This is a genomic window from Streptomyces sp. NPDC005752 (assembly GCF_040630715.1).
Lineage (GTDB): Bacteria > Actinomycetota > Actinomycetes > Streptomycetales > Streptomycetaceae > Streptomyces.
In genome coordinates this window covers 1-115343 of sequence record NZ_JBEXYB010000017.1, presented here as the reverse complement: position 1 = coordinate 115343, position 115343 = coordinate 1, and the positions used below count along the sequence as shown (strand labels likewise).

General features: G+C 72.1%; 72 protein-coding genes and 1 pseudogene (1 of these 73 running past the window's edge). 32 read left to right on the top strand and 41 right to left on the bottom strand.

Features of this window, described 5'->3' with window-relative positions; genetic code table 11:
- The 8 genes from ccrA to ABZ441_RS16555 all read left to right on the top strand — a co-directional run.
- Positions 1-722 carry the 3' portion of a crotonyl-CoA carboxylase/reductase gene (ccrA, locus tag ABZ441_RS16590; RefSeq protein ID WP_358973813.1) on the top strand. The gene continues 616 nt to the left of window position 1, outside the view, so only the last 722 of its 1338 coding nucleotides appear in the window; the start codon falls outside the window, past its left edge; it ends in the stop codon at positions 720-722.
- Positions 723-730: 8 nt separating this feature from the next.
- Entirely contained in the window at positions 731-2743 is a 2013-nt protein-coding gene (locus ABZ441_RS16585; RefSeq protein WP_358973810.1) for a protein meaA, read from the top strand.
- Positions 2740-3714, top strand: a complete 975-nt coding sequence (locus ABZ441_RS16580) for a CoA ester lyase (protein WP_358973808.1) — start codon at positions 2740-2742, stop codon at positions 3712-3714. The genes ABZ441_RS16585 and ABZ441_RS16580 overlap by 4 nt, the downstream gene beginning before the upstream one ends.
- Before the next feature lies 1 nt (position 3715).
- On the top strand, positions 3716-4243 hold the full coding sequence (locus ABZ441_RS16575; RefSeq protein WP_358973805.1) for a MaoC family dehydratase: 528 nt from the start codon (positions 3716-3718) through the stop codon (positions 4241-4243).
- 2 nt (positions 4244-4245) lie between these two features.
- Positions 4246-5487: an acyl-CoA dehydrogenase family protein gene (locus tag ABZ441_RS16570; RefSeq protein WP_358973802.1), complete on the top strand. Its 1242-nt coding sequence runs from the start codon at positions 4246-4248 to the stop codon at positions 5485-5487.
- Between the two features lie 183 nt (positions 5488-5670).
- Entirely contained in the window at positions 5671-6318 is a 648-nt protein-coding gene (locus ABZ441_RS16565) for a phosphatidylserine decarboxylase (RefSeq protein WP_205021023.1), read from the top strand.
- The gene (gene pssA / locus ABZ441_RS16560; protein WP_358973797.1) at positions 6305-7156 is read left to right on the top strand and encodes a CDP-diacylglycerol--serine O-phosphatidyltransferase; all 852 of its coding nucleotides are present in this window, start codon (positions 6305-6307) and stop codon (positions 7154-7156) included. Before ABZ441_RS16565 ends, pssA begins: the two co-directional genes overlap by 14 nt.
- A gap of 185 nt (positions 7157-7341) precedes the next feature.
- Positions 7342-9477, top strand: a complete 2136-nt coding sequence (locus tag ABZ441_RS16555) for a GAF domain-containing SpoIIE family protein phosphatase (RefSeq protein WP_358973794.1) — start codon at positions 7342-7344, stop codon at positions 9475-9477.
- A 106-nt stretch (positions 9478-9583) separates the two neighbouring features.
- Here the strand turns inward: ABZ441_RS16555 and ABZ441_RS16550 are convergent, their stop codons facing one another.
- Complete coding sequence (locus tag ABZ441_RS16550; RefSeq protein WP_358973791.1) at positions 9584-10939, bottom strand: glycoside hydrolase family 5 protein; 1356 nt, start codon at positions 10937-10939, stop codon at positions 9584-9586.
- Positions 10940-11221: 282 nt separating this feature from the next.
- Here ABZ441_RS16550 and ABZ441_RS16545 point away from each other — a divergent pair, with 282 nt between their 5' ends.
- A complete protein-coding gene (locus tag ABZ441_RS16545; protein ID WP_358973789.1) occupies positions 11222-13579 on the top strand; it encodes a discoidin domain-containing protein in 2358 nt (785 codons plus the stop codon).
- A gap of 56 nt (positions 13580-13635) precedes the next feature.
- Here ABZ441_RS16545 and ABZ441_RS16540 read toward each other — a convergent pair whose 3' ends face one another.
- From ABZ441_RS16540 to ABZ441_RS16520, 5 genes are read right to left on the bottom strand one after another with little or no spacing between them, the layout of a single operon-like run.
- Positions 13636-14895: an ABC transporter substrate-binding protein gene (locus ABZ441_RS16540; protein ID WP_358973786.1), complete on the bottom strand. Its 1260-nt coding sequence runs from the start codon at positions 14893-14895 to the stop codon at positions 13636-13638.
- The gene (locus ABZ441_RS16535) at positions 14892-16016 is read right to left on the bottom strand and encodes a branched-chain amino acid ABC transporter permease (RefSeq protein WP_358973783.1); all 1125 of its coding nucleotides are present in this window, start codon (positions 16014-16016) and stop codon (positions 14892-14894) included. Before ABZ441_RS16535 ends, ABZ441_RS16540 begins: the two co-directional genes overlap by 4 nt.
- Positions 16009-16899 (bottom strand): branched-chain amino acid ABC transporter permease, encoded by an 891-nt coding sequence (locus tag ABZ441_RS16530; protein WP_358973780.1) that lies wholly within the window; start codon positions 16897-16899, stop codon positions 16009-16011. Before ABZ441_RS16530 ends, ABZ441_RS16535 begins: the two co-directional genes overlap by 8 nt.
- Positions 16896-17672, bottom strand: coding sequence for an ABC transporter ATP-binding protein (locus ABZ441_RS16525; protein ID WP_358973777.1), 777 nt, complete (start codon positions 17670-17672; stop codon positions 16896-16898). The genes ABZ441_RS16530 and ABZ441_RS16525 overlap by 4 nt, the downstream gene beginning before the upstream one ends.
- Positions 17669-18466 carry an ABC transporter ATP-binding protein gene (locus tag ABZ441_RS16520; RefSeq protein ID WP_358973774.1) on the bottom strand — a complete coding sequence of 266 codons (798 nt, stop codon included), beginning with the start codon at positions 18464-18466 and terminating at the stop codon, positions 17669-17671. The genes ABZ441_RS16525 and ABZ441_RS16520 overlap by 4 nt, the downstream gene beginning before the upstream one ends.
- Positions 18467-18649: 183 nt before the next feature.
- Between ABZ441_RS16520 and ABZ441_RS16515 the strand changes: the two genes are divergently transcribed.
- Positions 18650-19405 (top strand): helix-turn-helix domain-containing protein, encoded by a 756-nt coding sequence (locus tag ABZ441_RS16515; protein WP_358973771.1) that lies wholly within the window; start codon positions 18650-18652, stop codon positions 19403-19405.
- A 76-nt stretch (positions 19406-19481) separates the two neighbouring features.
- On the opposite strand, the gene ABZ441_RS16510 is transcribed toward ABZ441_RS16515, so the two are convergent.
- Positions 19482-20597 carry a glycerate kinase gene (locus ABZ441_RS16510; RefSeq protein ID WP_358973768.1) on the bottom strand — a complete coding sequence of 372 codons (1116 nt, stop codon included), beginning with the start codon at positions 20595-20597 and terminating at the stop codon, positions 19482-19484.
- A 131-nt stretch (positions 20598-20728) separates the two neighbouring features.
- On the opposite strand from ABZ441_RS16510, the gene ABZ441_RS16505 reads away from it, so the two are divergent.
- A complete protein-coding gene (locus ABZ441_RS16505; protein WP_358973765.1) occupies positions 20729-21223 on the top strand; it encodes an NUDIX hydrolase in 495 nt (164 codons plus the stop codon).
- A gap of 3 nt (positions 21224-21226) precedes the next feature.
- On the opposite strand, the gene ABZ441_RS16500 is transcribed toward ABZ441_RS16505, so the two are convergent.
- Positions 21227-21427: a DUF2191 domain-containing protein gene (locus tag ABZ441_RS16500; protein WP_205021036.1), complete on the bottom strand. Its 201-nt coding sequence runs from the start codon at positions 21425-21427 to the stop codon at positions 21227-21229.
- Between the two features lie 70 nt (positions 21428-21497).
- Between ABZ441_RS16500 and ABZ441_RS16495 the strand changes: the two genes are divergently transcribed.
- Complete coding sequence (locus ABZ441_RS16495; protein ID WP_358973761.1) at positions 21498-22226, top strand: Sir2 family NAD-dependent protein deacetylase; 729 nt, start codon at positions 21498-21500, stop codon at positions 22224-22226.
- A gap of 169 nt (positions 22227-22395) precedes the next feature.
- On the opposite strand, the gene ABZ441_RS16490 is transcribed toward ABZ441_RS16495, so the two are convergent.
- A complete protein-coding gene (locus ABZ441_RS16490; protein ID WP_358973758.1) occupies positions 22396-22806 on the bottom strand; it encodes a (2Fe-2S) ferredoxin domain-containing protein in 411 nt (136 codons plus the stop codon).
- Between the two features lie 315 nt (positions 22807-23121).
- Between ABZ441_RS16490 and ABZ441_RS16485 the strand changes: the two genes are divergently transcribed.
- Entirely contained in the window at positions 23122-23706 is a 585-nt protein-coding gene (locus ABZ441_RS16485; RefSeq protein WP_358973755.1) for a TMEM165/GDT1 family protein, read from the top strand.
- Between the two features lie 84 nt (positions 23707-23790).
- Here the strand turns inward: ABZ441_RS16485 and ABZ441_RS16480 are convergent, their stop codons facing one another.
- Entirely contained in the window at positions 23791-24309 is a 519-nt protein-coding gene (locus ABZ441_RS16480; RefSeq protein ID WP_358973752.1) for a methylated-DNA--[protein]-cysteine S-methyltransferase, read from the bottom strand.
- Positions 24310-24326: 17 nt separating this feature from the next.
- On the bottom strand, positions 24327-25799 hold the full coding sequence (locus tag ABZ441_RS16475) for an AlkA N-terminal domain-containing protein (protein ID WP_358973749.1): 1473 nt from the start codon (positions 25797-25799) through the stop codon (positions 24327-24329).
- Positions 25800-26241: 442 nt separating this feature from the next.
- On the opposite strand from ABZ441_RS16475, the gene ABZ441_RS16470 reads away from it, so the two are divergent.
- The gene (locus tag ABZ441_RS16470; protein WP_358973746.1) at positions 26242-27456 is read left to right on the top strand and encodes a right-handed parallel beta-helix repeat-containing protein; all 1215 of its coding nucleotides are present in this window, start codon (positions 26242-26244) and stop codon (positions 27454-27456) included.
- 191 nt (positions 27457-27647) lie between these two features.
- Positions 27648-28256, top strand: coding sequence for an SUKH-4 family immunity protein (locus tag ABZ441_RS16465; protein ID WP_358973907.1), 609 nt, complete (start codon positions 27648-27650; stop codon positions 28254-28256).
- Positions 28257-28651: 395 nt separating this feature from the next.
- Here ABZ441_RS16465 and ABZ441_RS16460 read toward each other — a convergent pair whose 3' ends face one another.
- Positions 28652-29815 (bottom strand): serine hydrolase domain-containing protein, encoded by a 1164-nt coding sequence (locus ABZ441_RS16460; RefSeq protein ID WP_358973743.1) that lies wholly within the window; start codon positions 29813-29815, stop codon positions 28652-28654.
- 328 nt (positions 29816-30143) lie between these two features.
- Here ABZ441_RS16460 and ABZ441_RS16455 point away from each other — a divergent pair, with 328 nt between their 5' ends.
- Positions 30144-30962: a helix-turn-helix transcriptional regulator gene (locus tag ABZ441_RS16455; protein ID WP_358973904.1), complete on the top strand. Its 819-nt coding sequence runs from the start codon at positions 30144-30146 to the stop codon at positions 30960-30962.
- Positions 30963-30972: 10 nt separating this feature from the next.
- Here the strand turns inward: ABZ441_RS16455 and ABZ441_RS16450 are convergent, their stop codons facing one another.
- Together ABZ441_RS16450 and ABZ441_RS16445 are read right to left on the bottom strand one after the other, a co-directional pair.
- A complete protein-coding gene (locus ABZ441_RS16450) occupies positions 30973-31341 on the bottom strand; it encodes a nuclear transport factor 2 family protein (RefSeq protein ID WP_358973741.1) in 369 nt (122 codons plus the stop codon).
- Positions 31342-31589: 248 nt separating this feature from the next.
- Positions 31590-32102, bottom strand: coding sequence for a cupin domain-containing protein (locus ABZ441_RS16445; RefSeq protein ID WP_358973738.1), 513 nt, complete (start codon positions 32100-32102; stop codon positions 31590-31592).
- Positions 32103-32252: 150 nt separating this feature from the next.
- Here ABZ441_RS16445 and ABZ441_RS16440 point away from each other — a divergent pair, with 150 nt between their 5' ends.
- The 10 genes from ABZ441_RS16440 to ssuE all read left to right on the top strand — a co-directional run bounded on the left by ABZ441_RS16440 (position 32253) and on the right by ssuE (position 42244).
- The gene (locus ABZ441_RS16440; protein ID WP_358973735.1) at positions 32253-32687 is read left to right on the top strand and encodes an Rrf2 family transcriptional regulator; all 435 of its coding nucleotides are present in this window, start codon (positions 32253-32255) and stop codon (positions 32685-32687) included.
- Positions 32688-32737: 50 nt separating this feature from the next.
- Positions 32738-33601, top strand: coding sequence for a hypothetical protein (locus tag ABZ441_RS16435; RefSeq protein ID WP_358973901.1), 864 nt, complete (start codon positions 32738-32740; stop codon positions 33599-33601).
- A gap of 479 nt (positions 33602-34080) precedes the next feature.
- Entirely contained in the window at positions 34081-35652 is a 1572-nt protein-coding gene (locus ABZ441_RS16430) for an ABC transporter substrate-binding protein (RefSeq protein ID WP_358973732.1), read from the top strand.
- 32 nt (positions 35653-35684) lie between these two features.
- Positions 35685-36713 carry an ABC transporter permease gene (locus ABZ441_RS16425; RefSeq protein WP_358973729.1) on the top strand — a complete coding sequence of 343 codons (1029 nt, stop codon included), beginning with the start codon at positions 35685-35687 and terminating at the stop codon, positions 36711-36713.
- A 2-nt stretch (positions 36714-36715) separates the two neighbouring features.
- A complete protein-coding gene (locus ABZ441_RS16420) occupies positions 36716-37603 on the top strand; it encodes an ABC transporter permease (RefSeq protein ID WP_358973725.1) in 888 nt (295 codons plus the stop codon).
- Positions 37600-38529 carry an ABC transporter ATP-binding protein gene (locus tag ABZ441_RS16415; RefSeq protein ID WP_358973721.1) on the top strand — a complete coding sequence of 310 codons (930 nt, stop codon included), beginning with the start codon at positions 37600-37602 and terminating at the stop codon, positions 38527-38529. The genes ABZ441_RS16420 and ABZ441_RS16415 overlap by 4 nt, the downstream gene beginning before the upstream one ends.
- Complete coding sequence (locus ABZ441_RS16410) at positions 38526-39413, top strand: ABC transporter ATP-binding protein (RefSeq protein WP_358973717.1); 888 nt, start codon at positions 38526-38528, stop codon at positions 39411-39413. Before ABZ441_RS16415 ends, ABZ441_RS16410 begins: the two co-directional genes overlap by 4 nt.
- A gap of 55 nt (positions 39414-39468) precedes the next feature.
- The gene (locus ABZ441_RS16405; RefSeq protein WP_358973714.1) at positions 39469-40809 is read left to right on the top strand and encodes an NtaA/DmoA family FMN-dependent monooxygenase; all 1341 of its coding nucleotides are present in this window, start codon (positions 39469-39471) and stop codon (positions 40807-40809) included.
- Between the two features lie 54 nt (positions 40810-40863).
- Positions 40864-41631 carry an alpha/beta hydrolase gene (locus tag ABZ441_RS16400; RefSeq protein ID WP_358973711.1) on the top strand — a complete coding sequence of 256 codons (768 nt, stop codon included), beginning with the start codon at positions 40864-40866 and terminating at the stop codon, positions 41629-41631.
- 55 nt (positions 41632-41686) lie between these two features.
- A complete protein-coding gene (gene ssuE / locus ABZ441_RS16395; protein ID WP_358973708.1) occupies positions 41687-42244 on the top strand; it encodes an NADPH-dependent FMN reductase in 558 nt (185 codons plus the stop codon).
- 4 nt (positions 42245-42248) lie between these two features.
- Here ssuE and ABZ441_RS16390 read toward each other — a convergent pair whose 3' ends face one another.
- Positions 42249-43664, bottom strand: a complete 1416-nt coding sequence (locus tag ABZ441_RS16390; protein ID WP_358973705.1) for an NAD(P)/FAD-dependent oxidoreductase — start codon at positions 43662-43664, stop codon at positions 42249-42251.
- 86 nt (positions 43665-43750) lie between these two features.
- On the opposite strand from ABZ441_RS16390, the gene ABZ441_RS16385 reads away from it, so the two are divergent.
- Positions 43751-44587, top strand: a complete 837-nt coding sequence (locus tag ABZ441_RS16385; RefSeq protein WP_358973702.1) for a nucleotidyltransferase domain-containing protein — start codon at positions 43751-43753, stop codon at positions 44585-44587.
- A gap of 59 nt (positions 44588-44646) precedes the next feature.
- On the opposite strand, the gene ABZ441_RS16380 is transcribed toward ABZ441_RS16385, so the two are convergent.
- The 3 genes from ABZ441_RS16380 to ABZ441_RS16370 form a co-directional block, all read right to left on the bottom strand.
- On the bottom strand, positions 44647-45498 hold the full coding sequence (locus tag ABZ441_RS16380) for an inositol monophosphatase family protein (protein ID WP_358973699.1): 852 nt from the start codon (positions 45496-45498) through the stop codon (positions 44647-44649).
- A gap of 45 nt (positions 45499-45543) precedes the next feature.
- A complete protein-coding gene (locus tag ABZ441_RS16375) occupies positions 45544-47340 on the bottom strand; it encodes a gamma-glutamyltransferase (protein WP_358973696.1) in 1797 nt (598 codons plus the stop codon).
- Between the two features lie 174 nt (positions 47341-47514).
- Positions 47515-48354: a maleylpyruvate isomerase family mycothiol-dependent enzyme gene (locus tag ABZ441_RS16370; RefSeq protein WP_358973693.1), complete on the bottom strand. Its 840-nt coding sequence runs from the start codon at positions 48352-48354 to the stop codon at positions 47515-47517.
- Between the two features lie 299 nt (positions 48355-48653).
- Between ABZ441_RS16370 and ABZ441_RS16365 the strand changes: the two are divergent.
- Positions 48654-49718: pseudogene (locus tag ABZ441_RS16365) on the top strand (biotin/lipoate A/B protein ligase family protein).
- A gap of 77 nt (positions 49719-49795) precedes the next feature.
- Here ABZ441_RS16365 and ABZ441_RS16360 read toward each other — a convergent pair.
- The 5 genes from ABZ441_RS16360 to ABZ441_RS16340 all read right to left on the bottom strand — a co-directional run bounded on the left by ABZ441_RS16360 (position 49796) and on the right by ABZ441_RS16340 (position 57681).
- Complete coding sequence (locus ABZ441_RS16360) at positions 49796-51166, bottom strand: diaminopimelate decarboxylase (RefSeq protein ID WP_358973690.1); 1371 nt, start codon at positions 51164-51166, stop codon at positions 49796-49798.
- Between the two features lie 153 nt (positions 51167-51319).
- A complete protein-coding gene (locus tag ABZ441_RS16355) occupies positions 51320-52960 on the bottom strand; it encodes a helix-turn-helix domain-containing protein (RefSeq protein WP_358973688.1) in 1641 nt (546 codons plus the stop codon).
- A gap of 139 nt (positions 52961-53099) precedes the next feature.
- A complete protein-coding gene (locus tag ABZ441_RS16350) occupies positions 53100-55319 on the bottom strand; it encodes an NADP-dependent isocitrate dehydrogenase (protein ID WP_358973685.1) in 2220 nt (739 codons plus the stop codon).
- 337 nt (positions 55320-55656) lie between these two features.
- Positions 55657-57138 carry an amidase gene (locus ABZ441_RS16345; RefSeq protein ID WP_358973682.1) on the bottom strand — a complete coding sequence of 494 codons (1482 nt, stop codon included), beginning with the start codon at positions 57136-57138 and terminating at the stop codon, positions 55657-55659.
- Between the two features lie 186 nt (positions 57139-57324).
- Positions 57325-57681 carry a hypothetical protein gene (locus tag ABZ441_RS16340; RefSeq protein WP_358973679.1) on the bottom strand — a complete coding sequence of 119 codons (357 nt, stop codon included), beginning with the start codon at positions 57679-57681 and terminating at the stop codon, positions 57325-57327.
- Between the two features lie 245 nt (positions 57682-57926).
- On the opposite strand from ABZ441_RS16340, the gene ABZ441_RS16335 reads away from it, so the two are divergent.
- Entirely contained in the window at positions 57927-58688 is a 762-nt protein-coding gene (locus ABZ441_RS16335; protein ID WP_358973676.1) for a hypothetical protein, read from the top strand.
- Here ABZ441_RS16335 and ABZ441_RS16330 read toward each other — a convergent pair.
- Together ABZ441_RS16330 and ABZ441_RS16325 are read right to left on the bottom strand one after the other, a co-directional pair.
- Complete coding sequence (locus ABZ441_RS16330; RefSeq protein ID WP_358973672.1) at positions 58651-60204, bottom strand: NCS1 family nucleobase:cation symporter-1; 1554 nt, start codon at positions 60202-60204, stop codon at positions 58651-58653. The two genes, ABZ441_RS16335 and ABZ441_RS16330, sit on opposite strands and share 38 nt — an antisense overlap.
- A 109-nt stretch (positions 60205-60313) precedes the next feature.
- Positions 60314-61315 (bottom strand): TIGR03842 family LLM class F420-dependent oxidoreductase, encoded by a 1002-nt coding sequence (locus ABZ441_RS16325; RefSeq protein WP_358973668.1) that lies wholly within the window; start codon positions 61313-61315, stop codon positions 60314-60316.
- Between the two features lie 792 nt (positions 61316-62107).
- Between ABZ441_RS16325 and ABZ441_RS16320 the strand changes: the two genes are divergently transcribed.
- Together ABZ441_RS16320 and ABZ441_RS16315 are read left to right on the top strand one after the other, a co-directional pair.
- A complete protein-coding gene (locus ABZ441_RS16320) occupies positions 62108-62938 on the top strand; it encodes an alpha/beta hydrolase (RefSeq protein WP_358973665.1) in 831 nt (276 codons plus the stop codon).
- Positions 62939-63165: 227 nt separating this feature from the next.
- Entirely contained in the window at positions 63166-63777 is a 612-nt protein-coding gene (locus ABZ441_RS16315; RefSeq protein WP_358973662.1) for a hypothetical protein, read from the top strand.
- A gap of 165 nt (positions 63778-63942) precedes the next feature.
- Here ABZ441_RS16315 and hydA read toward each other — a convergent pair whose 3' ends face one another.
- From hydA to ABZ441_RS16240, 15 genes are all read right to left on the bottom strand, one after another.
- On the bottom strand, positions 63943-65343 hold the full coding sequence (hydA, locus tag ABZ441_RS16310; protein ID WP_358973659.1) for a dihydropyrimidinase: 1401 nt from the start codon (positions 65341-65343) through the stop codon (positions 63943-63945).
- A 78-nt stretch (positions 65344-65421) separates the two neighbouring features.
- Complete coding sequence (locus tag ABZ441_RS16305; RefSeq protein WP_358973656.1) at positions 65422-66705, bottom strand: aspartate aminotransferase family protein; 1284 nt, start codon at positions 66703-66705, stop codon at positions 65422-65424.
- Positions 66702-67544: a nitrilase-related carbon-nitrogen hydrolase gene (locus ABZ441_RS16300; RefSeq protein WP_358973653.1), complete on the bottom strand. Its 843-nt coding sequence runs from the start codon at positions 67542-67544 to the stop codon at positions 66702-66704. The genes ABZ441_RS16305 and ABZ441_RS16300 overlap by 4 nt, the downstream gene beginning before the upstream one ends.
- 626 nt (positions 67545-68170) lie before the next feature.
- Positions 68171-68551 carry a PPOX class F420-dependent oxidoreductase gene (locus ABZ441_RS16295; RefSeq protein WP_358973650.1) on the bottom strand — a complete coding sequence of 127 codons (381 nt, stop codon included), beginning with the start codon at positions 68549-68551 and terminating at the stop codon, positions 68171-68173.
- 177 nt (positions 68552-68728) lie between these two features.
- Complete coding sequence (locus ABZ441_RS16290) at positions 68729-69406, bottom strand: glycoside hydrolase family 75 protein (RefSeq protein WP_358973648.1); 678 nt, start codon at positions 69404-69406, stop codon at positions 68729-68731.
- Positions 69407-69566: 160 nt separating this feature from the next.
- Positions 69567-71372, bottom strand: a complete 1806-nt coding sequence (gene ggt, locus ABZ441_RS16285) for a gamma-glutamyltransferase (protein WP_358973645.1) — start codon at positions 71370-71372, stop codon at positions 69567-69569.
- A gap of 91 nt (positions 71373-71463) precedes the next feature.
- Positions 71464-71670: a thioesterase domain-containing protein gene (locus tag ABZ441_RS16280; protein WP_358973641.1), complete on the bottom strand. Its 207-nt coding sequence runs from the start codon at positions 71668-71670 to the stop codon at positions 71464-71466.
- A complete protein-coding gene (locus ABZ441_RS16275; protein ID WP_358973638.1) occupies positions 71667-72311 on the bottom strand; it encodes a response regulator transcription factor in 645 nt (214 codons plus the stop codon). Before ABZ441_RS16275 ends, ABZ441_RS16280 begins: the two co-directional genes overlap by 4 nt.
- Positions 72275-73549, bottom strand: coding sequence for a sensor domain-containing protein (locus ABZ441_RS16270; RefSeq protein ID WP_358973636.1), 1275 nt, complete (start codon positions 73547-73549; stop codon positions 72275-72277). Before ABZ441_RS16270 ends, ABZ441_RS16275 begins: the two co-directional genes overlap by 37 nt.
- Before the next feature lie 86 nt (positions 73550-73635).
- Positions 73636-76146, bottom strand: a complete 2511-nt coding sequence (locus ABZ441_RS16265; protein WP_358973634.1) for an FtsX-like permease family protein — start codon at positions 76144-76146, stop codon at positions 73636-73638.
- Positions 76146-76949 (bottom strand): ABC transporter ATP-binding protein, encoded by an 804-nt coding sequence (locus ABZ441_RS16260; RefSeq protein WP_358973632.1) that lies wholly within the window; start codon positions 76947-76949, stop codon positions 76146-76148. The genes ABZ441_RS16265 and ABZ441_RS16260 overlap by 1 nt, the downstream gene beginning before the upstream one ends.
- Before the next feature lie 921 nt (positions 76950-77870).
- Entirely contained in the window at positions 77871-81752 is a 3882-nt protein-coding gene (locus ABZ441_RS16255) for an alpha/beta fold hydrolase (protein WP_358973629.1), read from the bottom strand.
- Between the two features lie 14 nt (positions 81753-81766).
- Positions 81767-97219, bottom strand: a complete 15453-nt coding sequence (locus ABZ441_RS16250) for a type I polyketide synthase (protein WP_358973626.1) — start codon at positions 97217-97219, stop codon at positions 81767-81769.
- Between the two features lie 67 nt (positions 97220-97286).
- Entirely contained in the window at positions 97287-102029 is a 4743-nt protein-coding gene (locus tag ABZ441_RS16245) for a type I polyketide synthase (RefSeq protein ID WP_358973624.1), read from the bottom strand.
- The gene (locus ABZ441_RS16240) at positions 102029-107458 is read right to left on the bottom strand and encodes an SDR family NAD(P)-dependent oxidoreductase (protein ID WP_358973621.1); all 5430 of its coding nucleotides are present in this window, start codon (positions 107456-107458) and stop codon (positions 102029-102031) included. Before ABZ441_RS16240 ends, ABZ441_RS16245 begins: the two co-directional genes overlap by 1 nt.
- Before the next feature lie 637 nt (positions 107459-108095).
- Between ABZ441_RS16240 and ABZ441_RS16235 the strand changes: the two genes are divergently transcribed.
- Positions 108096-110897, top strand: coding sequence for an AAA family ATPase (locus ABZ441_RS16235; protein WP_358973618.1), 2802 nt, complete (start codon positions 108096-108098; stop codon positions 110895-110897).
- A 252-nt stretch (positions 110898-111149) separates the two neighbouring features.
- Here the strand turns inward: ABZ441_RS16235 and ABZ441_RS16230 are convergent, their stop codons facing one another.
- Positions 111150-115310, bottom strand: a complete 4161-nt coding sequence (locus ABZ441_RS16230) for a type I polyketide synthase (protein WP_358973898.1) — start codon at positions 115308-115310, stop codon at positions 111150-111152.
- Between the last annotated feature and the right edge of the window lie 33 nt (positions 115311-115343).

Below are 115343 nucleotides of genomic sequence, written 5' to 3'. Positions count from 1 at the left end.
TCAACTCCACCGCGTACCGCCAGCTCGTCTCGCGCAACGGCGCCGGCATGAAGCAGGGCGACAACGTGCTGATCTGGGGCGCGAGCGGCGGACTCGGCTCGTACGCCACCCAGTTCGCGCTGGCCGGCGGCGCCAACCCGATCTGTGTCGTCTCCAGCGACCAGAAGGCGGACATCTGCCGGAAGATGGGCGCGACCGCGATCATCGACCGCAACGCCGAGGGCTACAAGTTCTGGAAGGACGAGCACAACCAGGACCCGCGCGAGTGGAAGCGGTTCGGCAAGCGCATCCGTGAGCTGACCGGCGGCGAGGACGTGGACATCGTCTTCGAGCACCCGGGCCGCGAGACCTTCGGCGCGAGCGTCTACGTCACCCGCAAGGGCGGCACGATCGTCACCTGTGCCTCGACCTCCGGCTACAACCACGAGTACGACAACCGCTACCTGTGGATGTCGCTCAAGCGCATCATCGGATCGCACTTCGCCAACTACCGTGAGGCGTGGGAGGCGAACCGCCTGATCGCCAAGGGGAAGATCCACCCGACGCTCTCCAAGGTCTACTCACTGGAGGACACCGGCCAGGCCGCGTACGACGTGCACCGCAACCTGCACCAGGGCAAGGTCGGCGTCCTCGCGCTGGCGCCCCGGGAGGGCCTGGGTGTGCGCGACACGGAGCTCCGCGAACAGCACATCGACGCCATCAACCGCTTCCGCAACGTCTGAGGTCCACGATGACCGAACGTCAGAAGGACCGTCCGTGGCTCATGCGGACGTACGCCGGTCACTCGACCGCCGAGGCGTCCAACGAGCTGTACCGGCGCAACCTCGCCAAGGGCCAGACGGGGCTCTCGGTCGCCTTCGATCTGCCCACGCAGACCGGCTACGACCCCGACCACGTCCTCGCCCGCGGCGAGGTGGGCAGGGTCGGCGTCCCCGTCTCGCACCTCGGTGACATGCGGCGGCTGTTCCAGGACATCCCCCTGGAGCAGATGAACACCTCGATGACGATCAACGCCACCGCGATGTGGCTGCTGGCGCTCTACCAGGTGGTCGCGGAGGAGCAGGGGGCGGACCCGGACAGGCTCCAGGGCACGACGCAGAACGACATCGTGAAGGAGTACCTGTCGCGGGGGACGCACGTCTTCCCTCCGGGGCCGTCGCTGCGGCTGACGACCGACATGATCACGTACACCGTCAACCGCATCCCGAAGTGGAACCCGATCAACATCTGCAGTTACCACCTGCAGGAGGCGGGGGCGACACCGGTCCAGGAGATCGCGTACGCCATGTCGACGGCCATCGCGGTCCTCGACGCGGTGCGCGAATCCGGCCAGGTGCCCGAGGAACGGTTCGGGGACGTCGTCGCGCGCATCTCGTTCTTCGTGAACGCGGGCGTCCGCTTCATCGAGGAGATGTGCAAGATGCGCGCCTTCGGCCGCATCTGGGACCGGATCACGCGCGAGCGGTACGGCATCGAGAACCCCAAGCAGCGCCGCTTCCGCTACGGCGTGCAGGTCAACTCCCTGGGGCTCACCGAAGCGCAGCCGGAGAACAACGTCCAGCGCATCGTGCTGGAGATGCTGGCCGTCACCCTCTCCAAGGACGCGCGCGCCCGCGCCGTGCAGCTGCCGGCCTGGAACGAGGCCCTCGGTCTGCCGCGCCCCTGGGACCAGCAGTGGTCGCTCCGGATCCAGCAGGTCCTGGCGCACGAGAGTGACCTGCTGGAGTACGAGGACATCTTCGCCGGCTCGCACGTCATCGAGGCCAAGGTCGAAGAACTGGTCACCGAGTCGCTGGCCGAGATCGACCGGATCCAGCAGATGGGCGGCGCGATGGCCGCCGTGGAGTCCGGCTACCTGAAGTCGGAGCTGGTCTCGTCGCACGCGACGCGCCGGGCGCGGATCGAGGGCGGCCAGGAGAAGATCGTCGGCGTCAACATCTACGAGACGACCGAACCCAACCCGCTGACGGCGGACCTGGACGCCGCGATCATGACGGTGGACCCGGAGAACGAGGCCCGCGTCGTCGCGGCTCTGCACGAGTGGCGCGACAACCGTGACGAGGCCCGCGCGACCGAGGCGCTGTCGGCCCTGAAGAAGGCCGCGGCCGGCACCGAGAACATGATGGAGGCGACCGTCGAGTGCGCGCGGGCGGGCGTCACCACGGGTGAGTGGGCATGGGCCCTGCGCGATGTCTTCGGTGAGTTCCGGGCGCCGACCGGAGTCTCCTCCGCGCCGGTGGCCGTCGCCGCGGAGGCGGGGACGCCGCTCGCGCTGGTCCGGGAGAAGGTCACCCGGACCGCCGAGGACCTGGGCGTGGGGCGACTGCGCCTGCTGGTCGGCAAGCCCGGTCTCGACGGGCACTCGAACGGCGCCGAGCAGATCGCCGTGCGCGCCAGGGACGCCGGCTTCGAGGTGGTCTACCAGGGCATCAGGCTCACGCCCGAGCAGATCACCGATGCCGCACTGGCCGAGGACGTGCACTGCGTCGGCCTTTCCATCCTGTCCGGTTCGCACGCCGAGCTGGTGCCGGACGTACTCAACCGGCTGCGCGAGGCCGGTGCGCCGGACATCCCGGTGATCGCCGGCGGCATCATCCCCCCGGCCGACGCGCACGCCCTCATCTCCGCCGGCGTCGCCGCCGTCTTCACCCCGAAGGACTTCGGCATCACCGAGATCATCGGCCGTATCGTCGACGAGATCCGGAAAGCGAACAAGCTCGACCCTCTGGAGGTCCCCGCATGACCACGCCCACCGCCCAGGTGAACCGTCTTCGTCCGCGCCGCTCCTGTCTGGCGGTGCCGGGCTCGAACCCGCGCTTCCTGGAGAAGGCCCAGGGCCTCCCGGCCGACCAGGTGTTCCTGGACCTGGAGGACGCGTGCGCGCCGCTCGCCAAGGAGGGCGCCCGTCACCACATCGTCGACGCGCTCAACAACGGCGACTGGACGGGCAAGACCCGGGTCGTGCGGGTGAACGACTGGACGACGCACTGGACGTACCGCGACGTCATCACGGTCGTCGAGGGCGCGGGCCCCAATCTCGACTGCATCATGCTGCCGAAGGTGCAGGACGCGCAGCAGGTCGTCGCGCTGGACCTGCTGCTCACCCAGATCGAGAAGACCATGGGCTTCGAGGTCGGCCGGATCGGCATCGAGGCGCAGATCGAGAACGCCAAGGGCCTGGTGAACATCGACGACATCGCCGCCGCCTCGCCGCGTGTGGAGACCCTGATCTTCGGCCCGGCCGACTTCATGGCCTCGATCAACATGAAGACCCTGGTCGTCGGCCAGCAGCCGCCCGGCTACCCGGCGGACGCGTACCACTACATCCTGATGCGCATCCTGATGGCGGCCCGCACGCACGACCTCCAGGCCATCGACGGGCCGTTCCTCCAGATCCGCGACGTGGACGCGTACCGCGAGGTCGCGGGCCGCGCGGCGGCCCTGGGCTTCGACGGCAAGTGGGTGCTGCACCCCGGTCAGGTCGACGCGGCGAACGAGGTGTTCTCGCCCTCGCAGGAGGACTACGACCACGCGGAACTCATTCTCGACGCGTACGACTGGTGCACCTCGGAGGAGGGCGGCAAGAAGGGCTCGGCGATGCTCGGCGACGAGATGATCGACGAGGCCAGTCGCAAGATGGCCCTGGTCATCTCGGGCAAGGGCCGCGCAGCCGGCATGCAGCGCACGTCCAAGTTCGAAGCTCCGGAGGCCTGACATGCAGTTCGGACGCACCTATGAGGAGTTCGAGGTCGGTGCGGTATACAAGCACTGGCCCGGGAAAACCGTCACGGAATACGACGACCACCTCTTCTGCCTGCTGACCATGAATCACCACCCGCTGCACATGGACAGCAACTACGCCGAGAGGACGACCGATTTCGGGAAGAACGTCGTCGTCGGCAACTACATCTACTCGCTGCTGCTCGGCATGTCCGTACCGGACGTCTCCGGCAAGGCGATCGCCAATCTGGAGGTCGAGTCGCTGAAGCACGTCGCGCCCACCTTCCACGGCGACACGATCTACGGCGAGACGACCGTGCTGGACAAGACGCCGTCGAGGTCCAAGAGCGACCGCGGCATCGTGCATGTCGAGACAAAGGGCTACAAGCAGGACGGCACGCTGGTCTGCGTGTTCCGCCGCAAGGTGATGGTCCCCACCGAGACGTACATCAAGGAGCGCGGCGGAGAGCAGCCCGGCCGCCCCGAGATCGATCAGCCGTCGAGCAAGAACGTGGAGAAGTAGCGATGAGCCGACTCGCGCAGACAGCCGGTCTGACGGATATCCAGCAGGAAATTCTCTCCACGGTCCGGGATTTCGTCGACAAGGAGATCATTCCAGTCGCGACGCAGCTGGAGCACCGTGACGAATATCCGACGGACATCGTCGAAGGGCTCAAGGAACTCGGCCTGTTCGGGCTGATGATCCCGGAGGAGTACGGCGGTCTGGGCGAGTCGCTCCTGACGTACGCCCTGTGCGTCGAGGAGATCGCCCGCGGCTGGATGAGTGTCTCGGGCATCATCAACACGCACTTCATCGTGGCGTACATGCTCAAGCAGCACGGTACGCAGGAGCAGAAGGACACGTTCCTGCCCCGGATGGCACTGGGCGAGGTGCGGGGCGCGTTCTCGATGTCCGAGCCGGCGCTCGGCTCGGACGTCTCCGCGATCTCGTCCAAGGGCGTCTGGGACGGTGGGGGCGCCTCCCGCTCGAGCGGAGCCGAGAGCGGGGGAGAGTACGTCCTCGACGGCCAGAAGATGTGGCTGACGAACGGTGGCTCGTCCACCCTGGTCGCCGTCCTGTGCCGGAGTGACGAAGGACACCCCGAGGGAACGGCTCCGCACAAGTCGATGACGACTTTCCTGGTGGAGAAGGAGGCGGGCTTCGGGGAGGTCCGCCCCGGTCTCACGATCCCGGGGAAGATCGACAAGATGGGCTACAAGGGTGTCGACACGACCGAGCTCATCATGGACGGACTGCGCATTCCGGCCAATCGCGTGCTGGGCGGCACCACGGGCCGAGGTTTTTACCAAATGATGGACGGCGTCGAGGTCGGGCGGGTGAATGTCGCCGCGCGTGGCTGTGGCGTCGCGCAACGTGCGTTCGAACTGGGTGTGTCGTACGCCCAGCAGCGTGAGACCTTCGGAAAACCGATCGCCCAGCACCAGGCGATCCAGTTCAAACTGGCTGAAATGGCCACCAAGGTCGAAGCCGCCCATGCGATGATGGTCAATGCAGCACGCAAAAAGGACTCCGGGGAGCGGAACGACCTGGAGGCAGGGATGGCGAAGTACCTCGCCTCCGAATACTGCAAGGAAGTCGTCGAGGACGCCTTCCGCATCCACGGCGGTTACGGCTTCTCCAAGGAGTACGAGATCGAGCGCCTCTACCGCGAGGCCCCGATGCTGCTGATCGGTGAAGGTACCGCCGAGATCCAGAAAATGATCATCGGTCGCCGGCTGCTCGAGGAGTACCGGCTCCAGGGCTGAAATGTCTCTTTCGGGGTGATTTGGTGGCGAAGAACATCACATCGAGTCACCCCCGTCCGGAGCCTTTCAGCTGTCCGACTCGGCTGCTGGCTTGCCCAGTTGCCGCTCGCACCCGATAGCATCGCGGGAAAGCCGCCGTCCCCCCGCTTGCCAGCGCGGCCTCATCCGCTACGAAGGTCATCCATGCCCGACAGCCAAATCCCTGCACCTCGCGGCGGGGTCCGCCTTGCACGCGGAGCATCGCCGTGGCTCCTCCCGACCGTCGCCACCGCGGCACTCAGCCTCGTCCGGGCTCGCAAGTCCGGACGCTGGGCCGCCGTGGCCGTGCCCACCACCGCGCTCGCGGCGGGCATGCTGTGGTTCTTCCGCGACCCCGAGCGCGAGATCACCCAGGGCCGCGTCATCTCGCCGGCCGACGGCGTGGTGCAGAGCATCATGCCGTGGAAGGACGGGCGCACCCGCGTCGCGATCTTCATGAGCCCGCTGAACGTTCACGTCAACCGGGCTCCACTGGCCGGCACCGTGACCTCGGTCGAGCACATCCCGGGCGGGTTCGTCCCGGCGTTCAACAAGGAGAGCGAGAACAACGAACGCGTTGTCTGGCACTTCGACACCGAGCTCGGCGACATCGAGATGGTGCAGATCGCGGGAGCGGTCGCCCGTCGCATCGTCCCCTACATCCCGCAGGGTACGAAGGTGGAGCAGGGCGAACGCATCGGTCTGATCCGCTTCGGCTCGCGCGTGGACATCTACCTTCCGGAAGGTGTCGATGTCGCGGTCGAGGTCGGCCAGGCCACGACCGCGGGGGTGACTCGAATTGACCGTGATTGATCCCGACACCCAGGCGAACTGGGTTCCGGAGGCCGACGAGCAGGACGACTCCGAGGACATGCCGCTCTCGATGCGGCTGTCGATAGCGGACACCCTCACTCTCGGTAACGCCACCTGTGGCTTCATGGCGGTGTACTTCACCACCACGGGGATCCTCATCCCGCACCTCACCGGCAGCGACGAGTCGGGCATGGCCCGGCACTCCGCTGCCACCGCGGTGATCCTCATGCTCATGGCTGCGGTGTTCGACCTCTTCGACGGGCTGGTGGCGCGCAAGCTGCGCTCCTCCCCGATGGGTGCGGAGCTGGACAACCTCTCCGACCTGATCAGCTTCGGCCTCGCACCGGCGTACTTCGTCCTGGTGTACGGCATGGTCGCGGACGACGCACACCAGCGGGTGTCGGCGCTCGCGGCGATCGTGGTGCTGCTGGCGGTGGTGCTCAGGCTTGCGCGGTTCTCGTGCGTCACCTTGAAGGACGGCATGTTCCAGGGCATGCCGAGCCCCTTCGGAGCGCTCACGGTCGTCTCGATCGTGCTGCTTGAGCTGCCCTTCGTACCGACGCTGCTCGCGATCATCGGTGTGGCGTGGCTCATGGTCAGCCGGGTCGAGTACCCGAAGCCGCGAGGCGTCCTCGCGGTGGCGATGCTCAGCTGGATCGTGGCCGCGATGGGGCTCCTCGCCGCCTGGGCCTTCGACGCCCCGGGCGGTCAGCTGCTCCTGCAGACCGGCTGCGCCCTGCAGGTCGTCCTGGGTGCGGTGATTCCGCTCTTCGCCACAGCGCGACGGGTGAACACCTTCCGTGACAACCGGCGTGAGGCGCGGGCGACACAGCCGTAATCACGCGCGACGCAATGACGAGGGCCCGGATGCTCCCCAGCATCCGGGCCCTCGTGCGTGGCGCGGCCGTGGGCTCCTGCGCCCCTCCCCCCGCAGGGACGCGGGGACACCCCGCGTGCCGCACCGGCGCGGCCGCGAACCCGTCCGGGGTGCGCGGCCGCCCGTCACGGAGGACGCTGGAAGGCGTGCAGGACCATGCCTCCTCTGTCGCCGCCACGGGGTCGGGCACGGAGCTGCTCGACAGCGCCGTCGCAGCCGTGGTGCGAGACACCGGCGCGTCCGTGGCGATGTTGTACCTGCTCTCGGCGGACGGCACCACGCTGCATCTGGCCGTGCTCGCGGGGGTACCGGGTCAGCTGTCCGCCCCGTGGACCCGGGTGCCGCTGTCGGCTCCGATCCCGGTGGCCGACTCCGTCCGCCTGCGGTGCCTGATCTGGCTGGGCAGCCAGGAGGAGCTGGCCCGCCGCTATCCCCGTCCTGCGCTCGTCCTGCCGTACCAGTTCGCCCTGGGTGCCGCACCCGTCCGTACCGGCGCCACCGACCGGGGCGGACTCGTGCTGCTGTGGCCCGGTTCGCACCCGCCGCTGCTGGCCCCCTCCGAGCGTGAAGCATTCGTCAGGAGCTGCCACGGCATCGGCACGCTGCTGCAGCAGGCCGAGAGCAGTGGTCACCCGGTCCTGCCCGGGGCCCTGCCGAGGGTCCTCCCGCCGCCGGAGCCGCCCGCCCCGGGTCCGGCCGAGGCCGCGGCCGTCGCGGAGTTCGTCCGGCGGCTGCCCGGCGGAAGCTGCTCGCTGGCGATCGACGGGACGGTCGTCTTCCTCGACGAAGACGCCGCGGGCCTCCTGGGAGTCCGTGCGGAGGACGTGCTCGGCACCCTGCCCTGGGCGTCGCTCCCCTGGCTGAACAACCCCGCCGTCGAGGACCACTACCGCGCGGCCGTCATCAGTCGTCAGCAGACGTCCTTCACCGTGCTGCGGCCACCGGACCAGTGGCTGTCCTTCCACCTGTTCCCGAACGCCACCGGGATCAGCGTCCGGATCGTGCCGGCCATACGGCCCGGCCCCCGGGACCTCGTCGCACCCGCGCTGCCCACCACGACCGGCGTGCCGAGCAGGGCCACGGCTCTCTACCACCTGATGCATCTGGCGGCGACACTCACCGAGGCCGTGGGCGCCCAGGACGTGATCGAGCTGAGTGCCGACCAGCTGATGCCCGCCTTCCGGATCCAGACACTCGTCGTCATGATGTCGTCGGAGGGCCGGCTGCGTGTCGAGGGGAGCCGCGGCAGCCATCCCGCGCTCATGGACCGCTTCGACGGCGCTTCCCTGACCTCCGCCACGCCCGCCGCGCACGTTCTCATGACAGGTATCCCGGACTTCTACTCCTCCTTCACCGAACTGGAGCGCGCCTACCCGGCGGCGGACCTGCGTGACGCCGTGGCCGCCTGCGCGTTCCTCCCGCTGATCGTCTCGGGGCACGCGGTCGGCTCCCTGGTCCTCGCCTACGACCGGCCGCACCCCTTCGAGCCCGAGGAGCGCGCCCTGCTCACCTCGATCGCGGGACTGCTCGCCCAGGCGCTGGACCGCGCCCGTCTCTACGACGTCAAGGACCGGCTCGCGCACAGCCTGCAGGCGCACCTCCTGCCCCAGACCCTGCCCGCGGTGGCCGGCCTGGACGTGGCCGCACGCTACCTGCCGTCGACCCGGGGCATGGGCATCGGCGGCGACTTCTACGACCTGATCCGGCTGGACGACACCACGGCCGCCGCCGCCATCGGCGACGTACAGGGCCACAACGAGAACGCCGCCGCGCTCATGGGACAGGTCCGTACCGCCGTGCACGCCTCCGCCGGGGCGCCGCCCGACGAGGTGCTCGCCCGTACCAACCGGCTGCTCACCGACCTGGATCCCGGCCTCTTCACCAGCTGCCTCTACGTCCATCTCGACCTGGCCGGGCACACCGCACGCATGGCCACCGCGGGCCACCCCTCGCCGCTGCTGCGGCAGCCGGACGGGCAGACCGAGGCTCTCGACCTGCCGCCCGGACTGCTCCTCGGCATCGAACCCGCATCCCGGTATCCGACGGCAGAGGTCCCGCTGCTCCCCGGTGCGGCGCTCGCCCTGTTCACGGACGGCCTCGTGGAGGCGCCTGGCGTGGACTTCCACGACGCCGTGACCGAGCTGGCCGCACACTTCGCCCTCGCCCTGGACCAGGACATGGAGTCCGTCGCCGACACACTCGTGCGGTACGCGAGACATGCCACCCCGGGCACCGACGACATCGCCCTGCTGCTCCTCAACGCCCTGGGCCCGGACGGCTGACGGAGCACTGCGCGCGGTGGAGAGCCCTGGGGCACCGAGGCGGTGGGGTTCATAGGTGCCCCAGGGCGGTCAGCGGGGTGGTGCGTCCCTCGGCCACGGGCCGGGCTCAGTCGCCGTAGAGGTCTCCGAGACTGATGCCGGTGGTGCTGGAGGCGCCACCGAGCCTGACCTCGTGGTCGAGCCCGACGAACTTGCCGCCCGACTGCCAGAGGGCGGGCTCGAGCAGCGCGTACTTGGCCTCGTCCCAGGTCGCCCAGTCGTGGCCCAGCAGGCCGCCCGTGTCCCCGGAGTTCGGGTTGATGCACCAGAAGGTCTGGTGGATGCCGTTCTCCACGATCAGATCGCGCAGGGCCGTCATCCACTTCTGGTTGGGCCCGTTGTCGAGGTGTCCTCCCCATTCACCGATGAACAGCGGTGCGGTGCCGTCCTTGTGCAGGTAGAGCCAGTTGGGATCCCAGACGTCCCGCTCCAGGGTGGTGCGGTTCCACTCGCCCTGGAACCAGGGCTGCTGGTACACGAGAGGTCCGTAGTCGTGCGGGGAGTAGACCAGCTGGTCCTGCTGGGACCCGAGGTCGACCGGGTGGTCCTTCGCCCCGCGCAGATTTCCGCCCCACCACATGCCGTGGTAGTCGGCCGCCGCGGTGGAGGACCAGTTCACGCCGTCCTTGGGGTAGATCTCGATGCCTTCGCACATGACGAGGACGTGGGGGTTGATCGCGAGGATGCGCTTGCCGGCCGTCTCGCAGGTGTACTTGAAGTTGTCCTGGTCCGTGGAGCCGTCCCATTTCGCCCGGGGGCTGTCCGACTGCTTGCCGTGCGGCTCGTTCTTGACGTCCATCGCCACGAGCGTGTCGTCGACCTTGTAGCGGGCGGTCACCCACTCCCAGGCGGAGTAGAACTGCTCGGTGGTGATCGCCCCCTTCCACCACACGGGATACACATGGCCGGAGTTGTCGGCCTCCGCGCTGTGGACGTCCAGCATCACCTTGACGCCGTACTTCTCGGCGACCCCGAGGAACGCGTCGAACACTCCGAGGGTCGTCTTGTCCTTGAGCTCGGGATTGGCCCAGGTGTTGACCGCGCTGGACGTCGCGGCCTGGCCGTTCTTCCACTCCAGCAGGAGCTGTGTGGAGATCGGGACACGGAGGATGTTGATGCCCCGCTCAGCCGACTGCCGGACGATCGTGTCGAGATTGGCGGACCAGAGCCCGTGGAACACCCTCTCGGTGGCGTTGAAGCCGAACCAGTTGGCCCCGGTGAGCCAGACCTCGTCGCCCCGGTCGTCGACGATCCGGTTGCCCTCGGTGTGCAGCCAGTCCGTCCCCACTCCGGCCGCTGCCGCCGCCGGAGTGGCTGTCGCGGGCTGTGCGACGACCGGGCCGGACAGCGTCATCAGCAGAGCGGTGGCGGTCACGGCGGCGGCAAGCGCCGTACCCAGCGGCTTTCTGGTCCATGGCTTCATCCGTTGTCGCCTTTCATGGGGGTGAGGCGGGGTGTGCTGATGGGAGCGCTCCCATCGGCTTGTTCACATGAAGCCAGGGCGACCGAACAGCTGTCAATGGACATGACAAGACTTCACTTCCTGAAGACACATGCCCGCTCCACTCGAGCGCCATTCCCGTTCCGAGTCGTTTATTTGAGCGATGAAGACGAAATCTTGCGCAGCCCCGTGGACTTCTTTACTCGGGTGCTCCTAGCCTGTGGGTCGTCCGAAGAGCCCTTCGAGCCGCAAGGACGACCACACGTGACCCCACCACTCCCCGGACCACGTCTGTTCAGACGTTCTCTGTCCGCCTCCCTCTCCCTCGCGCTCGCCGCCGCGGGCACCGCCGCCGCGTTCGTCCTGGCCGGTGCTCCCCCCGCGCAGGCCGCCGCGGTCCCCGCACCGTCACCGGTCGGGATATCCGGCCGGGGCGCCACCGTGCCGTTCAAGGAACAGGAAGCCGAGTACGCCGCCACCAACGGCACCCTGGCCGGCCCCGACCGCCTCTACGGTTCCCTGCCCTCCGAGGCCTCGGGCCGGCAGGCCGTCACACTCGACGCCACAGGCGAGTACGTCGAGTTCACACTCACCGCCCCCGCGAACGCGATGACCTTCCGCTACTCGCTCCCGGACAACGCGGCCGGGACGGGCCGCGACGCCTCCCTGGACCTGCGCGTCGACGGCTCCTCGCTCAAGAGTGTGCCGGTGACGTCGAAGCACGGCTGGTACTACGGGGGTTACCCGTTCAACAACAACCCGGGTGACACCAATCCGCACCACTTCTACGACGAGACCCGGACCATGTTCGGGTCCACCCTGGCCGCCGGTACCAAGATCCGGCTCCAGGTCACCTCGACCGCCGCCTCGCCGTCGTTCACCATCGACCTGGCGGACTTCGAGCAGGTCGGCGCACCGGTCGGCAAGCCGACGGGGGCGCTGGACGTGGTGAGTGACTTCGGCGCCGACCCCACAGGGGCCGCCGACTCCACCGCGAAGATCCAGGCAGCGGTCGACGCGGGCCGCAGCCAGGGCAAGGAGGTGTACATCCCGCAGGGAACCTTCAAGGTCCAGGACCACATCGTCGTCGACAAGGTGACCCTGCGCGGCGCGGGCCCCTGGTACAGCGTGCTGACCGGCCGTCACCCCACGGACCGTGGCAAGGCGGTGGGGATCTACGGCAAGTACTCCGCGCAGGGCGGCAGCAGCGACGTCACCCTCAAGGACTTCGCCATCATCGGCGACATCCGTGAGCGGGAGGACAACGACCAGGTCAACGCCATCGGCGGCGCCATGTCCGACTCGGTCGTCGACAACATCTGGATGCAGCACACCAAGTGCGGCGCCTGGATGGACGGCCCGATGGACAACTTCACCATCAGGAACAGCCGGATCCTGGACCAGACGGCCGACGGCGTGAACTTCCACTACGGCGTCACGAACTCCACCGTGACCAACACGTTCGTCCGCAACACCGGGGACGACGGTCTGGCCATGTGGGCGGAGAACGTCCCGAACGTGAAGAACAAGTTCACGTTCAACACCGTGATCCTGCCGATCCTCGCCAACAACATCGTCACCTACGGCGGCAAGGACATCACGATCTCCGACAACGTCATGTCGGACACCGTCACCAACGGCGGCGGACTGCACATAGCCAACAGGTATCCAGGCGTCAACTCGGGCCAGGGCACGGCTGTCGCGGGCACCCACACCGCCGCCCGCAACACCCTCATCCGCACCGGCAACAACGACTTCAACTGGCGCTTCGGCGTCGGCGCGATCTGGTTCAGCGGACTCAACGAACCGATCAGCAACGCCACGATCAACATCACCGACAGCGAGATCCTGGACAGCTCCTACGCCGCGATCCATCTGATCGAGGGTGCCTCCGACGGGCTGCACTTCGACAACATCAAGATCGACGGGGCCGGTACGTACGCACTCCAGATCCAGGCCCCGGGCACGGCGTCCTTCAAGGACGTCGTCGCCACCCACATCGCCCAGTCCAACCCGATCCACAACTGTGTCGGCAGCGGCTTCCAGATCACCCGCGGCACCGGCAACTCGGGCTGGTACGCGAACCCGCCCGCCTGCACCGGTGTCTGGCCCGACCCGGTGTGGACCAACGGCGGGGTTCCCGGGGACGGCGGCCCCACGGACCCGACCGATCCCCCGGACCCGACGGACCCGCCGGAGGAGACGGGCAACCTCGCGCAGGGCCGCCCCGTCACCGAGACCGGCCACGCCGACGTCTACGGCGCCGCCAACGCGGTGGACGGCAACGCCGGCAGTTACTGGGAGAGCCGCAACAACGCGTTTCCTCAGTCCGTCACCGTGGACCTCGGTGCCGCCAAAGCGGTCAAGCGCCTGGTGCTGAAGCTGCCTCCGGCCGCGGCCTGGGCGACGCGTACGCAGACGATCGGGGTGTCGGGCAGCACCGACAACTCCGCCTACAGCTCGCTGAAGGCGCCCGCCGGCTACACCTTCGACCCGTCGGGCGGTAATGCCGCGACAGTGACACTCACCGGGACTCCGGTCCGGTACCTGCGGCTGACGTTCACCGCCAACACCGGCTGGCCGGCCGGTCAGCTGTCCGAGCTGGAGGCCTACACCCACTGACGGCGCACCGGGACGGGCCCGGCCTCAGCGGCCGGGCCCGTCGCTGTGCGGGGAGGTCAGGGCTTGAGCCCGAAGGACTCGGCCGCCGGAGCCACCTCGGCCGGGCGGACGACCTTGAGGCCGCCGGGGGTCTTGGCATCGGGCTTCATGACGACGGTCTGCCGGGTGGAGGGCGCCGACGGGTCGGTGAAGTCGTGCGAGATCCCGAAGTCGCCGCCGAAGTCCTTGATGGTGAGCAGAGCCTTGTCGACCCCTTCGCGGGTCAGGTCCTTCGACTCACAGGCCGCCTTCAATGCCTCACCGAAGACGGAAGCAGCGTTGTACCCGGCGATGACCCCGTTGTCGAGGCCGTCCTCGGGGTACTTGGCCGCGTAGGCCTTCGCGAGCTTCGCCGGTCCGTCCGCCGCGTCACCGATGGGCAGGGTGGAGGCACCGATGTAGTAGTCCTTCTGCAGGGCCTTGCCCGCCTGGGTGGCCAGGAGTTGCGGGGCGTACGCCGAGTTGTTGCCCACTACGGGGACGTCGAAGCCGGTGGCCGCGGCGACACCGACGAGGGAAGCCGCCTGGCGCGGCCCGGCGCTGACGACGACCGCCTTCACACCGGCCTGCTTGAGCGCGGAGACCTGGGCGGTCATGTCGTTGTCGGTCGGCTTGATCTTCTGCTCGACGACGGTCAGGCCCGCCTCCTCGGCCGCGTGCTCGGAGCCGGCCAGGGCGTTCTCGCCGTAGTCGCCCTCGAAGTACACGTGACCGATCTTGTCGCCCTTGGCGATGCGCTTCTCGTCGAGCAGGAAGTCGATCAGGTTGATCGTCTCGACGTCGTAGGTGGCGCCGATGACGCGGACGTACTCGGATCCGACCAGGTTCGCCGACCAGGCCTGGGGCAGGACGATGGCCTTGTCCTGGCCGTCGATGCGCGATTCGACGGCGGAGACGAACGGGGAGCCGATGAACTGGGTGAAGCCCAGCACGTCCGGTTCCAGCTCCGTGTAGGCGCCGATCGCCTTCTGCGGGTCGTATCCGTGGTCGCGGACGGTGAGCTCGATCTGCCGGTCGCAGATACCGCCCGCCTTGTTGGTCTCCTCCACCCAGAGCTGCTGTGCCTGGGTGACGCTCTTGCCCAGCGAGGCGTACACGCCGGTCATGTCGGTCAGGGCGCCGAGGGTGATCTTCGACCCGGTGACGCCCTCACCGGTCTTGACGCCGCTCTTGTCCGCGGCGCCGTCGTCCGACGACTTCGCCTTCCCGCTGCATCCCGCGAGGGTGAGGGTGAGGGTGAGAGCCGCTACGACGGCTCCGACAACACGTGGCTTCATTTCTTCTTCTCCCCTGGAGTCTTCAGACGCGCAATGCCGCCGGGCAGGAACAGGACGACCGCGACGACCGCGGCGCCGTACAGATAGCGGGACGCCTCGCCCGGTGCGATGCCGCCCGTACCAGGGGCGGACACCAGGGGGAGGGAGTCGCTGTAGTGGGTGAGCACCTGCGGGAGCAGCGACACGAACGCGGCGCCGATGACGGCTCCCGCGACGCTGCCCAGACCGCCGATGACGATCATGGCGAGGTATTCGAGGGACAGGATCATGCCGAAGTACTCGGGCACGGTCCGCTGGAAGACCAGCGCGAGCAGGACGCCCGCGAGGCCCGCGTACATGGAGGACAGGACGAACACTCCGGCCCGGTACCTGGCCACCGGTACCCCCATCACGCCCGCGGCGATGCGGTGGTCCCGGATGGCGTTGAGCGCCCGGCCGGGCCTGCCCCGGAGCACCCCGCGGGCGAAGAGCCCACTGGCCAGAAGGGCAGCCAGACCCAGGTACCAGAGCTTCTCGGACGACTGGAAGGGCACGGCGGCGACGACCACTTCGGCGTCGTCGAAGGTGAACCCGAAGAGCGAGAGGGGCGGCACGGGGCGGCCGTTGAAACCGCCGGTGAGCGTGCCCGCGTTGAACAGCACATGCTGGCCGATGAAGATGAGTGCGAGCGTGGCGATTCCCAGGTAGGCGCCGCTCAGCCGCCCGGCGATGGGGCTGAAGAGTCCGCCCGCGGCGCCCGCCAGGAGCACGGCCAGGACGGCCGCGAGCCAGGCGGGCAGGCCGAGGCCTGTGAGGGCGTGCCCGTTCTCGGTGCTGCTCTCGCCCCCGAGGACGCAGTAGCCGTACGCGCCCACCGCGAGGAAGAAGGCGTGCCCCATGGAGAGCTGGCCGGTGGAGCCTGTGAGCAGGTTGAGCCCGATCGCCCCGATCGCGGCGGCCATCGCGAACAGCCCTGCCTGGAGCCAGAATCGGTCCAGGTAGAACGGGAGGAGAAGGAGCAGCACCGAGCCGGCGAGCCAGAGGTACGGGGCAGGCCGGCGCAGCCGGTCGGTGAACGACGTCCCGGTGGCGCGGGCCCCCGCGGGGGCCGGAGCGACGGCGTCCTTGGTGGCTTCAGACACGGGACAGCTCCTTCGTACCGAAGAGTCCCGCCGGCCGGACGAGCAGGACGACCACCATCACCAGATACGGCGCCAGATCACCGATGCCGCGTCCGAGGAAGGAGAGGTCGCTCTGGTAGCCGGTGGCGAGTGACTCGGTGACTCCGACGACGAGCCCTCCGACGAGGGCTCCGGTCGTCGAGTCGAGACCGCCGAGGATCGCGGCGGGGAACGCCTTGAGCGCGGCGAGTGAGGTGGCCCGTTCCAGGCCGGGGGTCGGGAACACGGTCAGGAAGAGCGCGGCGACGGCGGCGAGGGCTCCGGCGACCGCCCAGGCGGACAGCGAGACCCTGCCCAGCCGGATGCCCATCAGCGCGGCGGTCTGCGGGTTCTCGGCCGCGGCACGCATGGAGACGCCCCACGAGGTGAAGCGGAAGGCGAGCAGGAACACCGTGATGAGCAGCCCCGCGACTAGGAACGCAGCGATGCGTGTCTCGGCGAGGGTGACGCCCCCGACGGTGACGACGTCGTCGCCCCACGGGTCGCCGAGCGACATGACGTCCGTCCCCATGCGCCGGACGAGTTCGGTGGTGAGGAGGATGTCGACGCCGATGGTGACGATGGCCAGGACGCTCTGGTCGCTGCCACGGTAGCGGCGCATCACGAAGAACTCGATCGCCGAACCGACGACCGCCGCGCCCGCGATCCCGACGCCGAGCGCCGGCCAGAAGCCGATGTCGTCGTGGAGCACGGCGGTGACGTATCCGCCGGCCAGGAGCAGTGAGGCGTGGGCGAAGTTGACGACCTCGGTCGCCTTGAAGATGACGACGAAGCCCAGGGCGATCAGTGCGTAGACCGAGCCTATGGACAGGCCGCCCAGGAGGAGTTCGATGAAGGTGGTCATTCCTGTGCCCCCAGGTAGGCCTGCACGACGGCCGGGTCGTTCTGCACCTCGGCGGGCGTACCCCCGGCGATCCTGCGTCCGAAGTCGAGTACGGTCACGGCGTCCGCGAGCCGCATCACCACCCCCATGTCGTGTTCGACCATGACGATCGAGATGCCGAGGCTGTCGCGCACACCGGCGACGACGGCCGCCGTGCGGCGGCGTTCGTCGGCGGTCATACCCGCGATGGGCTCGTCCAGGAGCAGGATCTCGGGTTCCATGCACAGGGCGCGGCCGAGTTCGACGAGCTTCTGCTTGCCGTACGGAAGGGCCCCGGCCGGGAAGTCGAGTTCCTTGTCCAGACCGATGAACCCGGCTATCTCCCGCACCCGTTCGAGGTGCCGGTGGGCCTCCCGGGTCGCGGAGGGGAGCCTCAGTCCGGAGGCCACGAAGCCGGCGCGGGTGAGCCGGTGCCGGCCGAGCATGAGGCTTTCGGCGACGGTGGCGTGCGGCGGCAGGGCGAGGTTCTGGAAGGTACGGGCGATGCCGAGGTCGGCGATCCTGTGCGGGGCGAGCCCGGTGAGTTCGGTGTCACCGAGGTGCACGCTGCCCGAGGTGGCGCGGTAGACGCCGGAGAGCACGTTGAAGGTGGTGGACTTGCCCGCGCCGTTGGGGCCGATGACGGCGTGCACGCTGCCCGGCTCGACGGTGAAGGACACCGCGTCGAGGGCGGTGAGCCCGGCGAAGCGTACGGTCACGTCGCGCACGGTGAGAGGGGCCGGGGAGGTCGTCACGCGGACCACCTGCTCAGCGTGCGGGTGACGCCTTCGGCCCGTGCCGCGTCCTCGGCGGCCGTCTCGTCGACGACGCCGAGATAGCGGCGGCGTACCTCGTCGGAGGCTGCCAGCTCGTCGGCGGGACCGTCGAGTGCGACCTCGCCGACGTCCAGTACGTACGCCGTGGAGGCGAGCCGCAGCGCGATGGCCGCGTTCTGCTCGACGAGCATGACGGAGGTGCCGCCCGCGTTGATCTCCTGGATCGTCTCGGCGATCCTGGCCGCCATCAGCGGGGCGAGGCCGAGCGACGGCTCGTCCAGCAGCAGCAGGCGGGGGCCGGCCATCAGGGCTCTGCCCATCGCCAGCATCTGCTGCTCGCCGCCGGACAGCAGTCCGGCCCGCTGGTGCGCGCGCTGGGAGAGGACCGGGAACAGTTCGTGTACGCGGCGGAGGGCGGCGGCCGTCGCCTTGCGCCCGCCGCGTGCCCCGAGTGCGCCCGCCCGCAGGTTGTCCGCCACCGTCATCCGGGCGAACACCTGCCGCCCTTCCGGTACCTGGATCACTCCCGCCGCCACCACCTGGGCGGGGCGGAGCCCGTCCAGAGGGCGGCCGTCGAAGCGGATGGTGCCCGTGCCCGTGCCGCGGTGGAAGCCGAGGGTCCGCGACACGGCCCGCAGCAGCGTGGTCTTGCCGGCGCCGTTGCCGCCGAGTACAGCGGTGATCGCGCCGGCCGGCACGTCGACGGAGACGTCGCGCAGTGCCCGTACCGGGCCGTAGCCCACGGACAGTTCGCGGATCTCGAGCGTTGCCATGCGTCCTCCTCCTTCCGACTGGTCGTCGTGGTGCCACAGACCAGCAGCGGGCGGGGCGCGCGTCCACGGCCCCGGGCGCAATCGCTGCGGGTGACCAGTCTTCGAAGGCCCTGGTTGTGCGGGTGCACAGAAGGAGGTGACGCGCCGTCGTACCCGGCACGGCCGGTGGCATCCTCACGAGCCATGAGCGGCTCGGCTGCGGGACGGAGCGAAGACATGCGGCAGCGCAGTGACGAGCGGGGCCGGGTCCTGCTCGACGCCCTGCTGGAGGGCCGGTCGGAGCCGGGTCTCGTGGCGCGCGCGGCGAGCGGTCTGGATCTGCCGGAGCGGGGTCGCTACGCGGTGGCGGTGCTGCGGGTGGCCGAGGGCGGCCCGTCGGGCGTGGCTCCGGAGACGGACGGGCTGCGTTTCCTGAGGCGGAGGCGCGGGGACCGCGAGACCTTCGTCGTCGCGCTGGGTGACCGGGATCCGGCGGCGCTCGCCGAACACCTGGCGCGCTGGTGCCGGGGCCCCGGCGGAATCGGCCCGGTGGCCGACGGACTGTCCGGGCTGGGAGCGGCGCGCCGGCTGGCCGAGTTGGCACTGCTGACCTGTCCGCCCGGTACGACAAAGATCGTGCGGCTGGAGGAACGGCTGCCCGCCGCGCTGGTGGTGAGCCAGCCGGAGCTTTCGGCCCGGTTGATCGCGGATGTCCTGGGCCCGCTGCTGGCGTTGGCCCCTGCGGACCGGGCGCTCCTGGTGCGGACGCTCGAGGCGTGGCTGGAGTGCGGAGGGTCGGCGGGGCGGGCGGCGGGACGGTTGTACTGCCACCGCAACACCGTGCTCAACCGCTTGCGGCGGCTGGAGCGGCTGACCTCTCGGTCGCTGTCACGGCCCCGCGAACTGATCGAGATGATGCTGGCGTTGGACGCGTTCAGGCTGTCGGCACCGCAGACGTGAGGGGGCGGGGCGGCCGAGGAGGGGGCACAGCGCCCGTGAGGGGGAGCCCGGCGGGCCGCCCCCTCACGGCGGTGCGTCAGGACAGGAAGTCGCGGGCGATCGTCCCGGCCGCGCGTTCCAGGAGGGGGCCGGCCTGCGCCATGCAGACGGCGGGGTCCGGTTCCAGGTCCGTCAGGGCGTAGGCCCGGCGGATACCGGCCCGGTCCAGTGCCTCCTGCGGCAGTGCCAGGCGTCCGCACACGGCGACGACTTCCACGCCGGCCTCGCGGGCCGCGGCCGCGACGCCCGCCGGGGCCTTCCCGTGCAGGGTCTGCTCGTCGAGCGAGCCCTCCCCGGTGACGACGAGCGTGGCACGGGCCAGCGCGGGGGCGAAGCCGAGGACGTCGAGCATGACCTCGATGCCGGGCCGGAAGCGTGCGCCCAGGGCCACCAGTGCGCCGTAGCCGATGCCTCCGGCGGCTCCCGCTCCCGGCAGCTCGGCCGTCCCGGGTCCCAGCACGGAGGCGTAGTGGACCAGCGCCGCGTCGAGGACCGCGATGTCGTCCTCGGTGGCGCCCTTCTGCCGTCCGTAGACCTCGGGAGCACCCTTGGGACCGGTCAGGGGGTTGTCCACGTCGCTGGCCAGGATCAGGTCGATGTCGGCGAGCCGGGGGTCGAGCCCCGAGAGGTCGGCCTCGGCCAGTCCGGCGAGCGCGCCGCCGCCGGGGCCGACGGGCTTGCCGGCGCCGTCCAGGAAGCGGGCTCCGAGCGCGGAGAGCATGCCCGCGCCGCCGTCCGTGGTGGCGCTGCCGCCGACGCCGAAGACGATCGTCCTCGCGCCCGCGTCGAGCGCGGCCGCGAGCAGTTCCCCGGAGCCGTACGTGGTCGCCGTGAGCGGGGCGAACTCCCCCGCCGGCAGGTGCTGGAGGCCCGAGGCCTCGGCCATCTCCACCACGGCGGTGGCGTCGCGCACCGCGTACGCCGCCGTCACCGGGGTGCCCAGCGGCCCGGCCACCCGCACCTCGCGGCGCTCGAATCCGGCGGCCACCGCGGCGGCGACCGTACCGTCACCGCCGTCCGCGACGGGCAGGGCCTCGACCCGCACCCCGGGTACGACGCTCCGCAGCCCGGCCGTCACCCGCTCCGCGACCTGCACGGCTGTCAGTGAGCCCTTGAACTTGTCCGCCGCCACGAGCACGTGGGGGGTCTCCATCACTGCTCCGTCCGCCACCTTGCATCCCTTTGCTTTCGAACAGGCAGTCGCGCCGCCCCGACCATATCCGGACCACCCCTGATCTGCCCATGGCTGTCCGAAACCACGTGCGCGCCCCCTACGCTGCCCCCGTGACCACCTCTGACTACGCCACCTACATCGCAGGCCTCCCCCGTGTACTGGCCGGGGCCGCCACCCTCTTCAGGGACGGACGGGGACGGGTCCTGCTCGTCGAACCGAACTACCGGGAGGGCTGGGCGCTGCCCGGCGGCACCATCGAGTCGGGCGACGGCGAGAGTCCCCGGCAGGCCGCCCGCCGCGAGACCGCGGAGGAGATCGGCCTCGACCTCGCACCTGGGCGGCTGCTCGCCGTGGACTGGGCACGGGGCGTGGACCGTCCTCCCATCGTCGCCTACGTCTACGACGGCGGTGTGCTGGCCCGGGAGCAGCTCGACTCGATCCGGATCCAGGAGGACGAGCTCCTCTCCTGGCGGCTGGTGGACCGCGCCGAACTCGCCGCGTACCTGCCCGACAGGCTCGCACGGCGTGTCTCAGTGGCGCTGGAGGTGCTCGACTCCGGTGCCGGCGCGGCCGAACTGGAGGACGGCGTACAGGTCCCGGGGTGAGGGTCAGCCCTGGGGGTCCTGCGGCCTGGCGTCGGCCTCCCTCCGTGCGTCGTCCTGCGAGGCGGCCCGCGCTTCGGTGCGATGGCCGCGTGCGATGTAGTCGCGCACGACGAGTTCGACGGCGTCCTGCGGGTTTCCGACGCCCGCCAGCACCATGACTTCCACGACGAGTTCCGCGTCCAGATTCACGACAACCTTGGCCATGGCCCGGACCCTAGAGGCTGCCCTCGGAAATGTCATCGCGGCGGGGCGGTGGCGTCCGTAGGCTCGGAGCATGACTCTCGTCGCGATCCTCAGCGGCGCCGGCATCTCCACGGACTCCGGCATCCCCGACTACCGCGGTCCGCAGGGCCTCTGGCGGAAGGATCCGGAGGCGGAGAAGCTCGTCACGTACGACTTCTACATGTCCGATCCGGAGATCCGCCGCCGCTCCTGGCAGATGCGCCGCACCAGCGCGACGTGGAGCGCCGAGCCGAACGCGGCCCATCGCGCGGTGACCGCGCTCGAACGGTCCGGCACCCCGGTCCGGGTCATCACGCAGAACGTCGACGGACTTCACCAGTTGGCCGGCCTGCCCGCCCGCAAGGTCGTCGAACTCCACGGCACGGCACGCGAGGTGGTCTGCACCCGCTGCCACGCCCGGTCGCCCATGGCGGACGCGCTGGCCCGCGTCGAGGCGGGCGAGACGGATCCGCCCTGCTCGGTCTGCGGCGGGATCCTGAAGTCGGCGACGGTCATGTTCGGCGAGCGCCTCGATCCTCAGGTGCTGGCGGAGGCGATGGCGATCACCAAGGCGAGCCAGGTGTTCGTCGCGGTGGGTACGACGCTGCAGGTGCAGCCCGCGGCCTCGCTGGCCGGGATCGCGGTGGAGCACGGGGCCCGGCTCATCGTGGTGAACGCGGAGCCGACCCCGTACGACGAGCTGGCCGAGGAGACGGTGCGCGAGCCCATCGGGACGGCGCTGCCCGCGCTGCTGGAGCGGCTGTCCGCAGGCGGTACCTGATTGATCCGGGGGCGGCCGCCGATCGGTGAGGATCTCCGCGGGGACCTGGGGATCGGCGGGTCACGACACCTCGTTGCACCGTGACCACCCACCGGACCCGGGACCGTGGCGTGAAGCGGAGTGCCGCCGGCCGGACGAGCCCCCGCGTACGGACCGGCGGTTCAGGGCACTAGGACCCCTTCCCCTCCAGTCCGGCCCGGATCCGGCGGGACGGGCTGAAGGCGTACAGGTCCAGGATCTCCGGCGGGTCCGCGAGGCCGGGTCCGCCCTCCCCCGCCCACGTGGCGATGTCGGCGACGGCCTGCGGATCGTTGACCAGCCCGAGCCAGACGGGACGGCCGCCGACGCGGCGGCCGTCGGCCGAGGGCTGTACGACGATGACGTTGCCGTGCTCGCAGGCGTCGAGGCACTCCACGGCCCGCACGGCGGCGGCCCCGTCGAGGGCCCCGCGCAGCTGCGCGAGCTGCCCGGCGTGGTCCACGCCGGGGATCTTCGGGGTGCCGCAGCAGCATCCCCGGCAGACGCTCACCGTGGGCCTGGACGGTCCCGCTCCGGCGGCCTTGCGGGGGCGGCGGCTCATACGGGGGCACTCCCGGGGGCGGCGTGGATGATCACCCCAGGACTGTACCGAGCCACTCACCCGCAGGTCCTATGGGGTATCGTTGACGGCTGCGAAGGGGAGTAGCCCCGAAAACCGGTCGTCGACACACTGGAGCCCTCGGGTTCCCGGTGGCCGGGCCCGTGGATCCTCACGGGTGGGCGAGACCTTCGGTCAGGTATGACACGCCCGCGCCCTGCGGGCGCCGCCGTCATGCCGGGCCGAGTGGTCCTCCGAAATGCCGAGTGGCGCTTCGCGGAAGGCCCGGGGCCCGGCTCGCACAGAAAGCCACCCGGAATGCACCTCGACCTCCTGGCGATCCTCACCGCCTTCGGGCTGATCTTCCTCGCGGAGCTCCCCGACAAGACGATGTTCGCCTCCCTGGCCATGGGCACTCGCATGCGGCCGCTCTACGTCTGGTTCGGCACCTCGTCCGCGTTCATCGTGCACGTCGCCATCGCCGTCGGGGCGGGTGGGCTGATCGGCCTGCTCCCCGACTGGATCGTCAAGCTGGTCTCGGCCGCCCTCTTCGCGTTCGGCGCGTTCATGCTGCTGCGCAGCGGCGGCGGTGACGACGACGAGGACGAGGAGATCAAGACCGTCACGGGCTTCTGGCCCGTCTACTCCACGGCGTTCATGGCGGTGTTCATCAGTGAGTGGGGCGACCTGACGCAGATCACCACCGCGAACCTCGCCGCCAGCAACGGTGCCTGGTCCACGGCCGTCGGGTCGGCGATCGCCCTCATGTCGGTGTCCGCGCTGGCGCTGCTGGCGGGCCGTTTCATCGCCAAGCGGGTGCCGCTGAAGACCGTGCAGCGCATCGGTGGCGTGTGCATGCTGGGCTTGGCCATCTGGTCGGTCGTGGAGATCTTCACCGGCTGAGTGTCGCGGGCGGACCGGGGCGCCCGGGCCCCGGCCTGCCACATGACCGGCGAAGGCGCCGTGCACTCCGGTCCGCACGCCCGCTCAGAACAGGGCCGGTGTCGCGCCCTCCGCGCCCCGCTCGAAGGCGAGCAGCCGCTGCTTGCGGTCCAGTCCGCCTCCGTACCCCGTCAGGCTCCCCGAGGCTCCGACGACGCGGTGGCAGGGGACGATGATCCCGACCGGGTTCCTGCCGTTGGCGAGGCCCACCGCCCGGGAGGCGCCCGGCTTGCCGAGGTGTCCGGCCAGTTCGCCGTACGACCGGGTCTCGCCGTACGGAATCCGTACGAGCTCGGCCCAGACACCGCGCTGGAACGGGGTGCCCTCCAGGCGCAGGGGGAGGTCGAACTCCGTCAGCTCGCCGGCGAAGTAGGCGTCCAGCTGGCGGACGGTCTCGCCGAACGGCCGTGGGTCCGGCGCCCCGAAGGTCTCCTCCGGCGGCCGGTGCCGCTGTCCGGTCATGTAGAGACCGGACAGCACGCCGTCGGTCGCGACCAGGGTGAGCGCCCCGTACGGGCTGTCGACGACCGTGTGATGTCTGGTCGTCGTGGGTGTGGTGGTCATGGTTCGTCCCTACGCTCTCAGACGGGCAGGTGGTTGATGGGGTGGTCGTCGACGGTCCACAGATACTGCACGGCGTACGCCCGCCAGGGGCGCCACCGCACGGCACGCGCGGTGAGGGCCGCGGGGGTCGGCGGGAGGCCGAGCTGCTCGGCCGCCCTGCGGATCCCGAGGTCGGTGGGGAGGAAGGCGTCCGGGTCTCCGAGGGCGCGCATGGCGATGACCTCGACCGTCCAGGGGCCGAAGCCGGGCAGGGCGGCCAGTTCCGTGCGCGCCTGCTCCCAGTCGGTGCCCTCCTCCAGACGCAACGATCCGCCGGCGAGTGCGGCCACGAGCGTCGTGAGGGTCGTGCGGCGGCTCCGCGGCAGGGCGAGCGCCTCGGGATCGAGGCCGGCCAGTGCCTCGGGGGCGGGGAAGAGATGGGTGAGACCGCCCTCGAGGTCGTCGACCGGCGTGCCGTGGGCGCGGACCAGACGTGCCGCGTGGGTACGGGCGGCAGCCGTGGAGACCTGCTGGCCGAGTACCGCGCGTACGGCGAACTCGGACGCGTCGACCGTACGCGGCACGCGGCGTCCCGGAGCCGCGTCGACGAGCGGAGCGAGCAGCGGATCGGCGCGGAGCTGGTCGTCCACGGCGACCGGATCGGCGTCCAGGTCGAGGAGTCTGCGGCAGCGGCTGATGGCCTGCGTGAGGTCGCGGGGGTCGGAGAGGGAGAGCCGGCAGTCGATGTGGCCGGTCTGCGGGGTCAGCGCCACGATGCCGTGTCCGTGCGGGAGCGTGAGCGTGCGACGGTACGCTCCGTCGCGCCATTCCTCCACGCCTGGGACGGCGGTCGCGGCGAGGTGCCCGAAGAGGTTGCCGGGGGTGAGCGGCGCGCGGTAGGGCAGTCGGAGGGCGATGACCCCCGGGGTGGCCGGCGCGCGGCGTCCTCGCGCGGCGCGGGTGCGCAGTTCACCGGGGGCGAGCCCGAAGACCTCCCGCACGGTGTCGTTGAACGCACGGATCGAGGAGAACCCGGCCGCGAACGCGATCTCGGCCATGGGGAGCCCGGTCGTCTCGATGAGCACCCGGGCGGTCTGGGCGCGCTGGGACCTGGCCAGCGCCAGCGGTCCCGCGCCGAGTTCGGCGAGGAGCTGGCGCTCGACCTGCCGGGCGGAGTATCCGAGCCGGGCGGCGAGTCCCGGTACGCCCTCACGGTCGACGACCCCGTCCTGGATGAGACGCATGGCCCGGGCTACCGAGTCGGCGCGGGCGTTCCACTCCGGGGAGCCGGGGCTGGTGTCGGGCCTGCACCGCTTGCAGGCGCGGAATCCGGCCTGCTGGCACGCGGCGGCGCTGGGGTAGAAGGTCATGTTGCGGGCCTTGGGCGCCACGACGGGGCAGCTGGGCCGGCAGTAGATCCGGGTGGTGAGGACCGCGGTGAAGAACCAGCCGTCGAAGCGGGCGTCCTTCGACTGTACGGCCCGCACGCAGCGCTCGGTGTCGGTGTGCATGGTCCAAGCATCGGGCACGGGGGACCGGGCGGCTGGCGGAAATCCGACATCGAGCTTGCGCGGGAATCCGACACCGGTTCACGTCGGGTTCAGGCCTTGCGGCCGGCGTCGGGGGGACTTCCAGCCCCACTATCCGATTCAGATGTCTGAACTTTAATCACCTACAGGTGTATTGACGCGCTCACGACAGGCCCTTACGGTCCGAGAAAGCGCTTTCTCCCCACCCAGCGTGGTGTCGGCCGCGCTGCCCGTTCAGAAACTCGAACCGGCGGCAGTAGTCACATCACGAGTCGAGACAGGAAGGGCCACCCCCGTGCACCAGTTCGGCCCCACCCGCCCCGGTCGCTTCCGCACCGGACCGGGTCTTCCCACCGGGGAGTTACCCGATGCACCGGTCCGACGCCCGCTGGTCAGTCGAACCAACCCGATCTGGAGACGAACGATGCAGAAGAAGAAGCTCGTCATCGCGTGTATCGGCCTGGTGACCGGATCGCTCGTCGCGCTTTCCGGCACCATGGCGCAGGCCATCCCCACCCCCGCCGGCGCCACCGGTGCCCGGGCAGCCCTGGCCGCCGACGCCCTGTACGTGGCGCCGGGGGGCAGCGACGACGCGGCCGGTACGGAGTCCGACCCGACGACGCTCTCCTCGGCGATCTCCCGCGTCACCTCCGGCGGAACCGTCTACCTGCGCGGCGGGACGTACGCGTACTCCGAGACGGTCACCATTCCGCCGGGCAACGACGGCACCTCGAGCGCCCGCACGACACTCGCCGCCTATCCGGGCGAGACCCCGGTCCTGAACTTCGCAGCCATGAGCGAGGACCCGGCGAACCGCGGCCTGGCGGTGAACGGCGCGTACTGGCACGTCGACGGGATCGTCGTCGAGCACGCCGGTGACAACGGCATCTTCGTCGGCGGCAGCGACAACGTCATCGAACACGTCGTGACGCGCTTCAACCACGACTCCGGCCTGCAGATCTCGCGGATCGCCTCCGACACCCCCGACGACGAGTGGCCGGCGAACAACCTCGTCCTGAGCTCGGAATCGCACGACAACGCCGACTCCGACGGTGAGGACGCGGACGGCTTCGCCTCGAAGCTCACCTCGGGCCCGGGGAACGTCTTCCGGTACACCGTGTCCCACAACAACATCGACGACGGCTGGGACCTCTACACCAAGTCGGAGACCGGCCCCATCGGGCCCGTGACCATCGAGGACTCCCTCTCCTACGACAACGGCACCCTGTCGGACGGAACCGTGAACTCCGACGGCGACCGCAACGGCTACAAGCTCGGCGGAGACGGCATCGAGGTCGACCACGTCGTCCGGCGCAACATCGCCTACGGCAACGGCCACCACGGGTTCACCTACAACAGCAACCCCGGCTCGATGGCGGTGTCGGACAACGTCAGCATCGACAACGCCGAGCGCAACTTCTCCTTCGACAAAGGCACTTCGGTGTTCCGCGACAACGTCTCCTGCCGCAGCGACGACGGTTCCAACGACAAGACCGTGGGCGACGCCGACAGCTCCAACCAGTTCTGGACCGGCTCCAACGGGCCGGCGTGCTCCGCCTACTCCGGCGCGATGGACTGGTCCTTCGCCGGCGACGGCTCCCTCGTCATGACCTTCGGCGGCGCGAGGGTGACGCCGTAGCCGCACGCGCATCCGTGGGCACCATGCCTCCATCGGTCCGTCCGCTCCGTGCGGACGGACCGGCGGGGGCACTGCGGCGTCCGCGACGGGAACAGGGAGGCGTCGTGATCTGCGACGCTGTCGTGGTGGCCGGTTCCGTCCACCACGAGTCCCACGGCGGGCGCGACGCCGCCGAGTTCGGAGTTCCCGCCGTGCTTTTCGACATCACCCGCGGCCGACTCGCCGGCCTCTTCGGCGAGGGCCGGCTGGTGACCCTGCCGGCAACCGCCTTCCCGCCCGCCGCCGCGGACACCGAGGGCGCCCGCCTCCTGCAGGCCGTCGGTGTCCCCACAGGGACGCTCTGGCTGCGTGAGCACGACACCGGCGGGCTGCCGCTCGTCCGGGACGTCGCCCACGTCGAGGACTTCGAGAACGTCCCCGAGGGTGCCCGCGAATGGCCCGTCGTCGGCTGGCTGCTCAACGCCCACCTGGCCCTCGACCCCGGTTCCGGCACGGTGCACGCCTTCGACCCCGACGAGGAGACCGTGCGGCAGCTCCACGCGGACGTCTCCTCCCTCGTCCAGGTCGGCCTCCGGTTCCAGCGCCTGCTGGAGGAGTTCACCTTCGAGGACGACAGCGACGAGGAGGCCGGCTTCGAGCGCCTGGACCGCGAGGTGGACCGGGTCCGCCGGGAGACGAGCGCCGTCGACCCGCTCCCCTTCCAGGACGACGAGACCGTCTGGTCGGTGATCGGCGACGAGATCGCGGCGGGACAGCACTTCAGGGGCGACAGCCCGGGAGCACGCTCGCTCCCAGGATGACCGCCGTCCGGTACGGCGTGCGCGCCGCGCGGTGGGCACTCCGCCGTTCTGTAATCCCGGAGTCCCCCGCCGATCCCCGGACCAGCTGTGCTGCTGTCCGTGGCCCCGGGTACGATCGCGGCCTCGATGGGCCGGACGGAGATCGTGAGGGACTCGCGGCCATGGGGGGTGGGTCGCACAGGCCCCGGCATCCAGCTCGGGACTGGAGGTATCTTGCCGTATCCCCACCCCCCTCCCTCCCCGTTCGGGTTTCGGGGTCGCGGCCTGCCGCGTCATCGGCCGCCTCGCCCGGGCGCCCGCCCTGCAGCAACGCGAGCGGTTCCGCGAGAACACACTTCTGCAAGGACACGGTTGTGCAGGACGGCCCGGGCACGACGTCGGTCCACGGGAAGCACTCAAGGGCGGGACCTGCACAGTTCCTCGCCCACGAGGGTGCTGAGGGCCGGCCCCGTGTCCGGGCCGCCTTCGCTGGTGGCGTACACCACGGCCGTCCGGGCGCCGTCCGCCGTGACGCCGCTCCAGCTGCGGTAGCCGAGCAGTTCACCCGGGTGACCGAAGTAGGTGCCGCCGCAGGGCAACGGGAGCTCGCCGAGACCGAGTCCGTACCTCACGCCGGGCATGCCCAGCCCCGGCGCGGACACGGTGGTCGTCATCTCCTCGAGCTGCGCCGGGGCCAGCAGCCGCCCTCCGAGAAGCGCGGAGTAGAACCGGCTCAGGTCGTGCGTCGTGCTGATGAGTGAACCGGAGCCGACGGCCATGCCGGGGTCGAGGACCGTGACATCGATGCCGATGCCGGTCCCGGTGCCGAACGAGCTGTAGCTCCGGGCGTGCGGGTCCGGGACGGACGTCGAGGGTCCTGGTGCGAAGGTCTCCCCGAGGCCCAGCGGACGGATGATCCGCCGGTCCACCTCCTGGGCCCAGCTGTGACCCGTGACCTGACGGATGATCATCGCAGCGAGGACGTAGTTGGTGTTCGAGTAGGACCAGTCGCGCTCGGCGGCGGCCGGGGGAGACTGCCGCACAGCCAGCCGCACCAGCTCCTCGGGGGTGTAGGAGCGTGTCCGCTGGGCCCGGTAGCCGGCCGCGCTGTTCAGGGCCGGGATCTCCGGCTGCACGTCGGGGACGCCGCTGGTGTGCTGGAGTAGTTGTCGCACGCTGATGAGGCGGCCGTCGGCCGCGGTGCCCCGGAGCACTCCCGGCAGCCACTGTTCGACGGTGTCGTCCAGCGACATGCGTCCCTCGCCGACGAGTTGCAGTACCACCGCCGCGGTGAAGGTCTTGGTGGCACTGCCGATCCGGAAACTGCCGTCCCGCGGCATCGGCCCGGCGGTATCCCTGCGGGCCGTTCCGGCGCGCGCACGGTCACGGGTGTGCCGTGACGTCACCTCGGCGGACACGCCGACGACTCCGGTGTCGTGAATCGCCTCCACGTGCCGTCGCAGCGGATCAGCCTGCCACGGCGTCGCCGCCGTCGACGGCCCGGTCGATACGACGAGGAGGGCCGCGGCCAGTCCGGCCAGTCCGAGTCCGCCCCGACGGCGCCTTCGGGAAACACCCATGCCGATCCCCAATCCGCTCCGGGTCTGACTGCGCGTGGGACCACCCGGTCCGTGGTCCGTGACTGATCCGCCCCGGGACGGGCGGTCGGTCACCATCCCATCGGTGGACGGGCCGTCAGCCCATCCGGCTGTCCCCCGTAGTGATGACGCGCTGTCCCCCGGGCGTCCCGGGGGTTGTCTCCCGCGCACAAAGGGGCGCGGGGCCGACCAGCGGGATCCGGGCGCGGACGTGCCGTGGGAGACCGGTGCGGGACCTCCGGGGTACCACTCCGGTATTCCACGGGGGCCGCCGTCCGCATCGGCTACCGTCCTGGCCATGACGACTGCCATGACCAGGACGGTCGATGACGTGAAGATCGGGAGCCTGCTGCGGGTCTGGCGCAAGCTGCGCGGGATCAGCCAGCTCGAGCTGGCCCTGCGGGCCGACAGTTCCGCACGGCACATCAGCTTCGTCGAGACCGGCAGGTCCACGCCGAGCAGCACCATGGTGCTGCATCTCGCCGAGCACCTCGACGTTCCCGTGCGCGAGCGCAACTCGCTGCTGATGGCCGCGGGTTACGCCCCCTCGTACCCGGAGACCTCACTGGCATCCCCGGAGATGACGACGCTTCGTGCCGGTCTGGATCAGCTGCTGACCGCCTACGAGCCGTTCCCCGCTCTGGTGATGGACGGGATGTACGACGTGGTGACCGCGAACAAGGGTGTGGGGATGCTGCTCGACGGGGTGTCCGGTCACCTGCTGCAGCCGCCCCTGAACGCCATGCGCCTGACGCTTCACCCGCAGGGCCTGGCCCCCAGGATCCGCAATCTGGGCGAGTGGCGTGCCCACCTGCTGGAACGGATGGACCGGCAGGCCGCCCTGCGTTCCTCGGATGCGCTGCGCGGCCTGTACGAGGAGGTCGCCTCCTATCCGGCACCGGCCGGCGACACCCACACCGGTCCGGACGGGCGTACGGATGAGCCAGGACCCGCTGCTCACCCGTACGCACTGCCGCTCCGGATCGAGGCGGGCGGGCAGGTGCTGTCGTTCATCTCGACGGCCACGACGTTCAACACCCCGATGGATGTGACCGTCTCCGAACTGGCCGTCGAGACGTTCCTGCCGGCGGACCCGGAGACGGCGGCTGTTCTTCGAGCGGCGGCCTGAGAGGGGGTTGTCACGCCCCCAGCAGGCGGTCCAGGAACCCCGCAACGCTTGTGATCCGGCCGTCGTCGGCGAGTGTGATCACGTCGAAGCCGGCTGCGGGAGCGGATCCGTCAGCGGTGGAGACCAGGTCCCAGGTGAAGCGCACCAGGTTGTGGTGCGCGTCCGGCGTACCGGTGAGCTCGAACGCGAATCCGGGGAACTGCTGGTGGGCGCCGGTGATCGCCGCCTCGATCCCTTCGTGGCCCTTCGCCTCCCCCAACGGGTCGGTGTAGGTCCCGTCCTCGGTGAACGCCGAGGCGACCGCTTTGGCCAGGTCCTCGGGGGTGGCGGCGTTCCAGGCGGCGAAGTAGCGCTCGACGGCGTCCTCGTGGGTGGTCACGGCGGTGTCCTCTCGTTCGGTACGGGCGCACCCGTGCGGCGCGTCCGCGACAGGGCCGCGCTTCCCGCCCCTTCGGCGGGAAGCCTGGCCGGACGGCGGCTCACCGGCCGCCCGCCGCCCTGCCCTGCATACCCGCAGCGTGCCGCACGTGTCGCAGGGGGTCGATTACCGCTGAGGTAATCCCAGGGCCCGTACCGAGCCGCCCGGGCTTCCGCCGGCGCAGGACGACGGGGCAGCCGGGCGGTCGGTCAGTCGGTTGTCGCGTCGGCCCCCAGGGCGTACAGGCGCGGCAGATTGACCACGATCGCCTCCTGGGTGCTGCGGGCTATGACCACCACGGCCTCCTCGGTGGGGTCCGGGTTCTCCTCGCGGTGCGGGACGAACGGCGGAACGAAGATGTAGTCGCCCGGCGAGGTGCGCAGCCGCACTTCCTCCGGCTCGTCCCCGGAGTCGTCCACGAAGACGAACTCCGGGTGCCCACTGACCACATGGATGGCCGTCTCGGACTCGCCGTGGTGGTGGTCGGAGGACGCCGTCGAGGGGGCGACGTGGGTCTGGCCCATCCACAGCTTCTCGGACCCGACGGTCTTCCCGCTCACCGCGCTGAACCTGCGCATGCCACCGGTCTGCGCCGTGTCGCCGTCCAGCGCGTCCGCGCGGATGTGGTGCAGGCGGGTGCGCAGGGGTGCCGCCGGGCGGCCCGGGGCGTCATGGAGGTGAGGGTGGAACCCCTCTCCGGGGGTCGTCAACGGCTCGCTCATGACGGGGACGCTAGGTCGGCGCCGAAAAGGATGTCAAGAGGTGTCCTTTCCCCTTCACCTGCGGCAATGTTCCCGCAACAGACCACGGAACCAGGAGCGGAACGACCGGGTGAGCCGCGCCCGGGCCCGACGTGGGGGCATGATGTGGGCATGCATATCTCCGCGAAGGCGGACTACGCCACGCGCGCCCTTCTGGAGCTCGCGAGTGACCCCGGCCGTCCGCTCTCCTGCGAAGCCATCGCCTCCTCGCAGGAGATTCCGTTCAGATTCCTGAAATCCGTGGTGGGCGAACTACGCAGGGCCGGCCTGGTGCGCAGTCAGCGTGGCTGCGAGGGCGGGTACTGGCTCGGCAGACCGGCCGGGGAGATCACCCTGCTGGATGTCGTACGCGCCGTCGACGGAGAGCTGATCACGCTGCGGGGCGAGTCGCTGGCCGGGCTCGACTACCCCGGCCCGGCCGAGGGCCTGCCCGCGGTGTGGAGACGGCTCGAGTCGGACGCCGCGGTGGCCCTCGGCGGGCTCACGCTGGCCGCACTGCTGCCTGCCCCCGCACGCGAACAGCCGTCCGCGATCGGTGCCGCGTGAGCGGGGGCGCGGATACGCCGGCGGTGGAGGTGGTGGAGTACACCGACCCGATGTGCCCCTGGGCCTGGGGGTCGGAACCGGCCTTCCGCAGGCTCAGGACCGCGCTGGCCGGCCGGGTCCGCTGGCGGCGGGCGTACGCGGTCCTCTTCGACGACGAGGACGACCCGGCACCCGATCCGGCGGCCGAAACCGCCTACTACGCGGGCTACGTCGAGAGGATCTGCGCGCACACCCGTGCACCACGAGCGGCTCGGCTGAGCCGGGTCGCGGCCGGCTCCTGGCCCTCGTCACTCGTGGCGGGGGCCGCCGAGCTCCAGGGGGACGACGTGGCCGAACGGGTCCTGCGCAGGCTGCGGGAGACCGTCTTCGTACTGGGTGAGCCGGCGGACACCATGGAAGCCGCGGTGACCGCGGCACACGGCGTCCCGGGCCTCGATCCGGACCGGCTGCGGTGGGACGCGGCCTCGCCGGACGTGCTGGAGCGGGTGCGCGCCGACCGCGCGGAGGCACGGCGGCCGGTCCCCGAGGTCCTCTCCGTGCGCAGCGCGTCGCCGCATCCGGGCGCGGCGAAGGAGACGTCCGAGGGTGGGTACCGCTACGCGTTGCCGACGCTTCTGCTGCGCGCCCCGTCGGGATACCGCGCGATCCCCGGCTGGCGGCCCTACGAGGCCTACGCGGCGGCGGTCGACGAGCTCTGCCCGGGTCTCCTGGACTCCTCCGCGCCGCTCTCCCCCGCCAAGGCGCTGGAGCTCCACGGAAGCCTGACCGAACCGGAGCGTCACCTGCTGGCGGAGGGGGTGTGGCCCCCGCCGGGGGCGGTCCCGCTGGGGACCGGAAACGGCCCCCTGTGGCTGCATCCTGACGAGGCGTCATCACGTCCGGCCTTGCCCTCCGGCCCTACAGCAGCGCCCTGAGCTGCGATTTGAGCACCGTCCCGCTGAATGAGACACCAATGGGTGTCCATTGACAGGCGCGGACGGCTGCCGCCAGGATATGTCCATGCTCACGACGCATCCCGGCGTGGTGTGCCGCTACGTGGACCTGCGGCGCACTTCCAGCGCACTCTGTCGCTGACCGCCCACCACCCCCGTTCCGCAGGCGCTGCCCCGGCCTCCGCCGACAGCACCGGCTGCCCGCCGGTCCGCTGATCCGCGCCTGTTCCCCGCGTCGGCTCTCCGCCTTCCGTCGTGCCTTCTTCGTCGTATCCCCGTTCGGGGTCGTGCGTTGCTCGACACCCCGCCCGGGGCCGCTCCCGCCCAGCCGTGCACCACCACCTCGGCGACGCATGCCCGCCTGGGCGACGACGGTTCCGTACGAGTGCCCCGCACCCTTGCTCGCGCTCCCCCGCCTCCTCCTGCCCTGCTTCGGGTCGGGACCCACCAGAGAGAACGAGATGTCCGCACGACTCACGATCCGCCACCGACCGGACGTCCGGTCGGCCCGACGGGCGGGTGGCCTGAGGGTCGCTGCCCTCGGAACCGCCCTTGTCGCCCTGCTCGTCCCGGCTCTGAGCGCTTGCGGCGGCAGCGCCTCGTCGTCGGCCGGCAGCGCCACCCTGAAATGGGCTTCCTCCTACTTCCCGGGCCATTGGGATCCGGTGGTGTCGGGAAGCGGTGCACAGTTCCGTGAACTTGCTCTCGTTTACGCCTCGTTGACCCGTACCGACGAGACGGGCAAGGCCGTTCCGGACCTCGCCGAGAGCTGGGAGTACAACGGGAAGGGCGACCGGATCACCTTCCATGTACGTCCCGGGCTGAAGTTCAGCGACGGCGAGCCCGTCGACGGCGCAGCCGTGAAGGCCGCCGTCGAGCGTGCGCAGAAGCAGAAGAACTCCGCGCTCTTCGGTGACCTGACGTCGATCGGTTCCGTCGAGGCCGATGGCCTGGACGCCACGCTCGACCTCACTCAGGTCGACTACCAGATACCGCAGTTGCTCGGCGAGCGCGTCCTGCAGATCGCCAGCCCGAAAGCCGCCGCGAACCCCGCGAAGCTGGACCAGAACCCCGTCGGCGCCGGACCGTTCGTCATCGACCAGCTGGTTCCGGGCACCAAGGCGGTCCTGCGGAAGAACCCCGACTACTGGGACGCGAAGAACATCCACATCGACAACGTCGAGCTGGTGTCCGCCCCCGACGCCTCCACGGTCGTCTCCGGACTTCAGACCGGGGTCTACAACTTCGCCGACCTCGACCCGAGTCAGGCCGCCGCTGCCGACAAGGCGGGCCTGGACGTGTTCTCGCAGCCCGGCTTCAACGCATCGAACATCAGCCTGAACGTCAACAAGGCACCCTTCGACGACGACAGGGTCGTCGACGCGCTCCGCTACGCGGTCAACCGCGAGGAATTCGTCGACAAGCTGACCTTCGGTCATGGCGAGGCGACCGACCAGCCGTTCCCGAAGGGCTACGTCGCCTACGACTCCGAGTCGGAGAACGCCTACCCCCACGACCCCGAGAAGTCGAAGAAGCTCCTCTCCGAGGCGGGTCACCAGCCCGGCGACATCAAGCTGAACCTGGTCATCCCGGCAGAGGATCCGCAGGCCGAGATCGTCCAGTCGCAGCTGGCCGCGGTGGGCATCAAGGTCACCATCAAGATCGACAAGAACTGGGCCACGCCGTTCTTCGCCAAGGACCTGGCCTTCTCCCTGTACTCGACGACGGGCCGCGACTCCGCGGTGCAGACCCTCACCGCCCATTTCGGTCCTGACGGCCCGCTGAACCTGAGCACTCCCTATGAGCCGGACGGCTTCAGGCAGGCAGTGGCCAAGGTCCGTCAGACGCCCCTGGACGCACCCGACTACGCGCAGGTCCTCCAGGCGGCGACGCGCGCGGGCCTGGAGAGCAAGGCCCTGATCTTCACCTTCTCCTCGCCCAACCTCTTCGCCAAGAACAAGGCCCTGTCCGACCTGCCGAAGAACCCCGCCCACATCGACTGGACCGGCGTGAAGATCGCCGACGGCTCCTGACCACCCATCCATTCCAGAGAGGGGGCAGCCCCATGACGACGGACACACCGGCGGTCACTCCCGAGCGCCGCCGCCGGCTCGTCCCGGCCGGAGCGCGGCATGCGGCGGGGCGGGTGACGGCCGCCCTGGGCCGGTCGGTCGCGATCTTCGTGCCGGTGTTCCTGGTGGCGACCTTCGTGACGTTCGCGTTGCGGTCCATGAGCGGGCTCAGCCCGGCGCGGATCCAGCTGGGCGAGGAGGCGACGCCGGAAGCGATCCAGCGCATCGAGGCCGAGTGGGGGCTCGACAAGCCCTTCCTGGCCCAGTACTGGGACTGGTTCACCGATGTCCTGCACGGACAGCTCGGTACCAGCTGGGTCAACGGGGCCGACATCTCCACGCTGATCGGCCTCGGACTGGGCGTGAGCCTCTCGGTCGCGACCTTCGCGCTGGTCGTCGGCGTGGTCGTCGGCTTCATCCTCGGCACGGTGGCCGCGCTCCGGCGCACCACCCTCGTCGACCGGGCGATCACGGGGTTCGTCACCGTGATCTCGGTGATGCCGGCCTTCGTCGTCGGCATCGTGCTGGTGGCGGTCCTCGCGGTGGGATTCGGTCTGTTCCCCTCGGCCGGCTACATCCCGTCCGAGCAGGGCGTCGGCCCCTGGCTCGCCCACATCACGCTCCCCGCGCTCGCACTGAGCTTCGACGTCATCGCCGACGTGGCCCGCCAGTTGCGGTCCAGTCTCATCGCGGCGTACGGGGAGAACTACGTGACGGGCGCGGTGGTGCGGGGCCTGAGCCCACGGCGCGTGTTCTTCGGCCACGTCCTGCGTAACGGCCTCGGGCCCGCCCTCGCCACGATCGGCCAGAAGTTCCCGGCGCTGGTCGGCGCCTCCGTGGTCACGGAGTGGATCTTCGGCCTCCAGGGCTTCGGCCGGTTCGCCAACGACTCGGCCCAGGCCGGTGACGTACCGGCGGTGCAGGGCGTGCTGGTGGTGTCGATCGTGCTGGTCGTCTCCTTCAACCTGATCATCAATCTGGTGCTGGCGCGTGTGATGCCGGCATCCCAGCGGGGGGTATGACGATGGTGCGCCGCGTCCTGTCACTCACATCCGGCCGGATCGCCGTGGCGATCCTCGTGCTGATCGCCCTCCTCGCCGTCTGCGGCCCCTGGCTCGCCCCGCAGGATCCCCTGGCGACCAGCGACAACACCCTGGCTTCGGCCTCGGGCGCCCACTGGCTGGGGACGGACTACCTGGGCCGTGACGTGTTCAGCCGCCTTCTGGACGGCTCACGCGTCAGCGTGCTGGGATCGCTGGAAGTCGCGCTGACGGCTCTCGTCGTCGGCGCGATCCCCGGCATCCTGTCGGTCTACTCGGGCCGGGTCTTCGAATGGCTGACCCTCCGTCTGGCCGACACCCTGGTCGCCCTGCCGTTCCTGCTGTTCGCCATCGCCGTGATCGCGTTGCTCGGCAACGGCATCACCCAGGCCATGCTCGTCACGGGCGCCCTGGTCTCCCCGCTCTTCTACCGGGTGTCCCGTGCGGCCACGCTGGCCGTGGCCCGCTCGCCGTACGTGGAGGCCGCGATCGTCTCCGGAGCCTCGACCGGCTGGGTCGTCCGCCGCCACGTCTGGGTCAAGGTGCTCCCGCCGATCGCGGTCGCACTCGCCCAGACCATCGGCGTGGGCTTCGTCATCGTCTCGAGCCTGACGTTCCTCGGTATCGGCGTCCAGCCCCCGGCTCCCACCTGGGGCGGTCTGCTCGCCTCCGACCTGGGCTACCTCAGCCACCAGCCCTGGGCTCCGGTGCCGCCCGCCCTGCTGATCATGGTCACCGTCTGGGCGTGCAACCTGCTCGCCGACGCCATCCGCGACGTCTCCGGCGAAGCGGGCAGGGCGTTGGTCAACCGGCGCAAGGCCCGGGACCGCTCCGGCGCATCCGCCCCTCTCTCCGTGGGAGGTTCCCGATGAGGACCCTGTTCCAGCACACCGACCTCGGCCGTCCCGCGGATTCCACGGAGAGCGAGGCCACCGACGCGGCCGCCCACACAGCCGCTCCGACCGCTCCGCCGGTCATCGCCGTGCGCGACGTGCGCATCAGCGACCGCGTCACCGACCGGGAGGTCGTCCACGGCATCGGCTTCGAGCTCACACCGGGCAAGACGATCGGCATAGTCGGCGAGTCCGGCAGCGGCAAGACCCTCACCTGCCGTGCCGTGCTCGGCATCCTGCCGCCGCACTTCGAGGTCTCCGCCGGATCCGTCGAGATCGACGGCACCGACATCGCCACCCTGACGCCCCGTCGGTGGACGGCCCTGCGGGGCACCACGGTCGGCGCCGTCTTCCAGGACCCGGCGTCCTATCTCAACCCGTCGATCCGTGTGGGCGCCCAGATTGCGGAGGTCATCCGGGTCAAGAAGGGCGTGAAGCGGCGCGAGGCACGACGGCGGGCACTCGAACTCCTCCGCGCGGTACGGCTGCGGGACCCGGAGCTGGTCTACGGCCAGTACACGTACGAGCTGTCGGGGGGAATGCTCCAGCGCGTCCTGATCGCGTCGGCGATCGCCGTCGAGCCCCGCGCGCTCATCGCCGACGAGGCCACGACGGCACTCGACGTCACGGTGCAGGCCGAAATCCTAGACCTGCTGGCCGAACTGCGCGAGCGCACCGGCCTGGCGCTCGTCGTCGTCTCCCACGACCTGGCCGTCGTCGCCCAGCTGTGCGACGAAGTCCTGGTCATGCGGCAGGGCGAGGTGGTGGAGCAGGGCCCGACGCGGTCCGTACTCCACGACCCCCAGCACGAGTACACCCGGCTGCTCATGGCCGAGCACGAACAGTACGGCCTGGACAGGTTCCTCACTCCGAAGGCCCCGGACGCATTTGAGGAGGCGTCATGACCACCGTGTCACCCGAGGCGAAGGCCACCGGCCGCAGGGAGGAGGCGCGGGGGGAGGCGGCCCCCTCCCCCGTCCTGGCCGTCGAGGACCTGGAAGTCCGTTACGGCCGGGGACGCCGGGGCCGCAGTGCCCTGCGAGGCGTCTCGCTGAGCATCGCACCCGGGGAGACGGTCGGCGTCATCGGCGAGACGGGCTCCGGGAAGTCCACACTGGCCCGCGCCGTGCTCGGCCTCGTGCGTGCCTCGGCCGGTTCGATCCGGGTCGACGGCGATGAGGTCACCGGATTCGGCCACCGCCAGTGGCGCGGCCTGCGCCGGCGGGGCGTCGTCCAGTACGTCTTCCAGGACCCGCTGCGCAGCCTCGACCCGGACCTCACCGTCGAGGACTCCCTGACCGAACCGCTCCTCATCCAGGGCGTGCCGCGCAAGGAGGCGGCCGATCGGGCCCGCGCGTTCCTCGACCGGGTCCACCTGTCCGGGGAACTCCTCGGCCGACTGCCAGGAGAGCTCTCCGGCGGTCAGCGGCAACGGGTCGCCGTGGCCCGCGCCCTGGTCACCGAGCCAGCCCTGGTCATCCTCGACGAGCCGGTCAGTGCCCTGGACTCCGCCAACCGCGTCCAGGTCCTGGAGATCCTCAAGGAGCTCCGCGACTCCGGTACGTCCCTCGTCTTCATCTCGCACGATCTCGGTTCCGTCGCCGGGACCGCCGACCGCATCGCCGTGCTCTACGGGGGTGAGCTCGTCGAGGTGGGGACGGCACATGACGTGATCAACCACCCGCAGCACGTGTACACCCGCCTGCTCGTCGGCTCCGCGCCCACGCTGCGCGGGCGGACAGCCGACCGGAGCGAGCGCGAGGCCCTGCGCGCACGGCTGAGCGGCTGACCGCACGGCGTCCGGCCCCCTTCCGCGTCTCCCGCACCACTGAGAGGAACACCCCATGTCCCGCAGGATCCATCTCGCACTGCACCCGTACGGCGTCGGCGGCCCCGGCCAGCACGGCCTCTGGAAGGACCCGGGCGTCGCGAAGAACGCCAGCATCGACATCGACTACTACATCCAGCAGGCCAAGGCCGCCGAACACGCCCTGTTCGACGCACTGTTCGTCGTCGACAGCCAGTTCATCAACGCCACCTACCCGTCGCACTACCTGAACCGGCTGGAGCCGCTGACCCTGCTCTCCGCCGTCGCCACCCACACCAGGAACATCGGTCTGGTCGGCACGGCGAGCTCGACGTACAACTCGCCGTTCAACCTCGCCCGCCGGTTCGCCTCCCTCGACCACATCAGCGGCGGGCGCGCCGGCTGGAACGTGGTGACCAGCTTCGACACAGGTACGTCCAGGAACTTCGGGCTCGACGAACACCTCGACTACGCCACACGGTACGGCCGCGCCCTGGAATTCGTGCAGGTCGCCCGGGGCCTGTGGGACTCCTACGAGGACGACGCCTTCCCCGCCGACGTGGAGCGCGACGTCTTCCTCGACCCGTCCAGGCTGCACGCGCTGAACCACGACGGGGAGCACTTCAAGGTCGCCGGTCCGCTCAACATCTCCCGTTCGCCGCAGGGACAGCCGGTCATCTTCCAGGCCGGGGTCTCCACCGAGGGCCGGGACCTCGCCGCGCGCGTCGCCGAGGGCATCTACGCACCGGGCGGCACGCTGGAGCAGGCCCAGGAGTACTACGCCGACATCAAGAAGCGCACCGCGGCCTACGGGCGCGACCCCGACCACATCAAGGTCTTCATCCACGGCGGTCCGATCGTGGGGGCGACCGACGAGGAGGCCCGGCGCCGCGAGCGGGAGATCTTCGAGGAGGACAACGACTTCGCGAGCAACCTCGCCCTGCTGGGCCGCTCCTTCGGCGCGTACGACTTCGGCGTGCACGACCTGGACGCACCGTTCCCGGACGTCGCCCACCTCGCGGAGAAGGGCGGCCGGACAGGTGCCGCGAAGATCATCGAGCGCGCGAGGACGGAGAACCTGTCGCTGCGTCAGGTCGCAGAATCCGTCAACGCGTTCCGCCGCTCGCCGTTCGTCGGGGCTCCGGAGACCGTCGCCGACACCATCGAGCAGTGGTACGGAGCGGGCACCCTGGACGGCATCAACCTGGCCTTCAGGAACAACGACGACCTCGACCGCTTCGTGGACGGCGTGGTGCCGCTCCTGCAGAAGCGCGGCCTGTTCCGGACCGAGTACGAGGCGGACACCCTGCGCGGCAACCTCGGACTGCCCCTCCCGGCGAACCGCCACACCTCCGGGCGCGAGCTCGTGAACGACTGACGCGGTCCGCGGAACCCCCGAGCAGGCACGCACCCGCACACGCAGGAGTCCGAGATGACCGAGTACAACGACCACCACGCCCCCGAGGGCCTGCGCACGCGCGGCACCGTCGTCGTGGTGCCCGGCCGCGGTGAGACCCGGGCGGCCTACACCCGGCTCGGCAGGCGGCTGGCCGCCGATGCCTACCGTGTCCGGATCGTCGACGCCCCCGACCTCGACGGGGGTGACCTCGCGGGCTCACTGACCCGCTTCGGTGAACAACTCGCCGCTGCGGCCGAGGACTCGGCCACAGGTGGGGACGCCGTACGCCCCCTCGTGCTGGTCGGCGCGGACACGGGAGCGGTCGCCGTGGCGGCGCTCCTGGGCCGGGGCGGCGTGCCGTCCGCCGCGCAGCCCGACGCGGTCGTCCTCGCCGGGGTCCCCGGCGGCGGCGCGACCGCCGTCGGCGGCTGGGCGGACGAGCTCGACGTGCGTACCGCCTGCCCCGCCCATCGGGGCACGCTCACCGAGGACGACGGGACGAAACGCGGCGCGCTCGGAGAAGAGGTCCCGGAGGCGCTGCTCACAGCCGCGTACGACGGCCTGCTCGACGTACCCGCGCTGCTCCTCCTCGGTGACGCCGATCCGCTCGCGGACCGCGAGGCACTCGTGCGTACGGCGAAGTCACTGCCGCGTGCCCGGCTGTCGGTGGTGCGCGACGCCCACCACGACGTCCTGAACGACGTGCAGCACCGCTCGGTGGCCGCGGAGGTCGTCACCTTCCTGGAGACCCTGCGCGACGGGCTGGTGCCGGTCGTCACGGTCGAGTCGAGCACCTGGTAGACGCTGTCACGCCCGGCACCGCCGGCATTCCCGACCCTCAGAGAAAGGCACTCCCATGGCAAGCATCCTGTCTGTCTCCGGCAGCCCCTCCGCCACGTCCCGTACCGCACGGCTCCTGCGCCACCTCGACGACCGGCTCCGGGACCAGGGGCACGAGGTGACGCCGCTGGACGTGCGCACCCTGCCCGCCGAGGCTCTGCTCGGAGCCGACTTCCGGCACCCGGCGGTCGTCGCGGCCACGGCGCTGTTCGGGGAGGCGGACGGGGTGGTCATCGGCACTCCCGTCTACAAGGCCGCCTACTCGGGCCTGCTGAAGACGCTGCTGGATCGGCTCCCCCAGTTCGCGCTGGCCGGCAAGACCGTACTGCCGCTGGCCACCGGAGGAAGCACGGCCCATGTGCTGGCCATCGACTACGCGCTGCGCCCCGTACTCAGCTCCATGGGGGCGTCGCACATCGTCCCGGGCTGGTTCACGCTCGACAAGGACATCACCACCGGCGAGAACGGCACACTGGCCGTCGCACCCGGCGCGGCCGAGGCCCTCGCCCACGTCACCGACACCTTCTCCCGTGTGCTGGGCGGGCGTACGGCGGTACTGGCCCCCACGGGCTGAACGCTCACGCCGCCCTCAGGCGCCGCCACACCGCCTTCGCCGCGTGATGCCCCGACATGCCGTGGACACCCGGGCCGGGCGGGGTGGCCGACGAGCAGAGGAAGACGGCGGGGTGGGCGGTGGCGTACGGCACGCGGGCGAGCTTGGGCCGGAGCACCGTCTGGAGCCCGGAGAACGCCCCGGTGGCGATGTCTCCGCCGACGTAGTTGGCGTTGCGCACCGCGAGCTGGGGCGGTCCGGCGACCGCGCGGGCCAGCACCAGGTCGCGGAAACCCGGGGCGAAGCGCTCCAGTTGCCGTTCGATGGCCTCGGTGGCGTCACCTTCCCAGCCTGCCGGTACGTGCCCGTACACCCAGAAGACGTGGCGCCCCTCGGGTGCGCGGGTCGGGTCGACGATGCTGGGCTGCGCGGTGATCAGGAAGGGGACGCTCGGGGCGTGGCCCGCCCCCGCGGCGCGCAGGGCCGCGTCGATCTCGGTGGCGGTGGGGCCGATATGGACCGTGCCTGCACGCCGGGCCTCCTCGGCCGTCCAGGGCACGGGGCCCGACAACGCGTAGTCGATCTTGAAGCAGGCGGGACCGTAGCGGTAGTGGTCGTAGGCGCCGCCGAGTCCGGCGATCCGGGCGAGCGCGGTCGGTGAGGTGTCGAAGACGTAGGCGCGGGCGGGTGGGAGTTCGTCGAGGCGTTTGACCTCGATGCCCGTGCGGATGGTGCCGCCCTCTTCGCGCAGCAGGGCCGCCAGTGCGTCGGAGATGGCCTGCGAGCCGCCGCGCGGTACCGGCCAGCCGTTCTCGTGCGCCGCGAGCGCGAAGAGCAGGGCGATCCCACCGGTGGCGATGCCACTGGTGGGTGCGATGGCGTGCCCGGCGAGGCCCGCCATCAGAGCGCGCGCCTTCTCCCCACGGAATCGCCGGGAGAGCAGCGTGGCCGGCTGGATCGCGTCCAGTCCGAAGCGCGCCCAGCGGTACGGGTCCTTGGGCAGTCCGTCCCACGGGGTACGCAGGAAGTCCTGGGCGAGGGTGTCCCAGTGGCCTGTGAAGGGTGCGACCAGCCTGCGGTAGGCGCCCGCGTCCTCCGGGCCCAGTGACATGGCGGACTCCCCGACCGACCTGGTGAGCACCGCGGCGGAGCCGTCCGGGAAGGGGTGGGCGAGTGACAACGGCGCCTGGAGCCATTCGAGACCGTGCCGGGCGAGCGGCATCGCCCGGAAGGCCGGGGACCCGATGCCCAGCGGGTGCACGGCGGAACACGGGTCGTGGCGGAAGCCGGGAAGGGTCAGCTCCTCGGTGCGGGCGCCGCCCCCGACGGTCTCACCGGCCTCGAACAACTCCACGGCGAAGCCGCGGCGGGCCAGCTCGACAGCGGCTGTCAGCCCGTTCGGGCCCGCCCCCACGACGACGGCATCCAGCATCGATGGCACCTTCGGACTCCTTTGTCAGCCGGCGGCCGGGGAACCCAGGATATTAGGGTGTTCCGACGACGGACCCCCGGGTAGCCTCCAGCTCGATGAACAGCGGATGCGTGCCCTCCCCCGCCATCGGCGCTATGGCCGCCCGGCTCACCCGGCTGCCCGGTGTCGAGGCCGTCGCCCTGGGCGGGAGCCGGGCCCGCGGGGCCCACCGGCCCGATTCCGACTGGGATCTCGGCGTCTACTACCGGGGCACCCTCGACCTGTCCGCCCTGACCGCGTTGGCGTCCGAGGCACAGGGGACGCCGGTCGACGTGGCGGGCCCCGGCGGATGGGGCCCCTGGGTGAACGGCGGCGCGTGGCTGACGGTGGACGGCGTCGCCGTCGACTGGATCCTCCGCGATCTGAACCGGGTGGAGTCCGTGTGGTCGGACTGCCGGGCGGGCCACTTCGAAGTGGGGGTGCAGCCCGGCCACCCGTTGGGATTCTGGTCCCCGTGTTACGTGGGGGAGGTCGCCGTCGGCCGGGTGCTGGAGGATCCGCGCGGTGAGCTGACGCGCCTTCAGGAGGAGATGCGCGTCTACCCGGAGCCGCTGCGCCGTGCGCTCGTCGATGCGGCCTGGGAGGCCGGGTTCTCCGTGGACTCCGCGCGCAAGTCGGCCCCGTCCGGGGACACGCTGCATGTCGCCCTCTGTCTCTCGAAGGCCTTCGGCATCCTCGTCCAGGCCCTGCACGCCCATCACCGGGCCTGGTGCCTCAACGAGAAGGGGGCGCTCGCCTCGGCCGCCGCCCTGCCGGACACCCCGGGGGACTTCGCGGACCGGGTGTCCGCGGCCCTGCGCGGACTGGACGCGGCGGCGGTGGAGACGGCGGCCGGCATCGTCAGCGAGGTGCGAGCCGTGCTGGACGACGGCACTCCGGCCGGCGGTGCCTAGGCGCGGCGCCGAAATCATGCCTGCCGGAGCCGTCGGGGGAGAACACAGGGCGCCGGCCACTATTCCTGCCGGCCGGCCCTCAACGCGTCCAGGATCCGCTCCGCCGTCGCCTCGTCCCTGGCCGCGGTGAACGGCAGGTCGTTCCCGCCGGTGATGCGGTACGGGACACCGGAGAGTGTCGCCTGGGCGCCGCCTGCCTCGGTGACCAGGAGCAGTCCCGCGGCATGGTCCCAGGCGAACTCCCAGTTGAAGGCGACCGCGTCCTGCGCGCCGCACGCGACGGCGAGGTATTCGAGGCCCGCAGACCCGCAGGCGCGGGCATCGATGCCGTCGGTGCGCAGACCGAGCAGGGCGCGCTTCTGGGCGTCGGAGGTGTAGTCGGGGTGGGACATGGCCACCTTGAGCACCGCGCCGGGCGCGGGCGAACCACTCCGCAGAGCCGTGCCGTTGAGCGTGGCGCCCCGGCCGCGTACGGCGACGGCCACCTCGTCGAGCACGGGGGCGTACGTCCACGAGGCGTACACCTCCCCGTGCCACGCGAGGGCGACCAGGGTGCAGAAGCCCGGCTCTCCGCGCACGAACTGGCGGGTGCCGTCGACCGGGTCGACGATCCACACGGGTGCGTCGCCGCCGAGCGCGTCGTAGACCGCGGGGTCGGCGTGGACGGCTTCCTCGCCGACGACGACCGAGCCGGGAAGCAGCTGGGTCAGGGAGGCGGTGAGGTGCTCCTCGGCCAGCCGGTCCGCGGCGGTGACCAGGTCGTGCGGGCCGCTCTTCTCGACGATCTCGTGTGCGGCCAGCTGCCGGTAGCGCGGCAGGATCTCGGCGGCTGCCGCTGCCCGGACCGCCGCCTCCACCTCGGCCGTCGGCCCGGCGTGCCCGGCGGTCCCGTACAGAAAGTCATCGATCATGGCTCCAGCTAAGCACGGTACGCCGAGGCCACCCCGGGCAGGTGGTCAGCGGCCGACCGCGTAGCCCTGCATCCCGCGGGGATTGGCGGCGGCGGACAGGACGCCGGTCTCCGGGTCCCTGGCGACGGCGCACATCCGGCCCTCGGACCAGGGTTCGCCCACGGTGACGTCGTGGCCGCGCCGGCGCAGTTCCGCGACGACCTCCGGGTCCATTCCCTCCTCGACGGTGACGCTGCCCGGTCGCATCCCGCGCGGGAAGAAGGAGCCGGGGAAGCTGTCGTTGTGCCAGTTCGGGGCGTCGATGGCGCCCTGGAGGTCGAGGCCGCCGCGCACCCTGTCGCGCAGGGCAACGGCGAGGAAGAAGTGCACCTGCCACTGGTCCTGCTGGTCGCCGCCCGGGGTGCCGAACGCCATGACGGGGACTCCGTCGCGCAGGGCGAGGGACGGGGTCAGCGTGGTGCGGGGGCGGCGGCCGGGGGTCAGCGTGTTCGGCAGTCCCTCGTCGAGCCATGCCATCTGCAGCCGGGTGCCGAGCGGGAAGCCGAGCTCGGGCACGACGGGGTTCGACTGGAGCCAGCCGCCGCTGGGTGTGGCGGCGACCATGTTCCCCCAGCGGTCGACGATGTCGAGGTGGCAGGTGTCCCCACGGGTCGCACCGTCCTCGGCCACGGTCGGTTCGCCCGCTCCGGCCACCGGGACACCCACGGCGTCGAAGCCGGAGGCGACGGCGTGGGTGTGCGCGCTGAGGACCGGGGTGCGGCCCCCGGGGCTGCCGGGGCTCAGCTCCAGGGAGGCGCTGTCCTTGATCAGGGCCCTGCGCTCGTCGTTGTAGGCGGCGGACAGCAGGGTGTCGACGGGCACCTCGGCGGCGTCGCCGTACCAGGCCTCGCGGTCGGCCATCGCGAGCTTGCAGCCCTCGACGAGCAGGTGGACGTAGTCGGCGGAGCCGTAGGCCGGGAGTTCGGCCGGGAGGAGGGCGAGCTGCTGGAGGAAGACGGGGCCCTGGCTCCAGCCGGCCGCCTTGGCCAGCGTCCAGCCGTTCCAGTCGTAGGTGGCGGGCGGCTCGTACGTCGCGGACCAGTCGGCCAGGTCGGCGGCGGTGAGGGTGCCCGTGCGGCGGGTTCCGCTGGTGTCCATGGTGGGTACGGCGGCCTGGCGGACCAGCGCCTCGGCGATGAAGCCCGTGCGCCAGACCGCTCGGGCGGCGTCGATCTGCGCGACGCGGTCCGCGCCGCCCTCCGCCTCGGCCTCGGCCGTCAGCCGGCGCCAGGTGGCGGCCAGGGCCGGGTTGCGGAACAGCTTCCCGGGCTCGGGCGCCTTTCCTCCGGGAAGGTAGACGTCGGCGGAGGCCGGCCACTCGGTCTCGAAGAGCTCGCGGACGGTCTCCACGGTCCGGCCGACGCGCTCGACGGGGGCGTGGCCGTCCTCGGCGTATCCGATCGCGTAGCGCAGGACCTCGGCGAGGGTTTTGGTCCCGTGGTCGCGCAGCAGCAGCATCCAGGCGTCGAAGGCGCCGGGCACGGCGGCGGCGAGCGGGCCGGTGCCGGGGACCAGGTCGAGACCGAGCGAGCGGTAGTGCGCGGCGGAGGCCCCCGCCGGGGCGGGGCCCTGGCCGCACAGCACCTGTATGTCGCCGTCCTTCGGCGCCAGGATCATCGGGACCTCGCCGGCCGGGCCGTTGAGGTGCGGCTCGACGACGTGCAGGACGAATCCGGCGGCGACGGCCGCGTCGTAGGCGTTGCCCCCGTCCTCCAGGACGGCCATCGCCGACTGCGAGGCGAGCCAGTGGGTGGAGGACACCATGCCGAAGGTGCCCTGGAGGGTGGGGCGGGTGGTGAACACGGGTGCGGCTCCTTGCTTCGGCGTGCTGGGGTGGGCTTCTGCTTCCGTGGCGCGGTTCGGATCGTACGTACCCGGGGCCGGGGCCCGGCAGTTCGTCGTACGGCACGAGGCGCGTCCGGGGGTGCTGGGCGACCGGGGCGGTCCGGCCCGGGTCGTGGCGCGATCCCGCTTCCCTCACGGAGCCTTGAAGTACTCCGGGAACCGGGGCCCCATCCACGGCTTGCGCCCCCACGCCAGTACCCGCCCCCTGGCCATGGCACCGACGGGCGAGCAGCGGCCGAGCGCCATCAGCAGGAACGTGACCGGCTCGATGGAGATCGTGCAGTCCGGGCGGTCCGGGAACTCGTGGCCCACGGTCGCCGTACCGTCGGCGAACGTCACCCCGAATCGGCCGCCGCCCCACAGCCGGACCGCGTAGCGGGCGTTCAGCCCTGCCGTGGCCGCTGCGTCGGTCGCCCGTGGCATGGCCTCGACCATGAAGGGGAGCGCCAGCGCGACCCGTGCCCGGTCGACCATGTGCGGACGCTTCAGTGCGCGGGCCAGGTCGTAGCCGTGGCCCAGCATGTGTGTCAGGAGGTAGGAGCCCAGGACCACCCGGTTCATCGGACCCATGGGCGTCATCAGCGTCTCGTCTGCGGGGTGCTCGGCCACCGCGTCCAGGTACGCGCGGGCCTGCGTCACGATCATCGCGGCCAGCGGTTCCGCCGCCCGCTCGCCGAAGGCGGCGAGAACCTGCTCGTTGGCCGCGGCGATGCCCTGCGGAGTGCCGTCGCCGTGACGGCGGGACCGCCCTGCCGCCACCTCCGCCATCAGCTCGTTGGCCTGCGCCAGGTGCGCGGCCACCTCTCCCACCGTCCACACCAGTCCCGGCACGGGAGCGCCGGTGTCGGGGACTGCGCGCAACAACTCCGCGATCTCCTCGGCCGTCGCGCGTATCGCATCGGCCAGCCCCTCGGGCAGGCGCTCGGAACGCGCTCCCCGGACGCTCTGCCCCTGATCGGCCTCCGAGCCCATTTCCCACCGCTCCCGTGAACGCCGTGCCCGTCACCCGAGCCCGCCGCCCGTGCCTGTGGCCTGCGGTACACAAGAGCAGCCCGCACGGCTTCCCGGCAAGAGGCGGGCGCGCGCGGGTGGGCCGTGTCCTCGTCCCGGCCGGTCAGTTCGCGCACGGTGCCGTGCAGTTGCCGGACCCGGACCGCTCAGCCGCTCGCCGGTGCGGGCGTTAGGGTGCGATGCGAAGTATGTGCGCGTATACCGGGATGTCGGACCGACAGGCTCGGACCCCTCACCGCGCACCGGAAGGGAGCGAAGCCGTGCATGGCGAGTACAAGGTGCCCGGCGGCAAGCTTGTCGTCGTGGATCTGGACGTCGAGGAAGGCGTACTGCGCGACGTGCGCGTCGCGGGGGACTTCTTCCTGGAGCCCGACGAGGCGATCCTCGCGATCGACGGAGCCCTGGAGGGCGCCCCCTCTTCGACGGACGCCGCAGGCCTGGCTGCCCGGATCACGGCCGCACTGCCAGGGTCGACCGTCATGCTCGGGCTGAGCGCGGAGGGCGTCGGCATCGCCGTTCGGCGAGCCCTGGCCCACGCGACCGAGTGGAGCGACTACGACTGGCAGCTGGTACACATGGGACCGCAGGCGCCGGCCCTGCACATGGCGCTGGACGAGGTCCTGACCGCCGAGGTGGCCGCCGGGCGGCGGGCACCCACGCTGCGCGTCTAGGAATGGGCCTCGCCCGCAGTGGTCATCGGCAGCTTCCAGTCGCTGCGGAACGAGGTGGACCCCGGGGAGGCGGCGAAGCACGGAATGACCGTGGTGCGCCGTGTTTCAGGTGGCGGGGCCATGTTCGTGGAACCCATGAGTACGATCACCTACTCGCTGTCCGTGCCGGAGTCGCTGGTGTCGGGCCTCTCCTTCGCCGACAGTTACGCCTACCTCGACGACTGGGTCCTGGGCGCACTCGCCGACATGGGGATCAGGGCCTGGTACAAGCCCCTCAACGACATCGCCACCGACGCCGGCAAGATCGCCGGTGCCGCCCAGAAGCGGATGGTCGGCCCTGACGGTGGCCCTGGAGCCGTGCTGCACCACGTGACCATGTCGTACGACGTCGACGCGGACAAACTGGTGAGGGTCCTGCGCATCGGCAAGGAGAAGATGTCCGACAAGGGCACCACGAGCGCCAAGAAGCGCGTCGACCCGCTGCGCCGTCAGACCGGTCTCGCCCGGGAGCAGGTGATCGACAACATGATCGCGTCCTTCCGTGACCGCTACGGGCTGACCATCGGCGAGGTCACCACGGAGGAGCTGGCCCGGGCGGAGGAGCTGGTGCAGACGAAGTTCGCCACCGAGGAGTGGACCGCGCGGGTGCCGTAGGGGACGTCTCCTTCCCGCACGGGTGCCGCGGACGACCCGCGGGTCCGGTCGGGAAGGCCGGCGGCGTCACTCCGCACTCAGAGGCCTCGTGGGGCCCCCAGGGAGACCAGCGCGCCGGCGTGGGCGAGGCCGCTCTCCGCAGCGATCTCGTCGAGCGTCTGGGCGGTGCGGACCGTGGCGAGGCGTACGACGCCGGACCCGTCGGCCGTGAAACCGTGAACGGCGGGCCTCGGCAGGCTGTTGTAGGCCCAGGGTGTCGAGAAGTAGTAGGCGCCGGTGTCGTACAGGACGACGAAGTCGCCCTCCTGCAGCTCCGGGAGTTCCTGGCCGTGTGCGACGACGTCGCCGGCGAAGCAGCACGGGCCCGCGATGTCCTGTCGCAGCGGGGCGCCGGTCCGGGGGTTGCCGTCCGCGTCGTGGGCGCCGACCCGCAGGGGCCACGCGTCGGGCATCAGGACGGTGCGCGTGGCGGTCTGCGCTCCGGCGTGGGTGACGGCGATCCGCCGGCCGCCGGCTTCCTTGACGTACTCCACGCGTGCGCCGATGAAGCCGTTCTTGGCGAGCAGTGAGCGGCCGAACTCCGTGACGAGCGCGTACCGGCCGTCGAAGAGACCGGGGACGGCCTCGCCGAGCGCCCGGGTGTACTCGGCGAAGGTCGGCCGCGTCTCGTCGTCGTCGAAGTTGACGGGCAGTCCCCCGCCGATGTCGAGGCTCGTGATCTGCCGGTTCCCCAGCGTCCGGTTGATCTCCTCGGCCAGCCGGTACGTCTCCGCGACGCCCTCCGCGATGAGTTCCAGGGGGCAACCCTGGGAACCGACGTGCGCGTGGAGCCGGGTGAGCCACGGCCGCTCGGCGAACGCCCGCACCACGCGGTCGCGCGCGCCGGGATCGCGAAGCGCCACGCCGAACTTCGAGGTGGCGGTGGCGGTGCTCATCGCTCCGATGGAGCCACCTCCGACCTGGGGGTTGACGCGCAGTCCGACGACCGAGGTGCTGCCCGCCGGGCGGAGTCCGTCGATGCGGCGCAGTTCGTCGAGGTTGTCGGCGTTGACCGCCACACCCAGGGTGAGGGCCTCGCTGATCTCCTGCCGGGTCTTGGCGGGCGAGTCGAGGACGATGCGCGCGGGCACGACCCCCGCGTCGAGCGCGATGCGCAGCTCGCCGGGGCTCGCCACCTCGGCCCCCATACCGAGCCCGGCGAGCAGCCGGAGGACGGGGACCAGGGAGGCCGCCTTGACGGCGAACGTGTGGAGGACGTCGGGCGCGTGGGCGAAGGCGGCGTCGAGGCTTTCGACGGAGGTCCGGATCCCGTCCGTGTCGAGGAACCCGGCGACCGGCTGATCCTCGCCGACGAGTCCGGTGGCGACGGCCCTGCGCATCACGGCGGAGACGCGCTGCGCCGGGGCGGGCGCGGCGGGGACCGGGGAGTGGTCGCTGGCTGAGGTCACGGGTGATCTTCCTGGTGGGGCGGTGCCACGCCTGCGCGAGCGACGTGGCGGGATACGTCAAGGTTGGGCCCCGCACCCCTGGCCCGTCTTCGTCGTACGGGACAAAGCGCAGCCGTCATCTTGGCCGATCGGACGAGATCGGGTGCGATCCCCTCAGACCACCTCGGTCAGGCGGACAGCCAGGGCGAGGACAAGCCGGGTGTCGGGGTCGTCGAGGTCGACGCCGAACCGTTCGCGGGCCCGGCGCAGCCTGTAGCGGAGGGTGTTCGGGTGCAGGACCAGGCGTCGCGCGGCCGACGCGATGTCCCCACCGGCCTCCAGGTAGGCCGCGAGGGAACGCACCAGGTCGCCGCCCGCCGCGAGATCCGTACGGATCAGCTCGTGCACGGGGCCGGTGCACGACTCCCACACGGGGCGGACCGCGTCGAGCATGCGCAGGGCATCGACGGTCGGCCCCACGTCACCGGGTCCGGCGTGCCGGACCGGACTCGGGTCGCGCCTCCTGGCCTCCCGGTCGCTCAGTGCGCGCACGACCAGCAGGGCACTTTCGTACGAGTGCGATGCCTCCGGCCCCGACGTCACGGCCCGTCCCGCCCCGACCCGCACGGGTGCGGCATCGGGGATGCCCGCCGCCAGTGCGTCGAGCTCCCCGGCCAGGACGAGTGCTTCGCGCGGGTCACCGGCGTCGTTCACGGGGAGCAGCACGGTGACCCGGTCCTGTTCGCGCAGGACCCGGGCCGTCGAACGGGAGGCGGTGACCTGGACGGCGAGCGCCTCCAGCGTACGTTCGGGTCCCGGGCCGTCGGCGGGCGTGTCCTGTACGGCGACGACGACGGCGCAGGGGCTGTCGGGCGGCAGGCCGAGCGACCACAGGTGCGCCCGCTGGTCACCGTTTCCGTGCAGCAGGCCGCGCAGGGCGTGTGCCTCCCGCCGCACGGTGCCGCTCTCGCGCAGCCGATGCCGCAGCAGGTGGGGCACGGCGAGCGCACCTGCGCGGCGCAGCACCTCCACCGCGTCGGAGGAGAGCTGCTGCCCGTCGGCGGCCGCCCACAGGGACCCCAGCATCTCGCCGCCGCTGCGCACGGCGACGACGAGGCGTTCCGGGCTGTCACCGTCGGCGGGCCGGTGGATGACGTCGTCGGAGGTCCACAGCGCGCGCAACAGCCCGCTGCGGCGCAGCTCGGCGACACGCCCGTCGGGGACCCGGCCGCCCAGGATCGTCGACCGGCGCACCCCGTCCGCGTCGGGGCCCGTCGCCGAGTGGGCGAGGACGCGGAACTGGGTGTCCTCCACGGTGATCGAGCCCCGGCAGTGCCGGGCGGTGGCCGTGGCGAGGGCGGCGAGTCCCCCGTCCGCGGCGGAGTCGGCCATGAGGTCGCCCCGGCCGACGGACGCGAAGGCGGTGGCGGACCTCAGCAGGGCGATGGCGTCGCCCCAGTCCGCCCATTCCGCGCGGGCGAGCAGCGCGATCCCGCACTCCTCGGCCGCGGCCAGGGCCTTGGCCGGTACGGGCGCCTCCTCGGACTCCCGCAGCACCACCGCCACCGCACCGCGCCGGGCGGCTTCCCGCACGGCGGCGGGAGCGTCGGGGAGGCCCGGGGCGAGTCCCGCCGCGAGTACGATCCGCCCGTCGTGCGGACGGGCGGATCCCTCGTCGCCGATGATCACGCCTCGGACCGTGATGTCCTGCCCGGCCGGCGCGAGCAGCAGGCGCAGGACACCGTCGTCGTCGTGGGCGAGGATCTGGCGGAGCGTGACGTGTCCGGGGCCGCCCCCGGTGGTGCCTGGCGTCATGCGCCGAGGATACGAGCACTCCCGCACAGGCCCTCACGACGACGCCCGCACGCACGACCGCCCCGGCGGGGAGGTGCCTGCCGGGGCGGTCGTGCGTGCGGGGTGCGGCCGGGCGGTCGGGCCGCCCTGCGGCCCGGGGTCAGCCCAGGGTCGCGATGGCCTTGTTGAAGGTGGCCGACGGGCGCATCACGGCCTCCGCCTTGGCCGGGTCGGGCTGGTAGTAGCCACCGATGTCGGCGGGCTTGCCCTGGACTGCGGCCAGCTCGCCGACGATGGTCTGCTCCTGCTCGGCCAGTGTCCCGGCGAGCGGCCCGAAGGCCTCGGCGAGCGCGGCGTCGTCGGTCTGCCGCGCCAGCTCCTGGGCCCAGTAGAGCGCCAGGTAGAAGTGGCTCCCGCGGTTGTCGATGCCACCGAGCTTGCGGCTCGGGGACTTGTCCTCGTTGAGGAAGGTGCCCGTGGCCCGGTCCAGGGTGTCGCCGAGCACCTTGGCGCGCGCGTTGTCCGTGGTGGTGGCCAGGTGCTCGAAGCTGACCGCGAGGGCGAGGAACTCACCCAGGCTGTCCCAGCGCAGGTAGTCCTCCTTGACCAGCTGCTGGACGTGCTTGGGCGCGGAGCCGCCGGCGCCGGTCTCGAACAGTCCGCCACCGTTCATGAGCGGTACGACGGAGAGCATCTTCGCGCTGGTGCCGAGCTCGAGGATGGGGAAGAGGTCGGTGAGGTAGTCACGCAGCACGTTGCCGGTGACGGAGATGGTGTCCTCGCCGCGGCGGATGCGCTCCAGGGAGAAGGCTGTGGCCTCCTCCGGCGTCCGGATCGAGATGTCCAGGCCGTCGGTGTCGTGCTCGGCCAGGTAGGTGTTGATCTTGGCGATGAGGTTGGCGTCGTGCGCGCGGCCCTCGTCGAGCCAGAACACGGCCGGGTTGCCCGTCGCGCGGGCGCGCGTGACGGCGAGCTTGACCCAGTCCTGGATCGGGAGGTCCTTGGTCTGGCACATCCGGAAGATGTCACCGGCGCCGACCGCCTGCTCCAGCAGGACGTCACCCTTGCCGTCGACGACCCGCACCGTGCCGGTGGTGGGGACCTCGAAGGTCTTGTCGTGGCTGCCGTACTCCTCGGCCTTCTGAGCCATCAGACCGACGTTGGGGACGGAGCCCATGGTCGACGGGTCGAAGGCGCCGTTGGCGCGGCAGTCGTCGATGACGACCTGGTAGACACCGGCGTAGCTGCTGTCCGGGAGGACGGCGATGGTGTCGGCCTCGTTGCCGTCCGGGCCCCACATGTGGCCCGAGGTGCGGATCATGGCCGGCATGGACGCGTCGACGATGACGTCGCTCGGCACGTGCAGGTTGGTGATGCCCTTGTCGGAGTCGACCATCGCCAGGGCGGGGCCCTCGGCGAGCTCGGCCTCGAAGGACGCCTTGATCTCGGCGCCGGCGTCCACCGAGTCGAGGCCCTTGAGGATGCCGCCGAGGCCGTCGTTCGGGGTCAGGCCGGCCGCCGCGAGCACGTCGCCGTACTTGGCGAAGGTGTTCGGGAAGAAGGCGCGGACCACGTGGCCGAAGATGATCGGGTCGGAGACCTTCATCATCGTGGCCTTCAGGTGCACGGAGAACAGGACGTCCTCGGCCTTGGCGCGCGCGACCTGGGCGGTGAAGAACTCGCGCAGAGCCGCGACGCGCATGACGGCCGCGTCCACGACCTCGCCCGCGAGAACCGGGACGGACTCGCGCAGCACCGTGGTGGTGCCGTCGTCGCCCGCGAGCTCGATGCGCAGCGAACCGGCCTCGCCGATGACGACGGACTTCTCCGTCGAGCGGAAGTCGTCCACGCCCATGGTGGCGACGTTCGTCTTCGAGTCGGCGGTCCAGGCACCCATGCGGTGCGGGTGCGCCTTGGCGTAGTTCTTGACCGACGCGGGGGCGCGGCGGTCGGAGTTGCCCTCACGCAGAACGGGGTTCACCGCACTGCCCTTGACCTTGTCGTACCGCGCGCGGACGTCCTTGTCCTCGTCGGTCTGCGGGTCGTCCGGGTAGTCCGGAAGCGCGTAGCCCTGCTCCTGGAGCTCTGCGATCGCGGCCTTCAGCTGCGGGATCGAGGCCGAGATGTTGGGCAGCTTGATGATGTTCGCGCCGGGAGTCTTGGCCAGCTCGCCGAGCTCGGCGAGCGCGTCATCGATACGCTGATCGGCCTTGAGACGCTCCGGGAAGCTGGAGATGATCCGCCCCGCCAGGGAGATGTCGCGGCGCTCCACCGTGACACCCGCGGTCGAGGCGTAGGCCTCGATGACGGGCAGGAACGAGTACGTCGCCAGGGCAGGGGCCTCGTCGGTGTGCGTATAGATGATGGTCGAGTCAGTCACCGGGTGCTCCGCTCCACGTCTGCAACATTGCTTGACATCAAGATATCTCGTGACCGGCCCCCTCTCCACAGTGGCCCGCACGCATTCCGGCGGAACCGGTCACTCCCCCTCGGCGGGGCCCGGAGCGGAGGGATGCCTTCGCGCCTCGACCGTCCCGGACCCGCCCGTACGTGAAGACGACCGGCCGGGCCCGGTCACGGGCGCCATGCCTGTTCATGGCCCGGCTGATGCGCGTCTCCGGCCCCGGGGCGGTGGCACGGACGGCCGGGAGACGAATTCGCCGGTCAGCCGGCCGGTGACGGCGGGCGGAGGCTGCACGTCGCCGCTCGCCGGGGCCTCAGCGCCCGTCGGCCGTGCCGAGGGGCGGCGGCCGGTGCTCGTACCAGCGCAGGTCGGCCTCCAGCTGGGCCGCGAGCGAGATGAGCCGGGCCTCGCTGCGGGAGGGGCCCAGGAGCTGGGCCCCGATGGGGAGGCCGTCGCGGGTGAAGCCCGCGGGGACGCTGATCCCCGGCCAGCCGAGGACGTTCCAGGGCCAGGCGTAGGGGCAGGCCGAGGTCATCGCGAGGTCGGTGCGCCAGGCACTGAGGTGGTCGAAGGCCCCGACCCTCGGCGGCGGGGCTGCAGTGGTCGGGGTGAGCAGGACGTCGTATCCGGATCCGCCGCGGGCCGTGTCGAAGAAGGCGCCGATCCTGGCGTGCTGGCGCACTTCGCGCGCGCGGGCGGCCCGGACGACACGGCCGCCGAGACGGGTCCCGGTGCGCAGGGCACTGCGGGTGCGGGGGTCCAGGAGCCCGGGGTCGGGGTGGAGCGCGGCCAGTTCGGCGATGCCGGCGGTGGCCCGGGGCACGAAGGAGAGGCCGATCAGCCCGTAGCGGGGGCGCGCCTCCTCGACGTGGTGGCCCAGCCGGGCGAGGACCTCGGCCAGCGCGGTGACGGCGCGCAGGACCTCCGGGTGGGGCGCGTTGCGGGTGAGGGTGAGCGGCGGGCGCAGGGAGAGGCCGATGCGCAGCCTGCCCGGGTCGCGGCGGGCCGCGGATGACGCGTCGACGGCGGGCGGCCGGTGCGGGTCACGGGGGTGCGGTCCCGCGGCGGCGTCCAGGAGGAGGGCGGCGTCCGCGACGGTGCGTGCGAGGGGACCGTTGACGGTGAGGCCCTGGAAAGCGTCACTGTGGGGGTGGACGGAGATCCGGCCGCGCTGCGGTTTGATGCCGACGAGGTGGGTCCAGGCGGCGGGAATGCGGATGGACCCCGCACCGTCGGATCCCAGCGCGGCGGGAACGAGCCCGGCGGCGACGGCCGCGGCGGAGCCGCCGGACGAACCACCGGGTGTGTGCTCGGTGCTCCAGGGGTTGCGGGTGACTCCGAAGGCGGATCCCTCGGTGAAGGCCCATTGCCCCAGCTCGCAGGAGTTGGTCTTGCCGACGACCACGGCCCCGGCCGCGCGCAGCCTGCGGACGGCCTCGCTGTCCGCGGTGGCGGGCGGCAGTGCGCCGTCGCAGCCGAAGTAGGTGGGCATGCCGGCGACGTCGGTGTCGTCCTTGACGGCGACCGGCACGCCGAGCAGCGGAAGCCGCTCTCCCGCCTCGAGCCGCCGGTCGGCCTCGGCGGCCTCCCCGAGCGCCGCTTCGGTGCGCAGCTGACGGAAGGCGTTGACGGTGTGACGGCTGGCCTCGATGCGCGCGAGCGCCGCGGCGACCAGCCCGGACGACGTGGTCCGGCCCTCCGCCAGTTCCCGGGCGCAGTCGGTGAGTCCGGGCTGTGCGTGCGGCTCCGCGGGCCTGATCGGTCCGGTCCGCTCCGTAGGGTCTGCTGAGGACATCGCCACCGCCTCCTCGCGTCCGCCGGAGCCCCGGCCCCGGGGTCCGCCCGGAGTCCGCCCGAGCGGGTCTACTGGAGAGTAACGAGGCATGGGGGTCCGCTCAAGCACGCCGCACACGGATCGGAGCCCGTCTCCCTGCGCCCCTCGTCAAAGGCGGTGCGGGAGGCGGGCGTCCGGCTGCGGGTACTACGGCCGTACGTGGATCTCGCCGATCCCCGAACCGAGGCCGGCGCAGTGGGCGGTGGACTGCCCGGACTCGCCGGGCCTCAGCGTGACGTGCTCACCGTCCACGTCGGGGGACCAGCCGCAGACCAGGTGCACCCAGAAGGTCTGCGTGGCAGAGCCGTTGTTCCGGCAGAGCGCGTATCCGGTGTAGTCGTCGATCGCGTGTCTGCCGGTGTCGCAGGACAACCCGGGCGGAATGGCGGCGGCCTGCGCGACGGCCACCGCGGCGGTCGCCGGAACGGCGAGTGCGACGGTCAGGCCGGCGACGGCCGCTCCCCGGGCCAGCGTGCGGACTGCGTTCCCCTTGAACGGCTTCATGTCTCCCCTTGGTTCCGGACGAGTTCCGGACGAGTGCCGGACGAGTGATCCGGACGAGTTCCGGACGAGTCCCGGCGATCTTCAGGGCTGCCCTCCCCGACGTTCCGTGACCGAAAACAGGGACGAACCTCACCCTCCGTACACCCGGCCCGCCGCGCAGGCAACCGTGCGCGGGCGTACGCTCGCCAATAGGGGTGAATACGGCTCAAGAAGGCCCTGAACAGGGACGTTTCCGAGGAGGTGCCGTGACAGCACAGCGCATCGCCACGCGTGTCGCCGCCTGCGCGACGGTAGCCGTACTCGCCGGCGCCGGGGGCACCGTGGCGCAGGCGGAGGACGACATCGAATCGCTCCCGGCCGAGCAGATCGCGGACCGCTCCCGGGACGCCCTGCTGGACGTCCGGTCCCTGCATCTGCGTGCACGGGGCGACCTCGGGGAAAACCGGTCGTCGATGACGGTCGACCTCAGTCTGGACCGGAGCGGCAACTGCGCGGGCGACGTCGACCTGGGCAAGGGCAAGGGCTCTGTGGAGATCATCAAGCGCGGCGACTCGGTCTGGCTGAAGCCGGACTCGGACTTCTGGAAGAACCAGGTCCCGGTCGGCGGCTCGACCTTCGAGTCCGTCCTGGCCGGCCGGTACATGAAGGGCTCCGCCTCCGACACCAGGCTGCGGCCGGTCGTGGAGGCGTGCGATCTGGACACCTTCCTCGAGCTGGTCTCCGACAACGCCGAGAATGCCGCCGGGACGTTCACCAAGGGGAAGGCCGCGTCGGTCGACGGCGTACGGACCGTCCCGGTCACCCGAACCCTCGGGGGACAGGAGTTGACGGCCTACGTGGATACCGGTGGCGCGCACTACCCCGTGCGGATCACCGTGAAGGGTGACGGGGCGGACGCGGCCGTGGACTTCTCCGGCTTCGACGAGCCGGTGCCCACGGCCACGCCTTCGAAGGACGAGACGGTCGACGTCAGTGCCGTGCTCGGCCGGGCTCCGGCACAGTCCTGACACCCCGGCTCAGCACGGTGTACAGCAGCAGCGAGGAGACCAGCCCGACGGCCCAGCCGTAGTCGGCGAGCGGCTCGAGGAACGGGAGCAGGCCGTCGGCCGGGAAAGGGCCCTTGCCCGGTGCCGAGTGGGAACCGCCCACCGCCAGGACGCCGCCGACGAGGAAAGCCACGACGGCGCGCCAGTTCCACCCGCCCTTGTACCAGTAGCGGCCCCCGGGCAGGTAGAGGTCCGGCAGGTCGAGAACGGTGCGGCGGATGATCCAGTAGTCGGCGATCAGGATGCCGGCCACCGTGCCGAGCAGTCCTCCCACCAGGCCCAGCCAGGTGAAGATGTACAGCTCGGGCGTCTCGGTGAGCTTCCACGGCATGATGAGGACTCCGACGGCCCCGGTGATCAGAGCGCCCGTACGGAAATTGATGAGTTTCGGGGCGAGGTTCGCCAGGTCGTACGCCGGTGAGACCACGTTGGCCGCGATGTTCACGGAGATGGTCGCCACCAGCACGGTGACGAGTCCGAAAAGCAGGCCGAAGACGTTGTCGGTCTTCGCGACGAGCTGGACGGGATCCCAGATCGCCTCCCCGTACACGGCCTGGGAACCGGACGTGACGAAGACGGAGAGCAGCGCGAAGAAGGTCATCGTGGTCGGCAGCCCGAGCGACTGCCCCCGGATCTGGGCGCGTTGGCCGGCGCCGAAGCGCGTGAAGTCGGGGATGTTCAGGGAAAGGGTGGACCAGAAGGCGATCATCCCCATGAGCGACGGGAAGAAGACGGGCCAGAAGTCCTCGCCCCAGCCGAGTGCGGAAGGCTGGTCCAGGAGTGGCCCGAACCCGCCCGCCTTGACCGCGACCCAGACGAGCAGGACCACCGCTCCGACGATGACGAAGGGCGCGGCCCAGTTCTCGAAGCGGCGCAGGGTGTCCATCCCCCGGTAGATGATGGCGAGTTCGAGCGCCCAGAAGAGGACGAAGCAGAGCCACAGCGTCCAGGGCTGCCCACCGACCTCCCCGGCCCGCGCCCAGCCACCGAAGATCTTGCCGAGCAGCGTGAAGATTCCGACGCCGCCGATCCAGGTCTGGATCCCGAACCAGGCGCAGGCGACCGCGGCCCTGATCAGCGCCGGAAGATTGGCGCCCCGAAGCCCGAAGGAGGCCCGGGCCAGGACGGGGAAGGGGATGCCGTACTTGGGTCCGGCGTGCCCCGTCAGCAGCATCGGCGCCAGCACGATCACATTGGCCAGTGCGATCGTGAGGACGGCCTGCTTCCAGTCCATGCCGAGCGCGACCAGCCCGGAGGCCAGCAGCCAGGACGGGATGTTGTGGGCCATCCCGATCCACAGCGCGGCGAAGTTGTACGTCGTCCAGCGGCGCCGCTCCAGGGGCACCGGCAGCAGATCGTCGTTGACGAAGCGGGAGTCGGCCGGGACAGTCCCGGGAGCGAGTTCGATCCGCCCCGAGGGGTCGGCTATCGGCTCTCCGGGGGCGGACGGTGGGACGGGTGGGACGGTAGCGGTCATGGTGACGTGACCCTTCGCTCGGGAGGTGCCGTGCGGGGCGTGGGCATGTGGAGCCAGGACATCCACTGCGGAGAGCTGCAACGGGCGAGGCGCGGCCGCCCGGGGCGGGTCAGGCCGACAGCGCGGGGATGATCTTGGAGCCGTAGGCGTCGATGGTCGCCTCACGCGCGTCGTGCATGTCGTACACGGCGAACTGGTCGACCCCCAGGTCGCGCAGGACCTCGAGCTTCTCGATGTGCGCCTCGGGCGGCCCCAGCAGACAGAACCGGTCGACGATCTCGTCGGGGACGAAGGCCGTGTCAGGGTTCCCGGTGCGCCCGTGATGGCTGTAGTCGTAGCCCGAGCGGCCGGCGATGTACGCGGTGAGGGCCTCGGGCACGAGGTCCGAGTGCTCCCCGTACCGGGAGACGAGGTCCGCCACGTGGTTGCCGACCATGCCGCCGAACCAGCGGCACTGCTCCCGCGCGTGGTCCAGGTCCTCGCCGACATAGGCGGGGGCGGCCACGCAGATGGTGACGGAGTCCGGGTCCCGGCCGGCGGCGGCGGCCGCGTCGCGCACCGCTTTGATCATCCACTCGGTGAGGTAGGGATCGGCCAGCTGGAGGATGAAGCCGTCGGCCTTCTCCCCGGCCAGTGCGAGGGCCTTGGGCCCGTAGGCGCCCATCCAGACGGGCAGCCTGCCGTCCTTCACCCACGGGATCCGGACCGGCTGTCCGTCGACGGTGGCCTCGCGCCCCTCCGCGAGGTCCCTGATCACCTCGATGGCCTCGCCCAGCCTGGCCAGTGTGTTGGGCTTACGGCCCGCCACCCTCATCGCGGAGTCGCCGCGCCCCATGCCGCAGACGGTGCGGTTGCCGTACATCTCGTTCAGCGTGGCGAAGGTGGAGGCGGTGACCTCCCAGGTGCGGGTCCCCGGGTTCGTCACCATCGGCCCGACGATCATCCGTTCGGTGTGCTCCAGGATCCGGCTGTAGATGACGAAGGGCTCCTGCCACAGCACGGCCGAGTCGAAGGTCCAGCCGTAGCGGAACCCGTTCCTCTCCGCGCGGCGCATGAGCCCGACGACGGCCGAGGCGGGCGGGTCGGTCTGGAGGACGAGTCCGAAATCCATGACAGATGCTCCTTGTCGAAGTACTGACACATGGCGCGCGGGTCACAGCTGCCGTACCGGCGGGCGAGCTGCCTGCGGCGTACGTCGTGCTCCCGGCGTACACCGCGGAAGGAACCGCCGGCGCTTGCCCTCGGTGGCGTGCTCCGGCAGAGCTTTCCACACCGGCCGACACCCGGCCCGGTACCGCGACTCGTGGACGCGCGAGTCGCGGGGGGACAATCCTGGACCCGTCGGCGTGCTTTGGGAAGGGGGAGTCTACGCGCGGAGCGTGGACGCGGGGGGCGGCTTCCCCGCAGCAGTTCGAGAACCGGCCGCCGAGCGGTTCGGACCCGGCGCGGAACCGGCCGGCGGCCCGTCACCGCCCGGGCGTGAAGCACCGACACGCACGAAGTGAGGTCCCGTTGGCGTGGTCCCGGAGATGACACGGTGCGACGGCTCGCCGTGCCCGGTGAAAGGCGGGCCCGCCGCGTGGACGGTGCGGCACCGTCAGGCGGTCCGGGCGGGTGACCACGACCTGGCACCGCACGGAGTGGTCAGGGATCGACACCGGTCCTCCCGGACCCCTCCCCGCTCGCGTGGGACCACGACCTCGGTGACGCTCCTCCCTCGGGACCGATCCACTCATCGCGATGGACGCGATGTCACATCATGGGCGTTTTGCCGCCTGAAGGTATTGTCTGTGACGTTCAATCACGGTCCAGGCCTCCTCGGCGGTGGCGAGCCCGCCCCCTGTGGGGCCGACGAATTCCCGCACGTCCCACCGCACACGCATCCCGAGCGGAAGGATCGGCCATGGGCACGGTCACCACGATCGACGGCACGGACATCTACTACAAGGACTGGGGTCCCCGCGACGCCCAGCCGATCATGTTCCATCACGGCTGGCCACTCAGCGGCGACGACTGGGACAGCCAGATGCTGTTCTTCCTCGCCCAGGGCTATCGCGTGATCGCCCACGACCGACGGGGCCACGGGCGCTCCGACCAGAGCTCTTCCGGGCACGACATGGACACCTACGCCGCCGACGTGTCGACCGTGGTCGAAGCGCTCGACCTGCGCGAAGCCGTACACATCGGCCACTCCACCGGCGGTGGCGAAGTGGCCAGGTACGTCGCCCGGTCGGAACCGGGGCGGGTCGCGAAGGCCGTACTCGTCAGCGCGGTGCCACCGGTCATGGTGAAGTCCGCGTCCAATCCGGGCGGTCTGCCCATCGAGGTCTTCGACGGCTTCCGCGCCTCCCTCACCGCCAATCGCGCTCAGTTCTACAGAGAGGTGCCGTCGGGTCCGTTCTACGGGTTCAACCGTCCGGGCGCCGAGGTGTCGCAGGGGCTCATCGACAACTGGTGGCGGCAGGGCATGCGGGGCGCCGCGAACGCCCACTACGAGTGCATCAAGGCCTTCTCGGAGACCGACTTCACCGAGGACCTCACCAGGATCGAGGTGCCGGTCCTGGTCGCCCACGGCACCGACGACCAGATCGTGCCCTACGAGGACTCGGGGCCCCTGTCCGCCGGGCTCCTCACGAACGGCAGGCTGAAGAGCTATGAGGGCTATCCCCACGGCATGCTCTCGACGCATCCGGACGTCATCAACCCCGACCTCCTGGCCTTCGTCAAGGAGTAGGGCCTGCAGGGCTTCTGACGAAGGGGTTCCTCGGCCTGCTCCTGCCCGGAGGGAGGATGCGAAACCCGAACGGTCCGGCCGGGCGGACACCCCGTATGTGAATTCGTGACATGCGCACGGGAACTACGCCGTCGCAATACGCAGTCGTTCAATGTGTTGTCATCCGGCCTGCCACCGTGAAGGAGCATGCGGCGGCAGACCTGTTCCCTTTGTGCCGGGACTTCACTTTGCTGCACCAGAAGTCCGCCCTTCGCCTCGCCGCGCCCGTGGCTGTTCTCGCCCTCGCGCTCACGGCCTGCGGCGGTGGCGAGGACACGGCCGACACAGCGGACAAGCCGCAGGACACGTCGAGCTCGGCCGGCAAGCCGGAGGTGTCGCCGGAGCCCGAGTCGGGCGGCGAGCTCGCCACCGGGGAGAGCGCCACCGGCAAGGTGACGGAGGGCGAGGCCCCCGTCACCTACGAGATCGTGGCGCAGAAGGCCGACGTGGGCACGGAGGCCGACGCCGCGAAGCTGGTCAGCGATCCCGAGAAGGCCAAGGGCCTGGTCCTGGTCGTCGCCCACGTGAAGTACACCCACAAGGAGGGCCCCGCCCTCACGGAGAGCCCCGAGGTCCAGCGGGGCGTCAGCATCTCGGCCGACGGCACGCGCGGCTCGATGCTCATCGGTGCCGCCGACGACGCCGCGGGGTGCGAGGACCCGTACGGCCTGAAGGGCTGGAAGCAGGGCGAGAGCCACGTCCTGTGCGAGACCTACCTGGTGCCTGCGGGCTCCAAGCAGATCGAGGTCCAGTGGGCCGAGGAGAACGGCGAGCCGTTCATCTGGAAGTTCGCCTCCTAGCGCGCTGACGGCCGTCCGGTGCCACCGTCACCGGACGGCCCTCTCCCGGTGCGTGACCGCCGGACGGGCCGCGCTCCGCGGCCCGTCCGGCGATCGGCCGTCCGGTCGGCCGGTGCCCGTCAACTCCTCTTCCGGCGAGCCGAAGTGGATGAGGTGGAGGTTCGTTCATCCCAGGTACTGGCACGTGGAACGTGGCAGAAAGGCGCCGTGACCGGCACGGCCCACGTACTTCCTCCGGTCCACGACTACTTCGCCGCGCGAGACGACCGTCTCGACCTGCCCCGTGATCCTCCTGCCCTCGTAGGCCGAGTAGTCGACGTTCATGTGGTGCGTCTCGGCCGACAGCGTCTGGACGGCGAGCGGGTCGTAGATCACCACGTCGGCGTCCGCGCCGGGCGCGACCGTCCCCTTGCGCGGGTAGAGCCCGAACATCCGCGCCGGTGAGGCGCAGGCGATCTCGATCCAGCGGCGGCGGGAGATGTGCCCGTCGACGACGGCCTGGTGGAGCAGGTCCATGCGGTTCTCCACCCCCGGAAGGCCGTTCGGGATCTTGGAGAAGTCACCGCGGCCCATCTCCTTCTGTCCCGTGAAGCAGAACGGGCAGTGGTCGGTGGAGACGACCTGGAGCTCGTTGTTACGAAGACCGCGCCAGAGCGCCTCCTGGTGCTCCCGGGGGCGCAGCGGGGTCGAGCAGACGTACTTCGCGCCCTCGAAATCGGGCTCGGCGAGATTGTCCGTGGAGAGGAAGAGGTACTGGGGGCAGGTCTCACCGAAGACCGGGAGCCCTTTGTGGCGGGCGGCGGCGATCTCGGCGAGGGCTTCATCGGCGGAGACGTGGACGACGTACAGCGGCGCTCCCGCGACCCTCGCGAGCTGGACCGCCCGGTGCGTGGCCTCGGCCTCCAGCGCCACTTTGCGTACGTCGCCGTGGTGGCGCGGGTCCGTACGCCCCTCGGCGAGCGCCTGCTCGACCAGGACGTCGATGGCGATGCCGTTCTCCGCGTGCATCATGATCAGGCCGCCGTTGTCCGAGGCCCGCTGCATGGCACGGAGGATCTGGCCGTCGTCGCTGTAGAACACGCCCGGGTAGGCCATGAAGAGCTTGAACGAGGTGATGCCCTCCGCCACGAGGTGGTCCATCTCCTTGAGCGAGGACTCGTTCACGTCGGACAGGATCATGTGGAAGGCGTAGTCGACGGCGCAGTTGCCGTCGGCCTTCGCGTGCCAGGCGTCGAGTCCCTCACGCAGTGAGCGGCCCATGGTCTGGATGGCGAAGTCGACGATCGTCGTGGTGCCGCCCCAGGCCGCGGCCCGGGTGCCGGTCTCGAAGGTGTCGGCGGCGTAGGTCCCGCCGAACGGCATCTCCATGTGCGTGTGCGCGTCGACGCCGCCGGGGATGACGTACTTCCCCGTGGCGTCGATCCTCCGGTCGGCGCTCCAGCCCGCCGCGGCGTCGGTGCCCTGGGCGGCGAGGGCGGCGATGCGTCCGCCCTCGATGAGTACGTCGGCGTGGATCTCGTCCGACGCGGTGATGACGAGACCGCCGTGGATGACGGTGCGGCTCATGTACCCCTCCTCGCTGTGGCGATACCGGTTCTGCTCACCCGTGAAGACCGTTCACGCATTTCCCCCCGCCCGGGCACGTCACCCGGCCGCGTGCAGTGCCTCGCCCAGGATCTCCGCGCCCTCCTCGGCTTCGGCGACGGTCAGCGACAGGGGCGGCGCGATCCGCAGGACGCTGGTGTCGTGTCCGCCGCCCTTGCCGATGAGCAGCCCGCCCGCGCGGGCCGCTTCGAGTACGGCCGCAGCGGCCTCCGGGTCCGCCTCGTCGGTGCCGGGCCTCACCAGCTCGAGGCCGATCATGAGCCCCCTGCCACGTACCTCCCGCACGGCCGGCGAGCCCGCGCCGACCGCCCGGAGACGCTCGATGAGCAGGCCGCCGACCCGCCGGGCGTTGCCCTGGAGGTCGTGCTCCAGCAGGTACGCCAGGTTGGCGAGCCCGGCCGCCATCGTGACCGGGGACCCGCCGAACGTCGAGATGGAGTTGGCGTCCAGGCAGTTCATGACGTCGGCGCGGGCGACGACTCCGCCGACGGACATGCCGTTGCCGATGCCCTTGGCGAAGGTGAGGATGTCCGGGGGCCCGCTCGAAGCGTGCGCCTGCCAGCCCCAGAAATGGTCGCCCGTGCGCCCCCAGCCGGTCTGCACCTCGTCGGAGATCCACAGGATCCCGTGCCGGTCCAGGACCTCGCGGAAGGCCGCGTACAGCCCGTCGGGCGGTGCGGTGAACCCGCCGACCCCCTGCACGGGTTCGGCGATGAGTGCCGCCGCGTCCCGGGTGTGCCCGAGCAGGTCCTCCAGATCCGCCACACACGCTTCGATGAAGCGTTCGTCGCTCAGCTCCGCGTACGGCCCCCGGCTGCGGACTCCGCCGTGGACGTACAGCGTCTGCAGGGGCGAGAGGCTCGTGGGCGACCAGGCCCTGTTGCCCGTGACGGACACGGCCGAGAACGACCTGCCGTGGTAGCTGTTGCGCATCGCCAGGATCTGGTTCGACCCCCGGTGGGCGGTGGCGAGCAGCAGGGCCGCGTCGTTGGCCTCGGTGCCCGAGGTGGTGAAGAAGACCCGGGCGTCGGGGATGCCCGAGAGCGCGGCGATCCGCTCGGCGAGCTCGACCATCGGGCGGTTGAGGTAGAGGGTCGAGGAGTGGATGAGCCGCGCGGCCTGCTCGGAGACGGCCTTGGTCACCTCGGGCAGGGCGTGCGCCGTCATCGTGGTGAGGATGCCGCCGAAGAAGTCGAGGTAGCGGTTGCCGTCCACGTCCCAGACATGGCGGCCCTCGCCGTGGGTGAGCTCCAGGGGGTGCCGGTAGTAGAGCGCCATCCAGTCGGGGCTGACGGCGAGATGCCGCTCGTGCAGTCCGGTCACGGTTCCACCAGCCCGTCGTACGCGTCAGGCCTGCGGTCCCGGTAGAAGGCCCACTGCTGCCGGACCTCCTCGATCAGGCCGAAGTCCAGGTCGCGCACCAGCAGTTCCTCTTCCTTGTCACTCGCGACCTCACCCACGAACTGTCCGCGCGGATCGACGAAGTAGCTGGTGCCGTAGAAGTCGTTGTCGCCGTACTCCTCCTGGCCGACACGGTTGATCGCGGCGATGAAGTACTCGTTGGCGACGGCGGACGCGGGCTGTTCCAGCTGCCACAGGTAACCGGAGAGGCCCCGGGAGGTGGCGGAGGGGTTGTAAACCAACTGGGCGCCGTTGAGACCGAGTTGCCGCCAGCCTTCGGGGAAGTGCCGGTCGTAGCAGATGTAGACGCCGACCTTGCCGACTGCGGTGTCGAAGACCGGCCAGCCGACGTTGCCGGGCTTGAAGTAGTACTTCTCCCAGAAGCCCTTGACCTGCGGGATGTGGTGCTTGCGGTACTTGCCGAGGTACGAACCGTCGGCGTCGATCACCGCCGCGGTGTTGTAGTAGAAGCCGGACTGCTCGACCTCGAAGACGGGGACGACGATCACCATGCCGGTCTCCCGGGCGAGGTCCCTCATGCGCCGGACCGTGGGGCCGTCGGGGACGGGCTCGGCCCAGCGGTAGTGCTCGGGCTCCTGGACCTGGCAGAAGTAGGGGGCGTTGAACACCTCTTGGAAGCCGATGATCCGCGCGCCCTGCCGGGCGGCCTCACGCGCGTGTTCCTCATGCTTGGCGATCATGGATTCGGTGTCGCCCGTCCAGGTCGCCTGGACGAGTGCGGCGCGTACGACGTGGGACATGAGCTGCTCCTTCGACGCGGCGTCAGAGAGCCTCTTCTCTACGCCCGTAGACACGGTGCACAGGAGGAGAACGTAAGCCCCGTCACACAGCGGGGCAAGACCATCGCCGTGAACCGACGTAGTCGATCATGTTTCACACCCGAGCGGTCCACTCCTTCGCTCAGGGCGCGGCGTCCAGCCCGCAGAGCGCCCCGTACGCGGACTGGACGAACGGTGCGAGGGGGGTGGGAGCCGTGTTCGTGAGGGCCACGAGGCCCGTGCCCGAGCCGGGGAGAAAGCCCGCGAAGGCGGTGAAGCCGCGGGTCCCCCCGGAGTGGTGGATCAGCGCGCCGCCCGGGCGCGGGCGGAGGTTCCAGATGAGGCACGAGGCCGAGCGGGCTGGTGACGCGCTCGGCCAGCAGGGCGGGGTAGTCGCCTCCGGAGCCGCGGCAGTCCGCCCGGATTCCCGCCCCAGTCGGTGAGATGGAAGACGGTGTGGGTCATCGCGTACGCGGTGATCCAATTGATGGCCCAGGGCTCCGGTCTCGCACCGAGCCAGGTCGTGGCGGCCACCACGTTGACGAGCGGACTACGCGCGCTTTTCCGGCACGGTGCTCCCGAAGCGCGCGGCCGGGCCGACGCGCCGCTCAGAAGGTGACGGCGATCCCCGTGTGGGGCCGCTTGCCGAGCCGCACGACCATCGCGGGCCAGTCCACGAGCCAGAACTTCCAGGTGTACTTGCGGGCGAGCGTCCTGCGCACCGCCTGCATCGCGTCGCCGTCGAGCAGCCGGGCCGTCCCCTCGGCGCTCGGTGCTCCCTCGGCGACGCGGCCGCGCGCATCACAGACGGTGACGAGGACCCGGCTGTCCTTGCGGAGCCGCTTGACCTTCCAGGAGTCGGAGCGCGTCCAGACGTACAGCGCCGTGCCGTCCGCCGCGGCCCAGACTGGCGTCGCGACGGGCGTGCCGTCCTTCCGGTAGGTGGTCAGGCTGACGTATTCGCTGCGGGCGAAGTCCTGGAGAGTCACGGGCGCGACCCTACTCGGCTCACGCCGTCAGCGGCAGCCACTGCGGCACGGGACCGTGCCGGCCGTCGAGCCGATGCTGACCGGCGGCGGCCGGGTGACTTCCACGCGGCCCCCGGCCGGCCCCGAACACACGGTGGTCATCCCCCCGCGTCCTGACGGCGCTCCGACCGTGCGCCCTCAGGCTCCCCCGGCGAACTTCCGGGCGAGTTCCTCGCCGGCCGTGACGGCGGCGGCAGGACTTTCGATCGGTGAGGCCTTGGAGTTCCTGAAGAGGATGTAGGTGACACCGGAGGCCGTACCGCCGGTCCTGGGGTCCGGGTCGATGCCGAGCGCCTTGGCCAGGGCGTACGAGCCCTCTCCGATGATCCCGGTGGGCCCCGTGTCGCCGACGACGGCGTAGCGGACCTTGCCGCCGTAGATGACGGCGGCCACACCGCCGCCCTTGATCCCCGCCGTGGTGTAGTTCCAGAGCGGGCCGGGGCCGGGGACGACGACGTACGGCACCTCGGCGGAGTCCAGGTACGTGCCGTCCGACCCCTGGAACGCCGTCTGGGGCTGGAAGGAGGGGTCGGTCCTCGTGTTGCAGACGGTGCTGACCTGACCGTCGCAGTCGATGTCCATGTCGGCCTCCCAGAAGACGGCCTCGTCGGTGCCGCAGACCGGGACCGTGGCGGCAGCCGCGCTCTGGTCCGTCCGGTACTTCCCCTGGGAGATCCGGGTGCAGTTCTTCACCTTGGCCAGCAGTTCGGCGGCCCCGACCGGGCTTATCGTGTCCCCGGCCGCCTCGGCCGGGAGTATCGCGGCGAGCAGAGCGGCGCCGGAGAGCGCGGAGAGGGCGAGCATTCGCGTACGCACCGTCGTAGATGCCCTTTCACTGGACACGAAGGCCCCCGGTGGGGCCTTCCTTGCCGACGCGGCCGGCGGGTGGGCAACCGGCCGCGTCAAGGCCTCGGGGCCGGAAAGGCGCGACGAACCACGCCCTTCCGGCCCCGAGGCCCCTGCTTGTGCCGATCGGTCACGAACCGCCGCTCGGCGATACCACCATGGCCGACCCGCCACCGCGCCGCACCTTTTCGGCTGCCGCGAGCCAGCGTCCTCCCGGAAGGCGCTGGACGCCCGTGGCGGCCCCGATCTCCGGGTTCGCCTTGAACACGTGCCCGAGGGCCTCCAACTCCGTGCGCACCGGGCTGTTCCACAGCCCCGGCTCGATCTCGGTCGTGGCCGAGTTGCGCTGGCTGGCACGCGGGGCGGCGATCGCCTCGACGAGCGGCAGCCCCCGGTCCAGGTGGCCCGTCAGGGACTGCAGGACCGTGGTGATGATCGTGGCACCGCCCGGCGATCCCAGCGCCAGTACGGGCTTTCCGTGCTCCAGCACGATGGTCGGCGAGATCGACGAGCGCGGGCGCTTGGCCGGACCGGGAAGATTCGGGTCGTGGACCGCCGGATTCGCCGGCGCGAACGAGAAGTCGGTCAGCTCGTTGTTGAGCAGGAACCCCCGCCCCGGCACCGTGATGCCGCTGCCGCCCGTCGACTCGATCGTCAGGGTGTACGCGACCACGTTGCCCCACTTGTCGGCGGTCGTCAGGTGTGTGGTGTTCTCGCCCTCGAACGTGGTCGGGGCGGCTTCGCCCCCGGTGGCGCAGCGGGTGGGGTTGCGCGGGTCGCCCGGGGGGAGCGGGCTGGTGAGCACCGCGTCGTCCTTGATGAGGCACTCGCGCGAGTCCGCGAACCGCTGGCTGAGAAGCTCCCGCGTCGGCACGTCCTCGAACGCGGGGTCCCCGACCCACCGGCCCCGGTCGGCGAACGCGATCCGGCTCGCCTCGATGAGACGGTGCAGGTACTGCGTCTGGCTCGCCTTCGAAAGGTCGGTCGACTCGAGGATGTTGAGGGCCTCACCCACGCTCGTACCGCCGGACGAGGACGGCGCGATGCCGTACACGTCCAGGCCCCGGTAGGCGGTCTTCGTCGGGGCCTGGCGCAGCGCGCGGTACGCCTTCAGGTCCCTGGTCGTCAGATCCCCCGGACGCACGACACGCACCGCCGCCGGGTCCACGGGGGGCTTTCGCACCGTCGTCACGATGTCCCGGGCCAGCTCGCCCCGGTACAGCTCGTCGACGCCCTCGCGGCCCAGTGTCCGGTAGGTGCGGGCGAGGTCGGGGTTCTTGAACACCGACCCCGTCACCGGCAACTGCCCGCCGGGAAGGAAGAGTTCGGCGGAAGCGGGAAAGTCGGCGAACCGTGCCTCGTTCGCCGCGGTCTGGGAGCGGAAGGTGTCGTCCACGACGAATCCGTCGCGGGCCAGCCGCTCCGCCGGTTCGAGCAGTCGCCCGAGCGGCTTGCTGCCCCAGGCGTCGAGCGCCTTCTCCCAGGTGGCGGGTGTGCCGGGGGTGCCCACACCGAGTCCGCTGGTGACGGCGTCGTTGAAGGGGATCGGCTGCCCGTTCTCCAGGAAGAGCGAGGAGTCCGCACTGCGTGGGGCGGTCTCGCGGCCGTCGATGGTCTGTACCCTGCCCGTCCTGGCGTCGTAGTGGACGAAGTACCCGCCGCCGCCGATGCCCGCCGAGTAGGGCTCGGTCACACCCAGTGCCGCTGCCGTGGCGACGGCCGCGTCAACAGCGTTGCCTCCCTTGCGGAGTACCTCGATACCGGCTGCCGAGGCGTCCGCGTCGACACTCGACACGGCTCCCCCGTATCCCACCGCAAGCGGGGACTTGGGAGGTGGCACGGGTGGCGCCGAGGCTGCGGGGGCCGCGGCGCCGAGCGAGCCGATGACGGCGATCACGATGGGGAACGACACACTCCGGCCGACCGAACGACGCATCCGTACCTCCTGTGAAGAATCGTCCGCGCAGGGTAACTCCGCACCGCCCGTACCGTCAGGACCGCCTCGGCCACACGTCCGGACGGACCGGTCAGCCGGTGCCGGCCGGTACGGCCGCCCGATCGGCGATCGTGGCGACGCATGGCTCGGCCCGCCGGTCCCGGCGCCCCGGGTACTGCACGGCGAGCACGTCCGTGTCCGCGGACAGGCCCGCGGACACCGGCTGGTAGAAAGTCGCCGAACCGCCCGTGCGCGGCGGACACACACCCTGACCGCCGCGTCCGGACGGGGGACTCACGCGTTGAGGTAGGCCAGCACCGCCAGGACGCGGCGGTTGTTGTCACTCGACGGGGGGAGCATCAGCTTGGAGAAGATGTTCGAGATGTGCTTGGCCGCCGCGCCCTCGGTGACGGTCAGCCGCTGGGCGATGGCGGTGTTGGAGCACCCTTCCGCCATGAGCTCCAGCACGACGCGCTCCCGTGCCGTGAGCGCGGACAGCGGCTCGTCGCGGGAGTGGGACGTCATCAGCTGGGCCACGACGGTGGGGTCCATGGCCATGCCTCCGGCCGCGACCCGGCGGACGGCGTCGATGAACTGCCTGTCGTCGAGGACGCTGTCCTTGAGCAGGTAGCCGATGCCGCCCGTGCCGTCGGCCAGCAGTTCGCGGGCGTACATCTGCTCGACGTGCTGGGACAGCACGAGGATCGGCAGGCCGGGTTGCTCGCGGCGGGCGAGCAGGGCCGCCTGCAGGCCCTCGGTGGTGAACGTCGGAGGTAAGCGGACGTCCACCACGGCCACGTCGGGACGGTGTTCGGCGATGGCCTGTCTCAGGTCCGTCCCGTTGTCGACGGCGGCGACCACCTCGCAGTCGTAGGCCTCGAGCAGTTGGATGATTCCCTGCCTCAGGAGGAAGAGGTCTTCGGCGAGGACAACGCGCACGGCAACTCCATTTTCATGACGGTCGGACCGCCCGGGGGACTGTTGATCTCCAGGACGCCGTCAAAGGATGCCAGCCGTCGCCGGATGCCCTCCAGGCCGCTCCCGGCCGACATCTCGGCACCCCCTCGGCCGTCGTCGGTGACCTGCCCGTGCAGGGCGCCGTCCGCGTAGTGCAGAGCCACCTCGACCTGTCCGGCGTCGGCGTGCTTGAGGGCGTTGGTGAGCAGTTCCGACACGGAGAAGTAGATGGCGGACTCCACCGGATCGGGCAGTTTCCCGGGCAGGGCGGCGACGACCGTGACGGGCAGTGGACTGGCCAGGCCCAATGCCCGCACGGCGTCGGCGAGTCCGCGCTCGGCGAGCACCGGGGGGTGGATGCCCCGGACCAGGCCCCGCAGCTCGCGCAGAGCCTGTACGGAGGAACTGCGGGCGTCGTTCAGCAGCCGGCGGGCCTCGTCGGTGTTCCGGTCCAGCTGCCGGTCGACGGCGCCGAGGGTGAGGCCGAGGCTGACCAGCCGGGCCTGGGCGCCGTCGTGCAGGTCGCGTTCGATGCGGCGCAGTTCGGCGGCCTGGATGTCGAGCGCGCCGGAGCGCGTCTCCGACAGGTGGCGCACCCGGGAGGACAGGCGCGCGCGCTGGGTCGGACCCAGCAGGAACAGGACGAAGTAGGCGTAGCCCTTCAGGATCCAGGGGCTGAGGTGGAGCCAGCCGACGAACACGGCGAGTGCCGCCAGGGCCGCGGCGAGGGCGGCGGGCCAGCTGTCGACGGTGATGAAGGCGTACCAGCGGCCCACGCCGTCGGCGGCGACGGGCCGCCACAGGCCGGAGGCCAGCACCAGCCCCTCCCCCGCGTAGTACAGCAGTGCGGCCGGGGCGCTGCCGAGCAGCAGGCCGACGACACTGTTGAGGAGCAGCCACAGGAGGTCCCGCCAGCTCGCCGGGTCGGCCAGGATCCACTTGCAGCGGCGCACCCAGCCGACGATGTCCCGCTCGATCTGCTCCGGTTCGGGCCGGTAGGGCCGTTCCACCGGGACTCCGGAGCGGGCGGCCGCACGCCGGTTCAGGTCGCAGACCCAGCGCACCGCGGTGGTCAGGTGGGGCAGGGCGAGGAAGCCGATCCCGATGAGGCAGAGGACGACGAAGTACGTGGTCGTGAGGAAGAGCACGACCGAGGCCAGGGCTCCGGCGGCGATCAGTGCGCCGACCAGTGTGTCCTTGGCGGCCCGGCTCAGTCGCATGCGCCCATCCTCCCATTCGCGGGGACGGGCGGGGGAAGGACCGTCCCCGGACGGGGGTGCCGGGGACGGTCCGGTTCGGAGAGAGCTCACGCGGCCTTCACCGAGTCGACGGCGGGCGTGCGCATGCCGCGCCACGAGGGCAGGAGCGTGGCGCCGAAGACCAGCACCAGGGACCCTCCGACGATGGCGAGGTAGATGCCGATGGACCCGGAGGGCATATAGGAGTCGGACTTGACCATGCTGTACGGCACGATGGTGGTCGCCGCGGCGATCGTGCCGAGGACGGTGGCGATGATTCCGATGAGTACGCCCTCGACGGTCAGCATCCCGAGCACCTGGCGGCGCGTGGCCCCCGTCAACTGCTGGAGGCCGAACTCGGCACGGCGCTTGCGTGTCACCGCCACGAGCGTGTTGACGACGGTGATGGCGGCGTATCCGACGATCATGGCGACGATCGTATAGTTCGCGGCGACCAGGATCTGCTGGATCTGGTTGTTCCGGCCGGCCAGCGAGTCCCCGTCGTCCAGTTCGGTGCCGGGCACACTCGCCGCCAGCCCGGCCAGCGTGTCGCGGAGTTCGGCCGGGCCGCCCGATTCGGAACGGACCAGGATCTGGTGCGGGAGCCCGTCGCTCGTGTGCGGGGCCAGGGTCGCCGCGGGCAGGGTCACGTACTGCTGCTTGGGGTTGTCGGCGTACAGGGCGACGACGGTGGGTCGTACGGCGGTGCCGTCGCCGAGGCGCAGCGGAAGCCGGTCCCCGATCGCCACGCCGTACTCCTCGGCCTTCTTGTCGGAGAGGGCGACGGTGTCGCCGCGCAGGCCGGACAGGGATCCGGCGACGGGCCGCAGGTCGAGGCTCTGCCGCACGCCTTCGGCGGACACGCCCCGCATTTCGGTGTCGGCACGCCCGTCGGGGGCGTCGACGAATCCGCGGCTGGTGACGAACTCCGAGGCGGCGGCCACGCCGGGGGTCGACCGGACGCGGTCGACGACGGCGGGGGCGAATCCGCCCGTGGTGGAGTCGAGGACGTAGTCGGCCAGGACGTTCTGGTCGTAGGAGCTCTGGGAGACGTGGTCCTCGGTGGCCTGCATGTAGAGAGTGCCGGTGGCGATGCCGATGAGCAGGACGATGGGTGCGACGGCGCCGGCCATACGGACGTTGGCCGTGGTGGCGTTGCGCAGGGCGAGCATGCCGGGGATGCCGGAGAAGGCGCGCACCGGCAGGTGCAGCAGGGCGACCATCACCTTGGTGATGCCGGGGGCGAGCAGCGCCAGGCCGATGCAGAACAGCACGGAGGCGGGTCCGGCGGTGCTGGCGAGGGTGGGGCCGTCCTCCATCACCGTGGCGGTGGCGACGGCGAGGCCGATGCCGTTGGCGAGGAAGAACAGCGCGATCAGCAGGCGTGGCACGCTGAACCAGCGGGTGCCCGCGGCGGACTCGGCCAGGGCGGCCACCGGTTCGGTGCGGGCGGCGCGACGGCCCGCGAAGCGGGTGGCCCCGGCTGCGGCGAGCACGGTGACGACGGCACCGACGGCCATCGGCATCCAGCCGGCGTGGTAGACGATCGCCGACGAGACGACGCCGCTGGAGGTGAGCACGCCGAAGAGCAGCCGGCCGAGAAGATACCCCGGGTACAGGGCCAGCAGTACCGAGGCCACGGAAAGCAACGCGGTCTCGATGAGGATCATCCGGCGCAGTTGCTGCGGGGTGGAGCCCACGGCCCGCAGCAGGGCCATCTCCCGGGTGCGCTGCTGGAGCGACAGCCCGAGGGTGGAGGCGACGCCGAACATCACGATCAGCACCACGGACGAGCCGAAGATGGCCGCCAGGATCACGACGGTGCGCTGGCTGGCGAGGGTGCCGGGCAGTTCCGCCAGGCCGCGCCGCTCGCCGGTGAGCACCTCGGCCCGGTCGCCGACGACGGAGCGCACCGTGCCGGCGACCGCCGCGGTGTCCGCGCCGTTCTCCGGCAGTACGCCGATCGAGTCGATCCGGCCGCCGGCCAGGGTGCGGGCCTGCTCGTCGCTGAAGAACAGCGCGGCGTCGGGGTTGCCGTCGCCGCGCTGGCCGGCGACACCACTGACCGTGAACCGCCGGGTGTCGCCGCCCACGACGATCTCGACGACGGAACCCGGGCGGGCACCGGCGCGCTCGGCGAGCCCGGAGTCGAGTACGACCTCGCCGCCGGCGACGGGGGAGGCGCCGGCGGCGAGGGTATAGGGGGTGAGCCGGGCACCGGCCCAGCCGTGACCGTACGAGGCGTCCTCGCCGGTCAGTGCCTTGCCGTCCTTGAGGACGGTGGCGGGGAAGGACACGTCGCCGACGGCTTCGCGGACGCCGTCCGCACCAGCCACCTCACCGAGCAGCGCCGGGTCGATGCGGTGCCGTTCGGTCAGGGCGGCACCGTCGTAGGACTGTTCGCCGGTGACCACGACCGGGGCGTTGTCCAGGCGCAGCGGGTCGGCGGCCATCCGGACGCCGGTCTCCATCAGGCCGCCGCAGCCGATGACGATCGCGGCGCCGAGGAACATGGCGAGGAAGGTCGCGACGAAACTGGTCCGCCGGAACTTCAGGGTGCGCAGGGCGAGCCGCCACATCAGTACAGCCCTCCGGTCGTCATGGGCGTGGCCTGCTGACGGTTCTCGTCCTCCCAGGCGCCGAGCCGTGTCATCCGCGCCGCGACCGCGTCGGCCGTGGGCCGGTGCAGTTCGCCTGCGAAGGCGCCGTCGGCGAGGAAGACGACGCGGTCGGCGTACGAGGCGGCCACCGGGTCGTGGGTGACCATGACCAGGGTCTGGCGGGCCGTGTCGACGGACTCGCGCAGCAGCGAGAGCACGGCCGACGCGGTACGGGTGTCCAGCGCCCCGGTGGGCTCGTCGGCGAAGACCACGGCGGGCTGGGTGACCAGGGCGCGCGCGATGGCGACGCGCTGCTGCTGGCCGCCGGACAGCTCGGACGGCAGGTGGCCGAGGCGGTCGGCCAGGCCCACGCGCTGGACGACGGTGCGGATCAGGTTCTTGTCGGGCCGCTTTCCGGCGAGTTGCAGCGGCAGGGTGATGTTCTGCATCACCGTCAGGGCGGGCAGCAGGTTGAACGACTGGAAGATGAAGCCGATCCGGTCGCGGCGGAGCATGGTCAGCTGGGTGTCGTCCAGGCCGGCGAGGTCGGTGTCACCGACGGTCACGGTTCCGGACGTGGGCCTGACCAGGCCCGCGGCGCAGTGCAGGAAGGTGCTCTTGCCGGAACCGGACGGTCCCATCACCGCGGTGAAGGTGGCGTCGGCGAAGCTCATGGAGAGTTCCCGGAGCGCGGCCACCTGGCTGTCAGCTCGCCCATAGATCTTCGACACGGTGTCCAGTCGTACCGCCTCCGTCCGGCGGAGGTCGTGTGATGTGTGCATCGTGCTCCCCAATGAAATGACGCGCTTCCCACGCGGTGTCTGTGGATCAGATTAGGAGTGGCTGGGCCGCCGCACATTGGCCTTATACCGCCGATTCGAGGTAGAGGTTTCTCTACCTCCGTACGCATGTATGTGGAGTCGTGCAGCAGTTCCATGCCATGGAGCTTTTTCCGAGTTCACGTCGAGGCGTCGTGAAGAGGGTCGAAGGTCTTCACGATTTCGGTGATCCTGGTGGCGCCTTCAGCAGTTTCCGCAGGGGGCGCCCGCCCTTCGAGCCACTGCACGATCTCCCTCCGCTCGACCGGGGCCGGAACACCATTTCCTCGAAAGGGATACCGACACCTTGTCAAGGGGGCAGAAATACCCGCAGGACAGTGCAACTTCCGCCCCGTTGTCCGAATCGTTTACCCCACCGTAAAAATGCGGTCACTGCCAGTGCCACAATGTGAGTGAACGGGTAACGTCGAAGCATCCGAAAAACGTCGAGCGATGGGATTCTCTGTGTCCAGGACAGCCGGCTTGCCCACGGCCGAGAGGTATGACGGCACCGCACACGCGAGGCCGGTGCGGCATGGGGCGTAACCACGGGCTGATCGCCAGCGTGCGGCCCGACGGGCACCTGGAACTGTTCGTGCCGCTTACGGGAAAACGCCACAGGTGCGGTCCTCGCGGTACGACGATGTGGCTTGCTCTGCAGCGCAGTGATTGGCAGACAGAACTCGCCGCGCAAGATGTCGCTGTACGACTGGGTGTGCATCCGGACACCATTCGGTGTGATATTCAGGCCTGGATGTCGCATTTCCGTGAGGCGGGTGAGTGACGACGCCGCGGAGCGGCGGCCTTCAGGCCGCCGCGTCCCGCTGCGGGGCCGGCGACCGGTGCGTGCCGCACGGCCGCCGGCCCCCTCCGGTGCTCCCGGCATCAGGCCGCCGCGATGCCGGAGAGCCACTTCTCCACCGCTCCGGCCGTGGATTCGGCCCTGTCCTCCATGACCGTGAAGTGCGTGCCGGGTACCTCGGCGAGTTCGTGTGTGCCCTCCCAGACCGCCTGCCAGCCGTCGAGACCGGGCGCGAAGGGCTCCTCGGGCCGGACGAACAGCACAGGAGCGCTCAGCGCGCCCGGCAGACAGTCCGGGATCAGGTCGCTGTAGCGGCTCATCGCCGCGAGGCGTGCGGTGCCGAAGCCGCCCACGGACGATTCGCGGTCCAGCATGCCGTTGAACATCTCGCGCCGGAGCTGTTCGGTGCCGTCGTCGGCGAGCAGGTAGGTGTCCAGCAGGACCACGCCGGAGGCCGGCCGGCCGGCTTTCTCCATCGCCTCGGCCGCCGCGTGGGCGAACTGTCCGCCGGATGAGTAGCCGAGGAGCACGTAGGGCCGTCCGTCGGCGCAGGCACGCCGGATGCCGTCGACCACGACCTCCACGACCGCCTCGACGGAGCGCGGCAACGGCTCCCCCGGAACGAAGCCGGGCACGTCCGGGACCAGCACGTCGCGCCGGCCCTGGAAGTGCCGGGCGAACCGCGCGTACTGGTGGGCGCCTCCCAGCGCCATCGGCGAGGGCAGGCAGAGCAGGCGGAGCCCCTCGTCCCCCGTCGCCAGGCGCACGGGGTCGCGCACGTCGCCGAACTCGGCCGCCGAGGAGAAGCCCGGCAGGATGTCCGCCGCACTGTGCAGCAGCGTCATGGCTCGTTCCCAGTTGCCGTCGGCCGCCGCGCGCCGCACCAGCCCGCTGACCGATTCGATGTCGTCGTCCGCCGGCCCGGCGTCGGCCCCGGCGAGGTGTCCGCGAAGGTGGGCGGCGAGCGCGGCGGGCGTGCGGTGGTCGAAGACGACCCCGGCCGCGACGGTGACGCCGAGGGCGTCGGCGAGGGCTCCGCGCAGTTCGGCGGCGGAGACGGAGTCCATGCCGATCTCCAGGAAGGCGTCGTCGGGTTCGACGGCCTGTGGTCCCGCGTGTCCGAGGATCGCGGCGGTCTGTGCCCGCACCAGGTCGGCGAGCAGGGCCTCCTGCTCGGCCTCCGGGGCCGCCGCCAGCCGTTCCCGCAGCCCCTGTGCCTCGGGGACCGCGGCGGGCGCGACGGAACCGGCCGGGCCGGCGGCCGGCTGCCCGGTGGGCCCGTCCATGGTCAGGGGGACGTCGGCGTTCAGCCAGTACCGTTCGTGCCGGAACGCGTACGTGGGCAGCTCGGCGCGGACCGTACCGGGGAAGAACGCGGCCCAGTCCAGGGGCAGGCCGTCGGCGTGCAGCCGGGCGAGCCCGGACAGCAGGGCCGCCGGCTCGGTGCCGTGGCGTCGGCCGAGGGCCACGAAGGCCGCGCCGTCCTCGCCTACGCAGTCCCGGACGAGCCCGGTCAGGACGGCGTCGGGACCGACTTCGACGTAGCGGGTGACGCCCGACGCGGCGAGGGCTGCGACGGCGTCGGAGAAGCGGACGGTGCCGCGCACGTGCCGCACCCAGTACCGGGGGTCGCGCAGTTGCTCCCCGGTGGCGGGGAGCCCGGTGAGCGCCGAGACCACGTCGATGCGGGGTTCGTGGAAGGTGAGCTGCTCGACGACCGCGTGGAAGTCGTCGAGCATGGCGTCCATCATCGGGGAGTGGAAGGCGTGCGAGACGCTGAGCCGCTTGGTCTTCGCGAAGCCGGCGGCGGCGGAGAGCACCGCCTCGCGCTCCCCGGACAGGACGACTGCCGACGGTCCGTTGACCGCCGCCAGGCCGACGCGTTCGTCCAGCAGCGGACGGACCTCCTCCTCGCCGGCCCGCACGGCGACCATCGCGCCGCCCTCGGGCAGGGCCTGCATGAGCCGGCCGCGTGCGGCGACCAGGGTGCAGGCGTCGGCCAGGTCCAGCACCCCGGCCACGTGGGCGGCGGCGATCTCCCCGACGGAGTGGCCCGACAGCACGTCGGGGCGTACGCCCCAGGACTCCAGCAGCCGGAAGAGAGCCACCTCGTAGGCGAACAGGGCGGTCTGTGCGTACTGCGTGCGGTGTACCGCCTCGGTGTCGCCGCCTCTCAGTACGTCCACCAGGTCCAGGCCGAGGTGGGCGTCGATCGCGTCGAACGTCTCGGCGAACACCGGGTAGTGGGCGCGCAGTTCCAGCCCCATGCCCGGGCGCTGGGCGCCCTGGCCGGTGAACAGGAACGCGGTGCGGCCACCGGTGCGGGCCCGGCCGGTGACGGCGGTGGCCGACGGGCTTCCGGTGGCCAGGGCGTCCAGGCCGGCCCTGATCTGCTCCCGGTCGCCGCCGACGACGACGGCCCGGTGGCCGAAGGACGCGCGCCGGGTGCCCAGGGCCCTCGCGACGGCGGACACCGGCTGTCCGGGACGGGCGTCGAGGAAGTCGCGCAGCCGCTCGGCCTGTGCGGGGAGGGCGTGCGCGGAACGGGCGGACAGGGGCAGCATGACGGCCGGGGCGTGGGGTTCGGGCTCCGGGTGCGGGGTGGTGTCGTCGTCGGGTGCCTCCTCCAGGATCACATGCGCGTTCGTCCCACTGATCCCGAACGACGACACCCCCGCACGACGCACCCGCTCACCCCGCACCCACTCCCGCTCCACATCCAGCAACCGAACCCGCCCCGCACCCCAATCCACCTTCCGCGACGGCTCACCCGCATACAACGAACGGGGCAACACCCCCTCCCCCAACGCCAACACCATCTTCATCACACCCGCCACACCCGCAGCCGCCTGCGTATGCCCCAGGTTCGACTTCACCGACCCCAACCACAACGGACGCTCCACCGGCCGACCCTGACCGTACGTCGCCAACAACGCCTGCGCCTCGATCGGATCACCCAACTCCGTCCCCGTACCGTGCGCCTCCACCACATCCACATCAGCCGCCGACACACCCGCCGACACCAACGCCTGACCCAACACCCGCTGCTGAGACGGACCATTCGGCGCCGTCAGACCATTCGACGCACCATCCTGATTCACCGCACTCCCCCGCACCAACGCCAACACCCGGTGCCCCGACCGCCGCGCATCCGACAACCGCTCCAACACCAGCACACCGAGTCCTTCGGAGAACCCGGTGCCGTTCGCGTCGTCGGAGAAGGACCGGCACCGGCCGTCCGGGGAGAGGGCGCCCTGGCGGCTGAACTCGACGTAGGTGCCCGGTGAGGCCATGACCGTCACTCCGCCGGCCAGGGCGAGGGTGCACTCTCCCTGGCGCAGTGCCTGCGCGGCCAGGTGGAGCGTGACCAGGGAGGAGGAGCACGCGGTGTCGACGGTGAGGGCGGGGCCCTCCAGTCCGAGGGCGTAGGCGACCCTGCCCGAGACGACGCTGCCGGAGCCGAAGCTGCCGAAGTAGTCGTGGTACATGACGCCCGCGAACACCCCGGTGGGGCTGCCGCGCAGCGACGACGGATCGATGCCGGCGTGCTCCAGCGCCTCCCAGGAACCTTCCAGCAGGAGCCGCTGCTGCGGGTCCATCACCAGTGCCTCGTGCGGGGAGATACCGAAGAACGCGGCGTCGAAGTCCCCGGCGTCGTAGAGGAATCCGCCCTCGCCCGTGGAGGAGCGGCCCGGGGCGCCCGGTACCGGATCGTGCAGGTCCGGGTCCCAGCCGCGGTCGTCGGGGAACGCGCCGATGCCGTCGCGGCCCTCCGCGACGAGGCGCCACAGGTCCTCGGGTGAACGGACTCCGCCCGGGTAGCGGCATGCCATACCCACGATCGCGATCGGTTCGCGAGTGGCGGCGGTCTGCGCCCGGTTGCGCTCCCGCAGCCGCTCGATCTCCTTGAGCGAGGCGCGCAGCGCCTCGACCATCCTGGTGTCGGGCTTCTCGGACTCGGCCATGGTTCTCTTCCTTCTCACAGGGCGTCGTCGTCGCCGACGAGGTCGTCGAGCGCCAGGGTGATCAGACTCTCGGCGTCCATGGCGTCGATCGCGGGGCGGCTGGGCGCGTCGTTCGCGGACTGCTCCCGCGCGGGTCGCAGCCCGGCGAGTTCGAGCAGGCTGTCCAGCAGTCCGGCTTCCCGGAGCCTGGCCACCGGGAGGGCGGCCAGAGCCGCACGGAGGGTGTCCTCGTCGCGCGGACCGTCGGCGGCGGGCGGCGCCAGTTCGGCGGCGAGGTGGTCGGTGAGGGCGGCCGGGCTCGGGTGGTCGAAGACGAGCGTGGCGGACAGGCGCAGCCCGGTCGCCTCGTTGAGCCGGTTACGGAACTCGACGGCGGTGAGCGAGTCGAAGCCGAGGTCCTTGAAGGGCAGCTCCGCCTCGAACTCCCCGGTTCCGAGCACCTGTCGGGCCTCGTCCCGCACCAGTTCGAGCAGCCGCGCGGTGCGCCCCTCGGGCGTGCGGGCTGCCAGGTCGCGGCGGAGCGCCGCCGAGGCCACGGACGCGGTGGCACCGCTACGGCGTGGCTCGCGCACCAGGCCACGCAGCAAGGGGGCGACGTGCCCGGCGTCCCGCGGGGTGCCTAGGTCCAGGCGGGCGGGCAGCAGGACCGGCTCCTCACGTCCCACCGCGGTGTCGAACAGGCCCAGGCCCGCCGCCGTGTCGAGGGCGAGCACGCCCCCGGAGGCCATACGCCGCACGTCGGTGTCGCCCAGGCGGTCGGCCATGCCTCCGCTGCCCGCCCAGGCACCCCAGGCGAGCGAGACGGCCTCCAGCCCCAGGGAGGCGCGGTGCGCGGCGAGGGCGTCGAGGAAGGCGTTGCCCGCGGCGTAGGCGGCCTGGCCCGGACTGCCGAACAGGCCGGCCGCGGACGAGAACAGCACGAACGCGGTCAGCGGTCGGTCCGCGGTGAGTTCGTGCAGGTGCCAGGCGGCGTCCAGCTTGGGCCGCAGCACCGTGTCCAGCTGCTCGGGGGTGAGGGAGGTGACGACGGCGTCGGCGAGGACACCGGCGGTGTGCACCACCGCGGTGACGGGGTGGTCGTCCAGGACGCGGGCGAGGGCGGCGCGGTCGGAGGCGTCGCAGGCGACGAGGGTGACCCGTGCACCGAGGGCGGTGAGTTCCTCCCGCAGTTCCCCGGCGCCGGGAGCGTCGGCTCCGCTGCGGCTGAGCATGACGAGCCTCGTGGCGCCGTGCTCGGTGACCAGGTGGCGGGCCACCTCCCGGCCGAGGGCGCCGGTACCGCCGGTGATCAGGACGGTGCCCGTCCAGTCGGCCGGGGCGTGCCCGTCCCGGCGCGGGGCGCGGACGAGGCGCGGAGCGCTCACCGTGCCCTTGCGGATGACCAGTTGGGGTTCTCCGGACGCGACGGCCGAGGGCAGCAGGCGGCGGGAGGCGTCGGTGTCGTCGAGGTCGGCCAGGACGATCCGGTCGGGGTGCTCCGACTGGGCCGAGCGGATCAGGCCCCATGCGGTGGCGGCACCGGGGTCGGTGATCGCCGCGGGATCGGGGCCGGTGGCACCCCGGGTGGTCACGACCAGACCGGTGCCGGCGAACCGCTCGTCGGCCAGCCAGTCCTGGACCACGGCGAGCACCCGCCGGGCACCGGCCCGGATCTCCTCGGGGTCCCGTCCGCCGGGGTGCGGGACGACCAGGGTGTCGGGGGCCTCGGCGGCGGCCTCGGGCAGTCCGGTGACGGTCGCGACCTCGGCGATCTCCCCACCGAGCGCGGCGGCGAGGTCCTCGTGGCCGGTGCCGAGGACGGCCCACCGGCCGGCCTGCGGGGCGGTCGGCACGGCGACGGGCACCCAGTCGAGGGAGAACAGGTTCTCGTGCCCGCCGTCGGCCGTCGCGGCGATCCGCGCGGGGTCGACCTCCCGCAGCGCCAGCGAGGCGACCCGGGCGACGGGCCTGCCGCCGGCGTCGGCGGCGTCGATGCGTACGGCACCGGAGTCCAGCGGAGCGATCCGTACCCGCAGGGCGGTAGCGCCCGCGGCGTGCAGTTCGACGCCGCTCCAGGCGAACGGCAGCGCCATCCGCTCCGGGGCTCCGGCGCGCAGTCCGACGGCGTGCAGCGCGGAGTCGAGCAGCGCCGGGTGCAGACCGAAGGGGGCGCCGTCCGTGTCGACGGCGACCTCGGCGTACACCTCGTCGCCGAGGCGCCATGCGGCGCGCAGTCCCTGGAAGCGGGGCCCGTACTCGGCTCCCAGTGCGGCGAGCCGGTCGTAGACGTCGTCCAGGTCGACGGCTTCGGCGCCGGCCGGCGGCCAGGACGTCAGGTCGTGGAAGGGAACCGGGTCCGCGGGGCGCAGGACGCCGGTGGCGTGGGTGGTCCACGGCTCGTCCTCGGCCGCCGCGTACACGGTGAAGTCGCGGGCGCCGGTGGCGTCCGGTTCGCCGGCGGTGGCCTGGAGGCGGACGCTGCCCTGCTCGGGCAGCACCAGCGGTTCGGAGACGGTCAGTTCCTCGACCACCGGGCAGTCGAGCCGCGCTCCCGCGGCGAGGGCCATCTCGACGAACGCCGTGCCCGGCAGGAGGGGTACGCCGCCGACGCGGTGGTCGGCCAGCCACGGCTGGGCAGAGAGCGAGAGCCGCCCGGTGTGCAGGGCCGCGTCGGCGTCGGCGCGTTCGACGGCGGCGCCCAGCAGCGGGTGACCGACGGCGGGCCCGGGCTGTCCCAGGTCGCCCGTCATCCAGTAGCGGTCGCGCTGGAAGGCGTAGGTGGGCAGGTCCGAACCGTCGCGGTGGGGCAGCAGGTCCGTCCAGTCGACGGCGACGCCGTGCACGTGGAGCGCGGCGAGCCCCGTGACCAGGGCCTCGGTCTCCTCGCGGTCCTTGCGCTGGAGGGCGACGACGGCGGCCGTGTCCTCGGGCAGGCAGTCCCCCGCGGCAGTGGTGAGCGCGCTGCCGGGTCCGACCTCGGCGAAGTGCCGGGCGCCCGCGCCGTGCAGGGCGGACACGGCGTCGGCGAAGCGGACCGCCTCGCGGGCGTGCCGTACCCAGTAGTCGGGGGTGGACAGTTCGTCGGCGGCCGCTTGGGCGCCGGTGAGGGTGGACACCAGCGGGAGGCGCAGCGGGCCGTACGACAGCGACTCGGCGACCTCGCGGAACTCCTCGAGCATCGGTTCCATCAGGGCGGAGTGGAAGGCGTGGCTGACGGCCAGTTCCTTGCTCCGGTCGAAGCGGGCGGCGAGGGCGCGGGCCGGGCCCGCCGGGCCGGAGACCACCACGGACGTCGGGCCGTTGACGGCGGCGAGGCCGACCCCGTCCCCGAGCAGCGGCGTGACCTCGTCCTCGGTCGCGCGTACGGCGATCATGACGCCGCCGTCGGGGAGCGCCTGCATCAGCCGGCCCCGGGCGGCGACGAGCCTGCACGCGTCCTGGAGGCCGAGGACGCCCGCCACGTGCGCGGCGGCGATCTCACCGACGGAGTGTCCGGCGAGCAGGTCCGGCCTGACGCCGAACGACTCCAGCAGCCGGAACAGCGCCACCTCGAAGGCGAAGAGGGCGGGCTGGGTGTACTCGGTGCGCTCCAGCAGCCCGGCGGAGTCGAGGACGTCGCCGAGCGGCCGGTCCAGCAGCGGGTCCAGGTGGGCGCGGACCTCGTCGAAGGCGGTGGCGAAGGCGGGGAACACCGCGCCGAGGCGGGCACCCATGCCGGGCAGTTGGGAGCCCTGGCCCGAGAAGAGCAGGGCCAGCTTGCCGTCGGTGGCCGCGCCGACCGTGCCGACGGGGGGCGTGCGTCCCTCGGCCAGTGCCCGCAGCCCGGCGGTCAGGTCCTCGCGGGTGTGCCCGACGACGGCGGCGCGGTGGCCGAGTGCGGTACGGGCGTGGGCGAGGGCGCCGGCGATCTCCTGCGGGTCGGCGTCCGGGCGGCCGGTCAGGTGGTCAAGCAGCCGGCCGGCCTGGGCCCGCAGCGCCTGGGGTGTGCTGCCCGACAGCAGCCACGGCACGGCGTCCACCGCGGGGGGCGTGGTGTCCGAGGGCTGGGCGGCGGCGGGCGGAGCCTCCACGATCACATGGGCGTTGGTGCCGGAGATACCGAAGGAGGAGATACCCGCGCGGCGCGGACGGCCGGGGTCCGGCCATGGCAGGGACTCCGTCAGCGGGCGGACGTTGGCGCCCTCCCACTCCACGTGCCGGGAGGGCCGGTCGATGCCGAGGCTGGCCGGCAGGGTCTCGTGGTGGATCGCCTGAACCATCTTGATGACGCCGGCGACACCGGCGGCGGCCTGGGTGTGGCCCAGGTTGGACTTGACCGAGCCGAGCCACAGGGGGCGTTCCTCGGTGTGCTCCGCGCCGTAGGTCGCGATCAGCGCCTGGGCCTCGATGGGGTCGCCGAGGGTGGTGCCGGTGCCGTGGGCCTCGACCACGTCGACGTCGGCCGCCCCGACGCCGGCCGCTTCCAGGGCGCGGCGGATGACGCGCTGCTGGGCCGGGCCGTTGGGGGCGGTGATGCCGTTGGAGGCGCCGTCCTGGTTGACGGCGGTGCCTCGGAGCACGGCGAGGATCGTCCGTCCGTTGCGGCGGGCGTCGCTGAGCCGCTCCAGCAGCAGCACGCCCGCTCCTTCGCCGAAGCCGGTTCCGTCGGCGGCGTCGGCGAAGGGGCGGCAGCGGCCGTCGCTGGAGAGGCCTCGGTGCCGGCTGAACTCGACGAAGGTGCCGGGGGTGGCCATGACGGTCACTCCCCCGGCCAGGGCCAGGGAGCAGTCGCCCTGGCGCAGCGCCTGTGCGGCCAGGTGCAGGGCCACCAGCGAGGAGGAGCAGGCGGTGTCGACGGACAGCGAGGGGCCCTCGAGGCCCAGGGTGTAGGCGACCCGGCCGGAGACGACGCTGCCGGAGCCGAAGCTGCCGAAGTAGTCGTGGTACATGACACCGGCGAAGACGCCGGTGTCGGAGCCCCGCAGGGTGGCCGGGTCGATGGAGGCCCGCTCCAGGGCCTCCCAGGAGGTCTCCAGCAACAGCCGCTGCTGGGGGTCGGTGACGAGGGCCTCCTCCTCGTCCATGGCGAAGAAGGCCGGGTCGAAGTCGGCCGCGCCGTACAGGAACGCGCCGTGCCGGGTGTAGCTGGTGCCCGGCCTGTCCAGGGTGGGGTCGTGGAGGGTCTCGACGTCCCAGCCGCGGTCGGTGGGGAACTCTCCGACGGCGTCGCGGCCTTCGGCCACGAGGCGCCACAGCTCCTCCGGGGAGGAGACGTCGCCGGGGAAGCGGCAGGCCATGCCGACGATGGCGATGGGTTCGTCGGCGGCGGCCCTTACGGCGGTGGCGGGCGCGGCCCGGTCGAGGGCACCGGTCAGTTCACCCAGGAGGTACCGGGCGAGTTCGGCCGGGGTGGGATGGTCGAAGACCAGGGTGGCGGGCAGCCGCAGTCCGGTCGCGGCAGCGAGTCCGTTGCGCAGCTCCACGGCGGCCAGCGAGTCGAAGCCCAGCTCCCGGAAGGGCAGCGTACGGCTGACGTCCTGGGCGGAGCGGTATCCGAGGATGGTGGCGACCCTGCTCTGCACGAGTTCGGTGAGGAAGGGCTCTCGCTCCGGTTCCAGGAGCCCGGCGAGCCGGTCGCGCAACGAGTCCGCACCACCCGCGGCCGCGTGGCCGGCGGTGGCGCGGCGTACGGGCACCAGGCCGCGGAAGAGCGGGGCCAGGGCTTCTGCCTGGCCTCGCAGCGCCGCGGTGTCCAGCCGGACCGGGAGGACGACGGGGTCGGTGCCGTGCAGGGCGGCGTCGAACAGGGCGAGTCCTTCCTCGGTCGGCAGCGGGGCGACACCGCCGCGGGCGATGCGTGCCCGGTCGGTTTCGTCGAGCGTGCCGGTCATGCCGCTCGCCTGGGCCCACAGGCCCCAGGCCAGGGAGTGCGCGGGCAGGCCGAGGGAGTGCCGGTGGGCGGCGAGGGCGTCGAGGTAGGCGTTGGCCGCGGCGTAGTTGCCCTGGCCCGGCGAGCCGAGGGTGGCGGCGGAGGAGGAGAAGAGCACGAACGCCGACAGGTCGAGGTGCGCGGTGAGTTCGTGCAGGTTCCAGGCGGCGTCGACCTTGGGCCGGAAGACCGCGTCGACGCGTTCGGGGGTGAGGGAGGCGAGCACGCCGTCGGCCAGGACCCCGGCCGCGTGGATCACGGCGGTGAGCGGCCGGTCGGCCGGCAGTGCGGCCAGCAGTCCGGCGAGGGCTTCGCGGTCGGCGACGTCGCAGGCGACGCTGCTGACCTCGGCACCCAGCTCGGCCAGCTCGGTGACCAGGGCGGCGTCGGCGCCGCGTCGGCTGAGCAGCAGCAGGTGGCGCACGCCGTGGTGGGCGGCCAGGTGACGAGCGATGATCCCGCCGAGGGCACCCGTCGCGCCGGTCAGCAGGACGGTGCCGGCGCCCAGGCCGGTGCCGGCTTCGCCGGTGGTGGCTCCGGCGTCCGTACCCGGAACGCGGGCCAGGCGCGGCACGTGCCAGGTGCCGTCGCGCAGCGCCAGGTGCGGTTCGCCGCCGACGACGGCCTCGGCGAGACGCTCCGGGCCGGGGTCCGTGTCGCTCTCGACCAGGACGATGCGGCCGGGGTTCTCGGACTGGGCCGAGCGGACCAGCCCCCCGACCGCGGCGCCGGCCGGGTCGGTGCCGGTGACGACGACGAGGGTGCTGTCGCCGCTCGTCTCGTCCGCGAGCCGGTCCCGCAGTCCGTCGAGGACGGTGGCGACGGCGGCCCGCGTCTCGGCGGCACCGACGCCCGCCGGGGCGCGCAGCACCTCCCCGTTCCACGGCGTGCCGGCGGTCCCCGCCGGAGCCGCTGCGGGGACCCAGTCGACGCGGTGCAGCGCGCCGGACCGGGCGGACCGGGCGGACCGGGCGGCCGCGTCCACCACGTCGGTGCGCAACGGGCGCAGGGTGAGGGAGTCGACCGTGGCGACGGGGGCGCCGGCCGGGTCGGCCAGGGTGAGGGCGACGGTGCCCTCACCCTTGGTGCGGACCTTCACGCGCAGCTCGGTGGCCCCGGTGGCGTGCAGCCGCACCCCGGACCAGGCGAACGGCAGCAGCGCCCGGTCGCCGGCTGCATCGGTGAGACCGACGGTGTGCAGGGCGGCGTCGGAGAGCGCGGGGTGCAGTCCGAAGCCGTCGACGGGTGCCTCGGTGGCGACCTCGGCGTACAGGGCGTCCTCGGTGCGCCAGGCGGCGCGTAGCCCCTGGAACAGCGGGCCGTAGCCGAGTCCGAGGGCGGCGAGTTCGTCGTACAGACCGTCGAGGGGCACCGGTTCGGCGTCACGCGGCGGCCAGGAGGTGAGGGGTTCGACGACGGCCGGGAGGGTGCCGGTCGGAGCGAGCAGGCCGTCGGCGTGCCGCGTCCAGGGGAGGTCCTCGTCGGTGCTCTCGGGGCGGGACCACAAGGCCAGCGGGCGGGTCCCGCCGTCGGGCGGGCCGACGACGGCCTGGAGCTGGACGGCGCCGTGGTCGGGCAGGACCAGCGGGGCGTGGAGGGTGAGTTCGACCAGGTCGCCGTAGCCGACCTGGTCGCCCGCGCGCAGGGCGAGTTCGAGGTGTCCGGTGCCGGGGAACAGCAGCTGGTCCCCGACGCGGTGGTCGTTCAGCCAGGGGTGCGTGCCCGCCGACAGCCGGCCGGTGAGGACGGCCTCCTCGCTGCCGGCCCGCGCGATGGCGGCGCCGAGCAGGGAGTGGTCGGTGGCCGCGAGGCCGGCGGAGGTGACGTCGGCACCGGTGGTGGTGCTGTCGAGCCAGTACCACTCGCGCTGGAAGGCGTACGCGGGCAGGGGGACCTGGCGGGCGCGACGGCCCTCCGCGACCGCGGCCCAGTCGACGCCCGCGCCGTGGGTGAAGGCCTCGCCCAGGCCGACGAGCAGCCGGTCCCGGCCGCCCTCGTCGCGGCGCAGCGAGCCGACGGCGGCGACCGCGTCGTCCGTCTCCTGGATACCGACGGTGAGCACCGGGTGCGGGCTGGACTCGACGAACAGGGTGTGGCCGCCGGCTACGGCGCCGCGTACCGCCTGCTCGAACAGCACGGTGCCGCGGAGGTTGGTGTACCAGTACTCGGCGCCGAGTTCGGCGGTGTCGACCGGGGCGCCGGTGACGGTGGAGTAGAAGGGCACGTCGGTGCTGCGTGGCTCGATGCCCGCCAGGTCCTCGGCGAGGCGTTCCCGCAGGGTCTCCACATGGGCGCTGTGGGAGGCGTAGTCCACGGGCAGCCGTTTGGCGCGGACCTTCTCGGCGCGCAGCAGCCGGAGGAGTTCGTCGAGGGCGTCGGAGTCTCCGGAGACGACCGTGGAGGCGGTGCCGTTGACGGCGGCGACCGACAGCCGGCCGTTCCAGGCCGTGAGCCGGTCGCGGACCGCTTCCGCGCCCTCGCCCACGGACATCATGCCGCCGGAGCCGGACAGCAGCTCGGCGATGGCCCGGGAGCGCAGGGCGACCACGCGCGCGCCGTCCGCCAGGGAGAGCGCCCCGACCGCGCAGGCGGCGGCGATCTCGCCCTGGGAGTGGCCGATGACGGCGGCCGGGGTGACGCCGTAGCCGCTCCAGGTGTGCGCCAGGGACACCATCACCGCCCAGAGCAGGGGCTGGACGATGTCGACCCGGTCGAGCCCGCCACGCAGTTCGGTGGCGAAGTCCCAGTCGGTCCAGGGCTCCAGGGCGGCGGCGCACTCCGCCATGCGGGCCGCGAACACCGCTGATTCGGCGAGGAGTTCCGTAGCCATGCCGGACCACTGCGAGCCCTGGCCGGGGAAGACGAACACGGGCCGGGCCCGTCCGGTGGCGGTGCCCTCGGCGAGGTTGCGGGCCGTACCGCCGTCGGCCAGCGCGGCGAGCGCCCCGCGCAGTCCGGCGGGGTCGGTGCCGGTGACGGCGGCGCGGTGCGCGAAGTGGGCGCGGCCGGTCGCCAGCGACCAGCCGACGTCGCGGGGGTCGAGCTCGGGGTGGGTGTCGAGGTGGCCGAGCAGCGCGGCTGCCTGTCCGGCGAGTGCTGTGGGCGACTTCGCCGTGAGCAGCCACGGGACGGCGGCTCCCGGGGCGTCGGCCTCCGGCGCCGTGGCGGGCTCCGGGGCCGCCGGGGCCTGTTCGAGGATGACATGGGCGTTGGTGCCGCTGATCCCGAAGGAGGAGACCCCGGCGCGGCGTGGCCGGCCCGCCTCGGGCCAGGGCCGTTCCTCGGTCAGCAGGCGCACCTGCCCGGCCTCCCAGTCGACCTTGCCGGACGGCTCGTCGACGTGCAGGGTCCTGGGCAGTGCGCCGTGCCGCATCGCCATGACCATCTTGATCACACCGGCGACGCCGGCCGCGGCCTGGGTGTGACCGATGTTGGACTTGACCGACCCCAGCCACAGTGGCTGGTCCTCGGGCCGGTCCTGCCCGTAGGTGGCCAGCAGGGCCTGCGCCTCGATCGGGTCGCCAAGGGTCGTACCGGTGCCGTGGGCCTCGACCACGTCGACGTCGGCGGTGGTGAGGCGGGCGTTCTCCAGGGCCTGGAGGATGACGCGTTCCTGGGAGGGGCCGTTGGGTGCGGTCAGGCCGTTGGAGGCACCGTCCTGGTTGACGGCGGTCCCGCGGACGACAGCGAGGACGGGGTGGCCGTTGCGGCGGGCGTCGGAGAGACGTTCCACCACCAGGACGCCGACGCCTTCGCCCCACACGGTTCCGGCGGCCGCGTCGGCGAACGCGCGGGTGCGGGCGTCGGGGGCGAGGGCGCCCTGCCGGCTGAACTCGATGAAGGTCTCCGGGGTGGCCATGACGGCGACGCCGCCGACCAGGGCGAGGGAGGACTCGCCCTGGCGCAGCGACTGCCCGGCCAGGTGCAGCGCCACGAGTGACGAGGAGCAGGCGGTGTCCACGGACAGCGAGGGGCCCTCCAGGCCGAGGGTGTAGGCGACCCGGCCGGAAATGATGCTGCCGGAGCCGAAGCTGCCGAAGTAGTCGTGGTACTGCACGCCCGCGAACACTCCGGTCGGGCTGCCCTTGAGGGAGTGCGGGTCGATGCCGGCGTGCTCCAGCGCCTCCCAGGAGGCCTCCAGCAGCAGGCGCTGCTGCGGGTCGGTGACGAGCGCCTCCTTGGGGCTGATACCGAAGAACGCGGCGTCGAACTCACCCGCGTCGTGGAGGAACCCTCCCTCGCCGACGTAGGAGGTGTCGGGGCGCTGCCGGGTGGGGTCGACGACGCGGTCGACGTCCCAGCCGCGGTTGGCGGGGAACGGGGCGATGGCGTCGGTGCCGTCGGCCACCAGCTTCCACAGGTCCTGCGGTGTGCGGACGTCGCCCGGGTAGCGGCAGGCCATGCCGACGATCGCCAGCGGCTCGTCGGCGCGGGCCCGTCCGGTGCGCCGGGTGCGGCGCATGGAGCCTGCGGCTCCGGCGACCAGGGTGCCGAGGTGGGCGGCCAGCACCTCGGGAGAGGGATGGTCGAAGACGAGGGTGGCGGGCAGTCGCTGCCCCGTCTCGGCGGACAGGGAGTTGCGCAGTTCGATCGCGGCGAGCGAGTCGAAGCCGAGGTCCTTGAAGGCCCGGTCGGTCTCCACGGTGTCCGGTCCGGCGTGTCCGAGGACGGCGGCCACATGGGCGCGGACGGTGTGCAGCAGGGCCTCGGCCCGCTCCGCGTCGCCGAGGGCGGCCATGCGTTCGGCGAAGCCGGACCCGGTGTCCCCGGTGGCGGCCTCCCGGCGCACCGGGCGCCCGGCCAGGGCGCGGAGGACGGGGGCGAGTTCGCCGCCCTGGGCGCGCAGCGCGGACAGGGTCAGCCGTACGGGGGCGACGGCGGGGCGGCCGGTGAGCAGGGCCCGGTCGAACAGGGCGGTGCCCTCCTCGGCGGACAGCGGGACCATGCCGCCGCGGGACATGCGGGCGAGGTCGGCCTCGTCCAGGGCGCCGGTCATGCCTCCGGTCGGGGCCCATGGCCCCCAGGCCAGGGCGAGGGCGGGCGATCCGTTCACACCGCGGTGGGCGGCGAGCGCGTCGAGGCAGGCGTTGGCGGCGGCGTAGTTGCCCTGTCCGGGGGCGCCGACGGTGCCGGCGACGGAGGAGAACAGCACGAACGCCGACAGGTCGTGATCGCGGGTCAGTTCGTGCAGGTGGAGGGCGCCGAGTGCCTTGGGGGCGAGTACGGCGTCGAGGCGCTCGGGCGTCAGGGAGGCCACCACGCCGTCGTCGAGGACACCCGCGGCGTGGACGACCGCGGTGAGCGGGCGGTCCGGTCCGAGCCCGTCGAGCAGGGCGGAGAGAGCGTCGCGGTCGGCGACGTCGCAGGCGTGCACGGAGGCGCTCGCGCCGAGTTCGGCGAGTTCGGCGACCAGGGCGTCGGCCCGTCCGCCTCGGCTGACCAGCGCGAGATGGCGCACGCCGTGGGCGGTGACCAGGTGCCGGGCGAATACGGGCCCGAGTCCGCCGGTGGCACCGGTCAGCAGCACGGTGCCCTCGGGGTCGAGGGCCGGGGCCGCCGCGCCTTCGAGAGGCTCGGCGCGTACCAGCCGGGCCGCACGGGCGGTGCCGGAGCGGACGGCCACCTGCGGTTCGCCGGTGGCGAGGACCGCGGGCAGCAGGGTGCCGGGGTCGGCGCCGGGTTCGAGGTCGAGCAGGACGCACCGGCCAGGGTTCTCCGACTGCGCGGAGCGCGCGAGGCCCCACACCGCGGCGCCGGCCAGGTCGGGAACGTCCTCACCGGCGGTGGAGACGGCGCCCCGTGTGACGAGGGCCAGCGGCCGGGCGTCGTCGTCCTGGAGGGCGGCGAGCGCGGTGTGCAGCGCGGCGCGTACCGCCTCGGCGTCCGAGCCGGACGGGACCTCCAGCAGACGGTGGTCGGCTGCGGGGGCGTCGGGGTCGAGCGTCAGCGGCTGCCAGTCGAGGGCGAACAGGGCGTCGGCTGCGGTGTCCTGCTCACCGCGCAGCCGCGTCAGCGGACGGGAGGCCAGGGAGTCGACGGTGGCGACGGGTGCACCGGTGGCGTCGGCCAGGTCGACGGCGAAGGTGTGGTCGCCGGCGGGTGTCATGCGGGCACGCAGGACCGAGGCGCCCACGGCGTGCAGGGTGACGCCCGCGAACATGAAGGGCAGCCGGGCGGTGTCGTCACCGGAGCCGTCGCCGAGCAGGGCCAGGGAGTGCAGGGCGGCGTCGAAGGCGGCGGGGTGGAGGCCGAAGCGGGGGGCGTCGGCCGCCGGCCGCTCCGGAAGGCGTACCTCGGCGTAGACCGTGTCGCCGTCGCGCCAGGCGGCGGTCAGTGCGCGGAAGGCGGGACCGTAGTCCAGGCCGGCGGCCGCGTGACGCTCGTACAGGCCGGTGAGGTCGAGCTCCTCTGCGTCCTGCGGCGGCCAGACGTCCAGTCGGGTGCCGGGGGGCGGGGTGCCGTCGGCGAGCAGACCGGAGGCGTGCAGGGTCCAGGGTTCGTCCGCGGCCGGGTTCTCGGCGCGTGCGTAGATCTGGACCGTGCGGGCCCCGGCCGGGTCGGGGGTGCCCACGGCGACCTGTACGCGGACGCCGTCCGCGGGCGGCAGCACCAGAGGTATCTCCAGGGCCAGCTCCTCCAGCCGGCCGCAGCCGACCTGGTCGCCGGCGCGGACCGCGAGTTCCACCATCGCGGTGCCGGGGACGACGACGGAACCGCCGACGACGTGGTCGGCGAGCCAGGGGTGGGTCCGCACCGACAGCCTGCCGGTCAGTACGGCGCCGTCGGAGTCGGCGAGCACGGTGGCGGCACCGAGCAGCGGGTGGTCCGCGGAGTCCAGCCCCACGGAGCCGACGTCGCCGGCCGGGGCCACCGTCTCGGGCCAGAACCGTTCGCGCTGGAAGGCGGTGGTGGGCAGGTCGACGGTGCGGGCCCCGGTGAACAGCTTCTCCCAGCGCGGTCCGGCGCCACCGGTGTACAGCTGGGCGAGGGCGGTGAGCAGGGTCTCGGTCTCGTCCCGGCCGCGGCGGGTGGCGGCGGCCAGGACGGCGTCGCCGGCGGCCTCGTCGTCGGCGGTGGCCAGGCACTCGCGGGCCATCGCGGTCAGTACCGCGTCGGGGCCGATCTCCAGGAACCGGGTGACGCCCTCTGCGACGAGGGTGCGTATCCCGTCGTGGAAGCGGACGGCCTCGCGCACGTGCCGTACCCAGTAGTCGGGGGTGCCGATGTCCTGGGTGGCGAGCCGGCCGGTGACGTTGGAGACCAGGGGCACGGTCGCCCGGTGGAAGGCCAGGGACGACACCACGGCACGGAACTCGGCCAGCATCGGTTCCATCAGCGGGGAGTGGAAGGCGTGCGACACCTTCAGCCGGCGGCTCTTCTCGAAGTGCGCGGCGACCGCCTCGGCCTCGGCGGTGTCGCCGGAGATGACGACGGAGTCCGGCCCGTTGACGGCGGCCAGGCCGACCCGGTCGGTGAGCAGGGGGCGGACGGCCTCCTCGGTGGCGCGCAGGGCGATCATGGCGTCGCCCTCGGGGAGGGCCTGCATGAGCCGGCCGCGTGCGACCACCAGTGTGACGGCGTCGTTGAGGTCCAGTACGCCCGCGACGTGGGCGGCGGCGATCTCGCCGATGGAGTGGCCCGCGAGGTGGTCGGGGGTGAGGCCCCAGGATTCCACCAGCCGGTACAGCGCGACCTCGAAGGCGAACAGCGCCGTCTGGGTGCGGGCCGTGCGGTTCAGCGGCTCGGGATCGTCGCCGAGGACCAGCTCGCGCAGTTCGGCGTCGCCGGTCAGCTCGCAGATCTCGTCGAACGCGCGGGCGAAGACCGGGAAGTGGGCGTGCAGTTCGCGGCCCATGCCGGGCCGCTGGGAACCCTGACCGGTGAACAGGAAGGCGGTCTGGCCCTTGCGGACGCGGCCGGACGCGGTGGCCCGGCCGCCCTCCGCGACGCGGGTCGCGGCGTCGAGCAGCGCGTCCCGGTCGGCGCCGAGGAGCACGGCCCGGTACGGGTGGGCGGTGCGGGTGACGGCCAGCGAGTGCGCCACGTCCACGGGGTGGACCTCGGTGACGGCCGCGGCCAGGAGGGCGGCCTGCTCGCGCAGGGCTCGCTCGCTGCGGCCGGAGAGCACCCACGGCACCAGCGGCGGCGCGGTGCGCGGCGCGGGCGCCGCGGCGGGCTCCTCGGAGGCCTCTTCGGCGGGGGCCTCTTCCAGGATGGTGTGGGCGTTGGTGCCGCTGGCACCGAAGGAGGAGACCGCGGCCCGCCGGGGGCGCCCCGGGTCGGTCCAGGGGCGGTTGGCGGTGAGCAGACGGACGTTGCCCTGGCTCCAGTCGACCTTCGCGGACGGCTCCTCGGCGTGCAGGCTCCGCGGCAGCACGCCGTGCCGCATCGCCATGACGACCTTGATGATCCCGGCGACGCCCGCGGCGGCCTGGGTGTGGCCGATGTTGGACTTCACCGAGCCCAGCCACAGCGGTGCGTCCTCGGGCCGGTCCTGTCCGTAGGTGGCGAGCAGTGCCTGGGCCTCGATCGGGTCGCCGAGCGTGGTGCCGGTGCCGTGCGCCTCCACCAGGTCGACGTCGGCCGGGGTGAGCTGCGCGCCGGCCAGCGCGGCGCGCACCACCCGTTGCTGGGAGGGGCCGTTGGGGGCGGTCAGGCCGTTGGAGGCACCGTCCTGGTTGACGGCAGAGCCCCGGATGACGGCGAGGACCTCGTGGCCGTTGCGGCGGGCGTCGCTCAGCCGCTCCAGCAGCAGCATGCCGGCGCCCTCGCCCCAGCCGGTGCCGTCGGCCGCGTCCCCGAAGGACTTGCAGCGGCCGTCCGCGGCGAGGCCACGCTGTCGGCTGAAGGCGACGAACGAGTTGGGGGTGGACATGACCGTGGCGCCACCCGCCAGGGCGAGGCCGCACTCCCTGCCGCGCAGGGCCTGCACGGCGAGGTGCACCGCCACGAGCGCCGACGAGCAGGCGGTGTCGATGGTGACGGCCGGCCCCTCCAGCCCGAGGGTGTAGGAGATCCGGCCGGAGATCACGGCGGCCAGGGCGCCGGTGCCGAGTGCCGCCTCGGAGTCCTGCGGCATCCGCGCCAGCAGGTCCCGGTAGTCCTGGCCGTTGGTGCCGGCGAACACCCCGACCCGGGCGCCGTGCACCGAGTCGGGAGCGATACGGGCGCGTTCCAGCGCCTCCCACGACACCTCCAGCAGCAGACGCTGCTGGGGGTCCATCGTGACGGCCTCCCGCGGGCTGATGCCGAAGAAGTCCGGCTCGAACCCCGCGGCGTCGCGCAGGAAGCCGCCGCGCGTGGAGTACGTCTTCCCCGTGGCGTCCGGGTCCGGGTCGTACAGCGTGTCGACGTCCCAGCCGCGGTCCCCGGGGAAGTCCCCGATGGCGTCGGTGCCCTCGTGGACCAGCTGCCAGAACTCCTCGGGGGTGGTGACCCCTCCGGGGAAGCGGCAGCTCATCCCGACGATGGCGATGGGTTCCCGGTCCTGCGTCTCCACCTCGCGCAGCCGCTGACGGGTCTGGTGCAGATCGGCGGAGACCCGCTTGAGGTAGGAGAGCAGCTTTTCGTCGTTGGTCATCGGGTGTCGCCACTCCTGTGCGAAGAGGTGGGCTGCGGGTGGGCCGGGGTGTCGTGGGAGCGCCGGGTCACGCCGAGCCGAGTTCTTTGTCGATGAACGCGAAGACGTCGTCGGCGGAGGCCTCTTCCAGCCGGCCGGTGACGGCTGCCGCATCCTGGCCGAGGGTCTTGTCCAGGTCCTTGAGCAGGTTCTGCAGCCGGGTGGTGACCCGGCTCTGCTCCAGGTCCTCGGCGGTGAGGTCGCCGAGCCGGGCGGCGACCCGTTCGAGCTCGGCGACCACGGAGTCCACGGAGGTGTCCGCGCCGGCGAGTTCGGTGCCCAGGTACTTGGCGAGGGCGGCGGGGGTGGCGTAGTCGAAGATGAGCGTGGCCGGCAGCGGCACCCCGGCGGCGCCACTGATCCGGTTGCGCAGGTCGACCGAGGTCAGCGAGTCGAAACCGAGGTCGCGGAACGCGGTGGTCGGTTCCACGGCGCCGGCGTCGCCGTATCCGAGGACGGTCGCCGCCTGGCCGCAGACCAGGTCGCTCAGGGCGCGCTCGCGTTCCCCTCCGGTGAGTCCCGCGAGCTTCTCCGCGAAGCCGTCGGCCGCGTTCGCGCCGTCCGGTCCGCTCGTGGTGCGCCGCGCCTCGGGCAGTGCGGACAGCAGCGGGCTGGGGCGGGTCGAGGTGAACGCGGGGGCGAACACCGACCAGTCGACGTCGGCGACGGTGACGGTGGTGTCGCCGCCGTCAAGGGCCCGGCGCAGCGCGGTGAGGGCGGTGTCCGGGTCGAGCAGGGACATGCCCATCGCCCGGGCCGAGTTGCGGACCGCGCCGTGCGCCGCCATGCCGTCGCCGCCCCAGGGGCCCCAGGCCACGGAGGTCGCGGGCAGTCCCGCGGCGTGGCGGTGCTCGGCCAGGGCGTCCAGGTAGGCGTTGGCGGCGGCGTAGTTGGCCTGGCCGGCGCCGCCGACCGTGGCGGTCAGGGAGGAGAACAGCACGAACGCCGACAGGTCGAGCCCGGCGGTCAGTTCGTGCAGGTGGAGGGCGGCGTCCGCCTTGGGGCCGAGGACGCGGGCGAACCGGTCGGCGTCCAGGGAGTCCAGGACGCCGTCGTCAAGGGCGCCGGCCAGGTGCACGACCGCCGTCAGGGGGTGCTGTGCCGGTACGGAGTCCAGCAGGCCGGCCAGGGCGGACCGGTCGGCCACGTCGCAGGCGGTCAGGGTGACGCCGGTACCGGTGGCGGTGAGTTCACGGATGAGCTCTTCGGCGCCGGGGGCGTCGGGGCCCCGACGGGAGGTGAGCAGCAGGTGTTCGGCGCCCTCGGCGGCGAGCCGGCGGGCGACGACGGCACCGACCGCGCCGGTGGCGCCGGTGACCAGCACGGTGCCGGACGGCTTCCAGGGGGTGCCGGCGCGGGCCGGGGCGTGCTCCAGCCGGCGTCCGTAGGCACCGGATTCGCGGATCACGACCTGGTCCTCGCCGCCGGCGTCGCCGAGCAGCGCGGCCAGGCGGGCCACGGTCCGCTGACCGGCCTCGGCGGGCAGGTCGACGAGGCCGCCCCACCGGTCGGGGTGCTCCAGGGCGGCGACCCGTCCGAGGCCCCAGAGTGCGGCCTGGGCGAAGCCGGTGACGGTGGCGCCGGCTCCGTGTGCGACGGCGTCCCGGGTGGCGCACCACAGCGGGGCGCCGGCGCCGGTGTCCCCGAGTGCCTGGACGAGTGCGGCGAGGGTGGCCGGCGGCGTCGCCGGGGCGGGCAGGTACAGGATGCCGTCGGTCGAGGTCCGGCCGGTGAGCGCGTCGGCCAGTGCGGCGCGGTCGGCGGTGTCCGGCACGGTCAGGACGTCGACGTGCAGCCCTTGGCCGGCCAGGCCCTCTGTCACCGCGTGGGTCCACGGGTCGTCGGCGGTGGACGCGGGGACGACGGCCAGCCAGGTGCCGCCGAGCGCCGGGGTGGCGGGAGGCGCCAGTGGTTCCCAGGTGACGCGGTGGCGGAGCCCGTCCGCCGCGGCGTGCGCCTGCCGCCGGCCGTGCCAGGTGGCGAGTGCGGGCACGACGGCGGCGACGGCGTTCTCGTCGTCGAGACCGAGGGTGGCGGCGACGGCACTCACGTCCTGGTCACGCACCAGGTCCCAGAACGGGTCGCCGGCGTCGCCGCCGGAGCCGGCCTGCCGCTCGGCCTGCAGGATGGGGGCGTCCTCCCAGTGCCGGTCCCGCCGGAAGGGGTAGGTGGGCAGGTCGACGGTGCGGCCGCCGGTGAAGACCGTCCGCCAGTCGGGGCCGGTGCCGGTGAGGTGGAGGCGGCAGAGGGCGTCGACGAGGGCGGTGTCCTCGGCACGGTCACGCCGCTGGGTGCCGATGACGTCGGGGACCACGTCCTGCGCCATGGTGCTGAGCACCGAGTCGGGGCCGATCTCCAGGAAGCGGGTGGCGCCCTCGGCGGCGAGCGTGGTGGCCCCGTCGTGGAAGCGGACGGCCTCGCGGACGTGCCGTACCCAGTAGTCGGCGTCGGCCAGGTCGTCGGCGACCCGGCCGGTGACGTTGGAGACGACCGGGAGGGCGGGCTCGTGGAAGGTGAGGCCGTCCAGCACCTCGCGGAAGGAGTCGAGCATGGGGTCCATGCGGTGCGAGTGGAAGGCGTGCGACACCTTCAGCCGGGTGCTCTTCTCGGCGCGGGCCGCGACGGCGAGGACGGCCTCCTCGTCACCGGAGACCACGACGGAGCGCGCGCCGTTGACGGCGGCGATGTCGACGCCGTCGGTGAGGAGCGCGACGACGTCGGCCTCGGTGGCGCGCAGGGAGACCATCGCGCCGCCGGCCGGCAGGGCCTGCATGAGGCGGCCCCGGGCGGCGACCAGGGTGACCGCGTCCTTCAGGTCCAGTACGCCGGCGACATGGGCGGCGACGATCTCGCCGATGGAGTGTCCGGCGAGCAGGTCGGGGCGGACGCCCCAGTGTTCCAGCAGCCGGTAGAGAGCGGTCTCGAAGGTGAACAGCGCCGCCTGGGTGTATTCGGTGCGGTGCAGCGGCGCGTCGGCGTCCTCGTCGAACATGACGTCGCGCAGCGGCCTGTCGAGATGCTCGTCGAAGGCGGCGCAGATGTCGTCGAAGGCCGCGGCGAACACCGGGAAGGCGGCGTGCAGGGTGCGGCCCATGCCGGGGCGCTGCGAACCCTGTCCGGAGAACAGCACGGCGAGGCGGCCCGGTTCGGGGGCCACGACGGGCGTGCGGGTGCCGTCGGCGACCTCGCGCAGGGCGGCCAGCAGTTCGTCCCGGTCGCGTCCCGTGACGGCCGCGCGGTGGGTGAACAGGGAGCGGGTGGTGGCGAGCGAGTGGCCGACGTCGTACGGGTCGAGGTCGCCGGCGGCCGCCAGCAGCCGTTCTGCCTGGCGCTGTACGGCGTCGGCGCCCTTGCCGGAGAGCAGCCACGGCACGACCGGCAGCTCGGTGCGGTGCGGGGCGCTCCCGTCGTCGTCGGTAGGCGGGGCCTCCTCCAGGACGGTGTGCGCGTTGGTCCCGGAGATGCCGAAGGACGAGATGCCGGCGCGGCGCGGCCGGCCGTCGCCGCCCCAGGGGCGGGGTTCGGTGAGCAGTTCGACGTCGCCCGCACTCCAGTCGACGGCGGTGGTGGGGGTGCCGACGTGCAGGGTCCTGGGGAGGGTGCCGTGGCGCATCGCCATGACCATCTTGATGACGGCGCCGACTCCGGCGGCGGCCTGGGCGTGGCCCATGTTGGACTTGATGGAGCCCAGCAACAGCGGCAGGCCCTCGGGGCGGTCCTGCCCGTAGGCGGCGATGACGGCCTGGGCCTCGATGGGGTCGCCGAGCGTGGTGCCGGTGCCGTGGGCCTCCACCGCGTCGATGTGGTGCGGGGCCAGTTGGGCGTCGGCGAGCGCCTGCCGGATGACGCGGACCTGGGCCGGTCCGCTGGGCGCGGTCAGGCCGTTGGAGGCACCGTCCTGGTTGACGGCGCTGCCGCGGACGACTGCGAGCACCGTGTGGCCGTTGCGGCGGGCGTCGGACAGCCGCTCGACGAGGAGCATGCCCGCGCCCTCGGCCCAGGCGGCGCCGGCGGCGTCGTCGGAGAAGGAGTGGCAGCGGCCGTCGGGCGAGAGGGCGCGGCGCTCGCTGAACTCGACGAACATCTCCGGGCTGGCCATGAGGGCGGCCCCGCCCGCCAGCGCGAGGGAGCACTCCCCCTTGCGCAGCGACTGGATCGCCGAGTGGAGGGCGACCAGGGAGGAGGAGCAGGCGGTGTCCATGGTGACCGCCGGTCCCTCGAGTCCGAGGGTGTAGGCGATCCGGCCGGAGACGATGCTGCCGGAGATGGTGCCGCCGAGGTAGTCGTGGTGCATCAGACCGACGAAGACACCGGTCGGCGTGCCCTTCACGGCCGTGGGGTCGATGCCGGCACGTTCGAAGGCCTCCCAGGTGACCTCCAGCAGCATGCGCTGCTGGGGGTCCGTGCCGGGCGCGTCCTTGGGGCTGATGCCGAAGAAGGCGGGGTCGCACTCGGCGGCGTCGTGGAGGAATCCGCCGTGGCGCACGTAGGTCTTACCGGGGGCCCCGGGCTCGGGGTCGTAGAGGGCGTCGACGTCCCAGCCCCGGTCGGTGGGGAAGTCGGAGACGACGTCGACGCCTTCGTCGACGATGCGCCACAGGTCCTCGGGGGTGCGTATCCCTCCGGGGTAACGGCAGCCCATACCGATGATGGCGACGGGTTCGTGGTCCTGCTCCTCCAGTTCCCTCACGCGGCGCCGGCTGCGCTCCAGCTCGGTCGTGGCCCGCTTCAGGTAGTCGCGGAGCTTGTCGGCCGTTGCCGGGTCTTCCATCACAGGGCTCCCAGTTCGTTGTCGATCGTCGCGAAGAGTTCCGCGTCGCTGGCCTCACCGAAGTCCTGCGCCGGTGCGGGCGCGGCGTCGCCGCCGCGGGCGTCCTGCCAGCCGCGGAGGAGGGCTTCGAGGCGAGCGGTGACGCGGGTGTGGCTGCCGTCCTCGTCGGGCAGGCCGAGCAGTACGGCCTCGAGCCGGTCCACGTCGGCCAGGGCGGTCCGGGCGAGGTCGGCCGGTCCCGGTACGAGTTCGGTCTTGAGGTGGGCGGCGAGTGTGCGGGGTGAGGGCTGGTCGAAGACGAGCGTCGCCGGGAGGGTGAGGCCGGTGGCGCCCGCGAGGAGGTTGCGCAGTTCGACGGCGGCGAGCGAGTCGAAGCCCATCTCCTGGAAGGCGCGTCCGGGGTCCACCGACTGCGGTGAGGGGTGCCCGAGCACGCCGGCGACATGGGTGCGGACCAGATCGAGCAGGGCGCGGTCGCGTTCGGTGTCGGGCAGGCCGGCGAGCCGCTCGCGCCAGGAGGCGGACGAGGTGCCCTCGGCGGTCCCGCCCCCTGCCTTGCGGGCCGCGGGGCGGACGAGCCCGCGCAGCAGTGCGGGAACGCCGTCCGGCCGGGCCCGTACAGCTGCGGTGTCCAGCCGGACGGGGACCACGAGGGCGTCCTCGGCGCCGAGCGCGGCGTCGAACATACGCAGTCCCTGGTCGGGGGCGAGGGGCGGCAGGCCGAGACGGCGCAGCCGCTCCAGGTCGGCCGTGTCCATGCCGGCGCTCATGCCGCCGGCCGATGCCCACAGGCCGTAGGCCAGGGAGACGCCGGGCAGTCCGAGCGAGCGGCGGTGTGCGGCCAGCCCGTCGAGGAAGGTGTTGGCGGCCGCGTAGTTGGCCTGGCCGCCACCGACGAGCAGACCCGCGGTGGAGGACAGCAGGACGAACGCGGACAGGTCGGAATCCCGGGTCAGGTCGTGCAGGTGCCAGGCGGCGTCCACCTTGGGCCGCAGGACCCGCTCGACCCGGTCCGCGTCGAGGGTGGCCAGGACGCCGTTGTCGACCACGCCGGCGGCGTGCACCACGGCGCGGACCGGGTGCCGGTCCAGCAGTGCGGCGAGGTCGGCGCGGTCGGCCACGTCGCAGCGGGCGAGGGTGACCTCGGCGCCGAGCGCGGCGAGTTCGGCCCGGAGATCGGCCGCGCCGGGGGCGTCCGCGCCGCGCCGGCCGGCCAGCAGCAGACGCCGTACGCCGTGTCCGGTGACCAGGTGGCGGGCGATCAGGGCGCCCAGGCCGCCGGTGCCTCCGGTGACGAGGACCGTGCCGTCGGGGTCCCAGACGTGGGGGCCGCCGGGCTTGGCGCGGGCCAGGCGCGGCACGCGTACCTCGCCGTCACGGACCGCGGTCTCAGGCTCGTGGGAGGCCAGCGCCGTGGCGAGGGCCGTGTCCGGGGCGGCGCTGCCGTCGGTGCCGACCAGCAGGAAGCGGCCGGGGTTCTCGGCCGCCGCGGCGCGCACCAGGCCGAACAGCGGGGCGTGCGTGAGGTGGTCGCCACGCAGCAGTACGGCGAGCCGGCGGCCGGCGAAGCGGTCGTCGTCGAGCCAGAGCCGCAGGGTGTCCAGGGTGGTGCCGACCAGGTCACGTGCCCGCTCCGGCAGGCCTGCGCCGGTGCCGGGGTCGGCGGGTAGGGCCAGGACGACCGTTCCGGGCACGTCGCCCGCGTCCGCCAGTGCGGCGAGGTCGGGGTACCGGGGTGCGTCGAGGCCGGCGTCGGCTCCGCACACGGCCAGGTCGGACAGGTCCGGTCGCGCGGCGCCGGGGGCGGGGACGAGGTCGACCCGGTACAGGGGGTCGTCGGCGTCCGCGGTGAGCTGCTCGGCCGTGACGGGACGGGCCACGAGGCCGCGGACGGTGGCGACGGGTGCGCCGTCCCCGTCGGCCAGGTCGAGGCGTACGGCGTCGTTGCCCGCCGGGGCCAGGCGCAGTCGCAGCCGGTCGGTGCCCGCCCGGTGCAGGGTGACGCCGCTCCAGGCGAACGGCAGCACGGCCTGTCCGCCGGGCAGGTCCAGCAGGTTGACGTGCAGGGCGGCGTCCAGCAGGGCCGGGTGCAGGCCGAAGGCACCGGCGGTGGTGCGTGCTCCTTCGGGCAGGGCCGCTTCGGCGTACAGCTCCTCGCCCCGGCGCCACATGGCGCGCAGGCCCTGGAAGACCTCGCCGTAGCCGTATCCGATGAGGGCCAGCCGGTCGTAGAGCCCTTCCAGGTCCACGGGCTCCGCACCGGCGGGGGGCCAGGCGGCGGGGTCGGCGGGCGGTTCCCCGTCGGTGGCCACGCTGGTCAGGACGCCACCGGCGTTACGGGTCCACGGGATGTCGGGGGTGTCGGTGCGGCGTGACCAGACGGTCAGTTCGCGGCGGCCGTCCCGTTCCGCGTCGACGGCGACCTGTACGGCCACGGAACCTTGTTCGGGCAGGGTCAGGGGTGCGTGCAGGGTGAGTTCCCCGACGTTGTCGCAGCCGGTCTGAGCAGCGGCCCGCAGCGCCATCTCGACGAGAGCGGTGCCCGGAAGCAGGACGGTGCCGTGGACGGCGTGGTCGCCGAGCCAGGGGTGGGAGGACAGGGACAGCCGTCCCGTGAGGACAGCGCCCTGGGTGTCGGGCAGTTCGGTCGCGGCGGTCAGCAGCGGATGGCCGGTGCTCTGCTGTCCGATTCCGTCGGCGTCGCCGGTGCCGCCCGCGGCGGCCTCGAGCCACAGGCGGGTCCGCCGGAAGGCGTAGGTGGGCAGGTCGGTGCTCCGGGCGTGGTGCGGGGAGTGAAACGCCTCCCAGTCGACGGCTCCCCCGGCCGCGTGCAGCCGGGCCACGGAGGTGACGAGGTCGTGCGGCTCGTCACCGTCACGGCGCATGACGGGCACGCACACGCTGTCCGGGGGGAGGCACTCGGCGGCCAGGGCGGTGAGCGCCGCGTCCGGGCCGACCTCGACGAACGCCCGTACGCCCAGGTCGTGCAGAGTGGTGAGGGCGGGGGCGAAACGGACGGGGCGGCGGACGTGGTCCACCCAGTGGCCGGGGTCGGTGAGCTCGCCGGGCCCCGCGAGGAGCCCGGTGAGGGTGGAGACCACAGGGATCCGCGGCTCCTCGTAGTCGCACCGCGAGGCGGCCTCGGCGAAGGCTTCCAGCATCGGGTCCATCAGCGGCGAGTGGAAGGCGTGGGAGACGTCGAGCCGCTTACCTCGTTCGAAGCGTGCGGCGAGCGCGTCGACGGCGTCCTCGGTCCCCGAGACCACCACGGAGCGGGGGCCGTTGACGGCGGCGAGGCCGACCAGCTCGTCGAGGTGGGGGGTGACCTCCTCCTCGGTCGCGCGCAGCGCGGCCATGGCGCCGCCGGCCGGGAGCGCCGCCATCAGGCCGCCCCGGGCGAGGACGAGGGAGACCGCGTCCGGCAGGGAGAGCACTCCGGCGACGTGGGCTGCGGCCAGTTCGCCGACGGAGTGGCCGGCCAGGTAGTCCGGCACCGCGCCCCACGACTCCAGCAGCCGGTACATGGCGACCTCGGTGGCGAAGATCGCGATCTGCGCGTAGTCGGTGCGGGTCAGCAGGGCGGGGTCGCCGTCGATCACTTCGGCGAGCGGACGCTCCAGACGGGGGTCGGCGAGCGCGCACACCGCGTCGAAGGTCTCGGCGTAGACGGGGTAGGCGCGGTGCAGTTCGCGGCCCATGCCGGGGCGCTGGGCACCCTGCCCGGTGAACAGGTAGGCCGTCCTGCCGCCGACCGGGGTGAGCGGGGTCGCGGCGGCCAGGGCGTCCAGCAGTGCGCCGGCGTCGCTGCCGACGGAGACGGCTCGGTACTTGAAGTGGGTGCGGGTGGTGGCGAGTGAGAGGGCGATGTCCGCCGGAGCGACGTCGTCGCGTCCGGTGAGGTGCTCGCGCAGGCGCTCGATCTGGCCGCTGAGGGCCTCGGGGCTGCGGCCGGTGACGATCCAGGGCACGGGGGTGGCGGCACGGGTTCCTGCCACCGTGGCGGCCGGTGCCGCCTCCGCGTCGGGGGCGGCCGCTTCCTCTTCGAGGGGGGCCTGCTCCAGCACCACGTGGGCGTTGGTGCCGCTGATGCCGAAGGAGGAGACGGCCGCGCGGCGCGGACCGCCGGTGTCGGGCCAGGGGCTCCGCTCCAGTGCCAGTTCGACGGCTCCCGCATCCCAGTCGACCTGGTCCGTGGGGGCGTCGACGTGGAGGGTGGGCGGCACCTCGCCGTGGCGCATGGCCATGACCATCTTGACGACCCCGGCGACGCCCGCGGCGGCCTGGGTGTGTCCGAGGTTGGATTTGACGGAGCCCAGCAGCAGCGGTCTGTCGGCGGGGTGTTCGCGGCCGTACGTCGCCAGCAGCGCCTGCGCTTCGATCGGGTCGCCGAGCGAGGTCCCGGTGCCGTGCGCCTCCACCACGTCGACGTCGGCGGCGGTCAGGCCCGCGCCGGCCAGCGCCTGGCGGATGACCCTTTGCTGGGAGGGGCCGTTGGGCGCGGTCAGCCGGCTGCTGGCGCCGTCGGAGTTGACGGCGCTGCCACGCAACACGGCGAGCACGGGGTGACCGTTGCGCCGTGCGTCGGCCAGGCGTTCCACGAGCAGCATGCCGGCACCCTCGCCCCAGCCGGTTCCGTCCGCGGCGGTGGAGAAGGCCTTGCAGCGGCCGTCGGCGGCGAGACCGCGCTGCCTGCTGAAGTCGACGAACGTCTCCGGGGTGGACATCACGGTGACCCCGCCCGCCAGTGCGAGCGAGCACTCGCCGGCCTGCAGCGCGCGTACCGCCCAGTGCAGGGCGACCAGTGAGGAGGAACAGGCGGTGTCGACGGTGACGACCGGGCCCTCCAGGCCGAAGGTGTAGGCGATGCGGCCGGAGGCGATGCTGGCGGCGCTGCCGTTGGCGAGGTAACCGTCGAGGTCGTCGGGGACGGTGTCGAGCCGTGTGGCGTAGTCGTTGTACATCACGCCGGCGAACACGCCTGTGCGGCTGCCGCGCAGGGAGGCCGGGACGATGCCGGCCCGCTCGAACGCCTCGAAGGAGGTTTCCAGCAGCAGGCGTTGCTGCGGGTCCATGGCTAGGGCCTCACGGGGGCTGATGCCGAAGAAGTCGTAGTCGAAGTCGGCGGCGTCGTACAGGAAGCCACCGTTACGTGCGTAGGTCGTGCCGGGCCGGTCCGGGTCGGGGTCGTACAGGGCGTCCACGTCCCAGCCGCGGTCGCCCGGGAACTCCGACACGGCGTCGGTTCCCGTCGCCACCAGGTTCCACAGATCCTCGGGCGAGGTGACGCCGCCCGGGTAGCGGCAGCCGATGCCGACGATGGCCACCGGGCCGTGTGCGCGTTGTTCGTTCTCGCGCAGCCGGCGTCGTGCCTCCCGCAGATCCGCGGTCGTCCGCCTGAGGTAGTCGAGCAGCTGCTCTTCGTTGTTCACCAGCGCGCCATCCGATCGGGATCGAAAGTGGGCCTCGGTCCTGCGGACTGTCTCCGGACGGGATCCCGGTCCGCTTCCCCCTCCGTTGACGGAGGCTAGGTAGGGGGCGGCGGCGCTTGATACCCCTACGGCCCCCAGGGGGCCCGAGCCGGTACGGGGGCGGCCGTACGGTGTGCCCGAACGGGCAGCGCTGAACGGAAACGTGCCCGTGTCGCGTGTTCGGCGGCCCGCTTCCTTTCTTTACTTCCCGGTAAATCAACTGACCGTGAAAAGTCGTCTCGGACCGACATCCTGAGCGAGAAGTAACTTCCGGAAGGGCCTGGTTGACAACGTTGACAACGCCCTATAACCTCGCTGTTTGTTTGATCGAGTAGCTATTTTTCTTCCCTCCGGAAAGACTTGCCGAACCGATCGAATCGCGCCGCATATGACTGGCATTTATTTTCGCTGTGCTTATACCAGGGGCAGCCCCAGGGGGCTGGACCACGACATCGAGAGTTGTCTCCTCAGCACTGCGGTGACAGCCCTCGAACAGAAAAAATGCAGGTGAGACGGGGACTCGGACCGATCCCGTGCAACAGCATCCACCCCAGACGGGCGCGAATCCACGAGCGTTACTGGACACAGGGGGAACACCTTGCGCCTTTTCGACCGCTCCGAAGAATTACACATACTTAACGAAGCGTTTACCGAATGTACTCGAAGATCCGGGCGGTTCGTGATAGTCACGGGTGGTCCCGGTTCCGGGAAGACTCAGCTTCTGCACGAATTCATGGCCACTCCGGGCCGATCGGGCGCACGCATACTCCACGGCACGGCACACCCGGCCGAGCGCGACCGGCCGATGAGCCTGTTGCGGCAATTGCTGCGCAACGGCGAGGTGCAGCCCGTTCCGCCGGACCGGGTGCAGCCCGTTCCGCCGGACCCCGCTCGACCGGTGGGCAGAGGTACGCAGACCCTCCCCCTGGGTTTAAAGCGCCGAGTCGATACGGAGTCCGGGGATCCGGGAACGGCAGAGGCACTGCTGCGGCTCGCGGACGGCGAACGCCCGCTGGTGGTGGCCGTGGACGACGCCCACCTCATGGACGAGGCCTCGCTGGGCGTCCTCGTCCACCTGCTCGACAGAAGCCGCTTCCGGCCCGTCCTCGTGGTGTGCGCCACATCCGGCCATCCCGGCACGGGCCACTCGGCCTCCCACGCCGAGCTGATCCGCCGGCCGCACCACCGGGCCCGCCTCGGCCCCCTGTCGGAGCGGGGCGTCGGCGAACTGATCGGCGCCCAGTCGACAGCCGCGCGGCCCGCCGGGGCGGGCCGCGCCTTCCACCGGGCCACGGCCGGCAACCCCTTGCTGGTGCACGCCCTGCTGGACGACAGCACCCGCTTCGGCCGCGACATGGACCGGCCCATCGCCGGCACCGCCTACCGCCAGGCGGTGCTTTCGCTCGTGCACCGCGGCGAGCCGCGCCACCTACGGGTGATCCGGGTGCTCGCCGCCCTCGGCGCACCGGCTTCCGTCGGCGTCCTCGGTGAGCTGGCCGACACCACGCCCGCCGGTGTCCAGGAGGCCGTCGAGGCCCTCAACTCCGTGGGGCTGCTCGACGGTCACGTCTTCCGGCTGCCGGCCGCGGCGACCGCGGTGCTCGAGGACATGGACGCCGCCGCGCGGGCGACGCTGCACGAACGCATCGCCGACCTGCTGTACCGCTCCGGCGCGCCGGCGGGCGACATGGCCCGGCACCTGCGCGCCGCCGACCGGGTGCTGCGACCGTGGGGTCCGGGCGTGCTGCGCGCCGCCGCCGAGCAGGCCCTGGCCGCGGACGACGTGGAGTTGTGCAGCAGTTACCTGAACCTGATGCTGCGCGACTGCACCGACCCGCAGGAGCGCAACGCCCTGTCGGCCGCCCTCGCCCGGGCGGAGTGGCGGGTCAACCCCGCGGCCGCGTGCGCACACCTGGAGCCGCTGCGCCGGCCCGCGCTGGACGGCGAGCTGAGCATGCGCGACACCGCGACCGTCCTGCGGCACATGCTGTGGCAGGGCGACACCGAACTGGCCGCCGAGACCGTGGCCACGCTGGTGCCCGCGCGCTCCCCCGGTGACGCGCAGATCCTCCTCGAGGTCGAGTTCGTTCGGCAGTGGTTCTACGGCGTCGCGCTGCCCGCCCGAATCCCGCACGGCGCGGGTACCGACCCGCGCCGGCCGGCGCCCGCCGACCGCAACGGCGGACTCGCCGCGCAGGTGGCGGTCCTGGTCGGCGGCGTCGCCACGGACGACTCCGCCGCAGCCGTGGCCCAGGCCCTGCAGGGTCGCAAACTCGACCACCTCAACCTTGAGCTGGTGGCGATGGCACTCCTCGCGATCGCCCATGCCGACCGCCCGGCGGTCGCCGCCGCGGCCTGCGACGCACTGCTGGAGTCCGCGGTCGAGCGCCGGGCGACCACGTGGCAGGCGCTGCTCGGCAGCGTACGGGCGGAGATCGCGCTGCTGCGCGGAGACATGACGACCGCCGCCGAGGGGGCCGACAGGGCGCTGAGCAGTCTGCACGACGGAAGCTGGGGAGTCCTCGCCGGACTCCCGCTGTCGACCGCGATCTTCGCCCATACGGCCATGGGTGCCTACGCCGAGGCCGAGCGGGTGCTCAAACGGAACGTCCCGGAGCCCATGTTCCGCACCGTCTTCGGCATCCAGTACCTTCGGGCCCGGGGACACCACTACCTCCTCACCGACCGGCCGTTCGCCGCGCTGAACGACTTCGAGACGTGCAGCAGCCTGATGCGGCAGGGGAACTCCAGCCTGCAGAAGGGCATCCCCTGGCGGTCCGACCTGGCCCTGGCCAATCTGCGGATCGGCAAGGCCCGCACCGCCCGGGAGTGCGCCGAGGAGCAGCTGGGGCTGCCCGGCGGTCACAGTTCCCGCGCGCGGGCGATGGCGTTACGGATGCTGGCCGCCACCAGCAAGGCGCACCGCCGGGCCTCACTGCTGCGTGAGGCGATCGACCTGCTCAAGCTGTGCGGCGACCAGCACACCCTCGCCCAGGCCTACGGCGACCTGTCCGCGGCTCACTACGAACTGGGCGAGTACGCCCGCGCTCGGCTGGTCGCCCGCCAGGCGGCCCGTGAGGCGGAGGCGTGCAGCGTCGACTCACCGGTCGACGCACATCTGCTGGAGGATCCGGGCCAGTCGGAGGGGTCCGAGGCGGAGGGCTCGTCCTTCCTGAGCGACGCGGAGTGCCGGGTCGCGGGCCTGGCCGCGCTCGGGTACACCAACCGCGAGATCAGTGGCCGGCTGCACGTCACGATCAGTACGGTGGAGCAGCACCTCACCAGGGTCTACCGCAAGTTGCACGTGGCCAGCAGGTCCGAACTGCCGCCGAAGATGCTGGAGCACCGCATCCCGAAACTGTCCGACCACTGGGCGGCCACCCACTCCTCGGCGGGCTGACCTCCGGTCCCGCGGAACCCCGTGCGGACGGGCCCCGGCATCCCCCGCACGGCACGGCCCCTTCCACGAGTCCCCACGGGCTCCGGAGGGGGCCGTTCTGCCGGCCGGGCCACGCCCGCACCGGGAAGAAACCCGGGAGAGGCGCCCGGTCACCGGCACCGGCACGGAAACATCGTGCGGGGCGAGGAGGGGTGAGCCCGGAGCGCATGTACCGCACTCCGGGCTCACCCGTCCTGGCGTTCGTTCGAACATTCAGCCGAGGCTGCCGAGTTCGCCGTCGAGGATGCCGAAGAGCTCGTCGGCCGTGGCCGCCTCCAGCCCCTTCTCCTCTGCGTCGCCGGCCCTTCCGGGTTCCTGCCACTGCGCCGAGCCGTCCCAGCGGGCGGTGAGGGCCCTGAGCCGGGCGGCCACCCGGGCACGGCGCTCCTCGTCGAGCCCGTCGGAGCCGAGCACGGCACCCAGCAGCGTCTCCAGGCGTACCACCTCGGCCTCGACGTCGACGAGTTCCTCGTCGGCCGCTGCCCCGCCCAGCTCCTCGAACAGGTGCTGGGCGAGGGCCTCGGAGGTCGGGTAGTCGAAGGTGAGCGTGCTGGACAGCCGAAGCCCGGTCTCGGCGCCGAGGCGGTTACGCAGCTCCAGCGCGGCGAGCGAGTCCACGCCGAGGTCGCCCAGGGGGCGTTCGGGGTCGACGGCGCCGCCGGAACCGTGTCCGAGGACATCGGCCACGTGGCCGCACACCGAATCGACCAGCAGGCGCCTGCCGTCCGCGGCACCGAGCGCGGCCAGCCGCCGCGCCAGGGACTCCGCCTCCTCCGGGGCGGCCTCCACCGCCCGGACGGCCCGGCGTGCCGGGGCCGACGCCGGTTCCAGAGCGCGGATCAGGGCCGGGGCGTCCTCGGTGACCTGGACGCGGATCGGCAGCAGCGACGGACCGTCGGTGGTCAGGGCCCGGTCGAACAGGGCCAGCGCCCGGTCGGCGGGCAGCGGCAGGATGCCGTCGCGGGCCAGCCTGCGCATCTCGGCCTCGCCCAGACCGGCCGCCATGCCGTCGCCGGTGTCCCACAGCCCCCAGCCCAGTGACAGGGCGGGCAGCCCCTCCGCCCGCCGCCGGGCGGCGAGGGCGTCGAGGAAGGCGTTGCCCGCCGCGTAGTTGGCCTGCCCCGCCGCTCCCAGGGTGCCGGCGGCGGAGGAGAACAGGACGAAGGCGGCCAGGTCCAGGCCGCGGGTGAGTTCGTGCAGGTGCCAGGCGGCATCGGCCTTGGGCCGCATCACCGATTCCGTGCGCGTGGCGGTGAGATCGGTGAGCAGGCCGTCGTCCAGGACGCCGGCGGCGTGCACGACTGCGGTCAGCGGATGAGCTTCGGGAACGGAGGCCAGCAGTTCGGCCAGCGCGGCACGGTCGGTGGTGTCGCAGGCGGCGACCGTGATCCGCGCACCGGGGGCGACGGGCTCCTCGTACCCTTCGGCGTCCGGTGTCCGGCCGCCTCGGCCGACCAGCAGCAGGTGCCGGACGCCGTGGTGCTCGGCCAGGTGCCGGGCGAGCAGCCGTCCGAGGCTGCCGGTACCGCCGGTGATGAGGACGGTGCCCTCGGGGTTCAGCGGGACGGCCGGCACGGTCCGGGACTCGTCGGCCCGGGTCAGCTCCGGCGTGTACACCGTGCCCCCGCGCAGGGCGAGTTCGGGTGCGCCCGTCGCGACGGCGGCCGGCAGGATCGCGGACGAGGCGTCGTCTCCGTCGGTGTCGGCCAGCACGAACCGGCCGGGGTGCTCGACGGCGGCGGACCGGACCATGCCCCAGACGACGGCCTGGGCCGGGTCCGGCGCCCCGTCGGGGGTGACGGCGACCGCGGACCGGGTGACGACGACCAGGGGTGTGCCGTCCGCCGGTTCGGCCAGGTGTTCCTGGAGCGCCGCGAGGGTGCGCACTGCGGTCTCGCGGGCCCGGGCCGGCAACTCGTCGGGCGCGGCATCGTCCAGGGTGACGGTCAGGGTGCGGGGCTCGGTCGCCACCCCGTCGGCGGTCACGTCCGCAGGGGTCCAGCGCAGGGCGAACAGGTCGCCCGGGGCGGGCGCGGCGGCGTTGAGCTGCTCGGCCGTCACCTGGCGGATGCGCAGCGACGACGCCTCGGCGACCGGTGCGCCCGAGGCGTCGTACAGGGCCAGGGTCATGTGATCGGTGCCGTGCGGGGTGAGCCGCAGCCTCAGGGCCGTGGCGCCGGTGGCGTGCAGGGTGACTCCCTCCCAGGCGAAGGGCAGGGTCATGACGGTCGGGTCCTGGCCGTCCAGCAGGTCGATGGCGTGCAGCGCCGAGTCGAGGAGCGCCGGGTGCAGTCCGAAGCCGTCGGCCGCGTCGGCGTCGGGGAGGACGAGTTCGGCGCACACCTCGTCCCCGAGCCGCCAGGCGGCGCGCAGGCAGCGGAACAGCGGGCCGTAGCCGTACCCCTGCTCGGCGAGGTGGTCGTACAGGCCGCCCACCTCGACGGGGACGGCGCCCTCGGGCGGCCAGACGTCGACGGGGGCGGGTTCGGGCGTGGTCCGTGGGGCGAGGACGCCGGTGGCGTGCCGGGTCCAGTCGCCGCCGGTGCCCTCGGGCCGGGCGTGCACGGCCAGTTGCCTGCGCCCGTCGGCGTCGGGAGCCGCGGCGGTCACCTGGAGGTGCACGGACCCCCGCCGGGGAAGGACCAGCGGCCGTTCCAGGGTGATCTCCTCCACGTGCGGGCAGCCGGCGCGGTCGCCGGCCTGGAGGGCGAGTTCCACGAAGGCGCTGCCGGGCACCAGGACGACTCCCGCGACGGCGTGGTCGGCCAGCCAGGGATGGGTGGCCAGGGAGAGGCGGCCGGTCAGCGCGACGGTGTCGGCGGCGGCCAGGGTGAGGGCGGCGCCGAGCATCGGGTGCCCCGCGGGCGACTGGCCGAGCCCGCCGGCGTCGGTGGCCGCCCCGGGTCCGTCGTCCAGCCACAGCCGCTGCCGCTGGAAGGCGTACGTCGGCAGGTCGACGCGCCGGGCGTCGGTGCCGGCCTGCACCCGCTGCCAGTCCACGGTCAGGCCGCGGACGTGGGCGGTGGCGAAGAGCGAGGCGAGCGTCACCTCCTCGACGCGCTCGCGGCGCAGGGCCGGTACGAACGCCGATCGCTCCGGGTCGGCGAGGGCGTGCGGGCCCATGGCCGACAGGACCGCGTCGGGTCCGAGTTCGAGGAAGGTGCGGACACCGTCGTCCTCCAGGGCGCGGATCGCGTCCCCGAAGCGGACCGCCTCGCGGACGTGGCGCACCCAGTACTCGGGCGAGCGCAGGTCGTCCTCGGTGGCGTGCGTGCCGGTGACGACGGGAATCGCGGGCGCGGCGTAGCGCAGTTCGCGGGCGGCCTTCTCGAACTCGGCCAGCATCGGGTCCATCAGGGGCGAGTGGAAGGCGTGGCTGACCCGCAGGCGTTTGGTACGACGGCCGGCGAAGGCGGCGGCGACCGCGTCCACCGCCGCCCGCGTACCGGAGACCACGACCGCGCGCGGGCCGTTGACGGCGGCCAGGGACACGTCGGGGCCGAGGTGCGGCAGCACCTCGTCCTCGGTCGCGTCCACGGCGAGCATGGCACCACCGGCGGGCAGGGCCTGCATGAGGCGTCCACGGGCGGTGACGAGCCGGGCCGCGTCGGCGAGGTCCCACACGCCGGCGACGTGGGCGGCGGTCAGTTCGCCGATGGAGTGGCCGGCCAGCCGGTCCGGGCGGATGCCGTAGGACTCCAGCAGGCGGTAGAGGGCCGTCTCCACCGCGAACAGGGCGCTCTGGGTGTAGAGCGTGTGATCGAGCGACTCGGCCGCGTCGGTACCGGGTTCGGCCCACATGACCTCGCGCAGCGGCCGGTCCAGGTGGGCGTCCAGCGCCTCGCACACCTCGTCGAGGGCCAGCCGGAAGGCGGGGTGGGTGTCGTACAGGCCGCGTCCCATGCCGGTCCGCTGGGCGCCCTGCCCGGTGAACAGGAAGGCGGTGCGGCCGGCGGCGGGCCGTCCGCGCACGACGTGGTCGGTGGTGGCACCGTCGGCCAGCGCGGTCAGCCCGGCCAGCAGTTCGTCCCGGTCACGGGCGACGACCGCGCCCCGGTGGGTGAGGTCGGCGCGGCCGGTGGCCAGCGAGTGGACGAGGTCGGTGATCCGCTCGTCGGCGACCGCGCGCAGCCGGCCGGCCTGGGCGGCCAGTGCCTCGGGGGTGGCCCCGGAGACGACGACGGGCAGCAGGGGGGCCCGGTTCTCCACGTCGGACGGCGGGGAGGTGTCGTCGTCGGGTGCCTCCTCCAGGATCACATGCGCGTTCGTCCCGCTGATCCCGAACGACGACACCCCCGCACGACGCACCCGATCACCCCGCACCCACTCCCGCTCCACATCCAGCAACCGAACCCGCCCCGCACCCCAATCCACCTTCCGCGACGGCTCACCCGCATACAACGAACG

Bases quoted from the DNA above. Each gene is read 5' to 3' on its own strand.
- ABZ441_RS16520 (WP_358973774.1), bottom strand. From the start codon at position 18,466: ATGGCAACGCTCGAGATCCGCGAACTGTCCGTGGGCTACGGCCCGGTA.
- ABZ441_RS16500 (WP_205021036.1), bottom strand. From the start codon at position 21,427: ATGGCCAAGGTTGTCGTGAATCTGGACGCGGAACTCGTCGTGGAAGTC.
- ABZ441_RS16385 (WP_358973702.1), top strand. From the start codon at position 43,751: ATGAACAGCGGATGCGTGCCCTCCCCCGCCATCGGCGCTATGGCCGCC.
- ggt (WP_358973645.1), bottom strand. From the start codon at position 71,372: ATGCGTCGTTCGGTCGGCCGGAGTGTGTCGTTCCCCATCGTGATCGCC.
- ABZ441_RS16300 (WP_358973653.1), bottom strand. From the start codon at position 67,544: ATGTCCCACGTCGTACGCGCCGCACTCGTCCAGGCGACCTGGACGGGC.
- ABZ441_RS16530 (WP_358973780.1), bottom strand. From the start codon at position 16,899: ATGACCACCTTCATCGAACTCCTCCTGGGCGGCCTGTCCATAGGCTCG.
- ABZ441_RS16430 (WP_358973732.1), top strand. From the start codon at position 34,081: ATGTCCGCACGACTCACGATCCGCCACCGACCGGACGTCCGGTCGGCC.
- ABZ441_RS16355 (WP_358973688.1), bottom strand. From the start codon at position 52,960: ATGACGCCAGGCACCACCGGGGGCGGCCCCGGACACGTCACGCTCCGC.
- ABZ441_RS16325 (WP_358973668.1), bottom strand. From the start codon at position 61,315: ATGGATTTCGGACTCGTCCTCCAGACCGACCCGCCCGCCTCGGCCGTC.
- ABZ441_RS16480 (WP_358973752.1), bottom strand. From the start codon at position 24,309: ATGACCACCACACCCACGACGACCAGACATCACACGGTCGTCGACAGC.
- ABZ441_RS16330 (WP_358973672.1), bottom strand. From the start codon at position 60,204: ATGACCGCTACCGTCCCACCCGTCCCACCGTCCGCCCCCGGAGAGCCG.
- ABZ441_RS16470 (WP_358973746.1), top strand. From the start codon at position 26,242: ATGCAGAAGAAGAAGCTCGTCATCGCGTGTATCGGCCTGGTGACCGGA.
- ABZ441_RS16570 (WP_358973802.1), top strand. From the start codon at position 4,246: ATGAGCCGACTCGCGCAGACAGCCGGTCTGACGGATATCCAGCAGGAA.
- ABZ441_RS16485 (WP_358973755.1), top strand. From the start codon at position 23,122: ATGCACCTCGACCTCCTGGCGATCCTCACCGCCTTCGGGCTGATCTTC.
- ABZ441_RS16435 (WP_358973901.1), top strand. From the start codon at position 32,738: ATGTGCCCCTGGGCCTGGGGGTCGGAACCGGCCTTCCGCAGGCTCAGG.
- ABZ441_RS16565 (WP_205021023.1), top strand. From the start codon at position 5,671: ATGCCCGACAGCCAAATCCCTGCACCTCGCGGCGGGGTCCGCCTTGCA.
- ABZ441_RS16540 (WP_358973786.1), bottom strand. From the start codon at position 14,895: ATGAAGCCACGTGTTGTCGGAGCCGTCGTAGCGGCTCTCACCCTCACC.
- ABZ441_RS16270 (WP_358973636.1), bottom strand. From the start codon at position 73,549: ATGCGACTGAGCCGGGCCGCCAAGGACACACTGGTCGGCGCACTGATC.
- ABZ441_RS16475 (WP_358973749.1), bottom strand. From the start codon at position 25,799: ATGCACACCGACACCGAGCGCTGCGTGCGGGCCGTACAGTCGAAGGAC.
- ABZ441_RS16400 (WP_358973711.1), top strand. From the start codon at position 40,864: ATGACCGAGTACAACGACCACCACGCCCCCGAGGGCCTGCGCACGCGC.
- ABZ441_RS16420 (WP_358973725.1), top strand. From the start codon at position 36,716: ATGGTGCGCCGCGTCCTGTCACTCACATCCGGCCGGATCGCCGTGGCG.
- ABZ441_RS16460 (WP_358973743.1), bottom strand. From the start codon at position 29,815: ATGGGTGTTTCCCGAAGGCGCCGTCGGGGCGGACTCGGACTGGCCGGA.
- ABZ441_RS16445 (WP_358973738.1), bottom strand. From the start codon at position 32,102: ATGAGCGAGCCGTTGACGACCCCCGGAGAGGGGTTCCACCCTCACCTC.
- ABZ441_RS16260 (WP_358973632.1), bottom strand. From the start codon at position 76,949: ATGCACACATCACACGACCTCCGCCGGACGGAGGCGGTACGACTGGAC.
- ABZ441_RS16495 (WP_358973761.1), top strand. From the start codon at position 21,498: ATGACTCTCGTCGCGATCCTCAGCGGCGCCGGCATCTCCACGGACTCC.
- ABZ441_RS16515 (WP_358973771.1), top strand. From the start codon at position 18,650: ATGAGCGGCTCGGCTGCGGGACGGAGCGAAGACATGCGGCAGCGCAGT.
- hydA (WP_358973659.1), bottom strand. From the start codon at position 65,343: ATGAGCCGCACCGTCATCCACGGCGGTCTCGTCATCACCGCGTCGGAC.
- ABZ441_RS16320 (WP_358973665.1), top strand. From the start codon at position 62,108: ATGGGCACGGTCACCACGATCGACGGCACGGACATCTACTACAAGGAC.
- ABZ441_RS16255 (WP_358973629.1), bottom strand. From the start codon at position 81,752: ATGGCCGAGTCCGAGAAGCCCGACACCAGGATGGTCGAGGCGCTGCGC.
- ABZ441_RS16510 (WP_358973768.1), bottom strand. From the start codon at position 20,597: ATGGAGACCCCCCACGTGCTCGTGGCGGCGGACAAGTTCAAGGGCTCA.
- ABZ441_RS16370 (WP_358973693.1), bottom strand. From the start codon at position 48,354: ATGGGCTCGGAGGCCGATCAGGGGCAGAGCGTCCGGGGAGCGCGTTCC.
- ABZ441_RS16415 (WP_358973721.1), top strand. From the start codon at position 37,600: ATGAGGACCCTGTTCCAGCACACCGACCTCGGCCGTCCCGCGGATTCC.
- ABZ441_RS16410 (WP_358973717.1), top strand. From the start codon at position 38,526: ATGACCACCGTGTCACCCGAGGCGAAGGCCACCGGCCGCAGGGAGGAG.
- ABZ441_RS16250 (WP_358973626.1), bottom strand. From the start codon at position 97,219: ATGACCAACGACGAAAAGCTGCTCTCCTACCTCAAGCGGGTCTCCGCC.
- ABZ441_RS16440 (WP_358973735.1), top strand. From the start codon at position 32,253: ATGCATATCTCCGCGAAGGCGGACTACGCCACGCGCGCCCTTCTGGAG.
- ABZ441_RS16575 (WP_358973805.1), top strand. From the start codon at position 3,716: ATGCAGTTCGGACGCACCTATGAGGAGTTCGAGGTCGGTGCGGTATAC.
- ABZ441_RS16425 (WP_358973729.1), top strand. From the start codon at position 35,685: ATGACGACGGACACACCGGCGGTCACTCCCGAGCGCCGCCGCCGGCTC.
- ABZ441_RS16380 (WP_358973699.1), bottom strand. From the start codon at position 45,498: ATGATCGATGACTTTCTGTACGGGACCGCCGGGCACGCCGGGCCGACG.
- ABZ441_RS16405 (WP_358973714.1), top strand. From the start codon at position 39,469: ATGTCCCGCAGGATCCATCTCGCACTGCACCCGTACGGCGTCGGCGGC.
- ABZ441_RS16345 (WP_358973682.1), bottom strand. From the start codon at position 57,138: ATGTCCTCAGCAGACCCTACGGAGCGGACCGGACCGATCAGGCCCGCG.
- ssuE (WP_358973708.1), top strand. From the start codon at position 41,687: ATGGCAAGCATCCTGTCTGTCTCCGGCAGCCCCTCCGCCACGTCCCGT.
- ABZ441_RS16245 (WP_358973624.1), bottom strand. From the start codon at position 102,029: ATGGAAGACCCGGCAACGGCCGACAAGCTCCGCGACTACCTGAAGCGG.
- ABZ441_RS16265 (WP_358973634.1), bottom strand. From the start codon at position 76,146: ATGTGGCGGCTCGCCCTGCGCACCCTGAAGTTCCGGCGGACCAGTTTC.
- ABZ441_RS16580 (WP_358973808.1), top strand. From the start codon at position 2,740: ATGACCACGCCCACCGCCCAGGTGAACCGTCTTCGTCCGCGCCGCTCC.
- ABZ441_RS16490 (WP_358973758.1), bottom strand. From the start codon at position 22,806: ATGAGCCGCCGCCCCCGCAAGGCCGCCGGAGCGGGACCGTCCAGGCCC.
- ABZ441_RS16455 (WP_358973904.1), top strand. From the start codon at position 30,144: ATGACCAGGACGGTCGATGACGTGAAGATCGGGAGCCTGCTGCGGGTC.
- ABZ441_RS16340 (WP_358973679.1), bottom strand. From the start codon at position 57,681: ATGAAGCCGTTCAAGGGGAACGCAGTCCGCACGCTGGCCCGGGGAGCG.
- ABZ441_RS16585 (WP_358973810.1), top strand. From the start codon at position 731: ATGACCGAACGTCAGAAGGACCGTCCGTGGCTCATGCGGACGTACGCC.
- ABZ441_RS16550 (WP_358973791.1), bottom strand. From the start codon at position 10,939: ATGAAGCCATGGACCAGAAAGCCGCTGGGTACGGCGCTTGCCGCCGCC.